A 112,851-nucleotide genomic window follows, 5' to 3' on the forward strand; every position below is an offset into this window, starting at 1 on the left:
CCGGCACGACCAGCAGGGCCGAGGTGTCCATCTCCTCGCGCAGATCCGACGGCAGCACCGCCGAAATCCGACCCAGCGCCGCCAGGGCCGCGTCGCGCATCCTCGGATCGGCCCGATCCGCCACCCAGCGCGACCCCAGCACTAGGGCCTCGATCTCCTCTGGCGTGAACATCAGCGGCGGCAACAGGAACCCCGGCTTCAGCACATAGCCGACCCCCGCCTCCCCCTCGATGGTCGCGCCTTGCGCCTGCAGACTGGCGATGTCGCGATAAAGGGTTCGCAGACTGACCCCCATCTCCTCGGCCAAGGCGCGTCCGCTCACCGGCCGCCGATGACGGCGCAGCACGTTCAGCAGATCGAGAAGACGTTCGGAGCGCGACACCCCATGACCTTAACAGACATCCTGCCAGAAGCTGGCAGCAGAAGCGCCGATCAGGCCGCTTCCTTGGGCATGACGTCGCCGACGGTGGGGCGGTTTTCGGCGCGGGTCAGTTTGATGTCGCGCGGCTTGACGATTTCGCCGCAGCAGCCGCAGGCGATGCGGGGCGTCAGGGTGTGGCCGCAGGTCTTGTGAATCATGTCGATGCCGCTGTCGGTATCGCCATAAACATGTTTGGCGCCCCAGCCGTGCAGGGTGATCAGGACGCCGTACAAATCCTTGCCCTTGGCCGTCAGGACGTATTCGTTGCGCGGCGGGCGCTCGGAATAGAGGCGCGGTTCCAGCACGCCGTGCTGGACCAGGCTCTTCAGCCGTGAAGCCAGGACGTTGCGCGCCACGCCCAGATTCTCCTGCCACTGCTCGAAGCGGCTGACGCCGTTGAAGGCGTCGCGGATCACCAGCAGGGTCCACGGATCGCCGATCACCTCCAAGGTGGCGGCGATGGAGCAGCTTTGGCGGCTATAGTCGGCGGTGCGTCCCATGGATGGAAAGTGACCCCGCGTCAGCTGTTTGGCAAGGGTTGCAAATCCAAACCCTCTCAGTCAGTCTTGTTTGGCAACGGACGTTCGAGCCATCCGGTTCGCCCGCCTGTTCCTTCGACTGGCGGAAGCTCTGGATTTCGGGCTTCCGCCGCTCTTTCGCCTGACGCAGGATCGCGCCATGTCCGATGTTCAATCGCCCGTGTCGCTCGACGCCGCCCTCGCCTTCCAGACGCTGGCCGATGGCGGCTTGTCCGCTCCAGTCCCGGGGCATTTTTCCAACGGTCCGTCGTCGATGCCGCCCGAGAAGGGGTTTCCGTTCGGCGGACTGCTCGCGGCGATGTGCGCCCGGTCCATGCGAGAGGGGCTGGGCCTGACCGCCGCGCTGCGATCCCTGTCGGTGCAGTATCTGTCGGCGGCGGCCTTCGACGAACAGGTCGCCTTTCGGCCCCGGCTGCTGCGCGGCGGGCGAAACGTCGTCTATGCGGCCGTCGAGGCCGAGCAGGACGGGCGCATGACCCATCACGCCACCGGGACCTATGGCCTGGACGCCTCGACGCCAGCGGTGTCGCCGCTTCACAATCCGCCCCCGCCGCTGGACAGCCTGAACCCCGGGGCGACCATTCACGGCCCGATGGCTCCGCACTTCTCACGGCACGTCGACTATCGGTTCGACGGCGGCCCCAATATCCTGGGCGGGAATGCGGGCAAGGCTGCGGTCGAGCGGACCTGGATGCGGATGTCGGATCGGCGCGCGCTGGACGAGGTGGGGCTGTGCTACCTGCTGGACGCCCTCTATCCGCCCGCCTGGACGCTGTCGAAGACGCCGGCGCCGATGACGACTTTGGACCTGCGCATCGACGTCCTGAACGATCCGACACCCGAGAACGCGCCGGACGGCTGGGCCTTCTTCGAGTTCAGGATGCTGGACCTAAGTCTGGGCTGGACGGTGGACGAGGCGACGGCCTGGGGCGCTGACGGCGTTCCACTGGCCCTGTCGCGACAACGGCGCAAGCTGCTGCCTCAGCGCGGCGGCTGAGCCGGGTCAGGCCTCGTTCATCATTGTCGGCGACTATTGCGCATCTCTGGAGTCTTGCTCATGCGTCGTCGCAATCCGCTGGTTCGCCTATCCCAAGTCGTTGTGATCGCCACGGGCTGCCTGACGCTTCAGGGCTGTCTGGTCGGTGCGGTCGTCGGCGGGACCGCCGCCGTCGTGGGCGGCACGGCCAAGGCCACGGGCGCGGTCGTCGGCGCCGGCTTCGACGCCGTCACGACCTCGGACGAGGAAACCCGTCTGAAGCGCCAACGCGAGCAACGCGACTACGAACGTGAACAACGCCGCTGCGAACAGCGGCAGCGCCAGGGCAAGGCCTGCTAGGCTCCATGCCATGACGCCCCTCGTCTCGTCGCCCCAATCCGGCTGTGGATCAGGCATTTTGTCCACACCGCCTAGCAGTGTAGTCGAGACGAACACCTTCACCTTCACGAGCGTTCATGCCATCAACGCATGGTTGCGGAAGTTGCGATCAGGCTTAAAAGCAAACGGCCAGAGTACGGACTAATCAAGTTGACGCAGAAGACAGTCCCTAAACTGAGATGGGTGAGCATCTGTACGCCCTGACTGTCACGCCTAATCTAACAGCTCTGCCCAGCGCGCATACACATCCAACGCCTTTTGAGGCGAAGAAATCCACCAGGAGTAACCGTTGCGTCGTCCGACAGAGATTTCATTCACATCGTCGTGGATCGTCTGATCCTTGTCGCCGAAGATTGGACGTCCAGTCACCAAATCATAGTTGCGAGACCAGAGCGGTCCTGCTCCAGGCTTGTCAATCAGCTTTCGCCCGTCGTCCGTCATTTCAAAAGACTTGTCGTAGACACGCACCGACTGTAGCCAGCCGACGCCGCCGCGGACGGCGGCCTGGACCTCAGGCGACGGGTTCTGTTCACCCATTAGGAAGATCAGGATGTCGGTGGTTTCGCCGCTTGCGATCGAGCGCGGTTCGTAGTTTCGCGCGCTCGTGGGTACAAGCCGCAGGGGCTCGACCTGCTGAGCCCAGCCCAACAACTGGTCGCCCCGACGCACCTGTGCAGCGAGGGTGACGTCAATGGCCTTCTGGGTCGCCTCGGCCGCCTGCGTCTCCAGCTCGGCCGGCACGAAGTCGAACCCTTCGGCGCCATGGGCGACGTCACGCAGCAGCATGGCCGCGTTCGCCACGGCATTGTCGTTGAAGGTGATGGAGTCGTGGAAGCCGCCTTCGAGCGGCCAGATTTGAGGCCAGCCGCCATTGGGATACTGAGCGTCAAGCAGGTAGCGCACGCCTTTGATCACGCTCGCGCGCCAGCCATCGCCTTCCTTTCCAGACGCATGGGCTGCAACCTTCGCCAGGAAGCGCATCTCCGACCACGTCGCCTCATTGTCCAAGGTGCCGACGAAAGTCCAAAATCGATCCCCAGGCGCATCAAAGTTCGCCGGATTCTGCTCCATGGTTTCCGCGTCGTTTGAAAACCTCTGGCCAGGCAGGCGCGCGATGCTGCGATCCTGATTTTTGCTCCAACCGCCGGCGGGCGTCTGGAAGCTCACGATCGCATCGGCGATCGCCCGCGCTTCGGCCGTGCCATACCAGTCTGCGGGCCGATCCAGCGGCATGTTGTAGTGGGCGGGTCCAACGGCCTTGGGCGGCGGCGGCGGGGTAGCGCCGGCAGGAAGCTCGGCCGCTAGTGCGGCGCGGTCGGCGAGATGCTTGGCCTGAGATCGTGCAAGATACTCGACCCACGGGCCGCGCTCCGCGTCGGGCAAGGCGCCGATCCTGTCGCTGGTCAGGCCGACCGCCGGCGTGTTCAGCCGCAGGACTTCAGCCTTGGCTGCGCCGGAAACAGCCCCCACAAGCGCGACCGCGCCAAGCGCCAAGATCGAACAGGCGGAAACGATTTTCATCGGGCTAACTCCCACAACTTTTTCGGTTTTCATGTTTGTCTGGATCGCAGGCCAATGACGCCGGACGACTCGGTCACCCTCGGGCCCTGGCCGTCCAGGGTATCGATGTTGCAGTCGCGGAAGCGCCAGTTCTCGGCGTTGGCGATGGCCCCCGCGTCCTGAACATCCCAGTCCAACCGCTCGAAGGCGAAGTCCTTCAGCGGCGCCTCGGGATAGGCGGCGGCGGCGAAACCGACCTTGCCGCCAACGGCCTTGATGTTCGACAGGCGAACATTGTGAATGCGGGGGATGCCCTGTTCGGGCGGCACCGGCGTAGCGAGAGTGCGCCAGTAGTCGGGGACGTCGGCGATGCCGGCCGGAATCTGGGCGTAGCTGTAGCTCGGATACCAGTTCAGATTCACCTGCATCAGGGTGCGCACATCCTGCAGATGGATGTCGCGCAGGCGGATGTTGGAAATCACGCCGCCGCGCGTATGGCCCGACTTGAAGAAGATCCCCAGCGGCACCGGATATTCGATCCTGAGGCCCGAAACCTCGATATCGTCGAACCCGCCGGAGGTTTCGGAACCGAAGGTCATGCCGGCATGGGCGTCGCGGACGATGCAGTCGCGAATCTTCACCTGACGGCATGGGCGGGCTACGCGCAGCCCATCCCAGTCGCGTCCAGCCTTGATGCAGATGGCGTCATCGTTGACCGACAAATCGCAACGCTCGACCAGCACCCGTTCGGAGGAGTCGATATCGATGCCGTCGGTCGAGGGGCCGCGTCCGCCGATGTTGTTGCGAATGATCAGATCGGCGACCTTCACATCGCGCGAATAGCAGATGTGGACAGTCCAGAAGCCCGACCGGGCCAGGTTCAGCCCTGAAAGCTCCACCTGCTGAGAGTCGTAGACATGGATCAGACGTGGACGGCGACAATCGTAGTCGGCCGCCCATCGCAGACCGCCAGGATCATAGTCTCGCCGCATCGCCCAGTATGAACCCCAGAAAATCTGGCCGTCACCATCGACCAGACCTTCGCCCGTAATCCTGGCGTTCCGTTGCTGATAAATGTTCAGCAAACCAGCGGGCCAATCCATCTCGACCCCGGCGACACGCGTGCGAACCATCGGATAGGCGGCCAGGTCTTGAACGCCGCGCAGGGTCGCGCCCCGATCGACCGTCAGGGTCACCCCCGACTTCACGAACAGAGAGCCGGACAGATAAACGCCAGGCCTCAGCACCACCGCACCTCCGCCCTGCCCAGCGGCGGCGTCTATAGCGGCCTGGATCGGACGGGTGTTGATCGTCACGCCGTCGCCGACCGCGCCATAGTCGGACGCATCAAAGGTGCGCGCATGACTCGCCTGTGCAAATGCCGGCGTTGCCTGCGTCAAGGCGCTGACGACGCCAAACTGCAAAAGCGTGCGGCGATCAGAACGCATCCCACTTCCCACATTCTGTTCTTTCGTCTCACAATAGTGGACGATATAAGACTGGCAAGTGATACGAGTAGCTGGCTGATAGAAATTGACACCGGTTACGGCGCGCTCGTCGTTCGAGCCGATCGTCAACGATAATGCGGCGCTCGGAACGTCGCTGGAGGAAAAGCATGACCTTGCCAACCCGACCCTGCCTTGGACTCGTCGCAGTTCTTCTGAGTACTGCCGCATTGGCTGGCCCGGTGATGGCTCAGGTGGTCGGCGCTCTGCCGCCAGGCGTCGAGGGCGAATGGCTGACGTCGCGCGACCGCCCTGCGCTCTACACGGACGTCGCAGGCGTGCCGTCGCGCGAGAATACCATGGCGGCAGTCGAATACGTCGCCTCGTCCCAGATCTCCGCCCTGGCCTCCGAGCCCCTCGCCTTATCGACGGGCAGCAATCTGACGCAGATGTCGTCGAACTGGGTTGCAGCAACCTTCTACGTCGGCGCCTCTCGGCTTGCGCGCGTCTCTGACGATAGGCGGACGCTGCGATTTCTGAGCGCCGTGGCCGATCACTACAACTACAGCCTTCGCGGAGCGCGCTCAGGCAAGACGATGCTGAACGCCGACGATATCGCCATCGGCGATCTCTATCAGGAACTCTACTCCCGTCGCCGCCAGGAGGGCGTTCTGATGCCGCTGCGTCAGCGGCTGGATTGGCAGGTCCCCTATCTGGCGCGCGGCGACGACACGCCGGCTCTGGTCTGGTGGTGGGCCGACGCGCTCTACATGGCCCCGCCGGTGCTGGCGCGAATGAGCGCAATCACAGGCGATCCAAAGTATCTGAATGCGGCCGATAAGGAGTGGCGACGCACCGCCGAGCGGCTGTGGGTCGAGGACGAGCGGCTGTTCCTGCGCGACGAGCGGTTCAAGGACGACAACCACCGCGATGCGGACGGCGACCGCATCTATTGGTCACGCGCAAATGGCTGGGTGATGGGCGGCCTGGTGCGATGGCTCGAATCCCTTCCCGCAGACCATGCGGGGCGCCCCTTCTATCTCGACCTCTTCGGTAAAATGGCCAGCCGGATCGCCGGTCTTCAGCAGGACGACGGCCTGTGGCGGGCCAGCCTGCTGGATCCCGAAGCCTACCCCGAGGCCGAGACCTCGGGATCCGTCTTCTACGTGTATGCCCTGGCGTGGGGCATCAATCATGGCCTTCTGGATCGCGAGACGTATCTTCCGCATGTGCTGAAGGGTTGGGCCGGGCTGAACCGGCATGTTCTGCCCAATGGTCTGGTGGGCGCAGCGCAAAAGACGGGAGATCAGCCCGTCTCTACCTCGCCCGAAGATGTCGGGCTCTATGTCTCTGGGACATACATACTGGCGGGGCTTGAGGTGGCGGATCTCAACGGGCCGCCGCAGTCTTTGCCCAAAGCGGAACCCGCGCGCGACACCGACGAAGTCATCGCCGCAACGACGCCCGTTCCGCCGCCGCCCGTCACCGTGATTGGCCCAGAGGAAGTCCGCCGTCGAGAGGCGGAAATGCGGGCGACGTCCGCACTCTCCTATGACCCGGCCGACTTGGGCCGCCCCTCCACCATTGCGCCTCTGGCGCCGCCGCCTGCGGACCAGCAAACGCCCCGCGCCGTTGCGCGCTTCGCGCCGGATCGCCTGGACGATCTGTTGTGGGAAAACGACCGTGTAGCCCACCGGATCTACGGCCCTGCGCTTGAGGTGCGCGAAGCGCCGTCAGGCTCGGGCGTCGATGTGTGGGCCAAGCGTGTCCGCTATCCGTTCATGGATCGCCAGTTGAAGTTCCCCAACTACCACGTCGATCGCGGGGAAGGCCTGGACTATTACGATGTCGGGCGCGGGCGAGGCGCCGGAGGTCTTGGCGTCTGGTACGACAACAAGCTGTGGACCAGTCGCAACTTCTCGACCTATGAAATCCAGAAAACCGGCGGTGACGAGGCGCGCTTCAGCGTGGCCTATCGTCCTTGGCCGGTCGATGTGGTCCGCACCGTTTCGGAAGTTCGCGCATTCAGCCTGCCGCTCGGCTCGAACTTCACCCGTATGACGTCGACGGTGAGTTCGAATACCGCCACCTCTCTGATCGTCGGAATCGGCATTTCCAAGCGCAGCAACGACAATGGGCGGGGCTTCGTCACCCGTGATGCCGAGCACGGTCGATTGATGTTCTGGGAGCCCGACAATCCAGAGCACGGCTCGCTGGGCATCGCCCTTGCGGTCGATCCCGCAACCGTCGAGGGTTTTGCCGAAGACGCCGACAACTATCTGATCCTTGTCAGGGTCACGCCCGGCCAGCCGTTCACCTATTACATGGGCTCAGCGTGGGACCGCGGTCTGGACTTCTCCAGTCGCCAATCGTGGGAAGACTTCGTCGCAAGCCAGAGCTTCGAATTCCGGGCTATCCCACAGGGGGCCGATTGACCGCCAAGCTTGGGTCAGGTCTTGCCCAGGACGAACTTGTCGGGCGCAAGCGCCAGACGCGAGAAGGCCGCAGCCCGTACCGCGCCCTTGAACGGGCTGACACGATTGTACCGGCATCCGATGGAGCATCGACCGGCCCCTTGCGGTCGATAGGTTAGCGGCGCCTCGGCCTGCAGGACGCCATCGACAAAGCTGCGGTACATGCGGCCGTCAAAGGTCTGGGCGACATGGAACCAGCGGCCGACTGGAAAACGCTTCTCCGGGTCGATCAGGGTGTGATTGTAACCCTGGCCTTTGGCGAAGGCGTCGAGCCACCACTCCCCGTCCCGCGTACGGATTTCAAAGAGTATCCGGGTATCCGTCGCCAGCCCCTCTGGCCCGATCTCCTGAAGATGGAACCACCGCTGCTCGAAGGCGCCCCCATCGGGACGAAACAGCGCCTCAAAGGTGAACGTTGTCGCCCCCGCCAATGGGTGAATGTCCAGAAACACGGCGTCGTCGCGTCCGTTGAACTGAACCGCCCTGCCCCAGGGCGACATCACCAAAGTCGGCGCGCCTTCCAGATGGACGGGGTTTCCACCGATTTCATCAAGGTTATCGAAGAGCCAACGCACAGACGGTTCGCCCGCAGGACGCGCAGCCAGCGAGGCGCACCCGGTTGCAGTCAGTCCCATTCCAGCGGTCAGAAGACGCCGTGTGATCATGGTTGGATCAGCCCTTGGCAAACAAGGGAGGGCGGTGCCTGACATCCGACGCCGCCCTTCCAAAGCCTATCTCGTTATAAAGCGATCAGAAGCGATAACGCGCGCCGACATAAACCTGACGTCCGGTGTGATGATAGACATAGGTGCTGTCGCGCGACCCGCCGATGTCGCCGTGGTTCTGACGGTTGGCTTCGTCCGTCAGGTTCAGACCTTCCACGGAAATGCTCAGCTTGTCCGTGAGGTTATACGACGCCGAGGCGTCGATGGTGGTCGTTTCGGTCTTGCCTTGATAGGGGATCAGACCCGTGGCGCCGTTCGAGCCCGGCACGCTCTGGAAATAGGTGTCCCGATAGGCCGCCGACACCCGCGCGTTGAACTTGCCGTCGTCGTAGTAAAGCGTCGCGTTCCAGGCGTTCGGCGACAGGTTCACCAGGTCTGCGGTGACGAAAGCCGCGCAAGTGGCCGTTACGCAGTATTGAATCTCGGACTCAACATGGGTGTAGTTCAGCTGCGTGCCGATGTTCGACAGAAGGCTCGGCAGGAACGAGAAGGTTTGCTGATAGCTGATCTCGAAACCCTTCAACGGGCCGCCCGGCGTGTTCGTGGGCGTGCTGAACTGGTAGACGTCGCCAGCAGGTCGACCGCCTGCCGGGAAGGCCACGGGGTTCAGCGCCGTCAGTTGGCTGTAAGACAGAGGTTCCGTCGTCGTCTGCACGTAGGTCGAGATGTCCTTGTAGAAGTAGGCGAAGGACAGCAGGGCTTCAGGCGCGAAGTAGTACTCGACCGACAGATCGTATGTCGTCGCCCGATAGGGCGCTAGGTCCACGTTGCCCAGCGAGGCCGTGTTGGTCGCCGCGCCGGCCGCACTCAGCGTGAACACCGGCACAAGGCTGGTGACAGGCGGTCGCGCCATCACTTTCGCCGCCCCGAAACGAACGATAAAATCTTTCATCGGCTCGATCGACACATTCAAGGACGGCAGGGTGTCGTCGTATTCGTTCTCTCCTCGCACCGGCGTCGCAACGCCGCCAACGTTTGAGTAGCCCAAGGCGTCGACTTCAGTCTTCACCTGCCGGACGCCCACGTTTCCTCGGAACGGGACGCCCATGACTTCGGTGTCCCAATCGGCTTGGACATAGGCTCCGGTGTCGGTTTCGGTCACCTCACGCCAGTTGCCGTAGGTCGATGAGTTGCCGTTCAGGCCAATGAGCCGGAAATCGCCACCCGCCACGCCCGTGTCGCAGTTGCACTTGTAGTTCCAGACCGACTGAAGCGCAGCGAGGTCAGGACGCACCCAGGTCGTCGCCGAGCCAGAAGGCAGGTCGAGATTGCGACCGAATCCTTGCAGCAGGTTGGTGACGGAGGCCATGCTCGTGCCAGCCGGCAGCGCTGGCGAACCATTGGCGTTGTTGGGGCGTGCGAAGGCCCGGCTGCTGGATTCGTACTCTTTGCGGCTGATGCCGGCCTTCAAGGTCAGCCAACTGCTGAGGTCGAACTCCAAACCGGCCTCCCCGGTCGTGTACACATTCTCCTGGAAGTTGGAGCTGATGCGCAGTTCCGAACGCGGTTGAGCACCGGTCGGCCCGACCACGCTCCACTGGGTCGGGTCCGCAACGTTGAAGCCCCAGTTGATCGCAGGCAGGTTTCGGTTCTCACGGAAGTCGTAAGAATAGCCGGCGACATTCTGGCGGTCGATGATGGCGCTGACCTGCACGGGGTTGGCGAAGCTGGATTCCGCGCGACCGATCAGGCCGTTGAAGCGCAGTCGGTCGGAAAACTCGTGCTCGACCCCAAAGGTCATCTGCTTGAATTCGGTCTGCAGCTCATCGAACCGCTGCTCGCTGCGGATATCCATGTCGTCGAGCTGAGCGTAGATCATCTCGCCGGTGGAAGGATCGATCTCGAAGCTTCTGATATCGACCTGAGGCTTGCCGCCCTGATCGGCGCCGCGGCTGAGCGACCACGCCTGCAGGAAGTTCTCGCTGCGGGTCGAATCGAGCTTCGAATACAGCATGTCCAAGGTGAACAGGGTCGGACCGTTGCCCGGACGCGCCTGCACGGACAGGGTCGCGCCTAGGCGTTTCTGGCTATGCTCCAGGCTGCCGTAGCGCGGGATACGAGGATGATAGGTGCGCGCGGCGTTGGGCAGCACGCTGCCGTTCTGGAACCCGCCATCAGCGCTGGCCGGCCCCCAACGCACGGAACTGAAGCCTTCTTCCAGGCTGTCGCGTTCGCTGTAGGCGATTGAGAACAGGGCCCCGATCTGATCGTCGGCCCAAGTGTTGGACACCAGGCCGGCGAAGCGCGGGCTCCAGTCCTGCGACAGGTCGTTGTAGCCGTACTGGCCCGAGATGGCGCCCTGAAAACCCATCTTATCGAACGGACGGCTGGTCTTCAGATCGACCGTGGCGCCCAGCGACCCCTCCTCGGTCTCAGCCGAGGCGGTCTTTCGCACCGTGATATTGTTGAAAAGTTCGGAGGCGAAGACGTTGAAGTCAAAGCCCCGGCCGCGGTTCACGCCGCCGGAGGAGTCGGTCGCGCCGGTCGAGGCCTGGGCCTCGATGCCGTTGATGCGGGTGCGGGTGAACTCGGAACTCAGGCCGCGCACGGTGATCGACCGCCCCTCGCCCGCGTCGCGGTCGATGGACACGCCCGGAATGCGCTGGATGGATTCGGCCAGATTGGTGTCGGGGAAATCGGCGATGTCTTCCGCCGAAATGGCGTCCACGACGCCCGCTTCGCGCCGCTTGATGTTCAACGAGTTCTGCAGGCTGGCGCGGAACCCCGTGACGACGATATCATCGACTTCGGCTGCGGCGTCCTGTTGGGGCGTGGTCGCGTCAACGGTTTGGGCGGCGGCGTCGTGCGCCATCATAGCCAGGGCGAGCGCGCCTAGCGACGCCGTGGCGACCAGCGCGTTTCGCGCGAATTTGTGGCGTTGGTTCATTCTCGTGTCTCCTCCCAAATCTGGCGTCGCTGGGTCGAAACGCCCACGTTCACGCCACCCGCTGCTGGCGGGAGACACCGGTGTCACGACCTGTTCGCCAAGTCTCTGCTACCGGTGTCATAAATGTTTAGCCACAGATGACGGCGTGTGGCAAGAACGTGGCTGCGTCGATGGCCGATTTGTAATCTGCAAGAAACCGGCTGCCGGAAGCACAACCTTGGCGACCAGCCGTCGCGGTGGAGAGGAAGATGTCTGTCAATGTCGAACTCGCGTCAGAATCCACTCTGAATGACACATCCGGCGCATCTACTTGCCTGAAGCCATCTCGATGATCACACGTCGCACAGCGCTCGTACTGGGCATGACAACCGCCGCCCTCCCCTTCTCTGCAAAGGCCGGTTCGAACGATCCTCGGGTCCAGACAACTACCGGTCCCGTCACTGGGGTTCGATACGACGGGGTGAGCGTATTCAAAGGTTTGCGCTACGGGGCGCCCACGCAGCGATTCAGACCTCCTCGGCGACCTGCGCCGTGGAGGGATCCGATTCGCGCCGCAACCTACGGGGCGGCCAGCCCCCAGCGCGGGAACGAGCCGAACCAAAGCGAGGACTGTCTCTTCCTGAACGTCTGGACTCCAGGGACCGACGCAGGACGTCGCCCGGTGATGGTCTATATTCACGGGGGCGCCTATTCGGCAGGCTCGGGATCGGACCCGCTTTATGACGGCGCAAGATTGGCGGCGCGGGGCGATGTCGTGGTGGTCACCCTGAACCATCGGCTGAACGTCTTCGGCTACGCCTATCTGGCGCGGCTGGCGCCGGGGTTCGAGGATTCCGGCAATGCCGGGCAATTGGACCTGATCCTGGCGCTGCAGTGGGTGCGCGACAATATCGCGGCGTTCGGCGGCGATCCCTCGCGGGTCATGCTGTTCGGCCAATCGGGGGGCGGCGCCAAGATCGCCACCCTGATGGCCATGCCGGCCGCCCAAGGCCTGTTCCACCGGGCGGCGACCATGAGCGGCCAGCAGGTCACGGCCTCCGGCCCGATCAACGCCACGACGCGGGCGGCAGCCTGGCTGAAAGCGCTGGGCCTGACGCCGGATCGCGCAGCCGAGGCGACGACGATGCCTGTCGAGCGGCTGCTGGAGGCGCAAACGGCCGAGGACCCGATCCTGGGCTTCGGCGGCCTCTACTTCGGGCCGGTGCTGGATTTCCGCAGCCTGCCGCGCCACCCCTTCTATCCCGATGCAGCGCCGCAGGGGCGGTCGATCCCAATGATCATCGGCAATACCCGAGAAGAGACGCTGGGGTTCATGGGCGACGATCCCAGGAACCAGGGCCTGACATGGGACAGCCTGGCTGCGCGGCTGACGCCGGGCGTCATGCGGATCGACATCACGCCCGAGGCGGTGATCGCCGGCTATCGCGCCATGCATCCCGACTGGTCGCCGGATCGGGTGCTGATCGCCGCCACGACGGCGGGCCGATCCTGGCGCGGAGCGGTGATCGAGGCCGAAGAACGCGCCAGGGCCGGAGCGCCCGCCTGGGTCTATCAGCTCGACTTCCCCGGTGAGTTGGCCTCGGGCCGCCAGGGCGCCTTCCACACCGCCGACATCCCTCTGGTGTTCGATAACGTTCAGGCGGCCGGCTCGCGCACGCGGGGACCGGGCGCGCAAAGTCTGTCGGACAAGATGAGCGACGCCTTCATCGCCCTGGCCCGCGATGGCGACCCGAACCATGCCGGCCTGCCACGCTGGGACCGCTATGAGTTGCCGCGTCGCCAGACCATGCTGATGGACGTGCAGCCGCGCATGGCCGACGACCCGCGCGGCGACGAGCGCGCCTTCTTTTCGACCATCCCCTACATCCAGCCGGGGACGTGAGCGGACTTGGACTCCCACGCGGAAAAAAACAGTCCAACGAGTCCAACTTCAGATCCTTCTTTCGTCATTGACTGACGACCGAGGATTATAAGGGGGCCGGGAAGCCTGTTAGGTCGATTGTCGTTGGCGAGCGAAAACAGCCGATAAATCAATGCCGGTCAGTGTCGAAATAGGATGGCTAGCCCAGGGACGGGGGTAGATGCGCCGGGCGGGGCGTCACCTCCTCGGCCCGAAGACCCGGAGTCGAAGTTGGACTCACGGAGCCTTCAAAGCGGGAAATCCAGCCGCGCAGCCCAGGCCCGGACAAGATCGGGCCACACCTGAGCGGGCTTGCCCCGGATCAGGCGGATGCCGAATCCATGGCCGCCTTCCTGGAAAAGATGCGCCTCGGACGGCACGGCGCCGGCCTTGAGCGTGGTCAGCAGTTGCAGGCTGTTTTCGACCGGCACCGAGGCGTCGTCGATGGCGTGCAGCAGAAAGACAGGCGCCGCGCCGCGCCAATCCATCTTCTCAAGGGAGTAGGCCGCGATCCGCTCGGGCGACGGCGTCTCGCCCAGCAGCTGGGTTCGCGATCCGGCGTGAACATAGGGGTCCGCCATGGTCGCCACCGGATACATCAGCACGGTCAGGTCCGGGCGGAACGACACAGCATCGGCTGCGTCTGTCGCCGCATAGGTCGCATCCGCCCGCGCACTGGCCAGACCCGCCAGATGTCCCCCGGCCGAAGCGCCCAGGACGCCGATCCTGTTCGAATCGACGCCGTAGTCGGCCGCCCGACTGCGGATAAGGCGTATGGCGCGCTGCGCGTCCTGGAGCGGGGCATCGGCTCCAGCCGCCCAGCCGTCGGCGGGCAGGCGATAGCGCAGCACGAAACAGGTCGTGCCGCTGCCCGCGAACACCCGCGCGACGTCATACCCCTCCTTGTCGAGCACGGCCCAGCGATAGCCGCCGCCAGGGATCAGCAGCATGGCCGATCCGTTCGGCCGCCGGGGCCGGAAGACGGTCAGGATGGGATCGGTCGTATATTGGGCGTATCGATCATGAAAAGCCGGATCGGTCGAACGCTCTGGCACGATGGGTGTGACGGTCACCCCCTGCCCGCCCGGCGCGCCGTCGGGCCACAAACCTATGATTTCGGCCGGGTCGGGCGGGCCTGCGCGACCGGCGTCTGCTGTCGTTTGCGCCGATGCACGCGGCGCACTCAAGACCACCGCAGCCCCTGCGGCCAGCCCCAGAAGCGTCCTGCGTTCGATATCCATCGTCATGCTCACACCTTGAAACGAACACGGCCGGACGATCTCTCGCCCGGCCGCAATCCTCAACGACTTTAGGTCTATGCCCCTTCGTCAGACCTTGGCCTGTTCGTATCTCGGCGAGATCAGATGCACGACCAGAAGGGCGATCAGATAGGCCGAGGCGGCGACGATGAAGATGGGTGTGTAAGTGCCGATCTTTTCCAGAACGTAGCCGGCGTATTTGGCCATGGCCATGCCGCCGATGGCGCCCAACATGCCGCCGATGCCGACGACCGATCCCACGGCGGAGCGCGGGAAGACGTCGCCCGGCAGGGCGTAGAGGTTGGCCGAGAAGCCCTGGTGCGCCGCCGTCGCCAGACCGATGATGCCGACCGCGACCCACAGGTTGGACGCCATGGCGGCGAAGGCCACAGGCACCGCACACAGAGCGCAGATCAGCATGGTGATCTTGCGCGCCTTGTTGACGCTCATGCCGCGATGCATGAAGCGCGAGGACAGCCAGCCGCCGCCGACAGAACCGACGTCGGACAGCAGATAGATGGCGACCAACGGCGGGCCGAACGTCTTCAGATCCAGACCATAGGTCTTGCCCAGGAAGTCGGGCAGCCAGAACAGAAACATCCACCAGATCGGATCGATCAGGAACTTGCCCAGGGCATAGGCCCAGGTCTCCTTGACCGTCAGCAGCTTGGTCCATTTGACCTTTTCGACCACATCGGCCGGATCCTGCTCGATATAGGCCAGTTCGGCAGCGGACAGCTTCTTCTGCTCGCGCGGCCGGCGATAGATCAACAGCCAGATCGGCAGCCAGATCAGACCCAGGACGCCGGTGATGACGAAGGCCATCTGCCAGCCGAAGGCCAGCACCAGCCCCGGCACGATCAGGGGCGTGACGATGGCGCCGATATTGGTTCCCGCATTGAACAGGCCGGTGGCCAAGGCGCGTTCCTTCTTGGGGAACCACTCCGCGACCGCCTTGATCCCGCCAGGGAAGCCGCCGGCCTCGCCGACGCCCAGCACCATCCGCGCCATCATGAAGTGCGACAGATCACGCGCCGCCCCGTGCATGATATGACCGATCTGCCAGATGCCGAAGGCGATCCCCAGGCCCCAGCGGGCCCCGATCCTGTCCATGATCCGGCCCCACAACAGGTAGGCCACGGCGTAGGACGCCTGGAACCAGAAAACGATGTCGGCATAGTCGGTTTCCGACCATCCGAACTCAGCCGACAGGGTCGGCTTGAGGAAGCCGATCATCTGACGGTCGACGTAGTTGATGACCATGGCCGCGAACAGCAGCCACATGATGATCCAGCGATACTTGCCGGGAGACGGCGCCTTGATCTGAATCGGCGGCGCGACGGAAGCGTCTGACATGGTTATGAAAACCCGTTCCTGAAAATTTCCTCGACGCATCCCCTGCTCTTTTTCCGTCCCTGAACGGCGGCGGGGTTGACGTCCGATGATGTTTACTGGGCTTCGGCCTTGACGACCGAACAGTGAAGTTCTGCGATACCTCTGAAAATGCACACGGCTTCGTCGCCCGCGTGAACGCGGTGAACGCCCGTGACGGCGCCGGTCGAGACCAGCGTACCCGCCTTCAACGGACGGCCCCAACGCGCGCAATGCTCCAGAAGAAAGCGTACGGATTCCATCGCCCCACCGGCCAGCGACAGCGAACCGCCCGTGCCGACGCTGGCGCCGTTGATGACGGTCTCGACCTCGATGCTGTCCAGGCGTTCGCGCCAGTTCTCGACCTCGGGGCCGATCATCAGACCGCCGTTGTTGCCGAAATCCGATGCGACGACGGCCGAGCCCAGGTCATTGATCGCCGACAGAGGGCTGCCCGCCAGTTCGACGCCGACGAACACCTTGTCGACGGCGGCGACAGCCTCCTCGATGGTCCAGTCCGTCTTGGCGGGGTCGGCGTCGGCGCCGATGCGGGCGATGAACTCCGATTCGACCGCGGCGAACCCACCCTCGATCTCGGGTAGCGGCACGACCGTGTCGCCGGGGGCTGGCCAGACGTTGCGCGCGAAGATGGCGCCGGCCAGACGATGGATGCCCAATGTCGCCTGTTGCTCGAGCGGAACGCCGCCCACCTTCCAGCCCACGACCTGGTCGGGGAACAGTCCGATGGCGATGTCCTGAATAGCGTAGGACTGGGCCATGCTCTGAGGAATCACGCCTGGGTAGTCGGGAGTGCTGCGCGCAGACAGGCGCGCCTGGACGAACTGCCGCGCGATGGCGGCGGCATCCCCCGACAGCGTGTCAGTCTGGCCGGCGAGAGAAGGGGTCGAAGTCAATAGCGTCGCCTCGTGAATAGGCTTCGATAAGACCGAGGAAGGAAACCGGTGTCAATCCGCTTTCACATCACCCCATGGCGTCAGCGACGAGTCGCGTCTATGCCTTGAAGCTGCACAGAGGGAAGGAGCCGAACCTTGGCTCAAGACGATCCGCGATCCGGCAAGCCTGGCAAGCGGGCCACGATCAACGATGTCGCTCGCGAAGCGCAGGTTTCCAAGAAGACCGTCTCGCGGGTCATCAATCAATCGCCGTTCGTCAAGGAAGACACGCGCGAGAAGGTCAACGCCGTAATCAAGACCCTGGGCTTCACCCCCGATCCCCAGGCGCGCGGCCTGGCGTTCCGGCGATCATTTCTGGTCGGCCTGATCTACGACAACCCCAGCCCGACCTATGTCGTGAACATGCAGCAGGGCGTGCTGGATGCACTGAAGGGCTCGGGCCTGGAGCTGGTCGTTCACCCCTGCAACCGCAACTCCCCTACCCTGCTGGAAGACATTCGAGGGTTCGTCGAGCGTCAGCGCCTGTATGGCGTCATCATGCCGCCGTCGATGTCGGAGGATGAACGCGTCATCGACCTGCTGCGCGATCTCGACTGCGCCTATGTGCGCATCGCCTCGGTCGCGCTGGACGAGCCGCAATCCATGGTGGTCACCAACGACTGGATCGGCGCGGCCGAGGCGGCGGCGCATCTGGCGGACCTCGGACACCGGCGAATCGGTCTGGTGCGCGGCCCGGACCTGTTCCGGTCGTCGGCCGTGCGGGGCCAGGGCTTCCTGGACGCCTTGGCCGAGCGCGGCATTCCGCTGGACCCGGCCTATGATTTCAACGGCGCCTATACGTTCGAATCCGGCGTCGAGGCCGGACACGCCCTGTTGGCGCTGGATACGCCGCCGACCGCCATCTTCACCCTGAACGACGACATGGCCATCGGTGTGATGCAGGCGGCGCGGGATCGCGGGCTGGAGCTGCCGCGCGACCTGTCGGTCGTGGGCTTCGACGACCTGCCGATGGCGGCGCGGGTCTGGCCCAATCTGACATCGGTCCGTCTGCCGATCCGCGACATGGGACGGATGGCCGCCGAAAAGCTGTTGGCCCCGATGCGCGGCGTCGATCCAGCCAAGATGCAGCAGCCGGAAGTCCGCCCCGCCCTGGTCGTGCGCAAGTCGGCCATCCCTGCGCCCTAGAAATCGGTCGGCGCGTGGGATCACGCGCCGACCTCTCTGGTTTAAGCCGTTTCGAGGGCGGGCTTGTCGGCCAGGACGCCCTTCAGATAGTCGCGGATGCCTTGATCCGTGGCGTTGGCGAAGAAGTAGTCCTGGAAGCGCTCGCCAGCGATGGCGGCCTTCAGCAGGTCCTGGTCCATCGTCTTCAGCACCGTCAGCATGTCGTGGCAGGTCACGGCCTTCAGGTCGCTGAGCACGCCGCGGTTCTTGCGCATGATCTCGGCCCGCTCCTTGGGATAGCCCAGGCCGCGCTCTCCTTCGAACAGCTTGCGATAAACGTCCTGCAGGTTCAGTTCCGCCGCCCAGCCGAAGCCCTTGGCGTAGGGCATGGAGATGGCGTTGCCGTCGTTGATCTGACCGAACAGGAAGGCGTCGGTCGGGTCGATCACCAGACCGCAGAAAACGCCGGGCATGCTGTTGCAGGCCAGCATCGAGCCCATGCCCGTGCCGCAACCGGTCACGACGAAATCGGCCGCGCCCGAGTTCAGCAGAATGCCGGTCAGGACGCCGTTCATCACATAGGTCAGCGAGGCCTTATCCTCGGCCGCGTACATTCCGTAGTGGAAGACGTCATGGCCCAGCGGCTCCGCGACGGCGGTCAGGGCGGCGTGCACCGTCTCGCTTTTGGCGGCCTGGCTGTTTTCGATGATAAGAGCGATCTTCATTTGGAAATCCTCAAGACGGTGGCGGAGTGATGCCGGCATATGACGGCGATTATCGTCTAATCCGTTGCATCATAATATGACACCGGTTACCTAGTCCACCGAGGATGGACGCAAGATCTGTCGCGGCAACTCGCGAGGCGAGTTCCAGGGAGCCCCGCATGTACGACCCCATGTATGACAAGGTCTATCAGGCCACCCACCCCGACATGATGGACGGCGCCGCCAATCAGCAGCTGAGGGATCGCTATCTGGTCGAGGGGCTGTTCGTTCCGGGCAAGATCAGCCTTAACTATTCCCACCATGAGCGCATGATCATCGGGGGGGCGACCCCGGCCGAGACAGCCCTGAGCCTGCCCACCCATTCTGAACCACCGTCGCTGGCCGGCGCGCCGTTCCTTCAGGCCCGCGAACTGGGCGTGGTCAATATCGGCGGCGCCGGGTCGGTGACGGTCGATGGCGAAACTATCGAACTGGGCTTCCGCGACGGCCTGTATGTGCCGATGGGGACGAAGGAAGTCAGCTTCGCCTCGAACAACCCCGCCGAGCCCGCGAAATTCTATTTGGTCGCCACCCCGGCCCACGCCCGCCACGTCCTGACCAAGATCTCGATCGACGAGGCCGTGCCGCTGGAGATGGGCTCGCTGGAGACGTCCAACGAACGGACCATCTATCAGTACATCGTTCCGGCCAAGGTGAAGTCGTGCCAGCTGCTGCTGGGCGTGACGGTGCTGAAGCCCGGCTCGGTGTGGAACACCATGCCCCCGCACATTCACGACCGCCGTTCGGAAGCCTACCTCTATTTCGGTCTGGGCGAGAACGACCGCGTCTTCCACTTCATGGGAGAGCCGGACAAGGCGCGCCATATCGTCATCGCCGACGGCGAAGTCGTGATCTGCCCCCCGTGGTCGATCCACACGGGCGCAGGCACGTCGAACTATACCTTCATCTGGGGCATGGGCGGCGAAAACCTCGACTACACCGACATGTACAAGCTCGACATCTGCCAGTTGAAGTAATCAGCACAAGAGGAAGAAAAACATGAGCAATCCGTTCGACCTTACCGGCAAGGTCGCCCTGGTCACCGGCGGCAACACGGGTCTGGGTCAGGGCATCGCCCTGGCCCTGGCCGAGGCCGGCGCCGACATCGTCTCGGTCGCCCTGTCGGATTCCGACGATACGGTCGCCCGGGTTCAGGCGATGGGCCGCCGCGCCCACGCCGTCAGCGCCGACCTGACCTCGATCGAGCCGGTCGAGCGTGTTCTGGCCGAGGCCCTTCAGGCGATGGGCCGGGTGGACATTCTGGTCAACAACGCCGGCCTGATCCGACGCGCCGACGCGGTGGACTTCACCGAGGCCGACTGGGATCTGGTGATGAATATCAACCTGAAAACCGTCTTCTTCATGAGCCAGGCGGTCGCCCGCTGCTTCATCAAACAGGGCGACGGCGGCAAGATCATCAACATCGCCTCCATGCTGTCCTTCCAGGGCGGCATCCGCGTGCCGTCCTATACGGCGTCCAAGTCGGGCGTGGCGGGTCTGACCAAGCTGATGGCCAACGAATGGGCGCCGCACGGGATCACCGCCAACGCCATCGCCCCCGGCTATTTCGCCACGGCCAACACCCAGGCCCTGCGCGAAGACCCGGTGCGTTCGGCCGAGATCCTGGGCCGCATCCCCGCCGGTCGCTGGGGCCAGCCTTCGGACCTGGGCGGCGCCGCCGTCTTCTTGGCCAGCCGGGCCTCGGACTATGTCCAGGGCGCCATCCTGCCGGTCGACGGCGGCTGGCAGGCGCGCTGAGACACGGTTAGCGTTCCGACATGACCAACACCGCCTCGGGTTCTCTGGCCGCTGACCACGGCGCCATTCTCTGCTTCGGCGAGGTGCTGCTGCGGCTATCGCCGAACCAGAACGAACTGCTGCTGCAGTCCCCTGCCCTGACCGTGCGTCCGGGCGGGGCCGAGGCCAATGTCGCCGTGTCCCTGGCCCGCTTCGGCGCGCCGACCCGCATGGCGACGGTCTTGCCGGACAACGCCCTGGGCCACGCCGCCCGCGACGAGGTGCGAAAGCATGGCGTCGACACCACCCCCATCGTCTTCACGCCCGGACGGATGGGCCTGTATTTCCTGACCCCGGGCGCAGTGCGCCGTCCGTCCGAAGTCCTCTATGACCGTGCTGGGTCGGCCTTTGTCGAGCATGTGAACACAGCGTTCAATTGGGATCAGTTGCTGGACGGCGTCGAGTGGCTGCACGCCTCAGGCGTCACGCCCGCCACCGGCCCCAACGGCTCCGCCGCCGCTGTCGCCCTCGTCGAGGCCGCCGTCCGCATGGGCGTGAAGGTCAGCTATGACGGCAACTTCCGCGGCAAGCTGTGGGAACAGTGGGACGGCGATCCGCCGACGACCCTGGGCAAGATGCTGGCGGGCGCCACAGTCGCCTTCGCCGACGACCGCGACTTTGCCCTGGTGCTGAAGACGAGGTTCGACAGCCCCGACCCCGCCGAGCGCCGCCGTCAGGCCGCCAAGGCCGCCTTCGCCGCCTTCCCCCGCCTTCAACGCATCGCCTGCACCCTGCGCGTCCAGGACAGCGTCGCCGATCAGGCCCTGTCGGCCGTCATGCTGATCCGCGATGGCGACAGCATCATCGAGACCCACGCTAAGGCCATCCACCTGACCGGCGTCATCGACCGCGTCGGCGGCGGCGACGCCTTCGCCTCGGGCGTCCTGTTCGGTCTGTGGAGCGGCTGGGCGGATCAGCAGGCGCTGGATTTCGGTCTGGCGGCTGCGGGTCTGAAGCATTCGGTGCCCGGGGACTTCAACCTGTTCACGGCCGACCAGGTTCACGCCGCCATGGCCGACGGCGGGTTCGACATCCGGCGGTGAGGCTGCAATCATCGTGATTTGGTGGAGGCCGCATGGAGAAGTCAGTGCGGCTTTTTTCATTGGTGACGAAAGACTAGGAAACCGGTGTCAGTCATGCTTGAGTGACGCTTTGAAACGGTCGCCAAGAACCGTCCGAGAGAGGTCACACCAGGAGTTCCTATGTCCGTCACGTCCATGAACCGCCGCGCCCTGCTGGCCGCCGGCGCCGCCGCCACCTTCGCCGCCGCATCCGCCCCCGCCTTCGCTCAGGCCTCTCCAGAGCGCGCCGCTGTTCTGGATGCCATGAAGCGCGCCGCCCGGTTCATGAGCGAGGAGGCCGCCGTCGAGGGCGGCTATGTCTGGCAGTATCTGCCCGACTTCTCGCGCCGCTGGGGCGAGCTGGAAGCCAGCCCGACCATGATCTGGGTCCAGCCGCCGGGCACCGCGACCGTGGGCCACCTGTTCCTGGACGCCTATCACGCGACCGGCGACGAATATTACTACGAGGCCGCCAAGAAGGCTGCCGACGCCCTGGTCAAGGGCCAGCACCCGCTGGGCGGATGGAACTATGTCATCGACACCGCCGGCGAGGACTCGCTGAAGAATTGGTACGGTACGGTCGCCGCCAATGCCTGGCGTCTGGAGGAATTCCACCACTACTACGGCAACGCCACCTTCGACGACGCGGGCACGTCCGAGGCCTCGCAACTGTTGCTGCGGGTCTATCTGGAGAAGAAGGACCGCAAATATCTGGCGCCCCTCAACAAGGCGATCAGCTTCGTGCTGGAAAGCCAATATCCGAACGGCGGCTGGCCCCAACGCTATCCGTTCGTCGAGAACGGCGGCCTACACGGGCACGAGGACTATACCCCCTACATCACCTTCAACGACGATGTGGCGGGCGAGAACCTGGAGTTCCTGATCTACGCCTATCATGGCTTGGCGCGGAACGGCCGAGGCGACGCGCGCTTGCTGGACGCCATCAATCGCGGCATGGACATCTTCGTGAAGACCCAGCAACCGCAGCCGCAACCGGCCTGGGGTCTGCAGCACTTCCCCGACACCCTGAAGCCGGCGGGCGCCCGGACCATCGAGCCCCAGGCCTTCGCCACCCACACAACCGGCACCAACATCAAATCGATGCTGGGCTTCTATCGCCTGACCGGTGACCGTAAATATCTGGCGCGCCTGCCGGAAGCGCTGGACTGGCTGGATCAGGTCGCGGCCAAGCCGCCGCTGAACACGCCGGGCCGCACGCACCCGACCTTCATCCTGGAAGGCTCCAACACGCCGATCTACATCCACCGGCGCGGGTCCAACATCGCCAACGGCCAGTATTACGCCGACGACAATCCCACCAATCTGATCGTCCACTACGGCTCGTTCCGCAATGTCGACACCGCCGCCCTGCGCCGCGAATACGAACAGTTGGCGGCCATGCCGGTCAACGAGGCCACGCGAGGTTCGCCGCTTAAGGCGCGCCCCGGTTCTCTGAGCCTGCCGAAATATTTCACCCTGCAGGACGTGGATGTCTGGGACATGTCCACCGACGCACGGCGCCCCGCCCGCATGGTCGCTGGCCGCGCGGCCGAGGTGATGTCATCCCTGAACGCGCGCGGCTATTGGCCCACGCCCCTGACCACCACGTCGAACCCCTACAAGGGCCCCTCCCCCACCGCCGTCACGGGCGGCGAGTACCAGATGACCCGCGTCGGCGACCTGTGGGACACCTCGCCCTATCACACCGACTTCCCGGTCGAGGGCGTCTCGACCTCGGTCTTCGTGCGCAACATGGGCGACCTGATCGAGGCTTTGGGGACTTAAGACCGGCTCGGATTTTCGTCATCCCCTCATCGCGGGGGTGACGACCATGACGCGGGTCAGATCGCCAGCATCTCGGGGGTCATGCCCGCGACCGACTTGGCCCCGGTCAGGGTCATGGCGACGCGCATTTCCTTTTCGAACAGGTCCAGCAGGTTTTCGACGCCCGCCTGGCCGTTCGCCGCCAGCGCATAGATGAAGGCCCGGCCCAGCAGGACCGCGTCGGCGCCCAGAGAAATCGCCCGCACCACGTCCAGCCCGTTGCGGACGCCGGAATCGACCAGAATCTTCAGGTCGCCCTTCACCGCGTCGGCTATGGCCGGGAGCGCCCGGGCAGACGACAGAACGCCGTCCAGTTGCCGCCCGCCGTGGTTCGACACCACAATGCCGTCGGCGCCGAAGCTGACGGCGTCGCGGGCGTCCTGCGGATCGAGCACGCCCTTGATGATCATCGGCCCGTCCCAGAAGTCGCGGATCCATTGCAGGTCCTTCCACGAGATCGACGGATCGAAGTTGTTGGCCAGCCAGCCGATATAGTCCGCCAGCCCCGTGGGCTTGCCCAGATAGGCCGAGACATTGCCCAGGTCGTGCGGGCGGCCGTTCAGCCCCACGTCCCAGGCCCAGGCCGGATGGGTCATGGCCTGGACCATGCGGCGGATCTCGGCGTTCGGGCCGCTCATGCCCGAATGGGCGTCCCGGTAGCGGGCGCCGGGGGTGGGCATGTCGACGGTGAAGACCAGGGTCTTCACCCCCGCCGCCCTGGCCCGCTCCAGCGCATTCTTCATGAAGCCCCGGTCGCGCAGCACATAGAGTTGGAACCACATGGGTCGGTCGATGGCGGGCGCCACCTCCTCGATCGGGCAGACCGAGACGGTCGACAGGGTGAAGGGCACGCCGCGCGAGGCCGCCGCCTTGGCCGCCTGCACTTCGCCCCTGCGTGTATACATGCCGGTCAGGCCGACGGGCGCCAGGATGACAGGCAGGCGCAGGGTCTCGTCGAACAGGCGGGTCTCCAGGCTGAGGCTGGTCATGTCCTGCAGCACGCGCTGGCGCAGGGCGATGGCCTGCCAGTCCTCGACGTTGCGCCGCAGGGTCTGCTCGGCGTAGGCGCCGCCGTCGATATAGTGGAACAGGAAGGGCGGCAGCTTGCGGCGCGCCGCCTCGCGATAGTCGCCGGGCGAGGAGATGATCACGCGCCTGCCCTACTGGAAGTTGGCGAAGGCGCCGCCGTCGACCAGCAGGGCCGCGCCGGACATGTAGCTCGCCATGTCCGAGGCCAGGAAGGCGACGACGGAGGCGATGTCCTCGGGCCGGCCCAGACGACCCAGCGGAATGCGGCCCTCCATGTATTGGCGCTTCTTCGGATCGGCGAGGTCGTCCTTGTTGATGTCGGTGGCGATGGTGCCGGGCAGGACAGAGTTGCAGCGGATGCCGTGACGACCCAGGGCGACGGCGCAGGACTGCATCAGGCTGTGCAGCCCCGCCTTGGTCGGGGTGTAGTGGGTCTGCATCTCGCCGCCGACCAGGGCCGAGATCGAGCTGATGGCCACGATGGAACCGCCGTCTCCCTGCTTCACCATCTGATTGGCCGCCGCCTGCACCATGTAATAGGCGCCGTGCAGATTGACCTCCATCGTCCGGCGCAGGGTTTCGACCGGCATATCGAGGAAGGCGTGGAACGGGCAGATGCCGGCGTTGGAGACGAAGACGTCCACCCGGCCGAGCGCCTGAACCGCGGCGCCGACGAAGGCTGTAGCGCTCTCGGGCTGGGCCACGTCGCCGTCGACGGCGATGGCCCGGCGGCCCAGGGTCTCGATCTCGGCGACCACCTCGGCGGCTGCGGCATCGTCCCGGAAGGTGTTGAGGGCGACGTCGGCGCCCTGGCGCGCGGCCTCGATCGCCGTCGCCCGCCCGATGCCCCGCGATGCCCGTGATCAGGACGACCTTGTTTTCAAGCAGCATGGGGGCTCCGGCGATGGTTCGGTTTCAGGGTTTGGGCGACCAGCCCAGGTCGGCGCTGATCGCGTCTGCGGCCTCGGTCACGGTCTTGGTCAGTTCGGTCATCCGGGCGTCGGACATATATTGCGCGGCCGAGGACACGCTGAGGGCGGCCACGATCTGGCCGTTCACCGAACGGATCGGCGCGGCGACGCAGCGGATCTGGTCCTCATTTTCTTCCAGATCGAAGGCGTAGCCCTTCTGGGCATAGCCATGCATCCGCTCCAGCCAGACGGCGCGGGCCGACGAGTCATAGGCCGCCCCCGGCTCGGCGTAGAAGTCGATCCAGTCCGGCTCGGTCTTGTCCAGGATCAGCGCCTTGCCCAGGCCGGTGGAGGCGATGGGATGACGCTCGCCGAGGCGCGAGCCGATGTTGATGCGCCTGCGCCCCGCCACCTTGTCCAGATAAAGCGCATGACGACCGTCCAGCACGCCCAGATGCACGGTGTCGTCGGTCTGGGCCGACAGCTGCTCCAGCCAGGGCCGGGCCACGCGCGGCAGATGCATCTGCTGACTGGCCGCATGGCCCAGCTCCAGCAGTTTGGGACCGAGGGAATAGCCTTCGCGCGGGCGGAACGACAGCAGCCGCCGCTCGACCAGGGCCGAGGCCAGACGGTGGGTGGTGCTGCGCGTCAGCTCCAGCTTTTCGGACAGTTCGGCCAGGGGCAGGGAGCCGTCGATCAGGGCGTCGATGACGTCCAGACCACGCAGCAGGGTCTGGCTGCCGGACGCCTTGGCGCCGACCTCTTCTTCCGCATCGACCTGTGCGGTCTTGATTGACGGCGTTCGTCCCATTTCGTAATCCTCATTCTCAGAATGTAGCAAAACGCGCAAGTCGCTCCGTCACACGAGCCCGACTTTGACGCCATGCACGGAGGAACGCCAGTGAAATCCCGCATTATGGGAGCGAATCGCCAATCTCTGGTGATGACACGATGAGCCGCCTGCCCCGCATCAAACATGTCCGCGCCTTCGTCGTGAAGAACGATGGCGCAGGCGGCGGCGCCGACTATCACGATCAGGGCGACGGCCACTGGATCGACGACCACATCGCCACCCCCATGGCGAAATACCCCGAATACCGCCAGAGCCGCCGCAGCTTCGGCATCAATGTGCTGGGCACACTAGTGGTCGAGATCGAGGCCGAGAACGGCGTGGTCGGGTTTGCGGTCACGACCGGCGGCGAACCGGCGGCCTATATCGTCGAGAAGCATCTGGCCCGCTTCCTGGAAGGCCGCGATCCGTCCGAGGTCGAGAAGATCTGGGACCAGATGTATTTCTCCACCCAGTATTACGGTCGCAAGGGTCTGGTGGTGAACGCCATCTCCGGCGTCGATCTGGCGCTGTGGGACCTGCTGGGCCGCCTGCGGCAAGAGCCGGTCTTCGCCATGCTGGGCGGTCCGGTTCGCGACGAACTGACCTTCTACGCCACCGGCGCGCGCCCGGATAAGGCCAGGGAACTGGGCTTCATCGGCGGCAAGATGCCCCTGCACCACGGCCCCGCCGAAGGCGAAGAGGGCCTGCACAAGAACCTCGCCGAGCTGGAGGCCATGCGCAATGCCTGCGGCGACGACTTCTGGCTGATGTTCGACTGCTGGATGGCGCTGGATCTGAACTACGCCACCCGCCTGGCCCACGAGGCGCACAAGCTGGGTCTGAAGTGGATCGAGGAGGCGCTCAGCCCCGACGACTACTGGGGCTATCAGGCGCTGAAGAAGAACGCCCCCAAGGGGATGCTGGTCACGACCGGCGAGCATGAGGCCACCCGCTGGGGCTTCCGAATGCTGCTGGAGATGGAATGCTGCGACATCATCCAGCCGGACGTGGGCTGGTGCGGCGGCGTCACCGAACTGATCAAGATCTCCGCCATGGCCGACGCCAAGGGCGTGCTGATGATCCCGCACGGCTCGTCGGTCTATTCGTACCACTTCGTGGTGACCCGCCATAACAGCCCGTTCGCCGAGTTCCTGATGATGGCCCCCGGCGCCGACGAGGTCGTGCCGATGTTCCATCCGCAGCTGATCGGCGAACCCGTCCCCGTGAACGGCCGCCTGAAGGTGCCGGACGCGCCCGGCTTCGGCGTCGAGCTGAACCGCGACATCGCCCTGCACCGCCCCTACGCGCGTTAAGACGAAAGCCCTTCCCCCACCATGAAACTGCTGCGTTACGGCCCCAAGGGCCAGGAAAAGCCGGGCACGCTGGATACTGAGGGGCGCATCCGCGACCTGTCGGGCCACATCGCCGACATCACCCCGGACCAACTGCATGGCCCCGCGCTCGAGGCGCTGAAGGCCATCGATCCGACCACCCTGCCCCTGGTCGAGGGCCAGCCCCGCTATGGCGTGCCGATAAACGGCGTGCGCAAATTCCTGGCCATCGGCCTGAACTTCGCCGACCACGCGGCGGAATCCAACCTGCCGATCCCGGCCGAGCCGGTGCTTTTCACCAAGGCCGTCTCCTGCCTGAACGGGCCGAACGACGACGTGGTCATTCCGCGCGGTTCGGAGAAGACCGACTGGGAGGTCGAACTGGGCGTCGTCATCGGGAAGCCCGCGTCCTACGTCACCCAGGATCGGGCCCTGGATCACGTCGCCGGCTATGTGCTGATCAACGACGTGTCCGAGCGCGCCTATCAGACCGAGCGCGGCGGCACCTGGGACAAGGGCAAGGGCTGCGACACCTTCGGCCCCGTCGGCCCCTGGCTGGTCACGACCGACGAGGTCGGCGACGTCCAGAACCTGGACATGTGGCTGGACCTGAACGGCAAGCGGATGCAAACCGGAAACACCCGCACCATGATCTTCGGCGTCGCCGAGATCGTCGCCTATCTGTCAGAGTTCATGACGCTGGAGCCCGGCGACCTGATCACCACCGGGACCCCGCCCGGCGTGGGCCTGGGCCAAAAGCCGCCCCTTTATCTGAAGGCGGGCGACACGGTTCGCCTGGGCATCCAGAAGCTGGGCGAACAGGGCCAGACCTTCGTGGAGTGGACCCGATGAGCGCCTATCGGGACCGGTTCGCGGGCCGCACCGCCGTCGTCACCGGCGGCGCCTCGGGCCTGGGCAAGGCCGCCGCCGCCCGCATCGTCGCCGAGGGCGGCAAGGTGGTGCTGTGGGATCTGAACGCCGAGGCGCTGACGGCCGCCGCCGCAGAGGTCGGGGCCGCCCATGTGATCGCCCTGGACGTCGCCGACCCCGAGGCCGTGGCCGCCGCCGCCCTGGCCTCGGCCCAGGCGCTGGACGGCCGCATCGACATCCTGGTCGCCTCGGCCGGCATCACCGGCGCCACCGTGCCGGTGCACGAGTTCCCCATCGACAGCTGGAAGCGAGTCGTCGACATCAATCTGAACGGCGTCTTCTACTGCTGCCGCGCCGTCGTGCCCTTCATGTTGGCCAACGGCTATGGCCGCATCGTCAATGTGGCCTCGGTCGCGGGCAAGGAAGGCAATCCCAACGCATCCGCCTATTCCGCCTCCAAGGCCGGGGTGATCGGCTTCACCAAGTCGCTGGGCAAGGAGCTGGCCGGCAAGGGCGTCGTCGCCAACAGCCTGACCCCCGCCACCTTCGAAAGCCCCATCCTGGACCAACTGCCCCAGAGCCAGGTCGACTACATGCGCTCCAAGATCCCCATGGGCCGCCTGGGCGAGGTCGACGAAAGCGCCGCCATGGTCTGCTTCATGGCCTCCGAGGAATGCAGCTTCACCACCGCCTCGACGTTCGACACGTCCGGCGGAAGAACGACCTACTAGGGGCGCGCAGGTGGCTTCGGACCTTCGCATCGTCGACGGCCACGTCCACCTGTGGGACCTGTCGCGCGCCCGCTATGGCTGGCTTCAGGACGATCCCCTGCCGAACAATCCGGCGGGGGACATGAGCCCCATCGCGCACCGGAACTATCTGCTGGACGACTATCTGGCCGATACAGCGGGCTGGCGCGTGGACAAGATCGTCCATGTCGAAGCCGGTCAACCCATCGGTCAGCAGTTGGCCGAGACCGACTGGCTGCAATCCCTCGCGAACCAGCACGGCTATCCGCACGCCATCGTGGCGGGGGTCGACCTGCTGGACCCCGATCTGGACGCCCTGCTGGAAGCCCATGCGGCGCGTCCGAACGTGCGCAGCGTGCGCCAGATCGTCTGCTGGCACGAAGACCCGCTGAAGACCTACGCCGGCCGCGATCTGCTGCGCGATCCCAAATGGGTCCAGGGCTTCGCCAAGCTGGCCAGGCACGGCCTGTCGTTCGACCTCCAGCTCTATCCGTCGCAGATGGCGACCGCCGCCATCATCGCCGCGCGCCATCCCGACATCCCGATGATCGTCAATCACGCCGGCCTGCCGACCGACCGCGATGCGGCGGGCATGGCGCGCTGGCGTCAGGGCCTGCGCCTGCTGGCCGCCCAGCCGCAGGTGTCGATCAAGATCTCGGGCCTGGGCATCACCGACCGCGCCTGGACGCCCGACAGCATCCGCCCGACCGTCCTCGAATGCATCGACGTCTTCGGAACCGAGCGGGCCATGTTCGCCTCGGACTTCCCGGTCGAAAGCGTCCACGGAAGCTTCGACGCCTTCTATTCCGCCTTCGACGCCATCACCGCCGACTTTTCGCCCGACGAGCGAGACGCCCTGTTCGCCGGCAACGCCGAGGCGATCTACCGCATCTGACACCCATTCCGCCGAAGCCGCAGCAAGACGGCCAGGCCCCGAGGACATCCAGGAGAGTATCCCATGGTCATCGAGACCGACGCCGCCCACACCCCCGGAGGGCTGGCCAAGCCCGCCGGTTCGCTGAAGGGGCCGCTGGCCTTCGCCATCGCCTGCTTCCTGATCTGGGGCCTGGCCTATGGCCTTCTCGACGTGCTGAACAAGCATTTCCAGGAGACGCTGAACATCAGCCAGGCCGACAGCGCCTGGCTGCAGATCGCCTATTTCGGCGCCTATCTGCTGCTGTCGATCCCGGCGGGGATGCTGCTGCACGCGCGCGGTTACAAGTTCGGCATCGTCTCGGGCCTTGCGGTCACCGCCATCGGCGCCCTGTTGTTCATCCCGGCGGCGGGTGCGGGCGCCTTTCTGCCCTTCGTCGGCTCGATGTTCGTTCTCGCCGCCGGCCTGTGCATCCTGGAGACCAGCGCCGACACCTATGTCAACGTCCTGGGCGATCCGGCCAAGGCGTCACAGCGGCTGAACCTGGCCCAGTCGTTCAACGCCCTGGGCGTATTCTTCGGCCCGCTGATCGGCGGCGCGGTCTTCTTCAGCCCGACGACGACCGAGGCCTTGGGCGGCGCGACGCGCTCGATCCAGGTCGTCTATGGGCTGATCGCGGTCGGCGTGGTCCTGTTCGCCCTCGCCGTCTGGCGCGCCCGCCTTCCCGAGACCGGCCTGTCGGATCACGGCGGCGCGGTCGCGGGCGACGCTCCCGCCAAGCCCCTGTCGCAACAGCCGCACTTCATCGCCGGCGTGATCACCCAGGCCCTCTACATCGGCGCCCAGGTCGGCATCGGCGCCTATTTCATCAATCTGGTCACGCACAACTGGCAGGGCCTGACCAGCCAGCAGGGCGCCTTCATGCTGTCGCTGGCGGCCATCGGCTATCTGGTGGGCCGCTTCTTCGCCACCGCCCTGCTGCTGAAGATCAAGCCGCGCGTTCTGCTGACGACCTATGGCGTGGTCAACGTCGTCCTGACGCTGGTCGTCGCCGCCGGCATCGACAAGGTCTCGCCCATCGCCCTGCTGGCCGTCTTTTTCTTCATGTCCACCATGTTCGCCACCATCTTCGCTTTGGGCACAACCGGCCTGGGCGCCGGAACCAAGAAGGCCTCCTCGCTGATGGTCATGGCCATCGGCGGCGGCGTGCTGCTGCCCTGGCCCATGGGCAGGATCGCCGACCTCTACGGCGCCAATGTCGCCTTCCTGCTGCCCGCCGCCTGCTTCGCCGTCGTCGCCTGGTACGGCTGGAAGGGCGCCGGCCTCGGGCTGAAGGCGGAGGCGAAATGATGCGCCTGCGCACCGCTCTGCTCGCCTTCACCCTGCTCGCCGGCTCCACGGCCGCCTGCGCCCAGACGGTCGCGCCGACCGCCGCCGTCGCGACTGCCGCGCCGATCGACCGTCACGCCCTGGTCACGCGCCACAACGTCAGCCTGACGGCCATAGACCGCCATGCGCCGATCATGCTGGGCAACGGCGACCTGGGCTTCACCGCCGACATCACCGGGCTTCAGACCTTCCCGGAGCAGTATTCGGAACTCTCGCCCCTGCTGACCATGGCTCAATGGGCCTGGCACAGCTTTCCCAATCCGAGCGGCTATACCGAACAGGACGGCCTGATCGACGTATCCGTGCCCGGTCGGGGCGAACAACCCTATGCCTGGATGAAGTCGTGGGACGTGGCGGAAACCCAGCCCGCCTATACCTGGCTGCGGGCCAATCCCCATCGGTTCTCGCTCAGCCGCATCGGCCTGACCTTCGCCGACGGCAAGTCGCTGGACTTCGCCAAGGTCGCTGCAACGCGCCAGACGCTGGACCTGTGGTCCGGCGCCCTGACCAGCCGTTTCACCTATGACGGCCAACCGGTCGAGGTCGTGACCCGCGTCCATCCGACGCTGGACATGGTCATGGTCGAGATCGCCTCGCCTATGGTGGCCGCACAGGGCCTGGGCGTTCAGGTCCGCTATCCGGGCGTGAACCCCGCGATCAATCCCGATCCGACAAGCTTTGACGCCACAGGCGCGCAAAGCCTGAACATCGTCGCCTCCGACACCGGCGATGTCCACATTCGTCGCACCCTGGACGACACCACCTATTCTTCCGGCATCACCGCGTCCGGTAAGATCGAGCAGAGCGGCGCCGACGCCTTCCGCGTCGTCGCCAGCGGGCGCGACCGTCTGACCGTCATGATCCGTTTCGATCAGCAGGAGCCCGCCGAAAAAACACCCGCCTATTCAACCGGCGTGCAGGCGACCACCGCACACTGGAACGCCTTTTGGACCCAGGGCGGCGCCGTCGATTTCACGGGTTCTACCGACCCGCGCGCGGCCGAGCTGGAGCGTCGCGTGGTCCTGTCTCAATACCTGTCAGCGGTGAACGGCGCCGGCGAACTGCCGCCGCAGGAAGAGGGCCTGTTCTCAAACAGCTGGTACGGTAAGTTTCACCTGGAAATGCACCCCTGGCATTCCGGCTGGCAAGCCATATGGGGCCATCCCGACATGCTGGAGCGCAGCCTGCCCTGGTATGTCGGCAATCTGGATCACGCCCGCGCCGAGGCCGCCCGTCACCATGTGAAGGGCGCCTGGTGGCCCAAGATGGTCGGACCCGAGGGCCGCAACAGCCCCAGCCTGGTCTCGCCCTTCATCATGTGGCAGCAGCCGCATCCGATCCTGCTGGCCGAACTGGTCTGGCGCGCCGAAAAGGATCCGGCCGTGCTGGATCGATACGGCGAGGTGGTCGAGGCGACCGCCGACCTGTTGGCCTCCTGGCCCATCGAACACGACGGCCGGCTGAACCTGGGCGCGCCGATGATTCCGGCTCAGGAAAACTACGATCCCCTGACCACGGTGAACCCGACCTTCGAGGTCGAGTATTTCCGCTGGGCGCTGGAAACCGCTCAGGCTTGGCGCGAACGCAAGGGCCAGGCCCGCCGCGCCGACTGGGATCAGGCCCTGGCCAAGATCGCGCCGCCGCCGATGAAGAACGGGCTGTATCTGCCGGTCGAAAGCGTGCCGGACTTCTGGGAAACGGCCATGTCCGACGCCTGCCGCAGGCACGCGGCGGCGGCCCAGTGCAAGAACCGCGACCATCCCTCCTTCCTGATGGCCTATGGCTTCATCCCCGGCGCGCGGATCGATACCGCCGCCATGCGTCGCACCTTCGAGGCGGTGGAGCAGAACTGGGACGTGCGTCAGACCTGGGGCTGGGATTTCCCGATGATGGCGATGACGGCGGCCCGTATCGGCGAACCGGACAAGGCGGTGGACTGGCTGTTCGCTGACCTGAAGAACAATCAGTGGGGCGTGACCGGCATGACCCCGCGCGTTCACCTGGACGAACACGCCGACGAACTGGTCCCCGTTTCGGCCGGCGCCGGCGGCGTGACGATGGCGGTCAATCCCGATGGTCCCGGCTATCGCCGCGCCGCCGAGACCTATTTTCCATCCAACGGATCGCTGCTGATGGCCGTCGGCCTGATGGCGGCGGGCTGGGACGGGTCCAGCGGTCATGCCCCGGGCTTTCCCAAGGACGGCTGGACCGTCCGGGTCGAGGGCCTGACTCCGGCACCGTAAATATACAGAACTTGGAGGAACGCCCATGACGACCTCGAGACGCACCGCCCTGAAGGCGCTGTTCGCGGCCCCCGCCGTCGGCGCCTTCGCCACAACCACCGTCCAGGCCCAGCCGGCCACGTCCGCAGCATCGCCCGCGCCGGGCCAGGCTCCGGTCTGGCCCGCGCCCAACACCGCGCCGCCCTCGATCCAGGAGACGCCGGTCGAGCGGCCGCGCTGGGACGGCCCCGTGCCGACCGAGTGGGTCGACCCCAAGACCGGACACCGCATCCGCCGCGTCTCGCCTGACGGGGGCGGCGGAAAGCCCTATTTCTACAAGAACATGTTCCTGCCGCCCAAGGCTGGCGCGCCCGACCTGATGGTCATTTCGACGCCCCAGGGCATCTCGACCGTCGATCTGGCGACCTGGGCTGTCAGCGTCCTGGTCCCCGACCACGATGCCGACCTGATGTTCACCGGCCGCAAAGGTCGCAACGTCTATTATTCCGTGACCGCGCCCGGCGACGGCCAACTGATGGACCGGGCCAAAACCCTGTTCGTCATCGACGCCGACACCAAACAGAGGCGTGAAATCGGCCGGATCCCGAACGGCCAGATCAACTCGGTCAACGCCGACGAGACCCTGCTTCTGGGCTTTGTCGCCTATGACAGCCAGCCGCTTCAGCCGACCGTGCCCGACCCGCGCAACCGCCGTTTCGACCAGGCGGAATACGAAGCCAACGGGCCGGACGGCAAACCGCTGAACTTCGCCCGCGCCAAGGGCGTGCGTATGCTTCAGCGCTGGGCCGCCGGCTATCCGATGGAAATCTTCGTCATCGATCTGGCGACGGGCGAACGCCGCGTGATCCACAAGACCACCGAATGGATCGGCCACACCCAGTTCTCGCCGACCGATCCGCAGCAGATCATCTTCTGCCACGAAGGCCCCTGGCACCGCGTGGACCGGATGTGGGCCATCCGCGCCGACGGCACGGGCCTGAGGAAGACCCACCAGCGGACGATGAACTTCGAAATCTTCGGTCACGAATGGTTCAGCCCGGACGGCAAACAGGTGCTCTATGATCTGCAGACCCCGCGCGGCCAGGTCTTCTGGGTCGCGTCGGTCGATCTGGAGACGGGGCGCCGCGTCTATCGACGGGTCGAGCAGAACGACTGGTCCGTCCACTATAACGTCTCGCCGGATGGAAGCCTGTTCGCCGGCGATGGCGGCGACGGCGACATGGTCGCCCATGCGCCCGACGGCAAATGGATCGTCCTGCTGCGGCCCGAACCGATCGTCGACGCCGATCCGTCCAGCGACAAGGACGACCAGATTTTCGTGGAATATCTGCGCTCGGAACGTCTGGCGGACCTGTCGAACCACGATTACCGGCTGGAGCCCAACCTGACCTTCACGCCGGACGCCAAATGGATCGTCTTCGTGTCGAACATGCACGGCGCCAATCACGTTTATGCGGTCGAAGTGGCGCGCAAAAGCTAAACGCCATCGGCAACTCATCCATACAAATCATCTGAATTATAGAGGTTTTGGCGCGGACTTGATCGCGACTGCCGGGTTCGGAACGAGGCTGGTTGCAAAATACGGGAAGCTGTTGCAATAAACGGCACGTCGCCAATCCGATTATGCGCGACAGCGTACCAAAAAATGACACCGGTGCCAGATGATCGCCGGGATGGGGAGAGAAGGAATGCGACGGACCAATACCCGGACTCTGTGCGCCGTTGGCGTATCCCTGGCGGCCATGATGGGGGCAAAGGCAGCGGTGGCGCAGACCGCCCCGGCCCCTCAAGCTGCAGCGCAGGATGTCGCTCAGGATGACGGCGCCGCCACGGTCGACGACATCGTCGTCACTGGCTTCCGCTCCAGCCTGCAGCAGGCGCTGAGCATCAAGCGCCGCGAGGCCGGCGCCGTCGACGCCATCCTGGCCGAGGACATGGCCGACTTCCCCGACCAGAACCTGGCCGAGGCCATTCAGCGCCTGCCCGGCGTGACTATCGACCGCGTCAATGGTCAGGGCACGACGATCTCGGTTCGCGGCCTGGGCTCCGACTTCACCCGCACGCGCATCAACGGTCTGGAGGCCCAGGCCGCGTCGGGCGGCAATCGCAACCGCAGCTTCGACTTTTCGATGTTCGCGTCCGAGCTGTTCAACAGCATCAAGGTCCGCAAGACCCAGTCGGCCGAGATCGAAGAAGGCTCGCTGGGCGCCACCGTCGATCTGCAGACCGGCCGCCCCCTGGATTTCGGCGGCAGCGGCCTGAACTCCGCCCTGTCGGTGCAGGCGTCGTACAACGACCTGTCTGAAAAGACCGTGCCCCGTCTCGCCGGCCTGCTGAGCTGGTCGAACGAGGACCGCACCTTCGGCGCCCTGATCTCTGTCGCCTACTCCGAGCGTTCGCCCATTCTGGGCAGCTTCAACACGACGCGCTGGCAGTCCGGCGCGATCAATCCGCCCATCCCTGCCGGCAAGTCCCGCGCCGACTATCCCAACTACCCCTACGGCCTGGGCCAGAACTTCGCGAGTTGCATCCCCTGCACCACGACGGCGCAGCGCGACGCCCTGCTCAGCGCCTATTACCCACGCATCCCTCGCTACACTTTGGGCAATACTCAGGAAGATCGCCTGGGCATGACGGGCGCGCTGCAATGGCGGCCGAGCGACCGCACCGAGGCCGTGCTGGACGTGTTGTGGTCGCGCTTCAACTCGGAACTGGAAAGCCCGAACATCGAGGCCTGGGCTTTCAGCCGCGCCAACGTCAACAACGTGGTGGTGCGCGACTATGCGATCGACGCCGAGAAGAACATTCTGTCGTATGGCGTCTTCGACAACATGCTGGTTCGCGCCGAGAACGGCTTCACACGCAACGAAAGCAACTTCTATCAGGCGTCGCTAAACGTGCGACACGACTTCACCGATCGCCTGCACGGCAATCTGAAGGTCGGCGCCAACCGGTCGGAAGCCCGCACGCCGCTGAACGTCGCCTATGCCTTCGAGGCCGCGGGCGTGAACGGTTACACGTTCGACTTCCGAGAGAATGATCGCGCGCCGCGCATCAACTATGGCTTCGACGTCACGTCGGGTCAGCGCTTCACCCTAGTCAATGCGACGCGCAGCAATGGCGGCGGCAACTTCGATAACAAGGTCGGCGCCGGCTCGCTTGCCTACGACTGGTCCGACTCGCTGACCTTCAAGGCGGGGGGTGAATATCGCACCTATGGCTTCGAGACCTTCGGCCTGACGCGCACCAAGACCAATCCGACCGGCGCGGATCGCCTGACGGGCGTCGACAGCATCGGCCGGGTCGTCAGCATCGGCGACGGGGTCAAGGCCGGCGCCGGCTCCGACCTCAGCTTCATCGTCCCGGACATCTCGAAGATCGCGAACTTCCTGAGCTTCTATGACGATCCGCTGGTGGCCAACCGCAGCGAGCGCGAGGTGGACGAAACGGACAAGGGCATCTTCGTTCAGGCCGACTTCAACACGACGGTCGCTGGCATGGTCCTGCGCGGCAACGCCGGCATTCGCTACGCCCAGACCGAGGTTACGGCCAAGGGTTGGCAGACCATCGCCGTCGGCACGCCGCCGGTCACGACCTATGATTACGTCACGACCGAAAACGACTATGACGACGTGCTTCCGTCCTTCAACCTGGCGCTGGAGCCGCGCGAGGACCTCGTCATCCGCCTGGGGGCCGCGAAGGTGATGTCGCGCCCGACGCTGGGTGACCTGACGCCGGGCGGCAGCGTTTCGCCGACGACCCGAACCGTTTCTTACGGCAACCCGCTGCTCGATCCGTTCCGCGCCACCAACTACGACTTTTCGGTCGAGTGGTATTTCCAGAACGAAGGCCTGCTGGCCGGCGCCGTCTTCTACAAGGACATCGACAGCTTCATCACCTCGGAGACGGTGGGCATCCCTTACAACCAGTTGGGCTTGCCCAACGAGTTGCTGCAGGGCGCGGCCAACCCGACCGACATCTTCCAGGTCACCCGTCGCCTGAACGGCGCAGGCGGGGCGTTGAAGGGTATCGAGATCCAATACCAGCAGCCCTTCACCTTCCTGCCCGGTCTGTGGTCGAACTTCGGCTTCACCGGCAACGTCACCTGGGTCGATTCTGAGGTCAGCTATGGCACGGCCGGCAAGAACCGCCTGACCGGTCAGTCGAAGAACACTGCCAACGCCACCCTCTATTATGAGGACGGACCCTTCCAGGCCCGCGTCTCGGTGGCGCACCGCAGCCAGTATCTGTTGTCCTTCCCCGGTGCGAACGGCAACTCCGAAGAGGGCGTCAACGACACGACCAACATCGACGCCTCCATGTCTTACGAGTTCACGCCGAACCTGACCTTCTCGCTCGAAGGCATCAACCTGACCGATGAATACACTGATCGCTATGTCGACGTGACGGACCGCGTGTCCGACTACCGTCACACCGGCCGCGAGATCGCCGTGGGATTGCGCTGGAAGTACTGAGCTTCCCTCCCTGACGCCTCCAGCGTGATAAACTAAAGGCCCGGAGCGAACCGCTCCGGGCCTTCTTTTCTGAAGATCGCCCAACCTATCAGAGATAGGCGCCGACCTGCCAAGGCACGAACTCGTTGTCGCCGATGCCGAGCGCTTCGGATTTGGACGGTTCGCCCGAGGCGACATCCAGCATCTTTCGAAAGATGACCGCGCCGACCTCGGCCAGGCTGGTTCCGGTCACGACGGGCGAGGCGTCGATGTCCATGTCCTCGTCCATCCATTGCGCCAGTTTGGCGTTGGAGGCGATCTTGATCGACGGCGCGGGCTTGGCGCCGAAGACCGAACCTCGCCCCGTCGTGAAGACGATCAGATTGGCGCCCGAGGCGATCTGGCCCGTGGCCGAACAGGGATCATAGCCGGGGCTGTCCATGAAGGTCAGGCCCGCCGTGGTCAGCGGCTCGGCATAGCCGATCACGTCGTTCAGCGGCGTCGAACCCGACTTGGCCACCGCGCCCAGCGACTTCTCCAGGATGGTGGTCAGGCCGCCCTTCAGATTGCCGGGCGAAGGATTGTTGTTCAGCTCCATCTGGTGACGGTCGGCATAGTCGCGCCACCAGGCCAGACGCGCGTTCAGCTTGTCCGCCACGTCCTGCGACACTGCGCGCCGCAGCAGCAGGTGTTCGGCGCCCCAGATCTCGGGCGTTTCCGACAGCATGGCCGATCCGCCGTGGGCGACCAGCAGGTCCACCGCCGCGCCAAGCGCCGGATTGGCCGTGACGCCGGACCAGCCGTCCGAACCGCCGCACTGAAGCCCGACGGTAAGGTGGGATGCGGAGACAGGCCGGCGCTCGATCTTGGCCGCCTCGGCGACCAGTTCACGCACAATCTCAACGCCGGCCTCGATGGCGCGCGCGGCGCCGCCGGCCTCCTGGATGGTCAGGGTGCGCAGGTGCGGGCCAGCTTCCAGCCCTTCGTTGGCCAGCCACGCGGGGATCTGATTGGCCTCGCACCCCAGGCCGACGATCAGGATGGAGTGGAAGTTCGGGTGACGGGCATAACCGGCCAGCGTCCGCTGCAGCAGGGTCACGTCGCTGCTGAGCGAAGACCCGCCGCACCCGCCCTGATGGGTGAAGGCCACCACGCCGTCGACGCCTGCCGGCAGGCTGGCGTTCGGGAAGGCGTCGGCGATGCGGCGCGCGACGGTGGCCGAACAATTCACGCTGGTCAGGACGCCGATGTAGTTGCGGGTGCCGACACGGCCGTCCGGCCGGACGATGCCGTGGAAGGTCGCGTTCGACAGCGACGCGGGCGGACGCAGATCGGCGCCGACCTCAGCCTCGCGCCCGTCCTCGGCCATGGCCAGGTTGTGAACGTGGACATGATCCCCGGCGGCGATGGCAATCTGCGCACGGCCAATGACCTGGCCATAGCGGCGAACTAGACCGCCCTTTTCCACCGCATGGCGTGCGATCTTGTGCCCGGTCGCGATGTCGGCGCGCGCCGCCGCGTTCAGACCATCGGGCGTTTCGCCGGTCGCAATGTCATCCAGAGCGATGGCGACGTCGTCGGCGGGGTTGAGGATCAAGACGCGGGACATGGACTACTCCCCTGCCAGACGCGCGGCCTCGACCGCGCCGTTCCGGCCGAGCGACAGATAGGCGCCCGTGACTGCGGCGATGAACCGGTCATCGGCGGCGAGCGCGGGCGGGAAGACGGCGGACAGGCTCAACAAGGCCGAAATCCGATCCTGGTCGTTGTCGGCGCCGGCCAGCAGTTCGGCGGTCCGGCCTGCCAACGGATCATCGACGACGAAGGCTTCACCGCTCTCGGTCACGCCCGATTGCCATTTCATCCAGGCGGCGACGCCCATAGCCATGGCCTTGATGCCCTGCCCGGCCGCCAGGCGTTCGGCGACCCCGGCCAGCAGACGCTGCGGCAGCTTCTGCGACCCGTCCATGGCGATCTGGCGGGTGCGGTGCATCAGGGCCGCGTTCGAGAAGCGAGCCATCAGGGCCTCGCGATAGGCGGCGATCTCCAGACCCGGCGGTGGGTCCAGCGTGGTCTGCGCCTCGTCCCATAGGGCCTCGATACAGGCGCGGAAAGCGGGAACGGCGACGGCTTCGTGGACATGCTCATGACCCGACAAAGCGCCTAGATAGGCGATGGCCGAATGGGCGCCGTTCAGCAGGCGCAGCTTGGCGTCCTCCCACGGTTCAACCGCATCGGTCAGTTGCACGCCCTCCCGGCCGAAGAATGGCGCAGCGAAGTCAGGCCGTTCGCCTGCGAACCAGTCCTCGATCACCCACTGGGTGAAAGGTTCCGCCTTGACCATCCCCTGGTCCTCGACGCCGAGACGGTCGGTCAAGCGAGCGATATCTTCAGGGATGGTGGCCGGCACGATCCGGTCGATCATGGTCTGCGGGAAGGCGCCCTCGGCCTCGATCCAGTCGGCCAGCGACGGGTCGATCCGGCGCGCCATGGCGATGACGCCGGCGCGTATCCGCTTGCCGTTGTGCGGAAGATTGTCGCAACTGATGACCGTGAAGGGCTTGAGACCCGCAGCGCGCCTCGCCCGCAGCGCGGCGACGATGAAGCCTGGCGCGGTGCGCGGCGCAGAGATGTCCGCCAGATCGGCCGCCACGTCCGCATCGTCCATCAGCAGGTCGCCCGTCGCCGGGTCCAGGCGATAGCCCTTCTCGGTCACGGTCAGGGTGACGATGTGAACATCCGCGTCGGCCATGGCGGCGACCAGGGCGGCGGGGTCTTCCGGTCCGACCAGAACGCCACGCCCCGCGCCGATCACGCGCAAACGCTCGTCCGACCCGTCGCGCACGACCAGGGTGTAGAGGCCATCCTGCGGGTTCAACTGGTCGCGCACGCCAGGCGACCGCAGCGAGGCGCCCAGCACGCCCCAGCGCAGGTCGCCACTGGCCAGCGCATCGTCGAACACCACGGCCTGGTGAGCGCGGTGGAAGGCGCCGACGCCCAGATGAACCACGCCGGTCTTCACCTGGGCGCGGTCGTAACCGGGAACGGCGACGTCGGCGGGCAGGCGCGACAGGCCTTCTTCGGAAAGGCGGCTCACAGCTTGTAGGCCGCCTTGACCAGATCATAGGTCAGGGCGCGCGCCAGGTCGTGGGCCTCGTCCTCCTCCATCCGGTGTTCGACCACCAGCTTGGCCAGGAAGCCGCAGTCCATGCGCCGCGCCACATCGTGACGGGCGGGGATCGACAGGAAGGCGCGGGTGTCGTCGTTGAAGCCGACGGTGTTGTAGAAGCCCGCCGTCTCGGTGACCTGTTCGCGGAAGCGACGCATCCCCTCGGGACTGTCATGGAACCACCAGCTGGGTCCCAGTTTCAGCGCCGGATAATGACCGGCCAGGGGCGCCAATTCGCGGCTGTAGCTGGTCTCGTCCAGGGTGAAGAGGATCAGGGTCAGGCGCGTGTCGGACCCGAACCGGTCCAGCAGAGGCTTCAACGCCCGGACGTAATCCGTCTGGGTCGGGATGTCGCAACCCTTGTCGCGGCCAAAGCGGTTGAAGACGGTGGCCGAATGGTTGCGGAACGATCCGGGATGCAACTGCATCACCAGCCCGTCTTCCACCGACATGGCGGCCATCTCCGTCAGCATCTGGCCCCGGAACAGTTCTGCGTCGGCCGGCGTCGCCGGAGCGGTCGATACGCGGCGGAACAGGGCCTCGGCCTCACCTTTTGACAGGTCTGCGGTGAAGGCGGTGGGGTGACCGTGGTCGGTCGACGTGGCGCCCATCTCGATAAAGAAGGCCCGGCGATCACGCAGCGCCTGAAGATAGCCTTCCCAGCTCAGCGTATCGCGGCTCGTCTGCTCGGCCAGGATTTTCAAATTGTCGCGGAAACCCTCATAGTCGGGGTCCAGCACCGGGTCGGGGCGATAGGCGGTCAGCACCCGCCCCTTCCAACCCGACGCCCTGATCGTCTTATGATGCTCCAGCGTGTCGAGCGGGCTCTCGGTGGTGGTCAGCACCTCGATATTGTAGCGGTCGAACAGGGCGCGAGGTCTGAAGGCGTCGGTCTTCAGCGCCGCGTCGATGATGTCGTAGTAATGGTCCGCCGTCTCGGCCGACAGGCGCACATCTATGCCGAACGCCTCGGCATAGACCCAGTCGTGCCACATCCGCGACGGCGTGGCCCGGAACAGATGATAGTTCTCGGCGAACCGTCGCCAGATCGTGCGCGGATCGGCCTCGACCGGACCACCGTCGGCGCGGGGAACGCCTAAATCCTCCATCGCCATGCCCTGCGAATGCAGCATGCGGAACACGTAGTGGTCGGGCGTGATCAGCAGTTCGGCCGGATTGGCGAAGGGTTCGTTCAGCGCGAACCAACTCGGGTCCGTATGACCGTGCGGGCTGATGATCGGCAGCCCCTTGATCTCGGCGTACAGACGACGCGCGACGGCGCGCGTGTCGGCGTCGGCCGGAAACAGGCGATCAGGATTGAGGCTGAGAGGCTGGGGCATGGTTCTGGTCGGCTCGTCACACGGCGCGGAAACGGACTGGCGAAACCCATCAATACGATGCCCCGAACGAAAAAGACACCGGTTACCTTCATGCTTCGATTTCTGCCTGGAACAGCATGGTGGCTCCGCGAACGCCGACAGTCGTCAGGCAAGAGCGCTCCCGAGAACGTCACTCCGTCGAACACTGGCCGCCTCGTTCGCCGTCAGCCGAGCGCCTCGCTCAAACTCCGCACGGCCGGGACCGCGAGAGCCGAAGGTCGCGAAACGCGCGTCCTCAGGCTGGAGCATGGTGCGCGGATTGCCGTCCTTTCCGGTGTACCACATCTCGGTCCAGCCGGCCGGCGCAATATGATCGTCCATCCAGCAGTCAAGGAAGGTCGTCGCTCCGACGAACCGAGGATCGCCGTATCGGCCATCGGGAAAGGCGCTGGACGGGCGCCAAGGCCGGCCCAGGAAGACAGAGTGCCTAGGCGTCCCCGCGTCTCGGGTCAGGCGGCAGTCGTGGAAGACAAAGCCGTAGGCCTGATCGATGGGCGTGCTGGGGGCCACGATATAGCCCTCGACTGGATCGGCAGGTCGGAGCCGGGACCGGATTTCGCAGCGTTCGAACCAGGCGCGCCCGGCGCCGAAGATGAAGTCGTAGCTGCCCGTGATCAGGCAACGGTCGAACAGGGTTGCCCCCGCATCGGGGAACAGGGTGTCCTGATAACTCAGGATGTCGCAGTTGCGGACGACGGCGCGGTCCGAGCCCTTGTCCATCATCAGGGCCACAGCCTGCGGCCCTGCCCCATTGTGCGAATGCAGACCGTTGGGCTTGGTCATCTCCGCCAGGCCGTCGAAGGCGTTGTTGATCGTCAGCGTCTCGGCGTGGAAATCGCGGGCGCGCACGAACAGGGTCGGGGTGCGGAACGTGCCCAACATCCGGCCGTCCGGCGCCGCCAGTCCCGAGGCCGCCAGGTGATTGATCACCGAACCGGCGCGATCCTCGCCGATCAGATGGATAAAGGGTTTGTCGACGACGACCTGCTCGGTCCAGATCCCGCGTGTGATCAGAATGCGGAACGGCTTTCGCCCGTCCGCTGGCGCTGCGGCGATGGCGGCCGAAAGCGCAGGATAGGCGGGTGCGCCGACCCGCCGACCGGCCTCGGCCGTGCCCACCACGGCGTCGTATCCCCTTGTGGCGGCCCAGGATCGGGTCGACGCCATCATCGGCAAAACGGCGGCGGCAAGCGCCTGACGACGCGAAACGGACAAGCGCATGGCGGCTCCGATTGGAAAAAGAGGGCGCCGACCGGCGAACCGGTCAGCGCCCAGTCTCCCGGGGGAGTTGGGAGTGTTCCTAGAAGGTGTAGCGAACGCCGAAGTTGTACTGCCGCCCCGTGTGCGAATAGACGTAGATGCTGTCGCGGCGACTGTCGGTGTATTGTTCGTTGAAGGCGTCAGTCAGATTCAGCCCTTCGAACGTCAACTTGATGCGGTCGTTCAGAGCGTAGGAAGCCGAGGCGTCCACCGTCACGATGTCGCGCACCCCGTCGATATCGTTGGTGCTGGTGCCGCTGGGCACCGCCGTCAGATAGCGATCGCGATAGGCCGCCGAGACACGGGCGCTGAACCGGTCGTCCTCGTAATAGAGGGTGGCGTTATAGGCGGTCTTCGACAGGCCAAGCAGGTCGTTCTCGACAAAGCCGGTCGGCGACCGCGACGAGATGTAGCTGATCTTCGAATCCACCAGGGTGACATTGAGGATGGCGCCGAGATTGTCGAATGGCCCAGGCAGGAAGCTGAATGGCTGCTGATAGCTGATCTCGACGCCCTTCAGGGGACCGCCCTCGGTGTTCACAGGACGGCTGAACAGGAAGACATCGCTGGGTGACACGCCCAGACCGTTGAGCAGATCTTGCGGCAGGCCGGACTGGTTGAACGGCTGAGACGTCCGCGAGGTCTGAATGTAGCTGTCGATGTCCTTGTAGAACAGGCCGACCGACAACAGGGCGTCCGGCGCGAAATACCATTCGGCGGACAGGTCGTAGGTCGTTGCGCGAATGGGGTTCAGATAGGGGTTGCCCGAACTGACGCTGAACACACCGACGGTGCTCAGGCTGCCGCCCGGCGTGACGCTGCCCAGATTGGGGCGGGTCATCACCTTGGCCGCACCGAAACGCACCAGGAAGTCCGGCGTGACCTCGGCGGTGACATTCAGCGCCGGCAGCACGTCGTCATAGTCACGATCAACCGTCGTCTGTTGCGCGGCGCCCGCCACCAGCTGATAGCCGGTCGAGCTCTGGCGCGTCTTGACGTAGCGCACGCCGATGTCGCCCCGCACCGGAACGCCAGCAAGTTCGGTGTTGAAGTCCAACTGCAGATAGGCGGCTGAATCCTTTTCCGTCACGCTGCGGATATTGCCACGCGCATTGGCGTTTGAGGCGCCGCTCAGTTCGAACAGACCCGTGCCGCTGTAGATGTTGAACAGATCGGCGAAGGCGGCGAGATTGGGCGCGACCCAGTTGCGCACCGTGCCGTCGGGCGCGCCTAGATTGCGGCCGAAACCGCTGACCATTTCCGTCAGGCTTGCCAGGGTCACGCCAGCGGGCAATTGCGGCACCACGCCTTCGTTGACCCGGGCCAAGGCCCAGGAGTCGAACTCATACTCCTTGTAGTTCACCCCAGCCTTCAGCGTCAGCGACGGCGTCAGGTCATAGCCGCCGTCCAGTTGCGCCGTCTTGATGGTGTTGGTCACTCCCTGCGGACGCAGCCGGATTTCCGAACGCGCCGCGCCGAAGTTGTAGGCCAGCGGGTCTGTGACATCGTAGCCGAAACGGATCAGGGGCGCGTTGCGGTTTTCGCGGTAGTCGTATGAATAATTGTCCGAGTTTTCGCGGTTCAGGATCACCGTCGTCTGGATCGGATTGTCGAAATCGGATTTCGAATAGCCGATCAGACCTTTGACCCGGAAGCGGTCGCTGAACTGATGTTCCAGGGTCAGCGTGCCTTGGGTGTATTTGGTGTCCAGTTCGTCGAAACGGGTCTCGCTTTCCACATCGACGTCGTCGAACAGGCCATAGACCATGTCGCCGTTCGCATCGATGACCCCATCGCGCACGATGATTTCCGGCCGCCCGCCCTGCGAGGCGTTTCGCGCAAAGGACAGGGCTTCCAGCCAATTCTCCTGACGGGTCGCCTTGAAGTCGGAATAAAGCAGATCGAGGTTGATCAGCGTCTGCTCTTGCGGACGAAACTGCACCGATCCCGTCAGGCCCAAACGCTCCTGATCGTGGGTCAGCCGGCCATAGCGCGGGAAGCGCGGCGTGTAGACGTCGGCGCGTCGCGCAGCCGCAAACGGCGATGCAGGGTTATAGCCGCCGGCCTCGGTTCCATTCAGCCAGCCGCCGGAGCCGTGACCTTCTTCCAGAAGACGACGCTTGGTGTAAGCCACAGAAACCAGTGCGCCGAGACGGCCGTCCATCCAGGTGTTGCTGGCCAGGGCCGCGAACCGAGGATCCCACTCCTGCGACAGGTCATTGTAGCCATACTGGCCCGACAGCACGAGGTTGGCGCCGGAGTAGTCGAATGGGCGGCCCGTCTGCAGATCGACCGTTGCGCCCAGCGAGCCCTCTTCCGTCTCGGCAGAGGCGGTCTTGCGCACCGTGATGCTGTTGAAAAGCTCGGACGCAAAGACGTTGAAGTCGAACGCTCTGTTACGGTTGGCGCCGCCCGAACTGTCGGTGCCCGACGCCGTGCTCTGGCCCTCGACGCCGTTGATGCGCACGCGCGTGAACTGCGGGCCCAGGCCGCGCACGGTGATCTGACGGCCTTCGCCGGCGTCGCGTGCGATGGAGACGCCCGGCACCCGTTGAATCGACTCCGCCAGGTTGGCGTCGGGGAAGTCGGCCATGTCCTCGGCCTTGATGACATCGACCACGCCATTGGCCCGACGCTTGGCCGTCAAGGCGCTTCCCAACGAGGCGCGGAAACCGGTTACCACGATAGTTTCAACTTCGTCTGCCTGGTCCTCGACATCGCTCCCCTGGGCGATGGTTTGCGGGGCCGCCATCGCGCCGGACAGAACAGCAGTCCGCCCGTTGTTGGACGCCACGACCAGATTGCTGCCCTGCAGAAGCTGGTTGAGGCCTTGGTTCACGGAATAGACACCCTGCACGGCGGCGGTCCGCTGCCCGGCCACTGCATCGGTCGAGGCCAGAATTTGCAGGTCCGCCTGTCGGGCGAAGGCCGGGACGCCAGTGGCGGCGGGCTGCGCCGGGACGTTGAACTGTCTGGATTGCGCCTGAACGGCGCCGGCGCCGGTCAACGCCATCGTGCTGACGGCGATCATCAGCGACGCTCGCGCGCAATAGTTTCGCGACATGGCCATGTGTGGGCCCTCCCTTTTGTGTTTCCTGGTTCCCGGCCCCTTCTTCGAGGGGTCCAAACGTCTCGATGTCCGACGATAGGTTTTCCGTCGCCGGATGAAAAATTTATCGCGCACCGCCCAGCATGATGACGTCCGCGCCGACGTTCACCCCGGCCCCATGCGAGACGCCGACGGCCTCGGCGAAGCTCTCCGGCTCGTTGGTTCGGAACCAGCCGACCACAGTGCGCCCCTCCAGATCGGGATCGACGATCACGATCTTGCGGGTGTTGTATCGATTGAACTCGGCGGCAGCGGCGGCGATCGTGTCGCCGTCCAGAACGATCTGGCCCTCTCGCCACGATAGGGCGCGATCCATTTCCAGCGGACGTTTGACAGGGCTTGAAGCGCCCGCCTCGTTGCTGACGAAGACCTGCTCGCCCGCCACCACGCGGCGACGCTGTCTTGAAGCGCCCTTGTCGCTCCATACCTCGACCACACCTTCCGTCACCCGCACCTCGGCCCCGGCCGACTTGCGACGCACGGAAAAGGCCGTGCCAACCGCCTGAACCCGGATGTCGCCCGCCGCCACGACGAACGGACGGGCCCGATCCTTGGCGACCTGGAACCAGGCCTCGCCGCGATCCAGCTTCACGGCGCGTTCGGTCTTCTGGAATCGAACATCCAGCGTCGTATCGGTATTGATCGCCGCCATGGATCCGTCCGCCAGCGGAACGCGACGGATTTCCCCGACCAGCGTCCGATAGCGTTGACCCGACATGACAGGAGCCAGAACGACGCCGGCGGCGACCGCCGCCGCCAATCCCAGGCCGCCCAGCAACAGGCGGCGGTCAGGTCTGGCCGTCGCGCGATCCACAACGGTTTCGACCGGCTCGACCATAAGGGCCAGGACCGCCCTCGCCCGCCACAAGGCGCCCTGACGACGGCTGTCGCCTTCGAGCCAGTCTTCCAGCGCAACATGGTCCGAAGGTCTCATCGACCCCGCATCCAGCTGAGCGGCCCACTTGGCCGCCGACGCATCGATCTCGCTTGAGGTTTCCCGGCTCATGCCTGCCGCCCACGGGGCGTCGCTGCGCGACCTTCGTCACCCGTCTTCCCCAGACCGGCCAGGACCGCCTTCAACCCCCGCGCAGCCTCGTTCTCGACCACGTTCTCGGTCACGCCCAGCTGCGCCGCGATTTCCCGCTGCGACATACCCAAGATGCGACGCATCTCGAAGATGCGTCGGCTGCGTTCGGGCAAGGTGGCGACGATCTTCAGCACGCGTTCGAGTTCCTTTCGTCCCCCGGCGATACGTTCAGGCGACGGCTCATCCCACTCGACGCGCAGGGCGTCGATTTCCGTCACCGCCTCGATTCTTACGATCCGCGCGCGACGCATCTGCTCCAGAACCACGGATCGCGCCGTCTGAAAGAAGTAGGCGCGCGGGCTCTCGATCTGCTCGACCGCCTTCAGCTTGGCCAGCCGGCAATAGGCCTCCTGAATCACGTCATCGACATCGTTGGACGTGACCAGAGACCGCTTCAACCAGACGCGGACATCCTGCTCGTGCGGCAGCACCTCGTGCGCCAGCCACCGCACCCGCGCATGATCCGTCCCTCGCCCGTGTTCCACAAAAAAGCCGCCCCTTTTTCACTTCGATGCGCGAGGCGTAAGCTTCCGTCAAAATGAAATATGCCGGCCACGGGCGAACCCGCAAAGCGGGAGAACAGCAAACTCAGAAAACGTCCGAGCATTATGAGATGCACTTCGGAATTTTCAGGACGACACCAAACGTCACCTACTTTGCTGAAGCGACATCGGATGACGTCGAAAGCCCTCGATCATTCCCACTCGATTACTGAAGCCGGACCAGAACATTGAATGTTTTGGATTTTTTGTTCGACATCGATAGGAAACCGATCCGTAGGCCGAACAAATCTCGAGGTATTGAAAACATTGGTGAAATTCTAATCAATAAAATTTTCGTGATGTCGAGGCCTTTCGCAGTCTGTTGTGACCTTCGACGACATCTTTGACCCAAACGACATCAGTATCAACTTGGAGCTTCTCCACCATGATGGAGTGTATTCTGCGGTCCAGGCTAGCCGAGAGGTTTGCCGGATTCGCACGAATAGGTCGGCACAGCGGCTTCTGCGTAGCCACTCCACAAGCGACCGACCGGAACCGGGCGAGGAGTTGACGGCATGGTCGAGGACGCGATGAGAGGCGATATCGATCTGGCCCCATTCGTAACCCACACGATGGGTTTGGAGGAGATCAACGAGGGCTTCGCACTGATGCACGAAGGCAAGTCGATCCGCACGGTCATTCACTACTGACCCGCCGATCCGAAGCGGCGCGAGGCGCTCGGATCGACAACTCGGCCGTCATCATGTCCCGACCCCTGCCATGATGAAGCGCGCTCTGGCAAATGGGCAACGCGTCGCGATGCGGTAACAAGCGCCGAAGTGCGGTCGTTACATGCCGATAGCGGCACGGACCAGGGCCGCCTGGCCCAGGCGCTTACCAGCGGAGTGTGTCTGGCCTCGTCGCGCGACCCAACGGGAAAATGGTTTTGGTCTAATGCTGGAAAAATATTTCAAAGGTACCGAACATCGGGCCAGCCTGGCCGTTGGATGTATTGAGTCGGAAATGCATTCATCTGTTACCCGGCTGTGATGAACCACGGGCCGCACGGGCGTATAGGGCAGGAAGACTGAATTGAAGAGCAAGGATATTCACGCGACGACGCCGGCCACCGATCATGGGCATACGGGGCCGCCCGCTTGCGTGCAGGTTCGCGGCGCGCGCCAGAATAACCTCAAAAATATTGACGTCGATGTACCGCGCGACGCCTTCGTGGTGTTCACCGGCATATCGGGCTCGGGCAAGTCATCGCTCGCGTTCGGCACCCTTTATGCCGAAGCCCAGCGGCGTTATCTGGAATCGGTTGCGCCCTATGCCCGTCGCCTGATCGACCAGGCCGGCGTGCCGGAGGTCGACGCGATCGACGGTTTGCCGCCTGCGGTCGCGTTGCAGCAGCAGCGCGGCTCGGCCAACGCGCGATCCTCGGTCGGCAGCGTGACGACGCTCTCCAGCCTGGTGCGGATGCTCTATTCGCGCGTCGGCGAATATCCGCGCCATCAGCCGATGCTCTATGCGGAGGATTTCTCCCCCAACACGGTCGCGGGGGCCTGCCCGACCTGTCACGGCATCGGGCGCGTCTATGACGCGACCGAAGAAACGATGGTGCCCGACGACACGCTGACGATCCGGGAACGCGCAGTCGCCGCCTGGCCGGCGGCATGGCATGGCCAGAACCTGCGCGATATCCTCGTGTCACTCGGCTATGACGTCGATACGCCGTGGCGCGACCTGCCGAAAAAGGATCGCGACTGGATCCTCTTCACTGAAGAGGCGCCGACGGTGCCGGTCTATGCGGGTCTGACGCCCGAACAGACCCGCGTGGCGCTGAAGCGCCGCATGGAACCGAGCTATCAGGGCACCTTCACCGGCGCCCGCCGCTATGTGCTGGAGACCTTCGCCAACACGAAAAGCGCGCTGATGAAGAAGCGCGTCTCGCAATATATCATCGGCCGCGATTGCCCGACCTGCGACGGCAAGCGCCTGAAGCGCGAAGCCCTGTCGGTCAAATTCGCCGGCCTCGACATTGCCGAGTTCGGCGACCTGACGGTGCTCAAGCTGAAAGACTTGCTGATCCCCGTCGCGCATGGCGCGTATGGGGCGGTCTCCGCCCCCTCAAAGGGCCATGTTCTGGAAAAAGCGGCCCGCGATGCAGCGGTCGAACAACGGGTTGCGGCGGGCGGCTCGGCGCACAAGAGCGCGCCCGACGTACGCCGCACGCCCAATCTCTCCGACGAGAAGCGGATCGCCGCCCAACGCCTTGCCTGCGAATTGATCGAGCGGCTAGAGCCGCTCATCGATCTTGGCCTTGGCTACATTTCGCTCGACCGCAGCACGCCGACGCTCTCCTCCGGAGAGCTGCAGCGCTTGCGGCTTGCCACGCAATTGTCGTCACAGCTTTTCGGCGTGGTCTATGTGCTTGACGAGCCTTCGGCAGGGTTGCACCCGGCAGATGGCGAAGCCTTGCTCACCATCCTCGAGCGTCTCAAGGCGGCGGGCAACTCCCTGTTCGTCGTCGAACATGATCTCGACGTGATCCGCCGCGCGGAATGGCTCGTCGATGTCGGGCCAGGAGCCGGGGAAAAGGGCGGTGAAGTCCTCTACAGCGGGCCGATAGAGGGGCTTGCCGACGTCGAGAATTCGATCACCCGCCGCTACCTGTTCGCAGAGCCGCTCCGCAGTGAGCGCACACCGCGCGATCCCAAGGCATGGCTACGCCTGGAAGGGATCAGACGGAACAATCTCCATGGTCTCGACGTCGAGTTTCCCATCGGCTGCTTCACCGCTGTCACCGGCGTTTCGGGATCGGGTAAATCCAGTCTTGTCAGTCAGGCGCTGCCCGAGCTCGTCACGGAACACCTCGGCGGCTCCCCCGTGGCCGAGGAGGAGGATATCGACCCGCTGCTCGATGTTGCGCAGAACGACACTGAAGGACGCATTGTCGCAGGCATGGAGCATGTTCGCAGGCTGGTCCGGGTCGATCAGAAACCGATCGGCCGCACGCCGCGCTCGAACCTATCCACCTACAGCGGCATGTTCGACCATGTGCGACGGATATTCGCTGATACGCCGCTCGCCCGCCGGCGGCACTACAGCCCGGGAAGGTTCTCGTTCAACGTCGCGCAAGGCCGCTGCCCTGTGTGCGAGGGCGAGGGATACGTCATGGTGGAGCTGCTGTTCCTGCCGAGCGTTTTTGCCCCCTGCTCGACCTGTCATGGCTCTCGCTACAACCCGCAAACGCTCGAAGTCGAATGGAACGGGCGCAATATCGCCCAGGTGCTCGAACTGACGGTCGACGATGCGTGCGATTTCTTCGCTGGCGAGGCATCTGTGATGCGCTCCCTCGACGTGTTGCGGGAGATCGGTCTTGGCTATCTGAGGCTCGGTCAGCCGGCGACCGAGCTGTCTGGCGGGGAGGCGCAGCGCATCAAGCTGGCGACTGAACTGCAACGCGCTCAACGCGGCAACACGATCTACATCCTCGACGAGCCAACTTCGGGGCTTCACCCCTCCGATGGCGACCGGCTCATGCAACACCTGCAGGGCCTCGTAGACGCCGGCAATACCGTCGTAGTCGTCGAACATGACATGCGCGCCATCACACAGGCGGACTGGATCATCGACCTGGGACCGGGGGCCGGGGAAGATGGGGGCCGTATCGTTGCCAGCGGCGTCCCTGGCGTCGTTGCGGAAGCGGAAGGCAGTCTCACCGCCCGCTATCTCAAGGCGGCGCTGTAGTCGTAAATCTGGCGGAATGCACGTTCGATCAGGTGCATCTCAACCACACGTTGGAATGGGTCGAATCTGGAAGCGGGAGCCGGCGATGTGTCACCGCGGTTGACGCGGCTTAGGGTTTGAGTGCCCGTCAGGTGTGCCGTGTTCGTGCGATACGCGGCGTGGCGGACGGCCATCGCTGGCCATCCGCCACGCTTGCTTTGTGCGGACCTTCTCCAAGGAGAGGGCCCTCACATGGTTCGTCGAAACGCCCCGTCTTAATTCCCTGCTGCGAGCGCCGCGGCCACACCTTCTGCGATCTCCTCAACGAGTTTGGCACAGAAGGCGGGCAAATCATTGGGATCGCGGCTGGTAACAAGGCCGTTGTCGACCACGACTTCCTCATTGGTCCATGCACCGCCGGCGTTCTCGATATCGACCTTCAGCGTCGGGTAGGACGTCAAGGTGCGACCCTTAAGCACGCCCGCCTCGATCAATGTCCAGGGTGCATGGCATATAGCCGCAACAGGTTTTTTCTGATCGAAGAAAGCCCGGATGAAACCAATTGCCTCGACGCTGCCGCGCAGCTTGTCGGCACCGACAGTCCCTCCGGGCACAACAAGTCCGTCGAAATCGTCGGCTTTGACCTCGGAAAACGTCTTGTCGATAGTATAGCTGCCGCCCTCGTCAAGATCGCTATTGACTGTGCGAGCCTTGCCCGGCTCAAAACTGACCACGGTCACTTTGCCACCAGCGTCCTCGACAGCTTGCTTGGGCTTCGAGAATTCTGGTTCTTCCGTCCCGCGGGGTGCGATCAGAATGGCAACTGATTTGCCTTCCAAAGTCATAATTTATTTCCTATTCCGTCGAAAACTAAGGTCAGGCGCCCGGCTTGAGCACGACCTTCGTCCAACCAGCATCGCGCTCGTCGAAATGCTTGTAGGCGTCTGGTGCCTGATCAAGCGGCAGTCGGTGCGAGATGATTTGGGCAGGATTGGCCCGGTCTTGCTCGATAAGCTTCATCAGTCGCCGGTTGTAGTGCTTTACATTGCACTGGCCGGTGCCGATCTTCTGGCCCTTGAACCAGAAGTTGCCGAAGTCGAACGCCATCTTGCCTTCCTTCTGGAGATCGTCGGGCGCGTTCGGGTCTTCCGGAATGAACACGCCGACGACGCCGATTCCGCCGGTGGCCTTCGTGCTTTTGACGAGGCAGTTCATCGTGTAATTGCTGCGCTCCTTGCCGTGGCGATCGCAACACTGATACCCGACCGCCTCAACCCCCCGGTCGGTCCCGAGGCCGCCGGTCGCGTCAAGGATCTGCTGGGCGGGATCGCCCTTTCGCATGTCGATCGGAATGGCGCCCATGGCCTCGGCCAGTTTCAGGCGGTCATCGTGAGAATCGACCACGAAGATCTGAGAGGCGCCGCGGATTTCGGCTGAGTGCGCGGCCATTAAACCGACTGGACCGGCGCCGTAGATCGCGATGCTTTCGCCAGGCAGGAAACCTGACAGTTCGACGCCATGCCAACCCGTCGGGAAGATGTCGGAGAGCATGACATAGTCATCCTCCTTCTCCTCAGCGTCCTCAGGCAGCTTCAGACAATTGAAGTCCGCATAAGGAACGCGCATAAACTCGGCCTGACCACCTTGCCACGGACCCATCTCGGCAAAGCCATACGCTGCGCCAGCGGTTCCAGGGTTGGTCGTGAGGCAAAAACCCGTCAACCCGCGTTCGCAATTTTCGCAGAAACCGCAACCGACGTTGAACGGCATGCACACGCGATCGCCCTTCTTGATGCGATCTACGGCAGAGCCGACTTCGATGACCTCGCCAAGGTTTTCGTGGCCGAAGACCTTGCCCTTCTCGAAGCTGGTACGGCCTTCATACATGTGAAGGTCCGACCCGCAGATATTGGTCGTGGTCAGCCGGATGATAACATCGGTCTGCTTTTCGATCTTGGGATCGTCGATGGTATTGACAGAAACATCTTTGGGCCCGTTGTACACGACAGCTTTCACGGATCTTTTCCTTTCGCAGCTCTTTTCAACGAGTCATCAAATCGAGAGCTTGGCGATGATCCGGTCCATCGCAACGGCGGAGGACATCGCACCCTTCCAAGTGATCTCAGTTTCCTGAACCTTTCGCTACCTCAGAGGTTCCTTCCCGTAGGGCCGTCCTGGGATCAATTCACGGCGGTTTTCTGAATGACTGGGCCAGAACGGCCGAATAACGCGCCGAATTGATGTGCTCAAGAATCTCCCGCGAACTAATGGCGCCCTTACGTCGGGACACATCAACGGCGCCTTATCAGTAAATTCAGAAGTGTGATAATCGCAAAAGACAAGGCCATCCACTTTCGCGGATGACCTGTCGTATTCATTTATTCATTTCCCGATCCGACCGGGCCATCCATTCCGGATAGAGACACGAGCCTTACCCTGCGGTCAGACGGCAGCTTAGGGTGCCGACCGCTCCGCTATTTCGCGGCCAGTAGGGTGAACTTGTGAATCTGCGGCGGTTCAGAGAACAGTTCTTCTGCCTTCTCCATCAGTGCGGCGGCAACCTTGCCGTCAAGATGGGCCTGCCGATCCTCCTCTGTGTCGAACGTATCGAAGATCGCGTACGCACCGGGACCTTCCTCGATCGCATACCAGGTCAGAGTGCCCGCCTCAGCTTGAACGAGCGGCAATGCCGAGGTCAGGAAATCGGCGACATCGCGCTCTTTTCCGGGCTTGGCCTTCAGCGGTACATACAGGGCAAGTTTGGGCATAAATGACTCCTCAAGTGAAACGGACACATATTATTCGGCAAAGCAACGGACGAGCGGGCCGATACGTTCCCCATGAGGCGGAGCACACGCGGCCCCGCCTCCTCATTGCAATCAGAACTGCTGTGCGGTCGGACGGATGACAATCGCGTTGACGTCGACGTCATCAGGTTGTTCGACAGCGAACGCGATAGCACGCGCCACCGATGCCGCCGGGATGGCCTGCTTGTAGAAGTCCAGCACCGTCTCGGCAGCCGCGCCAGAGGTCGTGAATTTCAAATCGCTTTCGACAGCTCCAGGCTCGATTGACGTAACCCGGACCTTTTCCCCCACCTCGTGGCGCAAGCCCTCGCTGATCGCGCTGACGGCGAACTTGGTGCCGGAGTAGACAGTGCCGCCTGGTGCGAAGACCTTGATGCCCGCAACCGAGCTCAGGTTGATGATGTGGCCGCTGCCCTGCTCGAGAAAGCCGGGAAGGGCCGCCGCGATGCCGTAGAGCGTACCCTTCAGATTGACGTCGATCATCTGGTCCCACTCGTCGGTGTTGACCTCGGCCATCGGACGGATCGGCATCAGCCCGGCGTTGTTGATCAGCACGTCGAGGCGGCCAAAGTCGGCAATGATTGAGGCGACGACGGACTGGACCGCCGATTTGTCGGTCACGTCCAGCGCGTAGCTACGTGCCGTTCCGCCAACTGCGGCGATGTCCGCGACGACCTCGTCGAGCCTGTCCTTGCGCCGCGCGGCGATGGCCACCTTGGCGCCGCGTTCCGCGAGAAGACGCGCAGTTTCCGCGCCGATGCCGCTGCTGCCGCCGGTTATGAGAACGACCTTGCCTTCGATACCCTTGGTCATGACTGTATTCCTTCAAGTCAGTTGTTGATTTTTCGCCGGATCGCGGCCCCGCGCGAGCCCGCCCGGCCTGATGGGGTCACCGCGAGCGCAACAGGACGGGAGCCGCGCCCACCTTGATGCGGAGCAGCTCGTAGGGCTTGCGGCGCAAGTCCCGCCCGCCGTGGAAGCCTGGCTGGCGGTGAAGCTGGTTGGCGGTGAAGTAGAGGTAGCCGTCGGTGCCGATCGACAGCGTGTCGGGCCAGCTGATGCGCGGGTTGCTGATCACCGTCGTCCAGCTGCCCTGGTCGAGCACGCGGATCGCGTTGTTCTCGTAATCGCCGGCGAACACGCGGCCCTTGTCATCCTCGGCTATCCCGTCCGAGGCGCCTTTGCGCCCCAGGCTGCGGACCGCGCGGCCCAATGCCTCCTCGGACACCGCGGGATCGCGCAGCATTGCCGTGGGCACCGCGTGCAGCGTGCGGCCCGACAGTGGACCGTAATACAGCAGGCTGCCGTCGGCGCTGAGCGCAATCGCGTCGCTTGCGATCGTGACCGGCGTCGCGGGGCCGTCAGCCGGGCGGTTCATGAGCACCGCGCCATCGACAACCGGGGTGAAGCCGGGCTCGGGGTTGGTCGTCGCATGGTTCGACAGGCGCCGGATCGCCCGCCCGCTTGCGATATCGACGACGATGATGCCGCCGATCCCCTCGTTGCTGCTGTCGGTGATGTAGGCGACGCCCTCGGCACCCTGACGCAGATCGAAGCGCACGTCGTTGAGGTAGGTCGTGGGCAGCACCACGCTGGGCGGCAGGACGATCGTCTTCACCACCCGGTCGGTCGCAAGGTCGATTGCCACCAGCTTTGCACCGCCGGCCTGTGGTTGAGAGAATTTGGGCGCCGCCGTGTCGAGCACCCAGAGGCGATTGGCGCCGTCGGCCACCACGCTCTGCACCGAGATGAAATGCCCAGCCGGGTCGGCCGGATCGGGCTGGTTGGTCGCGGCGTCGGGATAAGGCACCGCCTTGCCGTCGACCAGCTCGGCAACCGTGAACGGCGCGTTGTCGCCCCATTGCGGGAAGTTGACGAAGATGCGCCCGTTGGGGGCGACGGTCACGCCAGTCGGCATCGCGCCATCGAAGGTCGCGACCTGTTCGATCTGGGGCGCGGATGCACCCTCGCGGGTCGTCGAGCAGGCGGCAAGCGAGAGGGCAGCGCCAGCGGCAAGAAGCAGTTTGACGGAGGTTTTCATGGGGTCATTTCCTCGAGGATGCGGCCCGCTTCGTGGGGCTCGGACCGGAGATATTGCGGGGGCGCCTTGACCGATGCACCAAGCGCGGCGGCGGCGTGCCAGGGCCAACGCGGATCCCACAGCGCAGCGCGGGCTATCGCTATGGCGTCGGCATGCCCGTCTTCGAGGATGCGCTCCGCCTGGTGCGGATCGGTGATCAGTCCGACCGCCACGACAGGCATGGCGACCGCGTCCTTGACCGTCCGCGCCAGCGGCACCTGATAGCCGGGACCGACAGGGATCTGCTGGCGCGGGTCGAGGCCGCCGCCGGAGACGTGGATTGCCGAACAACCGCGCCGCTCCAGCTCCTGTGCAAACAATGCGGTTTCCTCCGCTGTCCAGCCGCCTTCAACCCAGTCGGTCCCAGAAACGCGGACGGTCACCGGGCGGTCGGCCGGAAACGCTTCGCGCACGTCATCGAACACTTCGAGCGGGAACCGCATCCGGTTGTCGAGGCTGCCGCCGTATTCGTCGCCGCGCCGGTTGGAGATCGGCGAAAGAAACTCGTGGAGCAGATAGCCATGCGCGACGTGGATCTGGATGGCTTCGATGCCGAGCCTGCCGGCGCGCCGGGCGGCATCCGCGAACGCCTCCCGGATGCGGGCAAGCCCTGACTTGTCCAGTTCGACAGGGGGATTGTCGTCCGGAGCGAAGGGAATGGCGCTGGGTGCCACGGTCTGCCAGCCATTCTCCGCATCGGGGGCGATCTGCGTTCCGCCTTGCCACGGCTTGGCGCAGCTCGCCTTGCGGCCGGCATGGGCCAGCTGGATGATCAGCGGCATGTCCGACCAACGGCGCACACTTTCGAGCACGCTTCGCATCGCCGCTTCGGTACGGTCATCGTACAGGCCGACGTCACCGTAGGTGATGCGCCCTTCCGGGCTGACCGCGGTCGCCTCTATCGTCAGCGCGCCCGCGCCCGAGAGCGCCAACTGGCCGAGATGCATCTGGTGCCAGTCGGTCATCGCGCCGTCGACTGCCGAATACTGGCACATCGGCGCGATGACGATGCGGTTGGCGAGCCGCAGCCCGCCAACCTCAATCGGTTCGAACAATTTCGCCATCACCATTCGCCCGTGTTGGGCATGGAGGCCCAGGGTTCGGCCGGAGCCTTGTGTTCGCCCGTCTGCAGCAGTTCGATCGAGATCCCGTCCGGCGAGCGGACGAACGCCATGTATCCGTCACGCGGGGGGCGATTGATCGTCACGCCGCCCGCCTGCAGCCGCGCGCACGTTTCGTAGATGTCGTCGACCCCGTAGGCGAGATGGCCGAAGTTTCGGCCGCCCGTGTATTTCTCGGAAGCGCTGCCATCCTCGGGCGGCCAGTTGTACGTCAGCTCGACCTCGGCATCGCCCTGCTCGCCGTCGCCGCGGAAATCCTCGTCGGCGGCAAGGTAGATCAGCGTGTAACGCCCGGCCTGGTTCTCCATGCGCCGGGTCTCCCTGAGACCCAGCAGCGTGAAGAACCGGACCGCCGCCTCGGGATCGGCGACGCGCAGCATGGTGTGGAGATACCGCATGATCAGGCGTCCTTGTCCTTGAGGGCTTCCATCACGAGCTCCGCGGTGCGGGTTGCGCTGGCGGGGTTCTGGCCGGTCACAAGGTTGCCGTCGCGCAAAGCGAATGGGGCGAAATCGGGGCCGCTCTCGTGCTTGCCGCCAAGTTCCTTGAGGCGCGTTTCGAGCAGGAACGGCACGGCCTTGTCGAGGCCGACCGCGCGTTCCTCGCTGTCGGTGAAGCCCGCGACACGGCGGCCAGCCACGAGGGGCGTGCCATCGGCCTTCTTCGCCGAGACCAGCCCTGCCGGTCCATGGCAGACGGCGGCAACGATCTTGCCTTCGCGGTCGAAGCGTTCGACCAGGCGGGCCAGTTCGTCGCTGCCGGGGTAATCGAACATGGTGCCGTGGCCGCCGGGCAGGAACAGCGCGTCGTAGCCGGCGGGATCGATGCTTGTGAATACAGGGGTGCTGGTAACCTCGGCCTTCAGGGCCTCGTCCTTAAGATAGCGCTCGACCGAAGCGTCGTTCTCGCCGTGGGCGTTGACGCTGCGCTGGTCGACGGGGATGGCGCCGCCCTTGATCGAGGCCAGCGTCACCTCGGCGCCCGCATCGCGGAAGGCATAATACGGGGTGGTAAGTTCCTCGAGCCAGACACCCGTCGGTTCGGTGCCGGGAATCATTCGGTCGGCGGAGGTGGCCACCATGAGAATGCGGGTCATCGTCAATTGTCCTTCTCCATTGATGTCGGGGACACGAGCAAACGCAACCGGCGCAGCCGCACCCGCCACAAAGACAGCGGTGAGTGCTTTCAGCAGTTGGCGGCGATTTTGCATTCAATCGTTCCTTTCGGCGGCTTAGATACGCAGGGAACGGCATCATGAAATCCAGCGGGAATGGCGGACGGCCATAAATCCAGTTATGGAACCGGAATGTCCCTCCTGCAGTTGCGCACCTTCGTCGAAGTCTACCGCCGTCGTTCACTGAGCGAGGCGGCCCGGGCAATCGGCATCACCCAACCGGCGGCGTCGCAGCACATCGCATCGCTCGAGGCGCAACTGGGCCGTCCCTTGTTCGATCGCCATTCGCGCGGCGTCCGACCGACAGCGATCGCCGACGATCTCGCTGCTTCAATCGGAAGCAGCCTCGACACGGCGGAATCGGCACTGGCCAGCGCGCGGGCCCGTTCGTCCCGCATCTTGGGCACGGTCCACATCGCCGCGCCGTCGGACATGCTGGGCGAAATGATCACGCCCCGACTGGCTCCGCTGCTGGAAGCAGGGCTGGACCTGCGGCTGCATATCGGCGGGCGCGAGGCGCTTTATGCCATGCTCCTCGAAGACAAGGTGCACCTGGCCGTCACCGCCTCACAACCCGAAGATCCGCGGTTGGCCTTCCATGCGCTGGGCGAAGAGCACCTGCGCGCCGTAGCCTCGCCCGCCGTGGCCATGCGGATTGCCGAATTGCCGCTTGCCGACGGGCTCAACCGGACGGCCCACCTCGCCTACGACCTCGACCGGCCGCTGCTGCGAACCTGGCTCCATGCAAACCAGCTCGAGCTGACGAGCCAGCCCGCGTTGACCGCGCCCGATTTGAGAGTATTGCGATCGGGATTGTGCGCGGGTCTCGGCTGGACGGTGATGCCCGGCTATCTCACCCGCAGCGAACGCGCTGCCTGCACGCTGATCGAGATACCCGCCCCGGTCACGGTGCCGCGCAACGCTTACTACCTCGTCTGGGCACGCTCATCGCTGCGACACCCGCGCGTGGCCATGGCTCGGGACGCCCTGATTGCTGCACTCCGAACATAATGGTGGCCACACCTGTTGGGCCGTGAGCGCAATGTCGGGTCTGAACCAGTTGAGCGCTGGCGGAACAAAGGGCGGCTTTCGGGATCGTCGGCTACAAGGCCGAACGGCCGGATGTGGGGCGCAAAGCGGTCATCCTAGGAATGAAAAGGTTGTGTCCTCCCCTGCCCCAAAGTCGGCCACCTCTGTTCGAATCCTCAAGCGGGACTCGAACTCACGTTAAATAATTGGGATCTTTCCGACCAATCCCGTTGCGGAAGGGCTGGGGCACGCCGTTGCACTAGCGTGAGAATCCGGCTGTGAACGCCCGCCGCCACGGCCTCGATGCGGGTCCGTACGCCCATCTTCGAACAGGCCTTCTCCAAGTAAGATGTCTCAACCGCGCCAGGAGCGGAAGTTGGACCAAGGGCGGGAATGAGACTTCCCAAGTGAGGGTCCGTTCCCGCCAGAGCTTCCGTTACGATCCCGATCCCGGCTCCGCCATCTTGCGATGCTGTTCTGCCAGCGCGGTCTGGGGCGTGACGGCGGCCATCGCCGCCTGGACCTTGTTCTTCATGCCCGCGACCACGTCGCCGTCGCCGCGCTTCATGGCCTCATAGCCAGTCCTGGCGACATGGGCGGCTTCGGCCTTGTGCTCGTCCTGGCCGACCCTGGTGTCCATCAGGCCGGCGCGCTCGAAGAAATGGGTGTTGACCGGTCCGGGCATCAGGACGGTCACGCTGACGCCACTGTCCTTCAGTTCGTTGCGCAGGGCGAAGGAGAAGCTGTCCACGAAGGCCTTGGTGCCGTTGTAGACGGCCTGGAAGCTGCCCGGCATCAGGCCAGCGATGGAGCCGGTGAAGAGGATGCGGCCCTGGCTGCGCTCTCGCATATGACGGCCGATCAGCCAAGCCAGCCGGATCGTGCCGGTGATATTGGTGTTGATGACATGGACCACGTCGTCGAAGTCCTGGTCGAGGAAGGCCTTGCCCAGCCGCTGCCCTTGCCCCGCATTGGCGGCAAGCGCATCGACCGGGCGAGCGCCGATGGCGGCGTAGAAGGACTGACGCCCTCTTCCGTCGCCAGGCGGAGACCAGGTCGCCGAGCCCGGTCAAGGTCTGGGAGAACTCGGCAAGCGCGGTGTCCGCGGCGATGATGAGGTCGTATCCGTCCTCGGCGAAGAGCTTTGCCAATTCAAAGCCGATGCCGAAGGAAGCGTCGGTGACGACGGCGAGGCGACGGACGGTTTCGGCGGCGGTCGGGTTGAGGATGTCGGTCATGAGGACGGCACCTGGGCTAGATGCTCTTCCCACCCTTAACCGAGGTGCCTGTTCCTCCGCTCAAGCTGGAACGAAGCCCATCGCGGGTGGTTGACGAGGTTCAGCCCATCGGAGCTAAGCCTATGTCCAATAGTGAAGTTTCCACCGACGCCGACGTTGGCTCGACCGCCTTTGTCGACAAGGATCGGCGCGAGGGCGAATACGAGGCCTCAAGCTTGAGGGCCGTCCTGATCAATCGCCCCCGCGACGACCTCTACGCCTTTTGGCGCGATCTGACGAATATGCCGACCTTCTCGGAGACGGTGAAATCGGTCGAGCTTCTGGAGTCCGGCCGTTCTCGCTGGATCGTCGCCGGGCCGGCCGACAAAGACATCGAACTGACCAGCGAGATCACCGAGGACGTCTCCGGTGAACGCATCGCCTGGACCTCTAGCAAGGACTCGGACGTCGATCACGAGGGCTGGATCGAATTCCGTGACAACGCCTTTGGTCGCGGCACGGAGGTGCGACTGTTCATCAGCTACGACCCGCCCTCCGGCGTCATCGGCAAGGTCGTCGCCAAGGTGATGCAGCGCGAGCCACGTCTCCAAGCGCGCCGCGAACTGCGCCGTTTCAAGCAACTGATGGAGACGGGCGAGATCTCGACGTCCAAGGCCCCCCACGCCGCGCCTCGGTCCGACCGTCACATCTGATCCCCCTTCCCAATTCTAAGGAGTCGCCCATGCGCGCCCTCACCTGGCACGGCAAGCACAACGTCCAAGTCGATACTGTCCCCGACCCGCAGATCGTCAATCCTCGCGACGCCATCATCAAGATCACCGCCACCGCCATCTGCGGCTCAGACCTGCATCTCTACGACAGCATGATCCCCGGGATGTCCAACGGCGACATCCTGGGTCACGAGTTCATGGGCGAGGTCGTCGAAGTCGGCCGCGGCAACACCAGTCTGAAGAAGGGCGACAAGGTGGTCGTCCCCTTCGTCATCGCCTGCGGGAAATGCTTCTTCTGCGAGAAGTCGATGCCGGCCGCCTGCGACAACTCCAATCCGGCGGACAAGGCGGACGCGTCAGAAATCGCCTATGGCCAGTCGGTGTCGGGCTTGTTCGGCTATTCGCATCTGACCGGCGGTTTCGCCGGCGGACAAGCTCAGTACGCGCGCGTCCCTTATTCCGACTACGGCCCGATCAAAATCCCGGAGGGCATCGAGGATGAGCGGGTGTTGTTTCTCTCGGACATATTCCCAACGGGCTGGATGGCGGCTGAGAACTGCCAAATCCAGCCTGGCGACACTGTCGCCGTCTGGGGCTGCGGCCCGGTCGGGCTGTTCGCGATCAAGAGCGCGATCCTGCAGGGCGCCGGTCGCGTGATCGCCATCGACCACCATCCCAACCGACTGGCGCTGGCCAAGGCGAACGGAGCGGAAGTCCTGAACTATCACGAGGTCAAAGTGCGCGAAGCCCTGCTGGAGATGACAGCTGGCCTTGGACCAGACAGCTGCATCGATGCGGTCGGAATGGAGAGCCACGGCTTCTCACCGGACAATATCGTCGATGCGGTGAAACAGGAGACCAAGCTCGGCACCGACCGTCCCCACGTCCTGCGCGAGACGATCATGGCGGTCAGGAAGGGTGGTACGGTCTCCGTCCCGGGCGTCTATGGCGGCTTCGCCGACAAGTTCCCGGTCGGCGCCTTCATGGAAAAGGGACTGACGCTGAAGACCGGCCAGACCCACGTCCAGCGCTACCTGCCTCAGCTGCTGCAGATGATCCTGGAGGGCAAAATCGACACCACCGATCTGATCAGCCATCGTCTGCCGCTCGAACAAGCGCCCGAGGGTTACAAGAACTTCAAGGAGAACCAGAACGAATGGACCAAGGTGGTCCTCAAGCCTCACTGATCGATGTCGGCGGGCGCGTGCGGGGTTTTTCCGGCCGGATGCGCTCGCCCGTCAGCGTCGCTGGCCCGCGCAGTTCGCCGATCACATAGAAGCCGCGTTCCGCCAGCTGCTGGGCCAGCAATGCGACATCGACGGACTCGTCCGCCGTTTCTGCCCGCCGGTTCTCGGTCATGGCGCAGTCCTCCCTGATCTTACAGAACGCCTGGCGCGTGTGGGCGCTGCGTCACGAAACCGCGAGGTCGCCGCCCGCCGGCCAGGGCTGAGCGGAACCGGGGGGGCGGCGAGCGACTTGGGCAGCGGTGGAGGAGCGATCATGCTGAAACGCTACGCCTACGCCTGGATCACCCTGGCCTTCTTCGCCATCTCCATCGGCCTGCATTGGCTGTTCGGCTGGTACGCCTTCATCGACGAGGCGCGCGAGCACGGACAGACGCCCGCGCTGACACCGTACCTTCTGGAGATGGGGCGCGACACCTTCGAGAACTGGCAATCCGAGTTCCTCCAACTGCTGTGGCAGGTCGTCGGCCTGGCCTACTTCCTCTACGTCGGCTCGCCGTCGTCGAAGGAGAACGACGACCGAATGGAAGCCAAGCTGGACGCCCTGCTGGAACTGGTCGGTCGCGAGCGCGGCCTGGCCATCGTCGACGAGATCGACCGCCATCACGAGCGCCGCACCGGCCACGCGGCCCTGCACCAGGATCCGCCCTATGGCGCGGTCTGATCCGCACCGGCCGATCAGCCCGCCGCCGGCGACCGGCGCCCTGGCGGAGGATCTGCCCGCTTATGTCTCCAACGGCGTGATCGGACTGCGGGTGCGCGACGTGCCCCTGGTTCCCGGCATGGCGATCGTCAGCGGTTTCGTCGGCGAACATCACGAGCGGCACGTCGAGGCCGCCGTCGCGGCGCCCTATCCGCTCGGCGGCGACATCGCGCTCGACGGAGTCTGGGCGAGCGAGGTCATGGGCGGCTTCGAACCCGTGGACCAGAGTTACGACTTCGAGACAGCGGAACTGACCACGCGCTTTCGAGTGCGGCTACCCGCCGGCAGGGCCGAGGTCGAGGTCGTCACCTTCGCCAGCCGCTCGCATTCGACCGTGGTCTGCCAGGAGGTCCAGGTCACGCTGGACCAGGCCTGCGAACTGACGTTCAGGGCGCGGGTCGATCCGGCGGGCGTACGCGGATCGATGGCGGAGCGTCGCCTCGACACGCCCGGCGAGACGCCTCCGGTGTGCGACGGCGCGATCTTGTGGCGGTCCGAGGGCGGCTTGGGCGCCTGCGGAATCGCCCTGGCGACGACGGCGGCCCCAGAGGCCGAGCGCACCCAGGAACCCTGGGACGAGACCGGGCCGCTCTCCACCACCTATCGCTTAAAGGCCCGGGCCGGCCGTCACCGCTTTCGCCAGATGGCGTCCCTGGTCCCGGACGTGCTGCATCACCAGCCGCATCGCCAGGCCGTGCGCCTCCTGGCCGCCGCCACGGAGAACGGGTTCGACGCCCTGCGCCGGCTCAACCACGAAGCCTGGGCCGACCTCTGGAAGGGCCGCATCCGCCTGGTCGGGGCGGGCGAGCGGTGGCAGGGGATCGCTGACGCCGCCTTCTTCTATCTGAACGCCTCGGTCCATCCGTCGTCGCCGTCGTCGACCTCCATCTTCGGCCTCGCGACCTGGACCAACTATCACTACTATTTCGGCCATGTGATGTGGGACGTGGACGCCTTCGCCATCCCGCCGCTGACCCTGCTGCAGCCCCAGGCGGCGCGGGCCATGCTGGATTTCCGCGTGCGCGGCGTCCCGGCCGCCCGCAACAACGCCAAGATGGCCGGGCGCGCGGGGCTGAAGTTCCCCTGGGAGGCCGGATCGGCCCACGGCGAGGAGGCGGCGCCCGGCGGCGCGACCGCCGCGGCGCGCGAGGATCACGTCAGCCTGCACGTGGCGCGCGCCTTCGCCCTCTACGCCGACGCCAGCGGCGACGACCGTTTCCTGCGCGAGGCGGCCTGGCCGGTGCTTTCGGGCGTGGCGGATTGGGTCGTCGACCGGGCGTCGGTCGACGGGGACCGCTTCGTCTTCCGCGACATCGGGGGTCCGGCGGAACGGATCGAGACCGCCGACAACGACGCCCTGACCATCCTCGCCGCCACGGTGGTGCTGCGCCGCGCCATCGACATGGCGCGGATGATCGGCCTCGAGGCGCCCGCCAAGTGGAGCGAGGTCCTGGAAGGGCTGAGGCCCACGCTGCGCGACGACGGCGCCATCGCCGATCACGATGGATATCGCGTCACCGAGGAGAAGGCCGCCACGCCCGGCGCGCTGATGGGGATCTTCCCCTACTGGGCCGAAATGGAGTCAGACACCCGCGACACGACGCTGCGCTTCTACGTCGATCAGTGGCGCGGCTACGTCGGCTCGCCCATGCTGGCGGCGCTCTACGGCGTCTGGGCCGCGTGGCTGGGGGATCGGGCGCTGGCGCTCAAGCTCCAGGAGGAGGGTTTCGCCCTCTATCAGCACGGACGCTTCCTGCAGACGCTGGAGTATCGGCTGGACAAGGCGGGCGGCGTCGCCGCCGGACCCTTCTTCGCCAACATCGGCGGTTTCGTCACCGGTCTCCTGCTCGGCCTCCCGGCGCTCAGGATCGACGACGGCGATCCCCGACATTGGGCCCGCCGGGACGTCGTCCTGCCGCAAGGGTGGGATGTGATCGAGTGCGACCGTTTGTGGATACGGGGCGCGCCGTGGCGGCTGCGGGCCCGCCACGGCGAGACAGCGGTGCTGGAGCCCATCTAGCGCCAAGCACCCAGGATTTCGGCGCTGTCGGCCGTCTCGACCTGCTGTGAGAAACGCTCGTGATAAAGGTCCATCAGGGCGTCATGGGATTCGTCGGATGAACTGCCTAGGGCGTCCGTCACCACGACTGTCCGATATCCCAGATCGATCGCGCCCAGCACGGTCGCCAGCACGCAGACATCGGTCTCCGCGCCGGTCACCACGAGGGTGTCGACGCCGCCGCGGCGGAGCGCGGCGTCGAAGTCCGCGCCCATCCAGGGCGAATAGACGCGCTTGTCCAGAAGGCGCCCTGGAGGGACGAAGCGCTGCAGCGGAACGGCCAACTCGACCATGCCCTCTCCGAGCGTCTGGAGGGTCATCGAAGGCCAGCGCTCCCAGTATCGTCTCCAGGTCCCCTGGCCCTCGCCCGGCCGTTCGGCCGGAACGAAGCGGGTGAAACAGGTGCGCTCGGCCTTCGCCTCGCACAGGCGCACGATGACCGGCAGTACGCGTTCCGCCCAGGGCGTGCGCCACGCCGTGTCCTCGACGAACATCCGCTGCATGTCGACACAGAGATGGACCGCCGTTTCCGGGATGGCGTCACGCAGCCCCTGCCCCATGGGTCAGGCGGCCTTGCCCTGCGCCTTGGCGTTGGCTTTGGCGTCCGCCAGGGCCGTCAGGCTCTCGTCGGTGTTCGACTCCTCCTGGAGCGTCTCGTCCAGCAGGCGCGCGGCGTCGGCGTAGCCGAGCAGGGTCGCCCAGCGCTTCAGCGTGCCGTAGCGTGTGATCTCATAATGCTCCACCGCCTGCGCGGCGGCGATCAGGCCGGCGTCCAGCGCTTCCGTGCCTTCGTACTCCTCCAGGATTTCGTCGCCTTCGGCCAGGATGCCTTCGATGGCGTCGCAGGTCTTGCCCATGGCGCGCTTGCCGATGATCTCGAACACCTGCTGCAGGCGCTCGATCTGGCCTTCGGTTTCGTCGCGGTGCTTTTCGAAGGCCGCCTTCAACTCCGGCGACTGGGCGCCGCGCGCCATCTTGGGCAGCGCCTTCACGATCTTGCGCTCGGCGTAATAGATGTCCTTCAAGGTGTCGTAGAACAGGTTGTCGAGGGTCTTCTCAACCATGGTCGTTTCCTTTCTCTGCGTTGGGGGATGACGGCTCGATCTCCTTTTGATCGGGCCGGGTCTGGGTGTCGGCATGGTGTTCGATGCGGCCGCTCTCGACCTCGGCGCGGGAGAAGACCTCCTCCTGGCCGGCCTCGAGCAACTGGTCCTCGGGGCCGCCCAGGCCGCCCTGAACCAGACCGGAGGCGCCGCCGGTCATGTGATCTGATCCGGGTGGGTCTGAGTTCCCGGCGGCGACGCATCGACCTCCTGATAGGGATCATCCGTTTCGATGATGCTCAGTATGGTTTCGCCCGGCTGCATCAGTTCGGCCGCTGCGTCCGCGGCCTGGACGTCGGTCTTGGACGGGACCTTGACCTCGCGGCTGGGTCCGCCTTCGGCGCCGATGGAGACGCGATAGATCTTCATGGCCATGACTCAGTGCGCGGCCTTCCGGCGCCGCGTCTCCCAGCCCTTCTTGGCCGCGGCGGAACGGTCGGCCCGTGAGCGGCTGGCCGAGGCCTGGCCGCCCTTGCGCCCGCCCTTGTGCGCGGCGGGATGACCCGTGTGCCGGCCGCGTCCGGAGCCGCTCTTGTTGCCGCCGCCGTCGTCCTTGTTGACGGTGGCCCAGGCGCGCCGTTCGGCTTCCTTGTCCGATACGCCGCGCTTCTCATAGCCGGCCGCGATGTGGTCGGCCTTGCGTTCCTGCTTGTCCGTATAGGCGGACTTGTCGCCTCTAGGCATGGGACTCTCCTCTCCTGCGAAAGGAAATCCCAGTGCAAGCAAGGGTTTCAGCTTGAGCTTACATATATCTCAGGCAAGCGCGAGGTCGCCGCGCTCGAAGGGATGATCCGAGGCATGGACGGCTGAACCCGGACGGCGTCGAATGGATTAGCAGCCTGAACGACATGAACGGCGCGGGTACGGGATGAGGATCGCCACCTTCAACATCAACGGCGTCAACACCCGGCTGCCGACGCTGCTGCGCTGGCTGGCGGAAGCCCGTCCGGACGTGGTCTGCCTGCAGGAGTTGAAGGCGTCCCAGGCGCAATTTCCCGCCGCCGCCCTGAAGGCGGCCGGCTACGACGCCGCCTGGGTCGGCGAGGGACGCTGGAACGGCGTCGCCCTGTTGTCGCGCATCGGCGCGCCGGTGGTGACGCGGCGGGCGCTGCCCGGCGATCCGGCCGACGCTCAGGCCCGCTACATCGAGGCGGCGGTGGCCGGAGTGCTGATCGGCGGCCTCTATCTGCCGAACGGCAACCCGCAACCGGGGCCGAAGTTCGACTACAAGCTGGCCTGGTTCGAGCGGCTGATCGGCCACGCCGCGACCCTGGTGGACAGCGGCGCGCCCGTGGTGCTGGCCGGCGATTTCAACGTCGTGCCCACCGAGGCCGACATCTACAACAGCCGCTCCTGGAAGAAGGACGCCCTGCTACAGCCCGAGAGCCGCGCCGCCTGGGCCCGGCTGGTCGGCCAGGGATGGACCGATGCGCTGTTGGAGCGCTTCCCGCATCAACCGCCCTGGACCTTCTGGCAGTATTTCCGCCAGGCCTGGGAGCGCGACGCCGGCCTGCGCATCGACCACCTGCTGCTCAGCCCAGCGCTGGCCGGGCGGCTGGCGGACGCCGGCGTCGATCGCCATGTGCGCGGCTGGGACAAGGCGAGCGACCACGCGCCGGCCTGGATCGAACTGGAAGGATGAGATGGCGCGACGGCCGACGGCCCCGACCCGCCTGAACGCGGCCAATCTGACTAGGCTCGGCGCGCCGCGCCTGGCGGAGCTGCTGGCCGAGGCGAGCGTCGGCGACGCCAACCTGAAGCGCCGGCTGCGGCTGGAGTTGGCGGCCGAGGCCGGGCCGGACCGGCTGGCGGCGGAGATCGACAAGCGCATCGCTGCGCTCGCGGCGGCGCGCGTCCGCGTCTCCTGGCGCAAGCGCGGGGAGCTGATCCGGGACCTTGAGGCGCACCGCCGCATGATCGTGGACCGGCTGGCGCCGGCCGATGCGCGCGCCGCCTTCGCCAGCCTGCTGGCCTGGTTCGACCTGTTCCGCGGCTTGACGGCGCGCGTGCAGGACCCGCGTGGCGAACTGGTGTTCGCCTTCGAGGACGCGGCGCCCGACCTCTGGACGCTGGCGGGCGCGCCCGCCGGCGAAGATCCGGCCGCGCTCGACGCCCTGGCCGAGGCGGTTGGCCGCCATCCGCAGGACTACGCTCGCTGGATCGGCGCCGCCGACGACGCCCTGACGCCGGAGTTCGCCCGTCGCCTGCTGGCCGCCCTGCCGTCCGCCGTCCGGAGCGCCCGGCCGGCGCGCGGCGCGATCCGGCGGCTGGCGGACCGGGCCGGCGACCTGGACCTGTGGCTGTCGTTGGCGACCCCCGAGGAGAAGGGCGCGCCCGACTTCGCCGCCGGCGCGGCCCGCCGGCTGCTGGCGGCGGGGCGGATCGGCGAGGCGCGCGCCGCGCTCGAGACCGCGCTTCGGCCCTCGCCGTCGAACCGTCGCTGGACTTTCGGCCGCAATCCCACCGCCGGACGGCCCGCGCTGACGCCGGCCTGGGAGTTGGCTTCGATCGACGTGCAGGAGGCCGAAGGAAACCGGCAGGAGGCCCAGGACCTGCGCTGGGCGATGTTCGAACGCGACCTGTCGCCTCAGCCCTTGCGCGACTACCTGGCCCGCCTGCCGGACTTCGACGATGTCGAGGCGCTGGACCGCGCCTTCGCCCAAGCGGCGGCTTCGGACGACTTCGGCGCGGCTCTCGGCTTCTTGATGGACTGGCCCGCCCACCGCGAGGCGGCGGCCATGGTTCTGGAACGTCGGCGGGAGGCCCAGCGGCCTTGGCCGCGCAAGGCGGAATGGGCGGCCCGCCTGCTCCAGCGCTATCCCGAGGCGGCGGAGGCGCTGGGTGGATGAGGCGGCGCCGGCGGCGGTGTGATGCGTTGTCCTCCCATGACCAGCCCTCAGGCCGATCTGTTCGGAGGTCCGCCGCTCGAGCCGACGGGCCTGCGCTACGTCGGGGCGATGGTCGACGAAGCCGAGCGGGATCGTTTGACGGACGCCTTCGCCGTTCTGCCGTTCGCGCCCTTCGCGTTCCACGGCTGGCTGGGGGCGCGCCGCGTGGTCTCCTTCGGCTGGCGCTACGACTTCAGCCGCGCCCGCCTGGACGAGGCGGCGCCCCTGCCCGCCTTCCTGGAGCCCTTGCGCGACCGCGCCGCCGCCTTCGCCGGCGTTCCGGCGGCGGCGATCGTCCAGACCCTGGTCACCGAGTACCAGGCCGGAGCCGGCATCGGCTGGCATAGGGACCGTCCGCAATACGACAAGGTCGTCGGCGTCTCCCTCGGCGCGCCCTGCCGCCTGCGCTTCCGGCGGCGGACGCCGGATGGGTGGGAGCGCCGCCATCTCGATCTCGCGCCAGGCTCGGCCTACCTCCTCGACGGCCCGGCCAGGGCCGACTGGGAACACGGCATCACGCCGATGACGGCGCTGCGCTACTCGGTGACGTTCCGGACCTTGCGGTAAGTCGCACTCCGCTGATGAGGCCAGACCGAGTCCGCCACCCGCACGTTCGCCGCTCAGCTGCTCTTCAGCGCCAGGAGCGGTCATTCACTCAACGCCGGAAACCGGACCTCAGCAACACACCTTGTTGAGCGTCCGCTCTCGACCCGTTGCGGACATAGTTAGATCAGTTCCGCTATAGATGGCTTATGACCACCACCACTCCAACGCGGGATGCCGAAGCTACCCGACACGCGATCCTTCGGGCTGCGCTGGACCTCTTCGCTGAGGAGGGTTTCGAGGCAGTCGGAGTCCGCTCTATTGGAGCGCGCGCGGGCGTCGATTCTTCGCTGATCAGCCGATACTTCGGTGGAAAGGACGAGCTTTTCGTCGAAGTGATCAAATCTGGGAGCGTGAACTGGCAGCGTCGCTGGGGAGATCGTGAGAGCTTCGCTGAGCGCGTGACGGATGATGTTCTGGCGGCTCCAAATGGCGGAAGGGTGCTGCGCGACTTGCTCGTTCTGATGCGCTCCGCTGGATCAGATAAGGCCAAACGCCTCATCGATGAAGCGTTGGGTCACCAAGGCTTTCGCGACCTTGAAGCATGGATCGGGGGCGAGGACGCAGATGTCCGTGCGCGCCTGCTTATGGGCTTTCTCGCCGGTATGGCCATCACCCGCGATCTGAACAGTAAGTTTGACCTCAGTCACGAACGCGCCGTCGTAATGCGCGAGCAACTCCGTTCAGCGGTTGCTGCCTTCCTCATGCCAGCGACTTGAGAACGCCAGTCCGCTTTCCACCCTTAGCGGACGAACGCCGGGTCCGCTGAGCGGACCCGGTCGATGTCAGAGATCGATCTGCTCAGAGAGCTCCAAGGCGTCGTCAACTTCGATGCCAAGGTAGCGTACGGTGCTCTCCAGCTTGCGGTGACCGAGAAGCAGCTGGCATGCGCGCAGGTTGCCGGTCTTCTTGTAGACGAGTGAGACCTTCGTGCGCCTGAGGCTATGGGTGCCGTAAGCCGCGGGCTCCAGATCTATCAAACGGATCCATTGATCGACCAGTCTCGCGTACTGTCGCGTGCCGATATGGCAGCCGGCATGGTTTCGGCTCGGAAACAGCCAGTCGTCGTCACGCTGTCCTCGGAGTTCCAACCAGGCTCCAATCGCGTGGCGGGCTGGCTCTGTGATCTCGAAGGGAACCGGTCGTCCGGTCTTCTGCTGGATGACGGTGGATCGAAGCCTAAGTGAGCCGCCAGGCGCGACGTCACTGACGCGGAGCTTCACCAGATCACAGGCTCTGAGCTTTGCATCCAGTGCACAGTTAAACATCGCAAGGTCGCGTACGCGCTTGGCGACCTTGAGTTGCTGTCGGATCGCCCAGATGCGCTTGGGTTTCAGCGGAGCCTTGGGACCGATGAGACGGCCCGCGTTCCAAGGCCGACGAGGGATGATGAAAAGGTCAGACTGGCGCATGGCCAACCTCCCACGGATGGCCTCCCTGCCTCGGCCGATTGTACTGCTGTTCCGTCAGGCCTGCGCCAGCAGCGGACCCTGGAAACTCGGGGTAAAGCAGACCTACGGCACAGGGTCGGACCGACCAGTCAAGTGCCACCTGACGGCGTGAGGGAAGCGTTCTCTCCACAACATCTGGCTGTGTCCTGCGATTCCCACGTCGAGGCGCACCGCGTCAGCTGACCCTTCCAAGGCTTCGGCGGCGTCTACAGTGCTCTGGTGAAAATCCGGTTCATACACGCCAGCCGTGAGATAGATCGAGCCATATCCCGATCCTCGCGCCCGACGATCGGGCCGGCTACCGAACGACATGGCGATCACACCCCGAAATACGTCGGGATTGACCATCGCGGTATTCAAAGCCCATGCCGCACCGTCGGAGAAGCCTGCGAGGATTCTTTCCGACGGCACCCTCGAGGCGCCCAGACGCTCTGCGAGCGGCATCACCTCGCTCAGCAGAAAGCGCTCGTGTGCGAGATAGACCTCGTCGTCCCAGCCCGCGAGATATTCCTTATGGCGTCGGTTTGGGTCTGACGCCTCCCCCTCCTCGAGCAGGGGCCCGCTCCAGAGGCTGACGATCATCGTCGGTGGAACCTCTCCGGATTCAATGCGGGGCTTCAGAACCGAAGCGAAGGGCGGAACGCTTTCCCCGTCTGCCAGGGCGATGACCGGCATGGGGCCGTCGCTTCGCGGACGGTAGATGAAGAGACCCCGACGCTGCCTCAAAGCCGATGATTGCATCACGTGCTGGACCAGCTCTCCCTCTTCGAGCTCCAGCTCAGCAGGCGGCGGAGGGGCCTCGGGACCCCGCCATTCATCCGGAGCGCCTGTAGCGGCCGGTAGAAGCCAGACATCCAGCATCGCCCGGTCCAGGTCAGGCATCCTTACGGCGAGCGACCAAAGGTCAGGTGCGCCTTCGGCGGGGTTCATAGGAGTCTGGATGGAACAGCAAAGCCTCGGCCGCTCGCTCCGGCGGGCCACGACATGGAAGACATCCCGCTCAGCCCAGAACGCCTGATGACCATCCGCCAGCCTGAACTCGATCTCGGATTTCGTAAGGTCTGAAGGGAGTTCGCAGGCCGGGACCTCAGCTATGCGCCAGAAGCGGTCATTCGCCGGCTGCCGCAAACACGACATTCAGTGTGATCGAAAGTCGTAATTCCAGCTGACAGCCCATGACGGTTCCCGACCCATTGCGGACCCCACCCCTAAGTCACGGGTTTGCCGGATGGCCTGAGGAGGGACGATCGCCGGGTTTTTGGGGAAGCAGCAGGATCAAGGCCAGAATGACCACGGCAAGAAGCCCGGACGCGAGCGGGCGACTGAACGCCAGACCCCCGTGGTCCAGAGGTTTGTCCAGGAAGTCGCCCACCACGGCCCCGAGCGGTCGCGTAAGGATGAAGGCAGCCCAGAACAACAGAACCCGGTTGATGCGCGTCCAAACTGCCAGGGCAGCCACAATGGCCAAGAGACTGCCGAAAAGAACGGCGGCGCCGAGATATCCGAACCCGCCGGTGTCTGCTGTCCAGTCGCCAAGCGCGGTGCCGAGAGTCTGCGACAGCGTGATGGTCAGCCAATAGAAGAGCTCGACCTTTGGCTCCGAGACATGATCGGAGGACACGGATCCCAACGTCAGCTTCCAAGCCAACAGCGAAGCCAGAACCGCCGACAGCAGCAACGCTGAGCCGCCAGTGTAGCCGATCCCCAACGAGCGAGTGGCGTAATCCGCCAGGGTGGTTCCCGCCGTCGTCGAAGCGATTATCGTCGCCCAGTAGAGCAAAGGATGAAACCGCTTTGCGCGCACCTGAAGAATAACGAGCGCAATCAGGACCGCTGCGAAGATTGCGGTGCCCGTCAAATATCCCAGCTTCATCGTCATACTGACGGTGTCGCCGCCGGTTTCACCGAGCGTGGTCGCAAGGATTTTGATGACCCAAAAGCCCAGAGTGACGGCGGGCACCTTCGAAAGGGCGTCGCTGGGCGTGGTGAGCTTGCCGGCATCAGTCATCGTTACGCTCCATCGATCAGCGGACGATTTACTCAGATGTCGGCGACATTACGTCGCACCTAGGGAAGCGTGAACATCGCGTGGACCCAACCGACGTCCTGCGCATGCTCGAGGGCTTCGAACACAGGTATCACGAGAAGGAAGGCCAAGCCGTCCCTAAGGGTGGTCAGGAAGAGAGTCGGTCGGATTTCCAGGGTGTCCTGGTCGCGCCACCTGCTGAAGTTAGGCCAGAAGCGAGGCGTCCTCGCCATGTAGGCTTCGTATTCGTTTCCGAAGGTGGTCCTCAACCAATCCTCCTCACGTCTCACCGTCGCGTAGAAGACGACGAACGCGATGATCACGAACAGGCACGCCATCAGGACGGACCCGGTTTGCGCCCCCATCCCAAAGGCGCCGATGAAGCTGAAGACGTAGAGCGGATTCCGACTGATCGAATAAGGTCCTCGGTCCACGATCTCCGCCTTCTTTCGCCCACCGATATAAAGCGAGCACCAGGACCGTCCGACGATACAGATGAGGATGAGAGCCAGACCGAAGGCTTCGAACCCTTCATGAAACCCCTCGGCGTCGCTTGCCGTATGTGTGATCGCAGCGAAAGCGCAGACACCGATTATGCAGGCTGTAAGCACAGCCTTGCGTATCAACTGGACACGTCGGAGATGATCTGGATCGGCGGCCATATTGATACCCTCAAGGCTGATGATCCGCGTTACGCGGGCTTCAAGCTAGGGTCTAGAGGCCGCGTGGCGCAACGTCCGCTAACCACCCTAAGCAGACTTTTGGGCAGTCCGCTCTCCAAAGAACTGCCCGAAAGCCGGCTTAGAGGTCGATCTGTTCCGATATCTCCAAAGCGTCATCGACTTCGATGCCGAGGTATCTAACGGTGCTTTCCAGCTTTCCGTGACCGAGCAGAAGCTGACACGCGCGCAGATTTCCGGTCTTTTTGTAAATTAACGCTACCTTTGTCCGTCGCAGGCTGTGGGTCCCATACGCACTTGGGTTTAGGTCGATCATTCTTACCCAAGTATCGACCAGCCGAGCATACTGGCGCGTGCCTATGTGCGCGCCCTCTTTGCTACGGCTGGGAAACAGCCAGTCGTCGCGTCGGCACCCCCGGCGCTCCAGCCAATGCGCTAGCGCCTCCCTCGCGGCCTCAGTTATCTCGAACGGGACCGGGCGACCTGTCTTTTGCTGAATGATGGTCGAGCGCTGGCGAATGGCTCCGCCTTGAGCGATATCCGCTAGCCGAAGCTTCACCAGATCACAGCCTCGGAGCTTCGCGTCCAGCGCGATGTTGAACATCGCCAGATCCCGGACCGATCCAACCGATTTGAGATGCTGTCGGATTGCCCAGATGTGCTTAGGCTTGAGTGGAGCCTTGGTTCCAGTCATCCGACCAGCATTCCAGGGCTTACGAGGTCGACAAAAAAGATCGGGCTGGCTCATGGCCACCTCCCACGATCAACGCCCCCTCCTCACCATACGCTTCAGACAGCGCTGATGCGCCAGTAGCGGACGGTGGCAGCGCACCGAAGTGCGGACCTACGCAAATGCCTCAAACTTTGAGTCATCTCGAAGATGACAGCGCGGTGTTTCTGTCAATGGCTAAGCAAGGCTAAGAAGCAGCCGATTGCAAGCAGGCCCAGAAGGACGGTTCTGTGTCGTCGACGACGGGCCGCCTGGGCGAGGCTGCGACGAAGCTGTTCACGCTGTTCCGGACGGGAGCGGCTCATGGGACAGGCACCATGGCCGGTACAAACCACTTCGCAGAGGTGGGTTTCAAAGGTGCGGTTTGCGACGCAGCGCCGTATTCAAGCGGGCTTTTGCTCGTCTCCGGAACAGAGAGCCTCGCACGGCTTTGGCCTATAGAACCTAGCTCGGATCAGCCATGCGCGTTCTATTTACCACTTTCGAGGGGGGCGGCCACGTTCCCGCACCTCTTCTAGCGGCTGCGGCGCTGAGGGATCTCGGTCACGACGTGCTCATCGTAAGCGACTCGTGCAACGCTCCGGCGGCGGAGGCCAAATCGCTTCCCTTCAAATCGTGGCGACGGGCTCCGGATCGGGGCGCTCTCGGCGCGGCGTCAGGTGGGCTGAGCGATTGGAAAACGCGTTGGCCGCCCGCTGTCATCAGGCGCATTTGCGTCGATGTGGCGACGGGCCCAGCGGCCGCGTACGCCCAAGATACGTTGGAGTTCGCAGCCGAATTCGAACCTGATGTGATCGTTTCGAACGAGCTGCTGTTCGGGGTGATGATGGCGGCCGAGAAGCGCGGGACGCCGCTGGCGCTTCTGACGGCGAACCTGTGGTGCTTTCCGACGCGGGAGGATGTCCCGCCCTTCGGCCCGGGCTATACGCTGGCGAAGTCGCAGTCTGACCTCGTCCGCGACGCCGTCACTAGAAAGCTCATCCGGAAATTCTTTGATGCCGGCCTGCCTGATTTGAACGCCGCACGCGCGCTGGTCGGGCTTCCGCCTCTACTTCACACGCTTGACCAGCTAGACGTTGCGCGCCGCATCCTGATCGGAGCTTCCGCTGCGTTCGACTTTGATGTCGCTGAGTCGTCAGGGCGTTACGCCTATTGCGGCCCGCTTTTCGAAACGCCGAACTGGGCGGACGGCACGGCTGAGATGCCTGACAACGGCCGACCGAACGTCCTGATTTCGTTCGGCACCACCTTCCAAGACCAGAAGTCGGTGTTGATCAGGACGATGGCTGCGGTCGAGACCCTACCGATCAATGTTATCGTCACGCTTGGACCGGCGCTGGCTGACGCGAAAATGCCGCAAATCGCCAATGTGCGCGTCCTGGCCCAGGCCTCGCACGACGACATCGTGCCCCAATGTGCGGCCGTCATCTGCCATGGCGGGCATGGAACGGTTCTTCGACCTCTAAAGCATGGCGTGCCGTTGGTCGTGATGCCGATGGGGCGTGATCACGCCGACAACGGCGCGAGGCTGGAATGGCTGGGCGCCGGCGTTCGACTTTCTGAACGCGCTTCGTCATGCCAGATCAAACGCGCCTTGGTTCAGGTGCTGGACGACGCACGATATCGCGAGAATGCGCAGCGCTTCGCGAAGCGCCTGTCGGATTGCGACGTCAGTTCGAGACGCGCCGCCGACTGGATCGCATCGCTCGTGCGAACCGACCAGGCTTTGGCTGCTTGAGCGGGCAGGTCCCGCGACATCACCCGGCGATGGCGCCGCCGGGCATAGGCCACCGAAACAGGGACAGCTTCCTATGAGTGAGATCGGAAAACGGGTGTGGGTGATCGCGGAGGGCTATATTCCGAGCAAGAGCACGGGCCCAAGCCCGGCGATGATCAGCCATGAAACGGCTTGCATCCTCAATCCAGGCGACGCGTCGACCGAGGTGGAGATCACGCTCTTCTTCGAGGATCGCGAACCGGTCGGCCCTTATAAGCTGACGGTCGAGGGCCGGCGGACCAGACATGTTCGCTTCAATGATCTGCAGGATCCTGAACGTGTGCCCCGCGATACGGACTATGCGAGCGTCATTCGCTCACAGCACCCGATCGTCGTCCAGCATACGCGCTTGGATTCGCGACAAGCGGAGAACACAGTCATGACGACTATCGCTTACAGCGAATAAGGGGCGGATCCGCGCATTTGGAAAGCGAGTTTTGTCTCACCTTGGGCTGAATAAGGTGACAACCGAACGGCTGAAAGCAGACATAGGAAACTGCGGGCCGGCTTCGAGATTTGATCCTCTCACTCTCAGTGAGCCGCGCAGATCATAGACGTCGAGGTCGAAACGAGACTTATATGACGAACGACGAAAATGTCCCGGGCTGGCGACCGATCAGCCCGCCCGAGGAAGCCGGGGCGAGAAACGGTGCGCTCCCCGCCTACGTGGCCAACGGCCTGATCGGTTTGCGCGTGCGGGAAATGGCGCTCTCGCCGGGCATGACGATCGTCAACGGCGTCGTCGGCCAGGATCCTGAACGCCGCATAGAGGCGGGCGTCCCTGTCCCCTATCCGCTGGAAGCCGACATCTGCATCAACGGCGTCTGGCTGTCGGACCAGCCTTGGTGCGTCAGCGACTTAAGGCAGGCCTATGATTTTGCGACCGCTGAACTGACCAGCCGCTGGCGCGCGCGGATGAGCGACGTTAGCGCCGAGATCGAGGTCGTCACCTTCGCCAGCCGCACTGCGCCGGCCGTCGTCATGCAGGAGGTCACCGTGCGGCCCGATGCGCCGTGCGAAATCCGCCTGCGCGCCAGGACCTCGACCGCCGATGTCAGAGGGCGGGTCGTGCGGCGTCGGACGGACACGCCCGGAGATACGGACCCCGCTTGCGACGGCTCCCTGCTGTGGTCGACAGAGGGCGACCTGTCGACCTGCGGGATTGCGCTGTGGACCGACACGGATCCGGCCGCCGAGCGCGAAGTGACACGCTGGGATGCGTCGGGACCGCTGCAAACCACCTACGATCTGGGCCAGATCGGCAAAGGCGGTGCGCGTCTGCGGCAGATGGCGGCCCTTGTTCCCTCGCTGATCCATGCGCGACCCGACGAAGAGGCCGTACGTCGGGTGGCGCGCGCTGCGCAGACCGGGTTCGAGATCCTTCGCATCCGCAACCGCGACGCCTGGCGTGAGCTATGGCGTGGCCGGATCGTCGTGACGGGCGCCGATCCAGCGCATCAGGCCTTAATCGATGCGGCCTTCTTCTATCTGAACAGCTCCGTCCACCCCACCTCGCCGGCCGCGACCTCGATCTTCGGCCTGGCCGCGTGGCGGGACTATTCCTACTATTTCGGCCACGTCATGTGGGACATCGACGCCTTCTGTGTGCCGCCCCTGATCCTGAGCCAACCCGACGCCGCGCGCGCCTTGCTCGACTTCCGCTCGCGCGGTCTCGCGGCGGCCGCATCGAACGCGCGTCTGTCCGGCCGTCAAGGATTGCAGTTCCCGTGGGAGGCGGCCCCCTTGTCCGGCCAAGAAGCGACGCCAGGCGGCGGGTCGGGGGCGGCGCATGAGGATCATGGGACGCTGCATGTGGCGCGCGCGTTCAGCCTGTTCGCCGACGCCACAGGCGATGAGGCCTTCCTGCGGGAAAAGGCCTGGCCCGTGCTTGAAGGCGTCGCAGACTGGATCGTCAGTCGATTGAGCCTGACAGAGCGCGGCTATGAGCTAATGCGCGCTACAGGACCGGCTGAGGTCCCAAGCCCGCCGGACAATGACGCATTCACCTTGATGTTGGCCGACGATGTTCTGTCGCGGGCGATAGGCGCTGCGGAGGTGCTTGGACGACCGCCCCATGCGGCGTGGCGTGCCATTCGTCAGACCCTGTATCTGCCGCTACGTTCAGACGGAGCGATTGCGGCGCACGACGGCTTCCGCATCGATGAACCCAAGGGCGCCACCCCATCGCCCTTGGCCGGACTGTTCCCGGGCGGTTATCAAGCCAATCCGGAGACGATGCGCCGAACTCTCGATCTCTATCTGGCCCACTGGCGGGACTATGTCGGGGCGCCGATGTTTCCCGCCCTCTACGCGACGTGGGCCGCCTTGGCCGGCGACCGCGCCTTGGCCCTTCAACTGTTCGAGGCTGGATACGCCGCCTATGACGCCGGCCGTTTCCATCAATGTCTCGAGTATCGACCGGACCATCCCGACAGCGAAACGGCGGCCGGTCCGTTCTTCGCCAATCTGGCGGGCATGTTGATGGGGCTTGTCTACGGATTGACGGGGCTGGAAGCGCGCGGCGCGCCAGAGACATGGCCGAGACGGGTGGCGATCTTGCCGGCGGGATGGGACGCGATCACCGTTGAGCGCATCTGGCTGGGCGATCGAAGGGCGCGGCTGCATGTCGAGCACGGAAAGCCAGCCGCAATCACATGGCTTTGACTGCGAAGCCGGTGCACACGCCCTCGGCCGACGACGCCATCGCTAATGGCGGCGACCCGAGCGTTGATGAGCGATCCTCACACGGACGTTTAATCTCGTCTGTAGGCCAAGGTCCCAGCGAACACCGTCGCTCCCGCGTTATTCCTGACCGAAATCTCATACGTCTCCTCGCCCTCATTATGGGACTCCGAGAACATTTCGCCCAGCGCCTTTCGCGCTAGACGGCGCGCGCTGTTGTCGGACGGACAGTCGATGCCGACACCGTCGCGGCGGGCGCCGCTGGGATCGACCGTATCGAAAAAATATCGCATCTCAGACCTGGGCGTTTGGCTTGGTGCCTCCAAGGTGCAGGTAGCTGGGCTCGAAGCCCGCGAACTCGGCGAGGCGATCAAAGTTCGGAATTTCTACGAACCGCCCCTCTGTGCGGATCAGATCGGCGCCGCGCAACGTCATCAGCGTCCGGTTGATGTGCACTGGGCTCATGGAGGTGATGTCGGCGAGTTGCGCCTGCGTCAGCGGCAGGTCCAAGCCCGCTTCATCGGCGAAACCGACAGCGCGGAGCCGGAAATGGAGCTCGCAGATCAGATGCGCCAGGCGTTGATCCGCGGGGCGCTGGCCGATGTTCACCAGCCACTCGCGCAGGGTGGCCTCGTCCACCAGCCTCGCCCAGTTGAGCGCCAGGTTGATCCTCGGATTGTCTGTCAGGGCATTGATACGAGCCGGAGAGATTTGCGCGACCCTGGCGTCCGTCAGAACGCCGATCCCATGATCCATCTCGGTCAGGATCTGCACATGCAGATCACACGTGTCGCCTGGAACGAGGATCGCCATGACCTGACGCTGACCGTCCTCCAGCATCTTGTAGCGACAGCCCCAGCCCTCAAGCACCACGTGCACGTTTCGGGGGACTTCGCCCTGCGACGAGATATCCTCTCCTGCCTTAAAAGTGCAGACATCCAGCACGGCGTCGCGGAGATCGATCCGATCTTGATCGGTCAGATCGGCGCCATACTCGAGCTTGCGGATGAAGGGGTCGATCATGGTGTTCGCCTCATCTGTCCGCCCTCACCCTAAACTTAGCGGGCTTCATTTGCACAGCCGCAAAGCCCTACGAACACGGGTCGCCAAAAATGCTCGCCGCTAACCTGCGTTAGAGAAGCGCAGGCGTCGCTGCGTCATTCTCGGGGAATGGCGCTGTTCTCCGGTCCGAAAATCCGCCGTGCACGGTTATCGAACAACCGCTTCGATCGGCTACTCGCCTGGATCTCTGTGTTCGCGTGCGCTGTGGTGACGACCCTGCTTGTGGTCCTGTCCCTGCCGCATCTGACGGGCTGAGTGAGGTCTTGCGCTTCGCCAGCGGCTTGTCCGCTTTGCAGTCGCCGAACCGGATCCGATCTTCGGCCCGGCCCACCGACCGATATTGGACACAGGAAACGGAACGGCTCTCCCGCTGTTTCGGGTTCATCATGAGGCGCCCATGACAGACGACAAAACCCAGACCGGCAACCCGGATCGCCAGCGGATCAGCCTGAGCGAAAACTATGAGGCTCGGGATTGGGCCGAGAAGTTCGGGGTCACCGAAGATCAGCTTCGACGGGCCGTCGAGAAGGTGGGAAACTTGGCGAGTGACGTCGAAAGAGAGCTTCGAGCCTGATGAAATCGGATCAAGAAGCCGAAGCCGCGTTGCCGCCGGGCGTCGCAAAAGGTCGGCGTCTTGACACGACGCCGACGGAACAGCAGCTGGCGGCGGGCGGCGTTGGGCCAGGCGGCCAGCCGGGTCCGGACCCCGCGACGCGAAGGCTGCAGGAGGGCCGAACGGACGCCCGTGATTCTGAAGGGCAGACCGAGCCGAACGAACCCTCGGGTTTACCGACGCAGGATTAATGGAGCCAGGTCATGCTGAAGAAGTATGCCTACGCCTGGATTACACTGGCCTTCTTCACGGTCTCGATCGCCCTTCATTGGGGCTTCGGCTGGCTCGCCTATGTGGATGACCAGACCTCTCATGGGCAAGCTGTCCGTCTCTCGCCCTATCTGGTCGAAATGGGTCGCGACACCTTCGAGAACTGGCAGTCAGAGTTTCTGCAACTTCTCTGGCAGGTTGTCGGCTTGGCTTATTTTCTCTATGTCGGGTCACCATCTTCCAAAGAGAACGATGATCGAATGGAGGCTAAGCTCGATGCGTTGATCGAGTTGGTCGGAAAAGAGAAGGGTGCAGAGCTGATTGCTGACCTCGACAAGACCCACTTGCGTCACAGCGGCCATGCTACGATCCACAAGCCGCAATCTTACTGACGGCCCTCTGCTGACCAGAGCCCTACAAGCAGACCTTTTAAACGTCGGCTATGAGTCAGGAGCGGACCTCCGGGAGACCGTAGCCAACACCATCCCGCCCCCGTAGATCTACCACCGTAAGGCTACGGATCGCACCGACCGAACCCGTCCGCTAAAGTTCCTCCGTCATCAACGAAATCCCCTCACCAGAGGCCGCCCCTGCATGCCCGTCGTCCCTCACTCCCACTCGATTGCTCGCGCTTGCCTAAGCATCTGTTTGGAATAAGCAATTCGGATCACGCCACACACGGCACCGACTGGCAACCCGACTAATCGCAAGGCCGATGAAAACATTAGACAAATAACCCAATGTAAAAAACGCGTGATCGCGCCATCTTTCGAGATGTATTGACAACCGAAAATCTCGATCAGCAATCGAATCTATCGCGTGCATCTGCCAGCCCTCAGTAGCATGGCGGACCACCCTAGCGAAGTCTGGCCCCTCTAACCCAGCAGGACGCTAGAGTTTTGGCTGTTCGCCTCAAACGGGCTTCGATTGACCACCTACCGTGTCTCGACGGTGAGGTGCTGGATTTCGTGGACGGGCTTCAAGCGCGCTCGGATGGTTGCCGCGGGAACGCTCCCCACAGTCGAGACGATGGCCGCGTGCGCTTCCGGCCCGATCCGCCAAACGTGCAGATCGACGATACGGGCGTCGCCGGGGCCTTCCACCAGCTCCCGAACCTCCTCCGCGACGTGATCGTCGGTCGTGTCGAGCAGGATGGCTCCGGTGTCTCGCATAAGCTCCCAGGACCAGCGTCCGATCACGATCGCCCCGACGATGCCCATCATCGGATCAAGCCAGGTCCAGCCTAGGAAGCGACCGGCCAGCAGAGCAGCAATGGCGAGCACGGACGTCAGGGCGTCGGCCAGGACGTGGACATAGGCTGAGCGCAGATTGTTGTCCTGACTGCGAATCGCCCCGAGAGCGGTCTCGTGGTCATGGTGCGCGTGCTCATGATCGTGATCGTGGTGGTCATGGGCATGATGATGCCCGTGCCCATGACCGTGCCCATGACCGTGCCCGTGCCCGTGTCCATGTCCATGTCCATGTCCACCTGACAGCAGAAGGGCGCTGACCACATTTACGGCCAGGCCGACCACGGCGATGATCGTCGCCGCGGTGAAGGCGACCGAGGACGGTTCGAACAGCCGGCGGATGGACTCGACGCCGATGCCGAGCGCGACCAGACCCAGCACCAGGGCGGACGCGAAGCCGGCCAGGTCTCCGACCTTGCCGGTCCCGAAAGTGAAACGACGGTTGCTGGCGTGACGCTTGGCGTAGGCATAGGCCGCAGCCGCGACGCCGAGCGCGCCGGCATGGGTGGCCATGTGGAAGCCGTCGGCCAGAAGCGCCATCGAACCGGTCCAATAGCCGGCGGCGATTTCACCCAGCATCGTCACGGCGGTGAGGACGACGACCCACATCGTCCGGCGGGCGTTGTCGTCGTGCCCGGCGCCCAAGAAGACATGGTCGTGGGCGAAGGCGTCGAGGTCGCTTGGGGTCGTCATGGTCGTCCTACTTGGAATAGCGGCGGATGGCTTCGATCACATCGTCCGCCGCCTGCTTGCGCTCGGCGTCGGACAGGCCCGGCCTGGCGACGTGTTCCCGCAGGTGTTCCTCGATGACCTCGTCGAGGAGGCCGTTGATGGCTCCGCGCGTCGCCGCGATCAGGTGGAGCAGCGAGGCGCAGTCGTCGCCTTCGCTCAAGGCCCGCTCGATCGCGCCGACCTGACCGGAGATCCGCTTGACCCTTTTGGTCAAAGCCTCGGAGTTCGCTATGTGCATAGGATAGCCCCCTACCCTATCCTAGCGCGCCTTGCCAAGTCGCCGCTTCGATCTCGCGCCACCCTACCTGCGCCGGGCTGTCGTCGAGCCCCGACAGGATCGCGCTGACCGGGCCCCGGTTTGCCGGGACCCGGCGGGCTAGATGATTCGACTTTCCGCCGGCGGCGCAGCCAGCGCCCCGGCGAGCGCTTACATCCCCATTGCCGACGCGGCTCGGCCGTACCCCATGACGAGCATCCAAACCGCCATAGCGATCATCATCAGGTTCTCGGTCAGGGACAGGAAGCCGAGCGGCACATTGCTGTCACCCCCGACGCAAGCGCATTTCAACTCGCGCTTGTCGATATAGACGGCCTTGATCACCGAGGCCGCGCCGATGCCTCCGATGAACAGGGCGACCGGCGCGGACAGCCAGGTCAGGACGCCAGCGACCATCAAGGCGCCCGCTCCGAACTCGGCGAATGGATAGACCTTGCCGTAAGGCACCCACCGCTTGGCCAGAAGATCGTAGTTCAGGAACATGGACGAGAAGCTCTCGATGTTCTGAAGCTTCAGCATCGCCAGCGCCATCATGGACAGCGCGATGAACCACTCGCCCGAGCGGACGGTCAGGGGCGTGCCATAGACCGTCAGGCTCAGCATCGCGGCCATGACGGCGGTGGTCAGGAAAACGACCAGAACCGGCGTGTAGGTCGTCGCCTCGGGGTCGCGCACCTTCAGTCCCAGAAAGCGGCGCAGATCGTCGTGGCCGCCGATGCGCTGCCCGTCGATGAAGACCTGGGGCGTGGTCTTCACCCCATGTTCCGCCTTGAAGGCGTCGGTCTGCTCGCGCGTGGTCAGCCAATGGTCTTCGACCTTGTAGCCCCGGCTCCTGAGCAGATGGCGGGCCTTCAGCCCCCAGGGACAGGTGTGGTCAGGCATGACCATACGATAGATGACAGCGGTCTTGGCCATGCCAGTCTCCTTGATCTTCAAATCCGAGCCGCACGTCTTAAGTTCCGTACCATGATACGGAGTCAAGCATGAGTGTTCGAACGATCGCCGGACTGGCGCGAGACGGCGGCGTCGGGGTAGAGACGGTTCGCTTCTACCAACGTCGCGGTCTGCTTCCGACGCCCGACCGCTGGTCGCGCGACGGCGCGGGGTCAGGCGTTCGCCGCTACGGCGAAGAGGATGTACGCCGGCTGAGGTTCATCCGCTCCGCACAGACGGCCGGCTTCACCCTCGACCAGATCAAAGAGCTGTTGTCGCTCGACGCCGGTGAGGATCGCACACGCGCCCGTATGCTGGCGGCCGAGAGGCTGGAGGCCTTGGATCGAACCATCGCCGATCTCGAGGCGGCAAGAGCGGCGTTGCGCCGACTGGCGAGCGCCTGCGCGGCGAGCGACAGCGGACCGTGTCCGATCATTTCCACGCTTCAGGGCGAGCAAGCCTGAACTGGAAGTCCGACGTTTTTAGAACTCAAACTTCGTCCCCACGGCCCTACCCGGCTCGTTCGGCCGCCGACGACGCCGCTCGACGATCACGTCCGGATGTACATGGCTCCGCCTCACTCCCGCTGTCCTCCGGACACATCAAGATTCCTCGTTATCTAGATCGTAGTGAGCTTGGGCCAGCGTATACTAGTGTTGGGTGCGCCTAGAAGCCGATGAGGCCGGCCACGGTGAGGCGGACAGAAGGACGCGGACTTAAAGCACATGGTGCCCGAGATGGGCGCCTCCAGGCTTTCAAGTCGAGACGCGACCGCACCGGACGGCGCGCCGATCAGTTCGGTCGCGATCGTCAAGAATGGCCGGCATAGCTGCTCCTCAGGAGCACAACTGACCGCAGAAGAGTCGCGCCGGTGGCGCTTCAGCGCATATCCGCTTACGCTGGGATGGAAAGATCCAGGAACTGAGGGATGGCGTGCCGGACAGACATCGAGACCTCATCGCGCAATGGCGTGAAGACCCCTCGGCGACCTACCAAACCTGGTTCCTGTGGGATGAACGGCTGAAGAATTTCCGGTCGATCCGCCGGGGCATCGGCCAGGTGGTCGAGGAGATCGAGACGGGCCGCTTCGGTGTCGCCTATCGCGGCTCGTCCCTGGAGACCATCGTCCATTCCGTCGCCGAGCAGCGACAGATCTTCAAGGGCGCCGACCACGCCTTTCTGTGGAAGCCCAAGTTGAGGATCCCCGACATCTACGAGAACCCGGCGAACCAGCGCGCCTTCGGCCGCCTGCTGCATCATTGCAGCGGCTGTTCCACAGCCGACGAGATTCTCTCCGGCATCCGCACGATCGATCAACTCAAGATCAAGGGCCTCGGGCCGGCCGTCGCCAACCTGATCTATTTCCTGCACCCCACGCATGCGCCCCCGTTCAACACCGCCATCGTCAACGGTTACAACGCGATCACCGGCTCGAAGGTGAAGCTCGGCAGCTGGGAACATTATCTGGCCATGCGGGAAGGCCTCCTGGCGCTGAACGCCCGATATCGTGACCTTCTGTCGAACGATCTGGGCGCCCTCGCGGGATTCCTGTTCGATGTCGGCTCCGGGCGGTATCCGGCGCCGCCCCCCGACGGTGACGCGCTTTCGCGCCAGGGGTGGGAGGAACGGCTCGCCCAGGCCCGCGCGGAAGCGGTGAAGTTCGAGAAGGCGACGGCGCAGCAGCGCGAGACGGATCGCACGCACACGGAGATCCAGGCTTGGCTTCGTGATCTGGGACGCGCGCTCGGCTATCGGGTCTGGATCGCCGCCAACGACCGGAGCCGGCTCCATGACGGCGCGCGTCTGGGCGAGGGCTGTCTTGATCAACTTCCGACGGCGCTGGCGAACGGCGCGGGCGCCGAGTCGATCCGTCTGATCGACGTCCTCTGGCTCGACGCCGCGGCGGATCGCGTGGCGGCGGCCTTCGAAGTCGAGCACTCCACCACCATCTATTCCGGCGTGGTGCGCATGCTGGATCTGGCGCTCTCGCGTGAACTCCACACGTCCGCCGGTCTCTTTCTGGTGGCGCCGGACAGCCGGGAAGGCGATGTCCGGGCCCAGCTCCAGCGGCCGGCTTTCAGCCGGATCTCGGACCTGGACGTCCGATATCTGCCCTATGGGGAGTTGGACCGGCACCGGGGATCGATCGCGCGCTTCGGCTCCGACCTGCGAGGCCTGACCGAAATCTCTCACCGCCTGACCTGACCACCCGCCCGCGCCCGGCCGCAACCCGCATCAACTCGAACCGCTCGTCCGCCGAGACGCCCGGAAAGCCTTCAGATCACGCGCTAGGCGGATCCATAGCAGGATGATCCCGGTGATCACGATGCTCAGGGTGAGGAAGGTCGTGATGATGATCAGCGGATGGTTGAAGTTCTCGCCGGTCTTCCAGTCCATGATGTGGAGCCGCCAGAAGAAGTCATAGAACCGCCAGACGCCCGAGCGGCGCGTCACGACCTCTCCGGTGGCCGGCGACAGATAGAAGGTCGTCCGTTCGCGGTCGGCGAAATCGACCCTCCAGAGCGGTCCTGTCCGGCCGGTTTCCTGAGGCGCCGTGGCCAGCAGCACGGCGTCGGACACCTTCGCCTCGCCCTTGTAGCCCGTCCGGGCGAACGCCGAGGCCTCGCCAGCGGACATCGGCCCGAACGGAAGGCCCGTGACGGCGGACACGACGACGGGCTCTCCGTCCGCCGGTTTCAAAGTCCAGGCGGGTCCGCGCGGCGTCGTGCGCAGCTCCGCCTCGACAGGGGCCACGCCCGCGCGACGGGCCACGACGGCGAGGGTCGGAAGAGCTCCAACCTCAAGCAGAGCCGGCTTGAGTTTGGCCGCGCGATGTTCGCTACGCACCGTCTCGATCGGAATGACGGTCATGACCAGACCGCCGCCGACCCAGAACAGAACCTGCAGCCCCACCACGAGGGCGACCCATTTGTGAAGCTGGGTCGACAGCCTGAGAACCTTCATGGAACGAACCCGACTAGCCGTGACGCGCGAAGACGCGTGTGCCGCCGCCCTCGAGGATCAGCAGGGTCTCATAGGGCTCGCGCTGGCCGTCCGGCGTCTCCATGCCCGGCGACCCCAGGGGCATCGCCGGAACCGCCAGGCCCACGGCCTTGGGACGCTCGGCCAGAAGCCGTCTCACGTCCTCGGCCGGCACATGGCCCTCCAGAACATAGCCCCCGATCAGGGCGGTGTGACAGGACGCGAGGGCTTCGGGCACGCCTTGGGTGCTGCGGATCGAGCGGAGACTGGGAAGCTCGCTGATCCGCGCCTCGAAGCCCGCGGCGCGCATGTGATCCACCCAGGCCGTGCAACAGGCGCAGGTCGGCGTCTTGTAGACGGCGAGCTCGTTCGACGCGCGACCGACCGGGGCGCAGGCCGCGACCGCCAGGGCGCCCGTTCCCATGGCGATGAGACTGCGGCGTGAGAGTGGAATGGACTGGGACCCCATGAGACCTCAAGAAAACGATGTGCAAACGGCGCTGACCGTCGCGGTCGCGCTCAGGCCGCCGGACGGAAAGGCCGCGCCGAGGAATGATAGATGTCGAACCTCCACTCGTCACCTCGCTTGCGCAGGACGCTGGTCGCGGCGCCGCGGCGTTCTATGGGAGCTCGCGCGCCGTCCTTGAAGGTGATGTGGTAGGTGTAGGTCTCGCTTACGAAGGCCGTATCGCCATCGACCTCGATCTTCATGTCGTGGTCGCGGAAGTCGAACCCAGCGAGATCGGCGAACTCAGGACCCAGATGGTGCTCCAGATAGTAGGCGAACGATCCCTCCACGCCGCCGTTCTCGAAGATTTCGGAGTCGGACCAGAACAGGGCCGGCGTCTGCGACACATCCATCCGCTCGATGGCGGTCTTGTAGGCGGTGACCACGGCGCGGACCTGTTGTTCGTCCGCGGTCTGGGCCTGCGAGGCGGTGGCGAGGAGAGCGGCGACCGCCAGTCCGGCGAAGGTTGAACGAAACATCGTGGGCGAGGCTCCTGTTTGCCGGCCGCGAAAGGTGTGTCGGACGGGCGTGGGTGAAAAAACGAGAAGGTTGAACGACGGCGCGGCCTTCAGAACATCAGATGTCTCACGCCGTGGGTCAGCATGCCGCCCAAGAGGCCGTTGATCACGACGGCGACGGCGGTGAGCGTCAACAGGCCGATGTAGACTCTCTCGCGCCCGGGCCCCGGCCGGCGGACCCAGTGCTCCTTCGCCCACCAGCTGAGGAGGCCCAGCGCGGCGATCGAAGTGCCGAGCCATCTGTGAGAGGCGTGGGTCGCGTCGTCCCGTCCCGGCATCCCCATGGCGAACCAGCCCAATGCCACTGCGCCGACCGCGGAGATGGCCGCCAAGGCGATGATGACGCGCGTGCCCTGGGTCAGGACCGGACGCCGGAGGGTCAGGGCGGCGATCTCGAGGAGGGCGGCGACGAGGAACAGGGCGATCGGAAAATGCACCGCGGCCGGGTGCATGGCGCCGAGCCAGCGGTACAGGCGCTGCGGCATGGGTTTCGGACCCTCGTCCGCCATCATGGCCCCGTGGTCCATGTCGGCCGCCATGCCGGGCATGGCCGTCATGTCCGATTGCGGCCCCTCGGCGGTCGATGCGGCGCTCTGGCCGCGAACCGCCGGGGCGTCATGATCCTCGTGCGCGATCGCGGGCGCGCTCACCGACAAGGCGAGCGCGAGTCCCAATGCCGGGAAAAATCCGCGTGATGTCATAAACCCTCTCCACTCCAGTCCCTTCTGCTATCTACGCAGCGCGAGGTCCGCCCCCTCGCCCGAGGGATGTCACGGTCTTGGCCGTAGTAGGATGTAGGGGCGCAAGGAGAGTGTTCGATGTCGCTTAAACTGGATGACATTCTGGCCGAGTCCGCGATGACGCCCATCGGCCGGTCGCTCGACGGGCTCGAACCGCTGGTCTGGAGCCGGGTCGAGACGCTTCGCGGCGAAAGACTGGCCACGCAGGTCCGTCTCGGCGCGGTCGCCGTGGCCCTCGCCACCGGTCTGACGGCGGGCGGCGTCGGCGCGGCCGCCGCGCCGAGCCCGCCGGGAGAGATGGCCATCTTCACGGTCGATGCGGGCCTGTCGCCTCTGGTGAGACTGGAAACCGGGCGGTGATGCGCGGCTGGCGCGCGATCGTCCTGACGGCCGTGCTGGCGGCCGTCGCCAGCGGCGCGGGCACCTGGATCAGCGCCAGCTGGGTGCTGAGCCGGCGCGAGCCGCCGTCCTTGCACGACATCGTGCACCACGATCTCAAGCTGTCGCCTGACCAGTTGACGCGCATCGAGGCGGTCGAGGCCCGGTTCGCAGCGCGTCGGCCCGCGCTCGAAGCCGATGTCCGCGCGGCCAACCTCGAGCTGGCGCGCGCGATCGAACAGAGCGACGGCGACGGTCCCCCGGTTCAGGCCGCGGTCGACCATTTCCACGTCGCCATGGGCGCCCTTCAGAAGGAGACGATAGCCCACGTCTTCGAGATGCGGTCGGTGCTGACCCCTGCCCAGGCCGAGGTCTTCGACGACCGCATCGTGGCGGCTCTCGCGCCCGACGAAGGCTAGCGTTCCGGGTGGAGAGTCCAGCGAACCTGTCAGCGCGCGCCGCCGGCGGCGATCGGGCGGCCTTCGGCGCGCTGATGCAGCAGACCAAGACGGCCCTGTTCCGCTTCGTCCGGCGCTATGTCGGCGACGAACAGGATGCGTGGGATCTGTTGCAGGAGACCTATGCGGCGGCGTGGATCAACATCCGCCGCTATGACCCGACCCGGCCCTTCGAAGCCTGGATCCGGACCATAGCGCTCAACAAATGCCGGGACTGGAGCCGCCGCCGGTTCGTCCGACGCCTGATCCGGGGCGACGTCGATCTGGCATCGCCGGAAGCCTTGGCCGTGGCGAACGGCGACGAGCCGGCGGATGAACGGATGGAGGCCGGCGACCGACTCGCCCGTCTGAACGAGGCGATCAGCCTTTTGCCGCCGCATCTCAAGGCCCCGCTGCTGCTCACCGCGATCGAGGGGCGCAGCCAGGCGGAAGCGGCCGAAATTCTCGGCGTGACCGTCAAGACGGTGGAGACGCGCGTGGCGCGCGCCCGTCGCAAGCTGTTCGATGTCCTGGGCGGCGCGGGCGACGTCCCGCCGGCTCCGAAATGACGCGGATGAAGGCCGGACGGCGAGGGCTGCGGCGCTCGCCCGCGTAAACCAGTATGAAGGCGTCGATGGAAATACCTGACCGTCGCCCTCTTATCAGGAGCTTGCCACATGAGATTGCCGATCCTCGCCGCGGCCGCGGCGGTCACCCTGGGCGCCTGCCAGCCCGCCGCCGAGCCTCAACCGGTGGACGCCGAGCCGACGCCGGACGCTTCAGCGATGGCTCCGATGGAAGCCGTGCCGGCCGCAACCCCCGAGTCGACGCCGCCGCAGGCCGCCACGCCCGCCCCTGCCGCATCAACCCCGGCCGCGCCTCCCAAGGCATCGGCGCCCCGCCCGGCCCCCCGGCCCGCGCCCGCGCCAGAGCCGACACCGCCGCCTGCCGATCCGATGGCCGGCCATGACATGTCGAAGATGGACGGCATGACCATGCCGCCCAAACAGTAGTTCGCTTGAAGTCCAGGAGTTTTCGATGAACCGTTCAATACTCGCCCCTCTCGCCGCCCTCGCGGCCCTGGCTCCTCTGTCGGCCGCCCAGGCCCAGAGCCAGTCGCATGCCGGCATGTCGGCGCAGGACCACGCCGCCATGCAGGCGCCGGCCAATGGCGTGGCGACCACTCCGGCGGACAACGCCATGCTGTCCTCCGCCCCGACCACCTTCTCGGCGACTTTCCCGCACGCCATGGTCCTGACGTCCCTTCGTCTGACCGGCGGACCGTCGAACCAGGCGGTCGATGTGGCCGTGTCAGCGGAGACCGCCCCCGCGGTCACGGTCAGCGCGCCGCTTCCGGCCCTCGCGCCCGGCTCCTACGCCGCCGCCTGGACCGCGAAGGGCGCCGACGGCCATCAGATGAACGGCGTTGTCCGTTTCATGGTTCACTGAGGAGGCGGCCTCCCGCCTCCTGAGGGGCCGAAACCGAGGTGGGGAACGCCGCGCGGCTCGCCGCGCGGCGCTTTTCTTGCGCGATCGGATCGTCGATCTGGCGCACCTCGATCGCGGGCGGCTTAAAAGCGACGCGGCGGTATCCCGCACGCCGAACCCTTCATTCACGCTGAGTGTGAAGCGCAGGCAGACAACGCGCCAGGCCCGTCAAGGTCCCGACCACCACGTCGGCGTCCCCGTGACGGGGTTCGGCCTCAAGGGCCCGTTCCGGATCATACAGCACGGTCCGACAGCCCAGAGCCTTGGCCGGACGGATGTCCCATTCGAGGCTGTCGCCGATCACGCAGACCTCGGGGGCCTCGACGGCCAGGGCGGCGAACGCACGCCTGAACGCGTCGGGAAAGGGCTTTCCCACGCCGACTTCGCCCTCGATCTGAATGTGATCGAAATACGGTTCGAGACCGAACCGTTCGATCTTGGCGCGCTGCAACGGTCCGGCGCCGTTGGTGAGAAGCGCGAGGCGATAGCCCGCGTCGCGCAAGTCGAGCAGCAGGGCCTCAGCCCCCGCCTCGAGCCGCATCTCTTCGTCCCGCCGCCGGCTGAAGGCGTCGGCGAGGCTCGAGACCGTTTCGGAAGCCGGTGCGGGATGGCCTTCCCGAAGCAGGGTCTCGAAGGCCACTGTCGCGATGAGGCGCCGCGCGTGTTGTGGGTCGGCGCGACCCAACTCATGACACCGCGGGTCGCGCCAGAACGCCTGCCCGGCCCGCGTCAGCGCCTGCGCCGCGACATCCGGGGCGAGGCCGCCCAACTCGGCTTGCATCGTCAAGCAGACGCTCCGCCAGGCCAGATCCGGCCGGCGGTAGGCCGAGAGTAGGGTGTCGTCGAGGTCGATGACCACGGCCGAGAGGGGCCGCGGCCTCACCGAGACCTCCCCGTCCTTTCCAGCCGCCCAGACCGGGGACGCCGCGCCTCGGCGACGATCCGCGACCGCCTATCGGGGCCAAGGATCAGACGAGGCCCGCCGCCGCCGACCTTCGCTAGAACCACGTCCGGATGCCGACGACGAGGCGCGTGTCTTCCGAGCTTCGCCCATCGGCTTCGAGGAAGTCCGCCGTATTCCCGAAGCTCTTGGTCCATTCCAGGCCGACATAGGGGGCGAATTCCTTGTGGAATTCGTACCGCAGCCGAGCCCCGATCTGGAGCGACGTCAGGCCGGATCCAATCCGGAGCTCGGGGATATCCTCGGCCGACAGCACGACTTCAGCGCGAGGCTGCACGATCCAGCGGTTGGTGATCCGCTGATCGTATTCGGCCTCCGCCCTCGCCGTGAGTTCACCCTTGTTGGAGAGGAAGGCCGCCGCATCGACCTCGAACCAGTAGGGCGCGAGGCCCTGAACGCCCACGACCAGATCGGTTCGATCGCCCTCCGGACGGTAGGTCTGTCGCAGACCCGTCTGGAAGTCGAAGAAGGGCCGGAACGCCCGGCTGTAAAGGGCCTGGATCTCGGCTTCCTCGACCTCGCCGTCGAAGTCGCCCTCGACTTCCGACTTCCACCAGAAGCGGTTGATGTCGCCGCCGGTCCAGCCCTGCGCGTCCAGCGCGTAGCCTTCTTCGCCGTCTCCGAAACTCGCTTCGAGCTGGTCAATGATCACCGCGGTGGTCCGCACGTCGCCATTCTCGACGCGAAGCTGTTCGCGGGCCGCCGCCATCTCCGCGGGATCGAACAGGGTATCGGCGGCGTGAGCGGGGCCGCTGGTCGCCCCGGGCGGAAGGGGCATTTCCGGAGGGCGTCCCGGGTTGTCCGCGCTGGTCGGCACGTCGGGCGGCATCGCCATGGCCGACATGTCATGACCCGGGGGCATCTGCCCCATGGTCGACATGTCATGGCCCGCCGGCATGGCCGGCGCGGGCGCGGTCTGGCTCATCATCGCCATGTCGTGCCCGGCGTGGGGATCCGGCTGACCGGCGGCGGCCGGCTGCTGGCCGCTCTGCATGGTCGACATGTCATGTCCCGCCGGCATGGCCGGCGCGGGCGCGGCCTGCCGCATCGTCGACATGTCGTGCCCGGCGTGCGGGTCCGCCTGGCCGGCGGCGGCCGGCTGCTGGCCGCTCTGCATGGTCGACATGTCATGTCCCGCCGGCATGGCCGGCGCCGGCGCGGTCTGGCCCATCGTCGACATGTCGTGCCCGGCGTGCGGATCCGCCGACGCCGGCGCGCGCTCGGGCACGGCGCCGGTCGGGCAGACCGGCGCCCCGGACGTTCCGACGCGGGACGGATCCGCCGTCGGCGCGCCGCGCCGGACGCAACCGGCGGGCAGCTGGACGGCGGGCTGGACGGCGTTAGCCGCCGCGCCGTGCCCGGCGTGGCTCTGCGCGAACACCGGGGCGGCCGAGGCCGCGAGGAGCAGAGGGACGAGACCCACGGACCGACGGATCATGACGAGGCTCCTGTCATCGGGCGGACGGTGACGACGTTGAACATGCCCGCGTGCATGTGCATCAGCATGTGACAGTGGAAGGCCCAGTCCCCGGGATTGTCGGCGGTCAGGTCAAAGGTGACCTTGCCGCCGGGGAGAACGTTGACCGTATGCTTCAGCGGTTGGTGGCCCGCCGGTCCGCCGGTCACCAGTTCGAAGAAGTGGCCGTGCAGGTGGATGGGGTGGGCCATCATGGTGTCGTTGACCAGGGTCACCCTCACCCGCTCGTTCCGCTCAAAGCGGATCGGCTCGACCAGTTCGCTGAACTTTCTTCCGTCGAAGCCCCACATGAACCGCTCCATGTTGCCGGTCAGGTGGATCTCCATGGTCCGCGATGGGGGACGCTGGTCCTTGTTGGGCGTCAGCGAGACCAGGTCGGTGTAGACCAGCACGCGGTGGGGTACGTCGGCCAGTCCCGTCGGGCGCTCGCCCATGCGGTTGGCCGGCGCCATGGCGATGGCGTCCACGCCGACCCCCACCGCCATGTCCGGCGGCGCGTTGGCGGGATCGCGCATGCTCATGCCGGCCATGGAGCCGTGGTCCATCCCGGTCATCGCACCCGTGGACTGGGTCGCCATGGCGCCGTGATCCATCCCGGCCATGGCGCCGCCGGAGGCGCCGGTCATGGCGCCATGATCCATCCCCGCCATGGCGCCGCCCGGCTGGCCTCCCATCGAGCCGTGGTCCATGCCGCCCATCCCGCCCATGTCCCCCATGCCCATGTCCTTCATGGTCAGGTTTGGAACCTCGCGGAGCGGCGGAACCTCGGCGGTCATCCCCAGGCGCGGAGCAAGGGTCGCCCGCCCCATGCCGGAACGGTCGATGGCCTCGGATACGATGGTGTAGGCACGATCTTCCGTCGGCCGGACGATGACGTCGTAGGTCTCCGCCACCGAAATCTGGAACTCATCGGTCTCGACCGGGCGCACGTTCTCGCCGTCGGCCTGGACCACGGTCATCGACAGGCCGGGGATGCGGACGTTGAAGATCGACATGGCCGAGGCGTTGATGATGCGCAGTCGCACCCGTTCGCCGGGTCGGAACAGGCCGGTCCAGTTCTCCTGCGGGCCGTGTCCATTGATCAGATAGGTGTAGGTCGTCCCATTCACGTCGAGGATGTCGCGCGGGTCCATCCGCATCTGGCCCCACATGCGCCGTTCCTCCAGGCTCATGCGGTCCTCGCCGGAGAAGAGGCCCGCCAGGGTCGTGCGCTGCCGGTTGAAGTAGCCGGGGCTCTTCTTCAGCTTGTCGAGGATTTCGTGCGGATGCATGAAACTCCAGTCCGACAGGACCAGCACATGCTCGCGGTCGTAGGCGACCGGATCGGCGCCGGCCGGATCGATGACGATCGGCCCGTAGTGGCCGAGCGCCTCCTGCAGGCCGGAGTGGCTGTGATACCAGAAGGTGCCGGACTGCCTGATCGGAAACTCGTAGACGAAGGTCTCGCGCGGCTTGATGCCTGGGAAGCTGATCCCGGGCACCCCGTCCATCTGGAAGGGTAGAAGAATCCCATGCCAGTGGATCGAGGTGTCTTCGTCCAGGGTGTTCGTCACCGCCAGACGGACGTTCTGGCCTTCGCGCAGCCGCAACACCGGCGCCGGCAGCACGCCGTTGATGGTCGTGGCCGTCGCGGTGCGCCCGTTCACGGTGAAGGGCGTCTGACCGATGGTCAGATCGATATTCGGCCCAGTCAGGGTAGGCAGGTCCGACCGCAGCCCCGGCGAGCCCGTCTGCGCCCAGGCGGGCATCAGGCCCTGCAAGGCGGCGAGACCGCCGCCCGCGACGGCGCCGCGCAGCAGCAGTCGACGATCCAGCTTCATAAGATACTCCTCAAAGTCAGAACCGCGCCTCGGCGAGGCGACGATCTATAGGGTTTTACGCAGGCGACCCGGTCGGCCCTCGCGACACGCTGCCGCAGAGCCGACCGGGCCGGAAACTCCCGTCGCCTGGCGCTGGATCAGCGCCTCGCCAGGATGGCTTTCATCTGGGCGATCTCCCTCTCCTGGGAGCTGACGATCTCCTCGCACAGACCCAGCACTTCCGGATCCGTCAGCGAGGCCTGCTGACACATCAGGATGGCGCCGGAATGGTGCGGGATCATCGATTTCAAGAACTCGGTGTCGCCCACCGCCGCCTGGGTCCGCATGCCGTAGAAGCTCACCGCGAACACCAGGGCGGCGGCTCCGCCGATCAGAAGGTTGGTCCGTTTCGACGGATACATCGATCGCATGAAGATCAGCATGAGGATGGCCATCGGCGACACCATCATCAGCGTCATGTAGACGTTGTTGAGGTTGAAATAGAAGTGATTGAGGGACGCGATCATCGTGTACATCACCAGGTACATGATGATGAAATCCACGATGAGCTCGACGCCGAAGGAACGGTAGCTCCCCTTCATCGAGTCCATCGTCTTCATCTTTGAGTCCATCGTCTTCATCTTTTCCATGGATCGGTCCTTTCGCGACAACGCTCTTCAATCACATTCCGATCGCCAATCAGGCGGCGCCGGCCGGATGGGAGTCCAGCCAGGCGCGCAACTCGGCGATGTCGGCGGTCTGCATCTCGATCGTTTTCTGCGCCATGCGCCGGATGTCGGCGTCCTGACTTTCGCGCAACACCACCTGGGCCATGTCGAGGGCGCCCCGGTGATGCGCGATCATCTTGCGAGCCCAGGTCTGGTCCGTGTCGGCCCCGGTCGCGGCCATCATGGCGTCCTTCATCTCGGCCTCGGCCGTCGCGTATGGATTTTCCGCGCTTCCGCCTGGAGCCGCCGCGCCGGCGGCGGCGCCCACGTTCGTTTCAAGCCAGCGCCGCAGCTCGGCGATGTCGCCGGGCTGCATCTCGATGGTCTTCTGGGCCATGCGACGGATATCCGCGTCCTGTGTGTCCCTCAGCACGATCTCGGACATGTCCAGCGCGCCCTGGTGGTGAGGGATCATCTTGCGGGCCCATGTCTCGCCCGCATCCGCGCCCATGGCGGACATCATGGCCTCGTGCATCTTGGCCTCGGCGGCGGAGAACGGAGTCTGCGCCATGGCCATCGGCTCCTGCGTCTGAGCCGAGGCTTCGGCCTCCGTGTTCGGCGGCGGTTCCGCCGCCGGGCTGCAGGCCGCCAGAACGAGAGCGGAACAGCCGGCGACCAAGAGAGACGTGCGGGTGAAAGCCGGGGTGAGCATAGGGAGTCTCCGCTTGAGGGGGTCGCCGGCGGATCGCCGGACGGCCAGACGATCGATGCGTCCGACAACGTTGCGGCGGGTGCGAGTTTGGTCCCTTGCCCCGACTGCCCACGCCGGACATCGTCCAGCGTAATCCGGCCCCGGAGCCACGGTTCCGCCGTGATTAAATATTCCCGAACGCCGTTGGATCAGGCGAGGGATCGGTCGCCGGAATGCGTATTGGCGCCCGCCGCGGCTCTCGTCTGCGACGGCCTTCTGGCCATGGGACGTCCATCAGAGTCGGACGGCCCGGAGCCGCAGCGCGTTGGCGATCACACTGACGGAGGACAGGGCCATCGCCAACGCCGCCAGGGCCGGCGATAATAGGAGGCCGGAGACCGGGTAGAGCAGTCCCGCCGCGATCGGAATGCCGAGGGTGTTGTAACCGAAGGCGAAGACCAGGTTCTGGCGGATGTTGCTCATCACCGCACGGGACAGTTTGCGCGCCCGGACGAGGCCCTGGAGATCGCCGCCGAGAAGGGTGACCCCGGCGCTCTCGATCGCGACGTCCGAGCCGGCGCCCATGGCCACCCCCACGTCGGCGGCGGCCAGGGCCGGGGCGTCGTTCACACCGTCTCCGGCCATGGCGACGATCCGACCCTCCGCTCTCAGCCGCTCGACGACCGCCGCCTTGTCCTGGGGCAGAACCTCGGCCTGAACGTCGTCTATGCCGAGCCGGCGCGCCACCGCCTCCGCCGTTGTACGGTTGTCGCCGGTCATCATCACCAGACGCAGCCCCGACGCCTTCAGATCGCGGATGGCCTCGGCGGTCGTCGCCTTGACCGGATCGGCGATGCCCAGCACGCCGGCCGCAGCCCCGTCCACGGCGACGAAGATGGCGGTCGCGCCGTCTTGGCGAAGCGTATCGGCCCCGGCTTCCAGAGGCCCGACGTCGACGCCGATCTCGGCCAGATAGCGGCTGTTGCCGAGCGCCACGCGGCGGCCGTCGACGACCCCGGTGACGCCGCGCCCGACGGGGCTGTCGAAGTCCGACGCCTCGGACAGAACCAGATTTTGGTCGCTCGCCGCCCGAACGACGGCGTCCGCCAGCGGATGCTCGCTGCTCCGCTCAAGACTGGCGGAAAGTCTCAGAAGCTCGGCCTCGTCGAACCCGTCGGCTGGCCGGACGGCCGTCACCGAGGGGCGCCCCTCCGTCAGGGTGCCGGTTTTGTCGAGCACCAGGGTGTCCACCTTCTCGAAGCGCTCCAGCGCCTCGGCGTTCTTGATGAGCACCCCGGCGTGAGCGCCGCGCCCCACCCCGACCATGATGGAGATCGGCGTGGCCAAGCCCAGGGCGCACGGACAGGCGATGATCAGCACGGAGACCGCGGCGACGAGGGCGTAGGACAGCCGCGGTTCGGGGCCGGCCAGGCCCCAGACGATCGCGGCGAGAACGGCGATCCCGATCACGGCCGGAACGAACCAGCCCGACACCTTGTCGGCCAGCCGCTGGATCGGCGCGCGGCTGCGTTGGGCCTGCGCCACCATCTGGACGATCTGCGCCAGGAGGGTGTCGGCGCCCACCTTGTCGGCTCGCATGACGAACGAGCCGGTCTTGTTGAGCGACCCGGCGACGACCTTGTCGCCGACGTCCTTGGTCACCGGCATGGATTCACCCGTGACGAGGGACTCGTCGAGGGTGACCCGGCCGTCCAAGATCTCTCCGTCGACCGCCACCTTCTCGCCGGGACGGACGCGCAGCCGATCTCCCACAGCGACCAGATCGAGGGTGACGTCCTCATCGCCGCCGTCGTTGCGGACGCGCCGCGCGGTCTTCGGGGCGAGGTCCAGCAGGGCCCTGATGGCCCCCGACGTCTGTTCGCGCGCCCGAAGCTCCAGGATCTGGCCGACCAGCACCAGGACGGTGATGATGGCCGCCGCCTCGAAATAGACCGGCGCGCTGCCGTCCATCCGCCGGACCGCCGCCGGGAACAGATGCGGCGCCAGAACCGCGACCACGCTGTAGATCCAGGCCGCACCGACGCCGATGGCGATCAGGGTGAACATGTTGAGGCTGCGATTGCGGATGGACGCCCAGCCCCTCTGGAAGAACGGCCAGCCGGACCACAGCACGACCGGCGTCGCCAGGGCGAACTGGATCCAGTTGGAGGTCTGGCCCGGAATCCGCATCGCCAGCCCGGTCAGATGGCCGCCCATTTCAAGCGCGAAGACCGGCAGCGTCAGAACCGCGCCGATCCACAGGCGACGGGTGAAGTCGATCAGTTCGTGATTGACCGGAGCCTCGGCGGTGACGGTCTCCGGCTCCAGCGCCATGCCGCAGATCGGACAGGAGCCCGGTCCCTCCTGGCGCACCTCGGGATGCATCGGACAGGTGTAGATCGCACCGGGCGTGACGGGAGCCGGTTCGGGCCGCTCGCCGAGATAGCGATCCGGATCGTCCACGAATTTGGTCCGGCAGCCCGCCGAACAGAAGACATACTCCTCCCCCGCGTGGGCGGCCCCATGCGCCGTGGTCGCCGGATCGACGGTCATGCCGCAGACCGGATCGATCGCCTGGGCGCCGGCTTGAGGCGTCTTGTTCGAACAACAGCCGTGACCGGCGGGATGGGAATGGGATGACGTAGCCATGACGGCTCCTCAGACAACCTCACTAACAAATATACTCCACAGGGGTATCGCGCAAGGTGTGACGGTGAGGTAGGATCGAACGGTCGGAACGAGGAACAGGATGCAGACCGAGATCAAGCCGAAGGTGTTGAACCGCCTGAGCCGCATAGAGGGACAGGTGCGTGGTCTTTCCAGAATGGTCGAGGAGGACCGCTACTGCATCGACGTCCTGACCCAGCTCCAGGCCGTTCGGGCGGCGCTGTCGCGTGTCGAGGGCCAGGTCTTGAAGGACCACATGGATCACTGCGTCATGGGCGCGATCGCGGGTGACGATCTCGCCGACCGCAAGGCCAAGGCGTCCGAACTGATCGAACTTCTCGGCCGCGCTTCCCGCTAGCCGGGGACGGACTCCCGGCGTTTGGTCGCCAGGCCCGGCGGTCGGCCTGGACATCCTCTCGTCTGGCTGAGGGACATGACATGTCTTGGGGGCGGCCTCACCCAGAGCCGCAGCGGTCCAGGCTGGCAAACCGGCCGAGGGCATGCCGAGCCCCGAGCCAGACTTGGACGTCCCGTATGACCGGCCGGCCCCGTCTGGCGTCGCGCATGAGGGATGTTCCCGCCCGATGCGTATCTCAATATGGCGGCGGTGCTGATCCGCCGCCCTTGGGGGGCCATCGCGAATGACATCCGTACCGCCGACCCGAGACGGCTATCCCGCCGATCTCAGGGCCCTGACCAGTCTGCGCGCCTTCCTCGCCTTGGGGGTGGTGCTGTTCCATTATCAGCTCCAATGGGATCCGGCCCTGGGCTTCAGCCCGATCATCGAGCGAAGCCGGCTGGCGGTGGACGCCTTCTTCATGCTGTCGGGCTTCATTCTGGCGCACGTCTACGGTCCGGCCTTCGCGAGCCGCGGTTTCAGTTACCGGCGTTTCATCGTCGCCCGGCTCGCGCGGCTTTATCCCCTGCACGTCGCGGTTCTGACGGGCGCCTTGATCATGGTGCTGGGCGCGACCGCCGCCGGCGTCCGCTTCGACGCCGAGGGCTACGGGCCGCTGGCCTTCTTCCAGACGCTGTTTCTCATCCAGGCCTGGTTTCCGACCGATGCGGAGTTGAACTGGAGCGGCCCGAGCTGGTCCCTGTCGGCGGAATGGTTCGCCTATCTGCTGTTCCCCGCCTACGCCTGGCTGGCCCTCCGTCTGCGAGCGCGGCCGTGGGTGCTGCTGGGGATCGGGGCCGCGGCGTTCGTCGCCCTCGACGCCTTCTACGTCCAGGCGTTCGGCAAGGTCCTTCCGCGAGCTGAGGACTCCCTCGGCATTCTCCGGATCGTCCCCGAATTCCTGGTCGGCATGGCGCTCTACGGGCTGGGCCATCGCTGGCGCTGGAGCCCGCCCGTGGCCGCCGCGGCCGCCCTGTCCACGACCGTCCTGCTGCTGGGCGCGATGCAGCTGTCTCTGGACGACCGCATCATCGTCGCCCTCGCCGCCCCCATGATCCTGACCTGGTCCCAACTCGCGCGCGCGGACTGCGAGGGTCCCCTCGCCTCCCCAGGCCTGGTCTTCGCCGGCGAAGCGTCCTTCGCCCTCTACCTGGTGCACATGCCGGTGATCGTGGCCTGGAAAGGCGTCGTGTCCGAGCTGCGCGGGGTGGACAGCGCCTTCCGGATCACGCCGATCGAACTGATGGGGCTGTTCGTCGCCACGGCCTTGATGGCGGCCGCGCTGCATCTGCTCGTCGAGAAGCCCGGCAGAAACTGGATCCGACGTCGTTTCGACGGGCGTCGCGCCGCGCGCGATCCTGCCGCCCTCACCCAGCCGGAGCCCTAGGCCCCGGCGACCGCTGAGCCGACCCGTTTCTTCGATCCGGCCAACAGCCGGGTGGTGGCGACCTCGAACGCCGACGCCCTGCCGACCGGCGTTCGGGTCTATAACGCCTTCTACCCCCTGCACGCCAGTTCGGTTGGCGGCTGGCTCTATGGCGCGGTGACGGCGCTCAGCGGCGTCGCAATGGCGGGCCTGGGAGGCGTCGGCGCCTGGGCCTACCTCGGAAAACCCGACGCCGCTCGCCTCGGTCCTGACCGACCCGCTGAGGACGGGCGCAAGAACATGCGGGCTTGCCCGATCCCTGCCCTCCCTTAACCGCCGTTCCACGCCTAATGTACGCAGACGGGGCTCGCGGGAGCCTCGCTTGGACGGCCATGACTGCACCGGCGTGCAAGGCCTCGTTCACCGTGTCGGGCAAGCCTTCCTTGGCACCTGTGAGGGATGATGGCCGGATGACGGAAGATCCAGCATCCCATGAGCCCCCATGCCCGCCGCCGATCGCGCGCGGCGGCTGGCTCGATGGCCTGCGTTTCGTCGTGGGGGCGATGATCGTCCTTTATCACTTCCGCGAGGCCGCTCCGACCCCCCTGCCGCTCTTTCATCCGATCTTCAACCGCGGCTATCTGCTGACCGACTTCTTCATCATCGATTCCGGCTATGTTCTCGCCCGCGTCTACGGCGAGCGATTGGCGAACGGGAAAATTCCGCTGTCGATCTTCTACCGGCAGCGTTTCTTCAGGGTGGTTCCGGCCCACATGGCCGTCAGCCTCGCCCTAGCGGCTCTGGTGCTGACGGCGGCGATCCTGGGCCAGACACCCAGCCACCCGGAATGGTTCGACTGGTCCCGCTTCCCGGCGCAGCTCTTTCTGGTCCAGGCCTATGGCGTGCCGGGCGGAGAGGGATGGAACGCGCCGACCTGGACGCTCTCGGCGCTCCTGGGATGTTACGTCAGCCTGCCCTTCCTCGCTCGCGCGGCGCGCGGCCTTTCCCCTTGGCTGGTCCTCGCTATCGGGATCGGCGGGCTGCTCGCCGCGAACCTGGCCGCCCACGCCGCTTTCGGTTTGCCGGTCTACGAGATGCCGTTGCGCCTCGGCTTTCTGCGGGCTTTTCCACTGTTCGCCCTCGGCGTCGCCGTGGCGCTGTTCGCCCGACAGGTCTACTGCGCGCCCCGTCTGGCCGCCGGTCTGGGCGGATTCGCCCTGATCGCTCTGGCGGGTCTGCAGGCGCTCGGACCCCACAGTGTGGCCACCCTCGGTCTCCTGACCGTCATCATCTTCGCCACCGGGGCCTTGCCGGTCCGGCGCCCGTCCAAGCTGGTCGAGCATCTCGCCTTGATGGCGTTCGCGATCTTCCTGACCAACGAAGTGACCCGGATTCTGTGGTTCGGCGTGCTGGACGCCGTCGATTGGGGGCGCTGGAGCCCATCATTGCAATGGACCGCCTGGGCGCTCGGCCTGGCCGCGGCATTCGCGGGCGCCGCCGTCTTCCGCTACACCTTCGATCGACCGACCCAGGCCTGGTTCAATCGTCCGAAGTCGAATTCGCGTTCGACGTCCATCGCGCCGCAGACCGCGCCCGCGCTGTAACCCGTTCCCCCGCCGATCGCCCGTCGCATTCACATCATGGCGGCGGGAGGCGCCTGGGTTCCCATGATCGCCACGACCAGAAGCAGCAGGGTCGCCAGCACGGTCTCCAGGGCCAGGCTGCGCCGCAGGCGGCGCAAGGCGAGCGGACGGGCCTGCTCGTCCTCGAGCGCCGATCCGAGATGCGGGGTCAGGACGAACCGGTTCGAGGCCGCGAGGGCCAGCATGCCGGCGAAAAGGGCGAGCTTCAGGACCAGGAGGACGCCGTAGGAGGTCGTCAACAGGCTCGCGAGGCGGCTGAGCCCGATCAGATAACCGCTGTTCACCAGACCCGTGATCGTCAGCAGGACCACGGCGAGCGTTCCCAGGCCGGCGAATCCCTCGAGCGCGGCGTGGGTCACCGGCGCGCCCGCCGCGTGCCCGTGGCGGGCGCGCAGCATGAGCAAGAGCGCGAACAGGCTGCCGAGCCAGAGTCCGGCGGCGAGCGCGTGAACGACGTCGGCGATCAGATGCGGCCACCGGCCCGCCCCTTCCGTCGCCGCCCCGTGACCGGTCCAGGCCAGGCTGGCGCTCACCACGGCGCCGACGACGGTCAGCGCGATCCAGCCGCCGCGTCCCGGTTTAAGACTGAGCAGCAGGACCGCGGCCAACACGGCCATCGCCGCCCGAACCAGAAAGCCGGCGCCCAGGCCGGTGCCAAAGGCCACGTAGGACAGCGAGTCCGGCTTTAGCGCCTCGATGAGCGATCCCGCCATCACAGCAGTCTGGACGACGAGGTTGACGAGAGCGGCCGCGGCGGTCGCCACGGCGGCGACCAGAAGCGCCGTTCGCGGCCACCTTTCGGCGGCCGCGTCCGACATCGGCATCCTGAACGCGAAGAACAGGGGGACGCCAAACAGCAGGACGGCGCCGATGTACTGCCCCAGCCTCAACAGGACGACCGTTGTCTCCATCTGATCAACGGACCGAGAAGTTGGTGGACCCCGTCATCCGGTGGCCGTCCGGAGACGCCACCCGCCAGTTCACTATATAGGCGCCGGCCGACAGCGGCCTCGCCGGCGCGCCCGAAATCGTCTTGCCGTCCTCGGACACCCGCGTCTGCACACGAATGGTCGCGCCCGACGCGTTGACGAGATCGAACCCGGAGAAAGCCGGCGCCACGCGCTCGCTGAAGGTCAGACTGATGGTGCGCGGCGACGCGACCGCAACGCCGGCGGCCGGCGTGGCGCTTACGAGACGCGCGTGCGCATCCGCCTGACCGGCGAGCAGGGAAAGCGCCGCGACGGTCGCGGCGAGTGATGCGATCTTGAAACGGGTCAACTTAAACTCCTCAACAGACGCCCCTGACTCGTCTTACGTCTCCCGCGCCCCGATCCCTCGCGGCATGCTGTTTCAGCGATCGACCGGGCAATATCGGCCGGCCGTTACGGCCTCGTGCCAACCAGGGTCTAACCGAATTGGACGGGGGTATGCGCTAATGAAGAGGATCCTCCCATCCACTCGTCGCCCGCCAAGCCTTGCCCAGGACCACGAGCGAAAGCCGAGCCGCCCCCGACGCCCGGTTCTGGCTCAGAGGAACTTCATCCGGCGGCCGGCGCTAGCTATCGATGATGGCGGGACCGCCAGAAGACCCTCGGAGTTGCTTTGCCGCCGCCCGCCCCCCGCTTGAACGCGCTCGCTCTCGCCTGGCCTCCGCATGTGTTGAAGCAACAGGAGGTGGCGGCGAACGGGGCTGATCTGTTCGCCACCACCCACGGCGGCTTCGAGCGGTTGGCCCCCATCTACGCCAATGCCCTGATCGAAACGCGACACTCCTGCGTCCCGCTTGACTGGTATCTCCACAGACACAGCTTTTCCGAGCGCAATGATTTGTTTCTGAGTAACGCCGTCGAGGTGCTCGCCGACGCCGCGGCCCGGGCGCTCTCGGAGGCCAGGCTGCAACCGAAGGACATCGACGCGATCCTGGTCGTCTGCACCACGGGCGTGGCCACCCCCGCGCTGGACGCTCGGCTCATGCAGGTGATGCCGTTTCGACCGGATGTGCGCCGGCTTCCCATCTTCGGCCTGGGTTGCGCGGGGGGAGTGGTCGGACTGGCGCGCGCCGCCGACCTCGCGCGCGCCTATCCCGAGGAACGGGTCTTGTTGTTGGTGGTCGAGCGTTGCGCCCTCACCTTTCGCGCGCAGGATCGGTCGAAGTCGAACCTGGTGGCCACTGCCCTGTTCGGCGACGGCGCCGCGGCGGCGGTGATCAGCTGCCGGGAGGACATGACCGGGCCGGTTCTCGGAGCCAGCCGTGAGCATACCTGGCCCAACAGTCTGGACGTGATGGGCTGGGACGTCGCCGACGACGGTCTGAAGGTGGTGTTCAGCCGCGACATTCCCACGCTCGTCCAGGAGGATTTCCGGCCGGTGGCGACGCGTTTCCTGGCTGACAACGGGCTTACCTCCGCGGACGTCGGCGGCTTCGTGTGTCATCCCGGCGGAGCCAAGGTCATCGACGCGCTCGAAACCTGTTTCGAGCTGACCGAAGGAAGCCTGAGCCATACGCGCAAAGTTCTGCGTGACCACGGCAATATGAGCGCCGCCACCGTGCTGTTCGTGCTGAAGGCGATGCTGGGCGATGGGGTCGAGGGACCGCTGCTGCTCACGACGCTCGGTCCCGGCTTCACTGCGGGTTTGATGCTAGTGCATCCAGAGTGATTGTCCCGCTGATCCTCGCGCTCGTCGCCGCCCAGCGGCTGTGGGAGCTCTGGTTCGCGCGGCGCAACACCCGCAGGCTCCTCCAGCGAGGCGGCGTCGAGATCGGCGCTGGACACTACCCGCTCTTCGTCGTCCTGCACGCCAGTTGGCTCATCGCGATCGCGATCTTCACACCCTGGTCCACCCTGCCCAATGCCTGGGGCCTGCTCGCCTATATCGTCCTGCAGTTCGGGCGGGCCTGGATCATATGGAGCCTCGGCCCTTACTGGACGACGCGGATTATCACCGTGCCGGGCGCCTCGCTGGTTCGGACGGGGCCCTATCGCTTCATGCGTCACCCCAACTATGTCGTCGCCTCGCTGGAGATCGCGGTGCTGCCGCTGATGCTTGGCCAGGTCTGGATCGCCGTCGCATGGAGCGTGCTGAACGCCATGCTGATCTGGCGTCGCATTCTCGTCGAGAACCGCGCCCTCAACGCGCGCCGCGATCAGACGAAGATCAAGGGCTGACGCCGCCTCCCGCGTAGGGGTATGAAGGGCCCGGGTCAGAGACCGCCCGCGCGGAAGGAGCCACGATGTCGACCATTCAAGCCATTGACCTTCGTCGCGTGCAACTGATCAGAAAGGGCGTCCTCCTGGTCGGCATTGTCGCCGTGATGGCCCTGGCGGCGATCAGTGAGACGATCGGCGGCGAAACGGCCTTGCACGAAGGTCTCGGGACCTTCGGCATCGCCGCCATCGTCGTCTGCATCGTCGGCCGCGCCTGGTGCTCGCTCTATATCGGCGGGCGCAAGAAGGCCGAGATCGTCGATCGCGGGCCTTATTCGATCACGCGCAATCCCCTCTATGTTTTCAGCTTCATCGGCGCCTTTGGCATGGGCGCCCAGACCGGCAGCCTGGCGATCTCCGCCTTGTTCGTGCTGATCGCGGTGATTGTTTTCGTCGCCACCGTCAAGCGGGAGGAGGCTTGGCTCTCAGCCGCCTTCCGACCGACCTACACCACTTATCTCGCTCGAACGCCGCGCTTTTGGCCAGACTTTCGCAAATGGCGAGATCAGGACGTGATCGCGGTGCGGCCGCGGTTCTTCCTCACCACCCTGCGCGACGGCCTGATCATGTTGGTCGCCTTCCCGCTCTTCGAGGGGCTAGAGCATCTTCAGCACATCGGCTGGATCCGCGCCATCGTGAATCTGCCCTGAGAAAGCGACCGATGGACTGTCGAGCCTCACCCCCACGGAAGGAGTGATCCCTTGGCGACTTCCTCTGACACCGTCCAGTTCACGGTCATACGGGGCGACGGCGACTGGCGCGTCTTGCGGGACGGCCAGGATGCCGGCCATTTCGATTTCAGTGTCGACGCCATCGAGTCCGCCTTGGTCCGGGCGACCACGCTCATCGACCGAGGCTCGAACGTCGAGGTCTTAGTCCAGGACGCGGCCGGCCAATTGCGGCACGTCGATCCGATAAGCGGCACAGTGTTGCACTGAGATTCGACAGGTCGAGGCGCCATGAAAATGGCCACGCAAAAACATCAATGGGCTTGGGCGGATCGGCCTAGCTATCGGCACCCTGGCCTGATCGGCAGCGCCGAAACGACCCGGAACCCCTCGTGCAGGACATGTTGTGCAAAGACCCTCGTGCATCGACGACGCTCGGGATGTAGGAAGAGCGTGGCGGGTTCCGGGAACGATAGGCGCCGATCGAGAGCCAGGGGACGCGCAAGCGTCGGCGGCGATCGGCGGCGAAACGCCGGGCTTCCTCACAGAAGTTCCTGGCCCGCCCCCTCTCCTCATCCCGGATCGATGAGACCCAGCCGAACGGCGGACGCCACGGCCTCGATCCGGGTCCGTACCCGAAGCTTCGAGCAGACCTTCTCCAGGTAGCTGTCCACGGTGCGCGGCGACAGGGACAAGATTATCCCGATGTCGGAAGAGCTCTTCCCGCGACAGACCCACTGAAGGCATTCCTGTTCGCGCGAGCTCAGGGAAACCACGGGCGACGCACGATCCGGATCTTCGGAGACAGCTTCCATACTACACCACGGGTTGTCCTACTCCTTCCGTACACGGCGGGTTTAGAGGCGCGCAACGTCGATCAATTGCGGGTCGCCCGCAGGTTTCTTGCGGTCGCGGGGAGCCCCCGGCGCTTGAACCCCTGACAGCCTCCGCCTACAGCGAGGCGTCGGGCGCCGCGAGATAGGGGCACAGCTTGAGCCGGGGTTCGTCGCTGACGGAGGCGGCGCTGAGCGCTGAAGTAACGGGCCTCGTTCGCAGAGGATTCCAACGCCCGACCCCTCCCACTTGCGTCGGGATTCCGTTTGATTCATGTTTCGCCGTCGGCGTTCGCGCCGATAGGGGCCTGGAATCCCCTGTGCGATATCAAATCATCGACGGCTGTCGCTCTGAGCGTACGCCGGTTGCCGCCTTCTGAGGGCGCGCCTGGGCGCGCCTGCCCGGAATCGCGCGGCCACGCCGGGATTCCCGTCCCTCTCGTCGAGAGGTCGGAGATCTGTGGTGACCGATACGAAGCAGCTAGGGGTGGAGGCGCAGGACGGGATCAATCGTCTCTATCGGCGATACGCCGCCTGGCTGGATCGTCGGTTGCGCCCTCATATCGGCGCTGACGCTGCGGCGGATGTGGTCCAGGAGACCTACCTCAGGGCGGCGCCCTACGCCCTGTCGGACATCCGGCATCCAAAGGCGTTCCTGCTTCAGATCGCCCTCAATCTGGTCCGCGATGAAAGCCGAAGAGAGGGCCGGCGCCGCCAGAGCCAGGCGCTCCAAAGACCTGCCGAGGCCGAGGCCGCGGCGCAGTTCGACCACGTCCTTCTCGAACAGGTTATCCGGTCCATGCCGCAACTCTACCGCGACGTCTTCGTCTTGAACCGCTTTGGCGGTATGACTTATCCGGAGATCGCCCTGTCGCTCGAGATCAGCGTTAAAACGGTGGAATGGCGAATGTCCAGGGCGCTCGAGTACTGCGCGTCTCGGCTGAACCTGTAGGCAAACGGATGATGATCGAGGCTGAAGCCGACATCAGGCGCAAGGAAGCCGCCGACTGGTTCAGCAAGTTGAACCAGCGCAAGGTCACGACCACCGACATCAAGGCGTTCAGCGCGTGGCGGCGGGACCCCGAGAACGCGCGCGCCTTCAGCCGTCTCGAAGCCATGTGGGACGCGGCCGGAACGCTCGCGCAAGGCCCCGCGATGGCCGGGCTCGCTGATGAGGCTTTGGGGCGGGTCGAGAAGGCGCGCCCGCGTCGCCGCATGCGCGACACCGGCCGTCTCATCCCGCTCGGCGTCGCGGGCGCGCTGGCGCTTGTGATCGGCGCCGGAAGCCTGACCTGGTGGTCCCTGCAGCGGCCGGACGCCTACGCCACGGCGATCGGCGAACAACGGACCGTGCGGCTGGAAGACGGCACCCGAATCATCCTCGACACGGACTCCCGGGTCACGGTTCGCTTCACCGACGCCCGTCGCCTGGTCACGCTCGCCGCCGGACGCGCCATGTTCGAGGTCGAGGGCGACGCCGCGCGGCCCTTCCTCGTCCAGGCGGGCGACACCGAAGTCACCGCCATCGGCACGCGGTTCGATGTCCGGCGATCCGAATCAGGGGCGCGTGTCGTCTTGGTCGAAGGCCGCGTCGACGTCCACAAGCCGTCTTCAGCGACCGCCCAGTGGACCCTCGCGCCCGGCCAGCAGGTCACCACCTCGGCTCCGACGCCCCGGGTGCTCGCGGTCAATGTCCCGGCCGCAACCAGTTGGACGGACGGGCGGCTCACGTTCGAGAACACGCCGATCGCCGCGGCCGTGGCGGAGGTGAACCGCTACAGCGCCAAGCCGATCGAGCTTCGCGATCAACGCGTTTCGTCGATCCACGTCAGCGGCGTCTTCAACGCCGGGGATATTGACGGCTTCGTGGCCGCGCTGCGTGACCTCTATCACCTAGAGGCTGTCACGGCGGCCGACGGCCATCTGATCCTCTCGGGGCCGGCGTGAAAATAATCTGCGTCCGGACTTAGGGGACGCACCGCGACCCAACGTCTCCTCCCCGCCCCGCAAAGCCGCGGGTAGAAAAGAGGGGGAAATCATGGGTCAAGAGTTCACTTCAACCGCGCTTGCAGCGCTCATGCTGGGTGTCGCGACGCCGGTCATCGCGCAATCGACCGAGGCCGTCCGGACGTTCAGCATCGGAGCCGGTCCGCTCGAGCGCAGCCTGCCTGTGTTCGCCCAGCAGAGCGGTCTGCAGATTCTCTATCCCAGCGCTCTCGTGACCGGCCGACAGGCCCGCGCCCTCACTGGAGACTACACGCCTGAGGCCGCGCTCGGGGAGCTCCTGCGCGGGACGGGCCTGACCTATCGCCGGAGCCGTCCGACGGTCTTCGTGCTCGTGGATCCCTCGGCCCGCGCCGAGGCCGAACCGGAGCCCACCCAGCTTGAGGAAGTCGTGGTCACAGGCACCTATTTGCGGGGCGCCGACAGTCCCTCGCCGGTCACCGTCATTACCCAGGACGACATCGCCCGGCAGGGTCGCGCGACGGTCGCCGAGACGCTCGCCGCCCTGCCCCAGAACTTCACGGGAGCCGCCTATGAGGGCTCGGCCGGTACGGGGGCGGACCGCACGAGCCGCAACTCGGCCTATGCGACCGGCGTGAACCTGCGGGGTCTGGGCGCGGACGCGACCCTCGTCCTGGTCAACGGCCGGCGCATTGCGGGCACAGGCAGCGCCGGCGACTTCTCGGACATCTCCAATCTTCCCAGCAGCGCGATCGCGCGGGCGGACGTTTTGCTCGACGGCGCTTCGGCCCTCTACGGCGCGGACGCGGTGGGCGGCGTGGTCAACATCATCCTGAAGTCTCGCTTCGACGGCGCCGAGACCCGGCTGCGCGTCGGCGGCACGAGCGACGGCGGGGCTGAGGAGACGCTGCTGTCCCACAGCGGCGGCTTCAACTGGTCGAGCGGCGGCCTCATCGCCGCCTATGAGTTCCACGACCGGGGCGAGTTGCGCGCTGCCGACCGTCGTGCGACTGCGAATGCGGACCTGCGTCCGTTGGGTGGCTCGGACTGGCGCTTCACCTATGCGGCCCCGGGCAACCTCATGGCGTTCGATCCGGTCAGCGGATCCTATGAACCGGTCTACGCCATCCCTCGCAACCAGAACGGCGTCGGCCTCACGCCGGGAGACTTTCGCCCCGGCGAGGTCAATCTGACCAACCAGATGGAGGGCCTGTGGAGCCTGCCGCACCAGCGCCGGCACAGCCTGTTCGTGGCGGGCCGGCAGGAGCTTCCACGCGGCTTCAGCCTAGACGGCGACCTTCGCTACACCGACCGGACCTACAGCCAGGATTCGGTGGCGGACATCGGCATTCTGTTCGTGACGCCGGACAACCCTTTCTTTGTACCGGTGGCGGGCGAGCCGTACCAGGAGATCGCCTATTCCTTCATCAACGACCTGGGACCGGGCCGTGATGAAGGCTTCTCCCGCAGCGTCGGCGGCGCTGTCGGGATCACGGGCGAATTCGCCGGCTGGAACTTGGCGGCCTATCTGAGCGGTGGTCGCGAAACCACCGGCCTCACGGCCTCGAACCGGGTGCAGACGACAAGGCTCGACGAGGCCCTGGGCGCCACGCCGAACGATCCATCGACCCCCTTCAACCCGGCGGTTGACGGCTATTTCAACCCCTATGGTGATCCCGCCGTCCATAGCTCGGCCCTGTTGGCCTTCATCGGGTCCGGCTACCTGCGGTCCGAGAACATCAGCACGGTCGGCTCCTTCAACCTCAAGGCCGACGGGGTCCTCTTCGCCCTACCGGGCGGCGACCTGCGCTTGGCGGTGGGCCTCGACTATCGCCAGGAGCGCTTCGAAACCTCCGGCGAGAATTTCATCTCCGGCGCGGCGCCGCGCATCGCCGCCCCGACGACGTTCGAGCGCGATGTCTCGGCCGCCTTCGTCGAACTGCGCGCCCCGCTCGTG

At 65.4% G+C, this 112,851-nt stretch carries 108 protein-coding genes and 1 pseudogene (2 of these 109 only partly in view); 51 read left to right on the forward strand and 58 right to left on the reverse strand.

The window, feature by feature from the left end:
- On the reverse strand, positions 1-382 hold the 5' portion of the coding sequence (locus B3Z70_RS04380; RefSeq protein ID WP_292024342.1) for a helix-turn-helix transcriptional regulator. It extends 335 nt beyond the left edge of the window; 382 of the gene's 717 nt are visible here — the first part of the coding sequence; the start codon lies at positions 380-382; its stop codon lies off the left edge, out of view.
- A gap of 50 nt (positions 383-432) precedes the next feature.
- Positions 433-921 (reverse strand): winged helix-turn-helix transcriptional regulator, encoded by a 489-nt coding sequence (locus tag B3Z70_RS04385; protein ID WP_292024340.1) that lies wholly within the window; start codon positions 919-921, stop codon positions 433-435.
- A 178-nt stretch (positions 922-1,099) separates the two neighbouring features.
- Here B3Z70_RS04385 and B3Z70_RS04390 point away from each other — a divergent pair, with 178 nt between their 5' ends.
- Both B3Z70_RS04390 and B3Z70_RS04395 read left to right on the forward strand, forming a co-directional pair.
- Positions 1,100-1,957 (forward strand): acyl-CoA thioesterase, encoded by an 858-nt coding sequence (locus tag B3Z70_RS04390; protein ID WP_292024338.1) that lies wholly within the window; start codon positions 1,100-1,102, stop codon positions 1,955-1,957.
- A gap of 60 nt (positions 1,958-2,017) precedes the next feature.
- Positions 2,018-2,296, forward strand: coding sequence for a hypothetical protein (locus B3Z70_RS04395; protein WP_292024336.1), 279 nt, complete (start codon positions 2,018-2,020; stop codon positions 2,294-2,296).
- Between the two features lie 252 nt (positions 2,297-2,548).
- On the opposite strand, the gene pelA is transcribed toward B3Z70_RS04395, so the two are convergent.
- Both pelA and B3Z70_RS04405 read right to left on the reverse strand, forming a co-directional pair.
- On the reverse strand, positions 2,549-3,856 hold the full coding sequence (gene pelA / locus B3Z70_RS04400; protein WP_292024333.1) for a pectate lyase: 1,308 nt from the start codon (positions 3,854-3,856) through the stop codon (positions 2,549-2,551).
- A gap of 29 nt (positions 3,857-3,885) precedes the next feature.
- Positions 3,886-5,283, reverse strand: a complete 1,398-nt coding sequence (locus B3Z70_RS04405) for a glycoside hydrolase family 28 protein (RefSeq protein ID WP_292044759.1) — start codon at positions 5,281-5,283, stop codon at positions 3,886-3,888.
- A 167-nt stretch (positions 5,284-5,450) separates the two neighbouring features.
- Between B3Z70_RS04405 and B3Z70_RS04410 the strand changes: the two genes are divergently transcribed.
- Positions 5,451-7,715: a glycoside hydrolase family 88 protein gene (locus B3Z70_RS04410; protein ID WP_292044761.1), complete on the forward strand. Its 2,265-nt coding sequence runs from the start codon at positions 5,451-5,453 to the stop codon at positions 7,713-7,715.
- 14 nt (positions 7,716-7,729) lie between these two features.
- On the opposite strand, the gene B3Z70_RS04415 is transcribed toward B3Z70_RS04410, so the two are convergent.
- Positions 7,730-8,464, reverse strand: a complete 735-nt coding sequence (locus B3Z70_RS04415) for a LamG-like jellyroll fold domain-containing protein (protein WP_292044763.1) — start codon at positions 8,462-8,464, stop codon at positions 7,730-7,732.
- A gap of 40 nt (positions 8,465-8,504) precedes the next feature.
- A complete protein-coding gene (locus tag B3Z70_RS04420; RefSeq protein ID WP_292024324.1) occupies positions 8,505-11,366 on the reverse strand; it encodes a TonB-dependent receptor in 2,862 nt (953 codons plus the stop codon).
- A gap of 361 nt (positions 11,367-11,727) precedes the next feature.
- On the opposite strand from B3Z70_RS04420, the gene B3Z70_RS04425 reads away from it, so the two are divergent.
- Complete coding sequence (locus tag B3Z70_RS04425; RefSeq protein WP_292024385.1) at positions 11,728-13,248, forward strand: carboxylesterase/lipase family protein; 1,521 nt, start codon at positions 11,728-11,730, stop codon at positions 13,246-13,248.
- Positions 13,249-13,514: 266 nt separating this feature from the next.
- Here the strand turns inward: B3Z70_RS04425 and B3Z70_RS04430 are convergent, their stop codons facing one another.
- From B3Z70_RS04430 to B3Z70_RS04440, 3 genes are all read right to left on the reverse strand, one after another.
- Positions 13,515-14,513, reverse strand: a complete 999-nt coding sequence (locus B3Z70_RS04430; protein WP_292024322.1) for an alpha/beta hydrolase — start codon at positions 14,511-14,513, stop codon at positions 13,515-13,517.
- Between the two features lie 81 nt (positions 14,514-14,594).
- Positions 14,595-15,881 carry an MFS transporter gene (locus B3Z70_RS04435; protein WP_248121110.1) on the reverse strand — a complete coding sequence of 429 codons (1,287 nt, stop codon included), beginning with the start codon at positions 15,879-15,881 and terminating at the stop codon, positions 14,595-14,597.
- Between the two features lie 92 nt (positions 15,882-15,973).
- The gene (locus B3Z70_RS04440; RefSeq protein ID WP_292024320.1) at positions 15,974-16,675 is read right to left on the reverse strand and encodes a 2-keto-4-pentenoate hydratase; all 702 of its coding nucleotides are present in this window, start codon (positions 16,673-16,675) and stop codon (positions 15,974-15,976) included.
- 270 nt (positions 16,676-16,945) lie between these two features.
- On the opposite strand from B3Z70_RS04440, the gene B3Z70_RS04445 reads away from it, so the two are divergent.
- Entirely contained in the window at positions 16,946-17,995 is a 1,050-nt protein-coding gene (locus B3Z70_RS04445; protein WP_292024317.1) for a LacI family DNA-binding transcriptional regulator, read from the forward strand.
- A 41-nt stretch (positions 17,996-18,036) separates the two neighbouring features.
- Here the strand turns inward: B3Z70_RS04445 and B3Z70_RS04450 are convergent, their stop codons facing one another.
- Complete coding sequence (locus B3Z70_RS04450) at positions 18,037-18,699, reverse strand: RpiB/LacA/LacB family sugar-phosphate isomerase (protein ID WP_292024315.1); 663 nt, start codon at positions 18,697-18,699, stop codon at positions 18,037-18,039.
- Between the two features lie 170 nt (positions 18,700-18,869).
- Between B3Z70_RS04450 and kduI the strand changes: the two genes are divergently transcribed.
- From kduI to B3Z70_RS04470, 4 genes are all read left to right on the forward strand, one after another.
- The gene (gene kduI / locus B3Z70_RS04455; protein ID WP_292024383.1) at positions 18,870-19,715 is read left to right on the forward strand and encodes a 5-dehydro-4-deoxy-D-glucuronate isomerase; all 846 of its coding nucleotides are present in this window, start codon (positions 18,870-18,872) and stop codon (positions 19,713-19,715) included.
- Between the two features lie 22 nt (positions 19,716-19,737).
- Entirely contained in the window at positions 19,738-20,496 is a 759-nt protein-coding gene (gene kduD / locus B3Z70_RS04460; RefSeq protein WP_292024313.1) for a 2-dehydro-3-deoxy-D-gluconate 5-dehydrogenase KduD, read from the forward strand.
- A 20-nt stretch (positions 20,497-20,516) separates the two neighbouring features.
- Entirely contained in the window at positions 20,517-21,578 is a 1,062-nt protein-coding gene (locus B3Z70_RS04465; RefSeq protein ID WP_292024311.1) for a sugar kinase, read from the forward strand.
- Positions 21,579-21,737: 159 nt separating this feature from the next.
- A complete protein-coding gene (locus B3Z70_RS04470; protein WP_292024309.1) occupies positions 21,738-23,381 on the forward strand; it encodes a pectate lyase in 1,644 nt (547 codons plus the stop codon).
- A gap of 56 nt (positions 23,382-23,437) precedes the next feature.
- On the opposite strand, the gene lldD is transcribed toward B3Z70_RS04470, so the two are convergent.
- The 3 genes from lldD to B3Z70_RS04485 all read right to left on the reverse strand — a co-directional run bounded on the left by lldD (position 23,438) and on the right by B3Z70_RS04485 (position 26,171).
- A complete protein-coding gene (gene lldD / locus B3Z70_RS04475; protein ID WP_292024307.1) occupies positions 23,438-24,571 on the reverse strand; it encodes an FMN-dependent L-lactate dehydrogenase LldD in 1,134 nt (377 codons plus the stop codon).
- A gap of 9 nt (positions 24,572-24,580) precedes the next feature.
- Positions 24,581-25,294, reverse strand: coding sequence for an SDR family oxidoreductase (locus tag B3Z70_RS04480; RefSeq protein WP_349679878.1), 714 nt, complete (start codon positions 25,292-25,294; stop codon positions 24,581-24,583).
- Positions 25,295-25,364: 70 nt separating this feature from the next.
- Positions 25,365-26,171 carry an IclR family transcriptional regulator gene (locus B3Z70_RS04485; RefSeq protein WP_292024302.1) on the reverse strand — a complete coding sequence of 269 codons (807 nt, stop codon included), beginning with the start codon at positions 26,169-26,171 and terminating at the stop codon, positions 25,365-25,367.
- Positions 26,172-26,311: 140 nt separating this feature from the next.
- Here B3Z70_RS04485 and rhmD point away from each other — a divergent pair, with 140 nt between their 5' ends.
- From rhmD to B3Z70_RS04525, 8 genes are all read left to right on the forward strand, one after another.
- On the forward strand, positions 26,312-27,505 hold the full coding sequence (gene rhmD / locus B3Z70_RS04490; protein WP_292024300.1) for an L-rhamnonate dehydratase: 1,194 nt from the start codon (positions 26,312-26,314) through the stop codon (positions 27,503-27,505).
- Positions 27,506-27,526: 21 nt separating this feature from the next.
- Entirely contained in the window at positions 27,527-28,375 is an 849-nt protein-coding gene (locus B3Z70_RS04495) for a fumarylacetoacetate hydrolase family protein (RefSeq protein ID WP_292044765.1), read from the forward strand.
- Positions 28,372-29,124: an SDR family NAD(P)-dependent oxidoreductase gene (locus tag B3Z70_RS04500; RefSeq protein ID WP_292044767.1), complete on the forward strand. Its 753-nt coding sequence runs from the start codon at positions 28,372-28,374 to the stop codon at positions 29,122-29,124. Before B3Z70_RS04495 ends, B3Z70_RS04500 begins: the two co-directional genes overlap by 4 nt.
- A gap of 10 nt (positions 29,125-29,134) precedes the next feature.
- Positions 29,135-30,037 (forward strand): amidohydrolase family protein, encoded by a 903-nt coding sequence (locus B3Z70_RS04505; RefSeq protein ID WP_292024725.1) that lies wholly within the window; start codon positions 29,135-29,137, stop codon positions 30,035-30,037.
- A 63-nt stretch (positions 30,038-30,100) separates the two neighbouring features.
- A complete protein-coding gene (locus B3Z70_RS04510; protein WP_292024723.1) occupies positions 30,101-31,366 on the forward strand; it encodes an MFS transporter in 1,266 nt (421 codons plus the stop codon).
- Entirely contained in the window at positions 31,363-33,648 is a 2,286-nt protein-coding gene (locus tag B3Z70_RS04515; RefSeq protein WP_292044769.1) for a hypothetical protein, read from the forward strand. Before B3Z70_RS04510 ends, B3Z70_RS04515 begins: the two co-directional genes overlap by 4 nt.
- Before the next feature lie 25 nt (positions 33,649-33,673).
- Positions 33,674-35,128, forward strand: a complete 1,455-nt coding sequence (locus tag B3Z70_RS04520) for an oligogalacturonate lyase family protein (protein WP_292044773.1) — start codon at positions 33,674-33,676, stop codon at positions 35,126-35,128.
- 208 nt (positions 35,129-35,336) lie between these two features.
- Positions 35,337-38,123: a TonB-dependent receptor gene (locus B3Z70_RS04525; RefSeq protein WP_292044775.1), complete on the forward strand. Its 2,787-nt coding sequence runs from the start codon at positions 35,337-35,339 to the stop codon at positions 38,121-38,123.
- Positions 38,124-38,211: 88 nt separating this feature from the next.
- Here the strand turns inward: B3Z70_RS04525 and B3Z70_RS04530 are convergent, their stop codons facing one another.
- The 7 genes from B3Z70_RS04530 to B3Z70_RS04560 form a co-directional block, all read right to left on the reverse strand.
- Positions 38,212-39,711 carry a UxaA family hydrolase gene (locus B3Z70_RS04530; RefSeq protein ID WP_292044778.1) on the reverse strand — a complete coding sequence of 500 codons (1,500 nt, stop codon included), beginning with the start codon at positions 39,709-39,711 and terminating at the stop codon, positions 38,212-38,214.
- Positions 39,712-39,714: 3 nt separating this feature from the next.
- Positions 39,715-41,199 carry a mannitol dehydrogenase family protein gene (locus B3Z70_RS04535; RefSeq protein WP_292023641.1) on the reverse strand — a complete coding sequence of 495 codons (1,485 nt, stop codon included), beginning with the start codon at positions 41,197-41,199 and terminating at the stop codon, positions 39,715-39,717.
- Positions 41,196-42,611 (reverse strand): glucuronate isomerase, encoded by a 1,416-nt coding sequence (gene uxaC / locus B3Z70_RS04540; protein WP_292023643.1) that lies wholly within the window; start codon positions 42,609-42,611, stop codon positions 41,196-41,198. The genes B3Z70_RS04535 and uxaC overlap by 4 nt, the downstream gene beginning before the upstream one ends.
- Positions 42,612-42,755: 144 nt before the next feature.
- On the reverse strand, positions 42,756-43,871 hold the full coding sequence (locus tag B3Z70_RS04545; RefSeq protein ID WP_292023645.1) for a pectinesterase family protein: 1,116 nt from the start codon (positions 43,869-43,871) through the stop codon (positions 42,756-42,758).
- A gap of 79 nt (positions 43,872-43,950) precedes the next feature.
- Positions 43,951-46,980, reverse strand: coding sequence for a TonB-dependent receptor (locus B3Z70_RS04550; RefSeq protein ID WP_292023647.1), 3,030 nt, complete (start codon positions 46,978-46,980; stop codon positions 43,951-43,953).
- Positions 46,981-47,083: 103 nt separating this feature from the next.
- Positions 47,084-48,025: a FecR family protein gene (locus tag B3Z70_RS04555; protein WP_292023649.1), complete on the reverse strand. Its 942-nt coding sequence runs from the start codon at positions 48,023-48,025 to the stop codon at positions 47,084-47,086.
- The gene (locus tag B3Z70_RS04560) at positions 48,022-48,558 is read right to left on the reverse strand and encodes an RNA polymerase sigma factor (protein ID WP_292023651.1); all 537 of its coding nucleotides are present in this window, start codon (positions 48,556-48,558) and stop codon (positions 48,022-48,024) included. Before B3Z70_RS04560 ends, B3Z70_RS04555 begins: the two co-directional genes overlap by 4 nt.
- A gap of 602 nt (positions 48,559-49,160) precedes the next feature.
- Here B3Z70_RS04560 and B3Z70_RS04565 point away from each other — a divergent pair.
- Together B3Z70_RS04565 and B3Z70_RS04570 are read left to right on the forward strand one after the other, a co-directional pair.
- Positions 49,161-49,298, forward strand: a pseudogene (locus B3Z70_RS04565) (S-(hydroxymethyl)glutathione dehydrogenase); the annotation flags it as partial.
- A gap of 451 nt (positions 49,299-49,749) precedes the next feature.
- Positions 49,750-52,341, forward strand: a complete 2,592-nt coding sequence (locus B3Z70_RS04570; RefSeq protein ID WP_066554738.1) for an excinuclease ABC subunit UvrA — start codon at positions 49,750-49,752, stop codon at positions 52,339-52,341.
- Between the two features lie 254 nt (positions 52,342-52,595).
- Here B3Z70_RS04570 and B3Z70_RS04575 read toward each other — a convergent pair whose 3' ends face one another.
- The 8 genes from B3Z70_RS04575 to B3Z70_RS04610 all read right to left on the reverse strand — a co-directional run bounded on the left by B3Z70_RS04575 (position 52,596) and on the right by B3Z70_RS04610 (position 59,538).
- Complete coding sequence (locus tag B3Z70_RS04575; RefSeq protein WP_066551108.1) at positions 52,596-53,165, reverse strand: type 1 glutamine amidotransferase domain-containing protein; 570 nt, start codon at positions 53,163-53,165, stop codon at positions 52,596-52,598.
- A 31-nt stretch (positions 53,166-53,196) separates the two neighbouring features.
- Positions 53,197-54,336: a glutathione-independent formaldehyde dehydrogenase gene (locus B3Z70_RS04580; protein WP_066551106.1), complete on the reverse strand. Its 1,140-nt coding sequence runs from the start codon at positions 54,334-54,336 to the stop codon at positions 53,197-53,199.
- Positions 54,337-54,794: 458 nt separating this feature from the next.
- Entirely contained in the window at positions 54,795-55,088 is a 294-nt protein-coding gene (locus B3Z70_RS04585) for a putative quinol monooxygenase (protein WP_066551104.1), read from the reverse strand.
- Between the two features lie 111 nt (positions 55,089-55,199).
- Positions 55,200-55,940 carry an SDR family oxidoreductase gene (locus B3Z70_RS04590; RefSeq protein ID WP_066551102.1) on the reverse strand — a complete coding sequence of 247 codons (741 nt, stop codon included), beginning with the start codon at positions 55,938-55,940 and terminating at the stop codon, positions 55,200-55,202.
- Positions 55,941-56,016: 76 nt separating this feature from the next.
- Positions 56,017-57,168 (reverse strand): L-dopachrome tautomerase-related protein, encoded by a 1,152-nt coding sequence (locus tag B3Z70_RS04595; protein ID WP_292023653.1) that lies wholly within the window; start codon positions 57,166-57,168, stop codon positions 56,017-56,019.
- The gene (locus B3Z70_RS04600; RefSeq protein WP_292023655.1) at positions 57,165-58,271 is read right to left on the reverse strand and encodes an NADH:flavin oxidoreductase/NADH oxidase; all 1,107 of its coding nucleotides are present in this window, start codon (positions 58,269-58,271) and stop codon (positions 57,165-57,167) included. Before B3Z70_RS04600 ends, B3Z70_RS04595 begins: the two co-directional genes overlap by 4 nt.
- Complete coding sequence (locus B3Z70_RS04605; protein ID WP_112862296.1) at positions 58,271-58,726, reverse strand: VOC family protein; 456 nt, start codon at positions 58,724-58,726, stop codon at positions 58,271-58,273. The genes B3Z70_RS04600 and B3Z70_RS04605 overlap by 1 nt, the downstream gene beginning before the upstream one ends.
- Before the next feature lie 2 nt (positions 58,727-58,728).
- Positions 58,729-59,538, reverse strand: a complete 810-nt coding sequence (locus B3Z70_RS04610; protein ID WP_292023657.1) for a type 1 glutamine amidotransferase domain-containing protein — start codon at positions 59,536-59,538, stop codon at positions 58,729-58,731.
- Between the two features lie 96 nt (positions 59,539-59,634).
- On the opposite strand from B3Z70_RS04610, the gene B3Z70_RS04615 reads away from it, so the two are divergent.
- A complete protein-coding gene (locus B3Z70_RS04615; RefSeq protein WP_292023659.1) occupies positions 59,635-60,513 on the forward strand; it encodes a LysR family transcriptional regulator in 879 nt (292 codons plus the stop codon).
- A 454-nt stretch (positions 60,514-60,967) separates the two neighbouring features.
- On the opposite strand, the gene B3Z70_RS04620 is transcribed toward B3Z70_RS04615, so the two are convergent.
- Complete coding sequence (locus tag B3Z70_RS04620; protein WP_197458503.1) at positions 60,968-61,537, reverse strand: SDR family NAD(P)-dependent oxidoreductase; 570 nt, start codon at positions 61,535-61,537, stop codon at positions 60,968-60,970.
- 354 nt (positions 61,538-61,891) lie between these two features.
- Between B3Z70_RS04620 and B3Z70_RS04625 the strand changes: the two genes are divergently transcribed.
- Both B3Z70_RS04625 and B3Z70_RS04630 read left to right on the forward strand, forming a co-directional pair.
- Complete coding sequence (locus tag B3Z70_RS04625) at positions 61,892-62,461, forward strand: SRPBCC family protein (RefSeq protein ID WP_066551089.1); 570 nt, start codon at positions 61,892-61,894, stop codon at positions 62,459-62,461.
- A 29-nt stretch (positions 62,462-62,490) separates the two neighbouring features.
- Positions 62,491-63,666: a zinc-dependent alcohol dehydrogenase gene (locus B3Z70_RS04630; RefSeq protein WP_174086239.1), complete on the forward strand. Its 1,176-nt coding sequence runs from the start codon at positions 62,491-62,493 to the stop codon at positions 63,664-63,666.
- Here B3Z70_RS04630 and B3Z70_RS04635 read toward each other — a convergent pair.
- Entirely contained in the window at positions 63,653-63,838 is a 186-nt protein-coding gene (locus tag B3Z70_RS04635; RefSeq protein WP_066551084.1) for a hypothetical protein, read from the reverse strand. The genes B3Z70_RS04630 and B3Z70_RS04635 overlap by 14 nt on opposite strands.
- A gap of 141 nt (positions 63,839-63,979) precedes the next feature.
- Between B3Z70_RS04635 and B3Z70_RS04640 the strand changes: the two genes are divergently transcribed.
- A complete protein-coding gene (locus B3Z70_RS04640; protein ID WP_197458446.1) occupies positions 63,980-64,387 on the forward strand; it encodes a DUF6766 family protein in 408 nt (135 codons plus the stop codon).
- On the forward strand, positions 64,374-66,446 hold the full coding sequence (locus B3Z70_RS04645) for a glycoside hydrolase family 65 protein (protein ID WP_066551083.1): 2,073 nt from the start codon (positions 64,374-64,376) through the stop codon (positions 66,444-66,446). The genes B3Z70_RS04640 and B3Z70_RS04645 overlap by 14 nt, the downstream gene beginning before the upstream one ends.
- Here B3Z70_RS04645 and B3Z70_RS04650 read toward each other — a convergent pair.
- Genes B3Z70_RS04650 through B3Z70_RS04670 form a run of 5 tightly spaced genes read right to left on the reverse strand, consistent with a single transcriptional unit; the run spans position 66,443 to position 68,272 of the window.
- Positions 66,443-67,045 carry a cysteine hydrolase family protein gene (locus tag B3Z70_RS04650; RefSeq protein WP_066551082.1) on the reverse strand — a complete coding sequence of 201 codons (603 nt, stop codon included), beginning with the start codon at positions 67,043-67,045 and terminating at the stop codon, positions 66,443-66,445. The two genes, B3Z70_RS04645 and B3Z70_RS04650, sit on opposite strands and share 4 nt — an antisense overlap.
- A gap of 3 nt (positions 67,046-67,048) precedes the next feature.
- Complete coding sequence (locus B3Z70_RS04655) at positions 67,049-67,549, reverse strand: ferritin-like domain-containing protein (RefSeq protein ID WP_066551079.1); 501 nt, start codon at positions 67,547-67,549, stop codon at positions 67,049-67,051.
- The gene (locus tag B3Z70_RS04660) at positions 67,542-67,748 is read right to left on the reverse strand and encodes a hypothetical protein (RefSeq protein WP_066551078.1); all 207 of its coding nucleotides are present in this window, start codon (positions 67,746-67,748) and stop codon (positions 67,542-67,544) included. Before B3Z70_RS04660 ends, B3Z70_RS04655 begins: the two co-directional genes overlap by 8 nt.
- On the reverse strand, positions 67,745-67,957 hold the full coding sequence (locus tag B3Z70_RS04665; RefSeq protein ID WP_066554735.1) for a hypothetical protein: 213 nt from the start codon (positions 67,955-67,957) through the stop codon (positions 67,745-67,747). Before B3Z70_RS04665 ends, B3Z70_RS04660 begins: the two co-directional genes overlap by 4 nt.
- A 9-nt stretch (positions 67,958-67,966) precedes the next feature.
- The gene (locus B3Z70_RS04670) at positions 67,967-68,272 is read right to left on the reverse strand and encodes a plasmid stabilization protein (RefSeq protein WP_066551077.1); all 306 of its coding nucleotides are present in this window, start codon (positions 68,270-68,272) and stop codon (positions 67,967-67,969) included.
- 184 nt (positions 68,273-68,456) lie between these two features.
- Here B3Z70_RS04670 and B3Z70_RS04675 point away from each other — a divergent pair, with 184 nt between their 5' ends.
- The 4 genes from B3Z70_RS04675 to B3Z70_RS04690 all read left to right on the forward strand — a co-directional run bounded on the left by B3Z70_RS04675 (position 68,457) and on the right by B3Z70_RS04690 (position 71,798).
- Entirely contained in the window at positions 68,457-69,230 is a 774-nt protein-coding gene (locus B3Z70_RS04675) for an exodeoxyribonuclease III (protein WP_066551075.1), read from the forward strand.
- A gap of 1 nt (position 69,231) precedes the next feature.
- Positions 69,232-70,437 (forward strand): DUF6880 family protein, encoded by a 1,206-nt coding sequence (locus B3Z70_RS04680; RefSeq protein ID WP_112862300.1) that lies wholly within the window; start codon positions 69,232-69,234, stop codon positions 70,435-70,437.
- 36 nt (positions 70,438-70,473) lie between these two features.
- On the forward strand, positions 70,474-71,043 hold the full coding sequence (locus tag B3Z70_RS04685) for an alpha-ketoglutarate-dependent dioxygenase AlkB (protein ID WP_066551069.1): 570 nt from the start codon (positions 70,474-70,476) through the stop codon (positions 71,041-71,043).
- Positions 71,044-71,228: 185 nt separating this feature from the next.
- On the forward strand, positions 71,229-71,798 hold the full coding sequence (locus tag B3Z70_RS04690) for a TetR/AcrR family transcriptional regulator (protein WP_066551067.1): 570 nt from the start codon (positions 71,229-71,231) through the stop codon (positions 71,796-71,798).
- A 66-nt stretch (positions 71,799-71,864) separates the two neighbouring features.
- Here B3Z70_RS04690 and B3Z70_RS04695 read toward each other — a convergent pair whose 3' ends face one another.
- From B3Z70_RS04695 to B3Z70_RS04715, 5 genes are all read right to left on the reverse strand, one after another.
- Complete coding sequence (locus B3Z70_RS04695; RefSeq protein ID WP_292044787.1) at positions 71,865-72,491, reverse strand: tyrosine-type recombinase/integrase; 627 nt, start codon at positions 72,489-72,491, stop codon at positions 71,865-71,867.
- Between the two features lie 102 nt (positions 72,492-72,593).
- Complete coding sequence (locus B3Z70_RS17185) at positions 72,594-73,667, reverse strand: alpha/beta hydrolase (RefSeq protein WP_349679877.1); 1,074 nt, start codon at positions 73,665-73,667, stop codon at positions 72,594-72,596.
- 76 nt (positions 73,668-73,743) lie between these two features.
- Entirely contained in the window at positions 73,744-74,538 is a 795-nt protein-coding gene (locus B3Z70_RS04705) for a hypothetical protein (protein ID WP_292044790.1), read from the reverse strand.
- 59 nt (positions 74,539-74,597) lie between these two features.
- Positions 74,598-75,218: a methyltransferase family protein gene (locus B3Z70_RS04710; protein WP_292044791.1), complete on the reverse strand. Its 621-nt coding sequence runs from the start codon at positions 75,216-75,218 to the stop codon at positions 74,598-74,600.
- 139 nt (positions 75,219-75,357) lie between these two features.
- On the reverse strand, positions 75,358-75,984 hold the full coding sequence (locus B3Z70_RS04715; protein WP_292044793.1) for a tyrosine-type recombinase/integrase: 627 nt from the start codon (positions 75,982-75,984) through the stop codon (positions 75,358-75,360).
- 742 nt (positions 75,985-76,726) lie between these two features.
- On the opposite strand from B3Z70_RS04715, the gene B3Z70_RS04720 reads away from it, so the two are divergent.
- The 3 genes from B3Z70_RS04720 to B3Z70_RS04730 all read left to right on the forward strand — a co-directional run bounded on the left by B3Z70_RS04720 (position 76,727) and on the right by B3Z70_RS04730 (position 80,407).
- Entirely contained in the window at positions 76,727-77,704 is a 978-nt protein-coding gene (locus tag B3Z70_RS04720) for a glycosyltransferase (RefSeq protein WP_292044795.1), read from the forward strand.
- Positions 77,705-77,777: 73 nt separating this feature from the next.
- Positions 77,778-78,149, forward strand: a complete 372-nt coding sequence (locus tag B3Z70_RS04725; RefSeq protein WP_292044797.1) for a sensory rhodopsin transducer — start codon at positions 77,778-77,780, stop codon at positions 78,147-78,149.
- A gap of 173 nt (positions 78,150-78,322) precedes the next feature.
- Positions 78,323-80,407, forward strand: coding sequence for a glycoside hydrolase family 65 protein (locus tag B3Z70_RS04730; RefSeq protein ID WP_292044799.1), 2,085 nt, complete (start codon positions 78,323-78,325; stop codon positions 80,405-80,407).
- An 89-nt stretch (positions 80,408-80,496) separates the two neighbouring features.
- On the opposite strand, the gene B3Z70_RS17240 is transcribed toward B3Z70_RS04730, so the two are convergent.
- Together B3Z70_RS17240 and B3Z70_RS04735 are read right to left on the reverse strand one after the other, a co-directional pair.
- The gene (locus B3Z70_RS17240) at positions 80,497-80,718 is read right to left on the reverse strand and encodes a DUF6894 family protein (RefSeq protein WP_409514363.1); all 222 of its coding nucleotides are present in this window, start codon (positions 80,716-80,718) and stop codon (positions 80,497-80,499) included.
- Position 80,719: 1 nt separating this feature from the next.
- Positions 80,720-81,448 (reverse strand): Crp/Fnr family transcriptional regulator, encoded by a 729-nt coding sequence (locus B3Z70_RS04735; protein WP_292044801.1) that lies wholly within the window; start codon positions 81,446-81,448, stop codon positions 80,720-80,722.
- A 436-nt stretch (positions 81,449-81,884) separates the two neighbouring features.
- On the opposite strand from B3Z70_RS04735, the gene B3Z70_RS04740 reads away from it, so the two are divergent.
- Both B3Z70_RS04740 and B3Z70_RS04745 read left to right on the forward strand, forming a co-directional pair.
- A complete protein-coding gene (locus B3Z70_RS04740) occupies positions 81,885-82,061 on the forward strand; it encodes a DUF3606 domain-containing protein (protein ID WP_082064521.1) in 177 nt (58 codons plus the stop codon).
- 242 nt (positions 82,062-82,303) lie between these two features.
- The gene (locus B3Z70_RS04745) at positions 82,304-82,702 is read left to right on the forward strand and encodes a DUF6766 family protein (protein WP_197458458.1); all 399 of its coding nucleotides are present in this window, start codon (positions 82,304-82,306) and stop codon (positions 82,700-82,702) included.
- Between the two features lie 543 nt (positions 82,703-83,245).
- On the opposite strand, the gene dmeF is transcribed toward B3Z70_RS04745, so the two are convergent.
- The 3 genes from dmeF to B3Z70_RS04760 all read right to left on the reverse strand — a co-directional run bounded on the left by dmeF (position 83,246) and on the right by B3Z70_RS04760 (position 85,484).
- A complete protein-coding gene (gene dmeF, locus B3Z70_RS04750) occupies positions 83,246-84,253 on the reverse strand; it encodes a CDF family Co(II)/Ni(II) efflux transporter DmeF (protein WP_174086259.1) in 1,008 nt (335 codons plus the stop codon).
- Positions 84,254-84,260: 7 nt separating this feature from the next.
- Positions 84,261-84,530 carry a metal/formaldehyde-sensitive transcriptional repressor gene (locus B3Z70_RS04755; RefSeq protein ID WP_174086260.1) on the reverse strand — a complete coding sequence of 90 codons (270 nt, stop codon included), beginning with the start codon at positions 84,528-84,530 and terminating at the stop codon, positions 84,261-84,263.
- A 189-nt stretch (positions 84,531-84,719) separates the two neighbouring features.
- Complete coding sequence (locus B3Z70_RS04760) at positions 84,720-85,484, reverse strand: MauE/DoxX family redox-associated membrane protein (RefSeq protein WP_174086261.1); 765 nt, start codon at positions 85,482-85,484, stop codon at positions 84,720-84,722.
- A 68-nt stretch (positions 85,485-85,552) separates the two neighbouring features.
- On the opposite strand from B3Z70_RS04760, the gene B3Z70_RS04765 reads away from it, so the two are divergent.
- Entirely contained in the window at positions 85,553-85,966 is a 414-nt protein-coding gene (locus tag B3Z70_RS04765) for a MerR family transcriptional regulator (protein ID WP_174086262.1), read from the forward strand.
- Positions 85,967-86,561: 595 nt separating this feature from the next.
- Positions 86,562-87,707: a type II restriction endonuclease gene (locus B3Z70_RS04770; protein WP_292044814.1), complete on the forward strand. Its 1,146-nt coding sequence runs from the start codon at positions 86,562-86,564 to the stop codon at positions 87,705-87,707.
- Between the two features lie 30 nt (positions 87,708-87,737).
- On the opposite strand, the gene B3Z70_RS04775 is transcribed toward B3Z70_RS04770, so the two are convergent.
- The 4 genes from B3Z70_RS04775 to B3Z70_RS04790 all read right to left on the reverse strand — a co-directional run bounded on the left by B3Z70_RS04775 (position 87,738) and on the right by B3Z70_RS04790 (position 90,211).
- Positions 87,738-88,466 carry a PepSY domain-containing protein gene (locus tag B3Z70_RS04775; RefSeq protein WP_292044815.1) on the reverse strand — a complete coding sequence of 243 codons (729 nt, stop codon included), beginning with the start codon at positions 88,464-88,466 and terminating at the stop codon, positions 87,738-87,740.
- 13 nt (positions 88,467-88,479) lie between these two features.
- A complete protein-coding gene (locus tag B3Z70_RS04780) occupies positions 88,480-88,953 on the reverse strand; it encodes a DUF411 domain-containing protein (protein ID WP_082382653.1) in 474 nt (157 codons plus the stop codon).
- A 50-nt stretch (positions 88,954-89,003) separates the two neighbouring features.
- The gene (locus B3Z70_RS04785) at positions 89,004-89,471 is read right to left on the reverse strand and encodes a YybH family protein (protein ID WP_054765336.1); all 468 of its coding nucleotides are present in this window, start codon (positions 89,469-89,471) and stop codon (positions 89,004-89,006) included.
- Between the two features lie 89 nt (positions 89,472-89,560).
- Positions 89,561-90,211, reverse strand: coding sequence for a DUF2231 domain-containing protein (locus B3Z70_RS04790; protein WP_054765335.1), 651 nt, complete (start codon positions 90,209-90,211; stop codon positions 89,561-89,563).
- 117 nt (positions 90,212-90,328) lie between these two features.
- Between B3Z70_RS04790 and B3Z70_RS04795 the strand changes: the two genes are divergently transcribed.
- The 5 genes from B3Z70_RS04795 to B3Z70_RS04815 all read left to right on the forward strand — a co-directional run bounded on the left by B3Z70_RS04795 (position 90,329) and on the right by B3Z70_RS04815 (position 92,514).
- Positions 90,329-90,610: a hypothetical protein gene (locus B3Z70_RS04795; protein WP_066551049.1), complete on the forward strand. Its 282-nt coding sequence runs from the start codon at positions 90,329-90,331 to the stop codon at positions 90,608-90,610.
- Entirely contained in the window at positions 90,610-91,047 is a 438-nt protein-coding gene (locus tag B3Z70_RS04800; RefSeq protein ID WP_054765334.1) for a Spy/CpxP family protein refolding chaperone, read from the forward strand. The genes B3Z70_RS04795 and B3Z70_RS04800 overlap by 1 nt, the downstream gene beginning before the upstream one ends.
- Positions 91,048-91,055: 8 nt before the next feature.
- The gene (locus B3Z70_RS04805; RefSeq protein WP_054765333.1) at positions 91,056-91,634 is read left to right on the forward strand and encodes an RNA polymerase sigma factor; all 579 of its coding nucleotides are present in this window, start codon (positions 91,056-91,058) and stop codon (positions 91,632-91,634) included.
- Between the two features lie 108 nt (positions 91,635-91,742).
- Positions 91,743-92,078: a hypothetical protein gene (locus B3Z70_RS04810; protein ID WP_054765332.1), complete on the forward strand. Its 336-nt coding sequence runs from the start codon at positions 91,743-91,745 to the stop codon at positions 92,076-92,078.
- 25 nt (positions 92,079-92,103) lie between these two features.
- Positions 92,104-92,514, forward strand: a complete 411-nt coding sequence (locus B3Z70_RS04815; RefSeq protein WP_054765331.1) for a copper resistance CopC family protein — start codon at positions 92,104-92,106, stop codon at positions 92,512-92,514.
- Positions 92,515-92,674: 160 nt separating this feature from the next.
- Here B3Z70_RS04815 and B3Z70_RS04820 read toward each other — a convergent pair whose 3' ends face one another.
- The 6 genes from B3Z70_RS04820 to B3Z70_RS04845 form a co-directional block, all read right to left on the reverse strand.
- Complete coding sequence (locus tag B3Z70_RS04820; RefSeq protein WP_174086266.1) at positions 92,675-93,412, reverse strand: HAD family hydrolase; 738 nt, start codon at positions 93,410-93,412, stop codon at positions 92,675-92,677.
- Between the two features lie 139 nt (positions 93,413-93,551).
- On the reverse strand, positions 93,552-94,742 hold the full coding sequence (locus tag B3Z70_RS04825) for a copper resistance protein B (protein ID WP_292044830.1): 1,191 nt from the start codon (positions 94,740-94,742) through the stop codon (positions 93,552-93,554).
- 206 nt (positions 94,743-94,948) lie between these two features.
- The gene (locus B3Z70_RS04830; protein ID WP_066551035.1) at positions 94,949-96,811 is read right to left on the reverse strand and encodes a copper resistance system multicopper oxidase; all 1,863 of its coding nucleotides are present in this window, start codon (positions 96,809-96,811) and stop codon (positions 94,949-94,951) included.
- Positions 96,812-96,948: 137 nt separating this feature from the next.
- Entirely contained in the window at positions 96,949-97,440 is a 492-nt protein-coding gene (locus tag B3Z70_RS04835) for a DUF305 domain-containing protein (protein WP_224761373.1), read from the reverse strand.
- Between the two features lie 49 nt (positions 97,441-97,489).
- The gene (locus tag B3Z70_RS04840) at positions 97,490-98,170 is read right to left on the reverse strand and encodes a DUF305 domain-containing protein (protein WP_292019438.1); all 681 of its coding nucleotides are present in this window, start codon (positions 98,168-98,170) and stop codon (positions 97,490-97,492) included.
- Between the two features lie 273 nt (positions 98,171-98,443).
- Positions 98,444-100,798: a heavy metal translocating P-type ATPase gene (locus B3Z70_RS04845; RefSeq protein ID WP_174086269.1), complete on the reverse strand. Its 2,355-nt coding sequence runs from the start codon at positions 100,796-100,798 to the stop codon at positions 98,444-98,446.
- Positions 100,799-100,898: 100 nt separating this feature from the next.
- Between B3Z70_RS04845 and B3Z70_RS04850 the strand changes: the two genes are divergently transcribed.
- The 4 genes from B3Z70_RS04850 (at position 100,899) to B3Z70_RS04865 (ending at position 104,183) form a co-directional block, all read left to right on the forward strand.
- Complete coding sequence (locus B3Z70_RS04850; RefSeq protein ID WP_066551027.1) at positions 100,899-101,174, forward strand: metal-sensitive transcriptional regulator; 276 nt, start codon at positions 100,899-100,901, stop codon at positions 101,172-101,174.
- 283 nt (positions 101,175-101,457) lie between these two features.
- Positions 101,458-102,600 (forward strand): acyltransferase family protein, encoded by a 1,143-nt coding sequence (locus B3Z70_RS04855; RefSeq protein ID WP_174086270.1) that lies wholly within the window; start codon positions 101,458-101,460, stop codon positions 102,598-102,600.
- A 54-nt stretch (positions 102,601-102,654) separates the two neighbouring features.
- On the forward strand, positions 102,655-102,912 hold the full coding sequence (locus tag B3Z70_RS04860) for a hypothetical protein (RefSeq protein WP_292019436.1): 258 nt from the start codon (positions 102,655-102,657) through the stop codon (positions 102,910-102,912).
- A complete protein-coding gene (locus B3Z70_RS04865) occupies positions 102,888-104,183 on the forward strand; it encodes an acyltransferase family protein (protein ID WP_292019434.1) in 1,296 nt (431 codons plus the stop codon). Before B3Z70_RS04860 ends, B3Z70_RS04865 begins: the two co-directional genes overlap by 25 nt.
- Positions 104,184-104,212: 29 nt before the next feature.
- On the opposite strand, the gene copD is transcribed toward B3Z70_RS04865, so the two are convergent.
- Both copD and copC read right to left on the reverse strand, forming a co-directional pair.
- Positions 104,213-105,133: a copper homeostasis membrane protein CopD gene (gene copD, locus B3Z70_RS04870; RefSeq protein WP_174086273.1), complete on the reverse strand. Its 921-nt coding sequence runs from the start codon at positions 105,131-105,133 to the stop codon at positions 104,213-104,215.
- A 4-nt stretch (positions 105,134-105,137) separates the two neighbouring features.
- The gene (copC, locus tag B3Z70_RS04875) at positions 105,138-105,500 is read right to left on the reverse strand and encodes a copper homeostasis periplasmic binding protein CopC (protein WP_174086274.1); all 363 of its coding nucleotides are present in this window, start codon (positions 105,498-105,500) and stop codon (positions 105,138-105,140) included.
- A gap of 324 nt (positions 105,501-105,824) precedes the next feature.
- Here copC and B3Z70_RS04880 point away from each other — a divergent pair, with 324 nt between their 5' ends.
- The 4 genes from B3Z70_RS04880 (at position 105,825) to B3Z70_RS04895 (ending at position 108,366) form a co-directional block, all read left to right on the forward strand.
- Positions 105,825-106,880: a type III polyketide synthase gene (locus B3Z70_RS04880; protein WP_292044833.1), complete on the forward strand. Its 1,056-nt coding sequence runs from the start codon at positions 105,825-105,827 to the stop codon at positions 106,878-106,880.
- On the forward strand, positions 106,877-107,389 hold the full coding sequence (locus B3Z70_RS04885; RefSeq protein ID WP_292019429.1) for an isoprenylcysteine carboxyl methyltransferase family protein: 513 nt from the start codon (positions 106,877-106,879) through the stop codon (positions 107,387-107,389). The genes B3Z70_RS04880 and B3Z70_RS04885 overlap by 4 nt, the downstream gene beginning before the upstream one ends.
- 146 nt (positions 107,390-107,535) lie before the next feature.
- The gene (locus B3Z70_RS04890; RefSeq protein WP_292044925.1) at positions 107,536-108,078 is read left to right on the forward strand and encodes a methyltransferase family protein; all 543 of its coding nucleotides are present in this window, start codon (positions 107,536-107,538) and stop codon (positions 108,076-108,078) included.
- Positions 108,079-108,129: 51 nt separating this feature from the next.
- Positions 108,130-108,366 carry a hypothetical protein gene (locus tag B3Z70_RS04895; protein WP_174086278.1) on the forward strand — a complete coding sequence of 79 codons (237 nt, stop codon included), beginning with the start codon at positions 108,130-108,132 and terminating at the stop codon, positions 108,364-108,366.
- A 302-nt stretch (positions 108,367-108,668) separates the two neighbouring features.
- Here B3Z70_RS04895 and B3Z70_RS04900 read toward each other — a convergent pair whose 3' ends face one another.
- Positions 108,669-108,911: a helix-turn-helix domain-containing protein gene (locus B3Z70_RS04900; RefSeq protein WP_174086279.1), complete on the reverse strand. Its 243-nt coding sequence runs from the start codon at positions 108,909-108,911 to the stop codon at positions 108,669-108,671.
- A 481-nt stretch (positions 108,912-109,392) separates the two neighbouring features.
- Between B3Z70_RS04900 and B3Z70_RS04905 the strand changes: the two genes are divergently transcribed.
- From B3Z70_RS04905 to B3Z70_RS04915, 3 genes are all read left to right on the forward strand, one after another.
- On the forward strand, positions 109,393-109,881 hold the full coding sequence (locus tag B3Z70_RS04905) for an RNA polymerase sigma factor (protein ID WP_174086280.1): 489 nt from the start codon (positions 109,393-109,395) through the stop codon (positions 109,879-109,881).
- A gap of 8 nt (positions 109,882-109,889) precedes the next feature.
- On the forward strand, positions 109,890-110,876 hold the full coding sequence (locus B3Z70_RS04910; RefSeq protein ID WP_292019424.1) for a FecR family protein: 987 nt from the start codon (positions 109,890-109,892) through the stop codon (positions 110,874-110,876).
- Positions 110,877-110,967: 91 nt separating this feature from the next.
- A protein-coding gene (locus tag B3Z70_RS04915; protein ID WP_292019422.1) for a TonB-dependent receptor crosses the window boundary here: on the forward strand, positions 110,968-112,851 show its 5' portion. 1,068 nt of this gene lie beyond the right edge of the window; 1,884 of the gene's 2,952 nt are visible here — the first part of the coding sequence; it begins with the start codon at positions 110,968-110,970; its stop codon lies beyond the right edge, outside the window.

The organism is Brevundimonas sp. UBA6550, from assembly GCF_002434505.1.
GTDB lineage: Bacteria > Pseudomonadota > Alphaproteobacteria > Caulobacterales > Caulobacteraceae > Brevundimonas.

What these genes read in the sequence shown, in the direction of transcription:
- B3Z70_RS04385 (WP_292024340.1), bottom strand. Translation starts at nt 921, where the DNA reads ATGGGACGCACCGCCGACTATAGCCGCCAAAGCTGCTCCATCGCCGCC.
- B3Z70_RS04390 (WP_292024338.1), top strand. Translation starts at nt 1,100, where the DNA reads ATGTCCGATGTTCAATCGCCCGTGTCGCTCGACGCCGCCCTCGCCTTC.
- B3Z70_RS04395 (WP_292024336.1), top strand. Translation starts at nt 2,018, where the DNA reads ATGCGTCGTCGCAATCCGCTGGTTCGCCTATCCCAAGTCGTTGTGATC.
- pelA (WP_292024333.1), bottom strand. Translation starts at nt 3,856, where the DNA reads ATGAAAATCGTTTCCGCCTGTTCGATCTTGGCGCTTGGCGCGGTCGCG.
- B3Z70_RS04405 (WP_292044759.1), bottom strand. Translation starts at nt 5,283, where the DNA reads ATGCGTTCTGATCGCCGCACGCTTTTGCAGTTTGGCGTCGTCAGCGCC.
- B3Z70_RS04410 (WP_292044761.1), top strand. Translation starts at nt 5,451, where the DNA reads ATGACCTTGCCAACCCGACCCTGCCTTGGACTCGTCGCAGTTCTTCTG.
- B3Z70_RS04415 (WP_292044763.1), bottom strand. Translation starts at nt 8,464, where the DNA reads ATGTCAGGCACCGCCCTCCCTTGTTTGCCAAGGGCTGATCCAACCATG.
- B3Z70_RS04420 (WP_292024324.1), bottom strand. Translation starts at nt 11,366, where the DNA reads ATGAACCAACGCCACAAATTCGCGCGAAACGCGCTGGTCGCCACGGCG.
- B3Z70_RS04425 (WP_292024385.1), top strand. Translation starts at nt 11,728, where the DNA reads ATGACAACCGCCGCCCTCCCCTTCTCTGCAAAGGCCGGTTCGAACGAT.
- B3Z70_RS04430 (WP_292024322.1), bottom strand. Translation starts at nt 14,513, where the DNA reads ATGACGATGGATATCGAACGCAGGACGCTTCTGGGGCTGGCCGCAGGG.
- B3Z70_RS04435 (WP_248121110.1), bottom strand. Translation starts at nt 15,881, where the DNA reads ATGTCAGACGCTTCCGTCGCGCCGCCGATTCAGATCAAGGCGCCGTCT.
- B3Z70_RS04440 (WP_292024320.1), bottom strand. Translation starts at nt 16,675, where the DNA reads ATGGCCCAGTCCTACGCTATTCAGGACATCGCCATCGGACTGTTCCCC.
- B3Z70_RS04450 (WP_292024315.1), bottom strand. Translation starts at nt 18,699, where the DNA reads ATGAAGATCGCTCTTATCATCGAAAACAGCCAGGCCGCCAAAAGCGAG.
- kduI (WP_292024383.1), top strand. Translation starts at nt 18,870, where the DNA reads ATGTATGACAAGGTCTATCAGGCCACCCACCCCGACATGATGGACGGC.
- kduD (WP_292024313.1), top strand. Translation starts at nt 19,738, where the DNA reads ATGAGCAATCCGTTCGACCTTACCGGCAAGGTCGCCCTGGTCACCGGC.
- B3Z70_RS04465 (WP_292024311.1), top strand. Translation starts at nt 20,517, where the DNA reads ATGACCAACACCGCCTCGGGTTCTCTGGCCGCTGACCACGGCGCCATT.
- B3Z70_RS04470 (WP_292024309.1), top strand. Translation starts at nt 21,738, where the DNA reads ATGTCCGTCACGTCCATGAACCGCCGCGCCCTGCTGGCCGCCGGCGCC.
- B3Z70_RS04485 (WP_292024302.1), bottom strand. Translation starts at nt 26,171, where the DNA reads ATGGGACGAACGCCGTCAATCAAGACCGCACAGGTCGATGCGGAAGAA.
- rhmD (WP_292024300.1), top strand. Translation starts at nt 26,312, where the DNA reads ATGAGCCGCCTGCCCCGCATCAAACATGTCCGCGCCTTCGTCGTGAAG.
- B3Z70_RS04495 (WP_292044765.1), top strand. Translation starts at nt 27,527, where the DNA reads ATGAAACTGCTGCGTTACGGCCCCAAGGGCCAGGAAAAGCCGGGCACG.
- B3Z70_RS04500 (WP_292044767.1), top strand. Translation starts at nt 28,372, where the DNA reads ATGAGCGCCTATCGGGACCGGTTCGCGGGCCGCACCGCCGTCGTCACC.
- B3Z70_RS04510 (WP_292024723.1), top strand. Translation starts at nt 30,101, where the DNA reads ATGGTCATCGAGACCGACGCCGCCCACACCCCCGGAGGGCTGGCCAAG.
- B3Z70_RS04515 (WP_292044769.1), top strand. Translation starts at nt 31,363, where the DNA reads ATGATGCGCCTGCGCACCGCTCTGCTCGCCTTCACCCTGCTCGCCGGC.
- B3Z70_RS04520 (WP_292044773.1), top strand. Translation starts at nt 33,674, where the DNA reads ATGACGACCTCGAGACGCACCGCCCTGAAGGCGCTGTTCGCGGCCCCC.
- B3Z70_RS04525 (WP_292044775.1), top strand. Translation starts at nt 35,337, where the DNA reads ATGCGACGGACCAATACCCGGACTCTGTGCGCCGTTGGCGTATCCCTG.
- B3Z70_RS04530 (WP_292044778.1), bottom strand. Translation starts at nt 39,711, where the DNA reads ATGTCCCGCGTCTTGATCCTCAACCCCGCCGACGACGTCGCCATCGCT.
- uxaC (WP_292023643.1), bottom strand. Translation starts at nt 42,611, where the DNA reads ATGCCCCAGCCTCTCAGCCTCAATCCTGATCGCCTGTTTCCGGCCGAC.
- B3Z70_RS04545 (WP_292023645.1), bottom strand. Translation starts at nt 43,871, where the DNA reads ATGCGCTTGTCCGTTTCGCGTCGTCAGGCGCTTGCCGCCGCCGTTTTG.
- B3Z70_RS04550 (WP_292023647.1), bottom strand. Translation starts at nt 46,980, where the DNA reads ATGGCCATGTCGCGAAACTATTGCGCGCGAGCGTCGCTGATGATCGCC.
- B3Z70_RS04555 (WP_292023649.1), bottom strand. Translation starts at nt 48,025, where the DNA reads ATGAGCCGGGAAACCTCAAGCGAGATCGATGCGTCGGCGGCCAAGTGG.
- B3Z70_RS04575 (WP_066551108.1), bottom strand. Translation starts at nt 53,165, where the DNA reads ATGACTTTGGAAGGCAAATCAGTTGCCATTCTGATCGCACCCCGCGGG.
- B3Z70_RS04585 (WP_066551104.1), bottom strand. Translation starts at nt 55,088, where the DNA reads ATGCCCAAACTTGCCCTGTATGTACCGCTGAAGGCCAAGCCCGGAAAA.
- B3Z70_RS04590 (WP_066551102.1), bottom strand. Translation starts at nt 55,940, where the DNA reads ATGACCAAGGGTATCGAAGGCAAGGTCGTTCTCATAACCGGCGGCAGC.
- B3Z70_RS04595 (WP_292023653.1), bottom strand. Translation starts at nt 57,168, where the DNA reads ATGAAAACCTCCGTCAAACTGCTTCTTGCCGCTGGCGCTGCCCTCTCG.
- B3Z70_RS04600 (WP_292023655.1), bottom strand. Translation starts at nt 58,271, where the DNA reads ATGGCGAAATTGTTCGAACCGATTGAGGTTGGCGGGCTGCGGCTCGCC.
- B3Z70_RS04605 (WP_112862296.1), bottom strand. Translation starts at nt 58,726, where the DNA reads ATGCGGTATCTCCACACCATGCTGCGCGTCGCCGATCCCGAGGCGGCG.
- B3Z70_RS04610 (WP_292023657.1), bottom strand. Translation starts at nt 59,538, where the DNA reads ATGCAAAATCGCCGCCAACTGCTGAAAGCACTCACCGCTGTCTTTGTG.
- B3Z70_RS04615 (WP_292023659.1), top strand. Translation starts at nt 59,635, where the DNA reads ATGTCCCTCCTGCAGTTGCGCACCTTCGTCGAAGTCTACCGCCGTCGT.
- B3Z70_RS04625 (WP_066551089.1), top strand. Translation starts at nt 61,892, where the DNA reads ATGTCCAATAGTGAAGTTTCCACCGACGCCGACGTTGGCTCGACCGCC.
- B3Z70_RS04630 (WP_174086239.1), top strand. Translation starts at nt 62,491, where the DNA reads ATGCGCGCCCTCACCTGGCACGGCAAGCACAACGTCCAAGTCGATACT.
- B3Z70_RS04635 (WP_066551084.1), bottom strand. Translation starts at nt 63,838, where the DNA reads ATGACCGAGAACCGGCGGGCAGAAACGGCGGACGAGTCCGTCGATGTC.
- B3Z70_RS04640 (WP_197458446.1), top strand. Translation starts at nt 63,980, where the DNA reads ATGCTGAAACGCTACGCCTACGCCTGGATCACCCTGGCCTTCTTCGCC.
- B3Z70_RS04645 (WP_066551083.1), top strand. Translation starts at nt 64,374, where the DNA reads ATGGCGCGGTCTGATCCGCACCGGCCGATCAGCCCGCCGCCGGCGACC.
- B3Z70_RS04650 (WP_066551082.1), bottom strand. Translation starts at nt 67,045, where the DNA reads ATGGGGCAGGGGCTGCGTGACGCCATCCCGGAAACGGCGGTCCATCTC.
- B3Z70_RS04655 (WP_066551079.1), bottom strand. Translation starts at nt 67,549, where the DNA reads ATGGTTGAGAAGACCCTCGACAACCTGTTCTACGACACCTTGAAGGAC.
- B3Z70_RS04660 (WP_066551078.1), bottom strand. Translation starts at nt 67,748, where the DNA reads ATGACCGGCGGCGCCTCCGGTCTGGTTCAGGGCGGCCTGGGCGGCCCC.
- B3Z70_RS04665 (WP_066554735.1), bottom strand. Translation starts at nt 67,957, where the DNA reads ATGAAGATCTATCGCGTCTCCATCGGCGCCGAAGGCGGACCCAGCCGC.
- B3Z70_RS04670 (WP_066551077.1), bottom strand. Translation starts at nt 68,272, where the DNA reads ATGCCTAGAGGCGACAAGTCCGCCTATACGGACAAGCAGGAACGCAAG.
- B3Z70_RS04675 (WP_066551075.1), top strand. Translation starts at nt 68,457, where the DNA reads ATGAGGATCGCCACCTTCAACATCAACGGCGTCAACACCCGGCTGCCG.
- B3Z70_RS04680 (WP_112862300.1), top strand. Translation starts at nt 69,232, where the DNA reads ATGGCGCGACGGCCGACGGCCCCGACCCGCCTGAACGCGGCCAATCTG.
- B3Z70_RS04685 (WP_066551069.1), top strand. Translation starts at nt 70,474, where the DNA reads ATGACCAGCCCTCAGGCCGATCTGTTCGGAGGTCCGCCGCTCGAGCCG.
- B3Z70_RS04690 (WP_066551067.1), top strand. Translation starts at nt 71,229, where the DNA reads ATGACCACCACCACTCCAACGCGGGATGCCGAAGCTACCCGACACGCG.
- B3Z70_RS04695 (WP_292044787.1), bottom strand. Translation starts at nt 72,491, where the DNA reads ATGCGCCAGTCTGACCTTTTCATCATCCCTCGTCGGCCTTGGAACGCG.
- B3Z70_RS17185 (WP_349679877.1), bottom strand. Translation starts at nt 73,667, where the DNA reads ATGTCGTGTTTGCGGCAGCCGGCGAATGACCGCTTCTGGCGCATAGCT.
- B3Z70_RS04705 (WP_292044790.1), bottom strand. Translation starts at nt 74,538, where the DNA reads ATGACTGATGCCGGCAAGCTCACCACGCCCAGCGACGCCCTTTCGAAG.
- B3Z70_RS04710 (WP_292044791.1), bottom strand. Translation starts at nt 75,218, where the DNA reads ATGGCCGCCGATCCAGATCATCTCCGACGTGTCCAGTTGATACGCAAG.
- B3Z70_RS04715 (WP_292044793.1), bottom strand. Translation starts at nt 75,984, where the DNA reads ATGAGCCAGCCCGATCTTTTTTGTCGACCTCGTAAGCCCTGGAATGCT.
- B3Z70_RS04725 (WP_292044797.1), top strand. Translation starts at nt 77,778, where the DNA reads ATGAGTGAGATCGGAAAACGGGTGTGGGTGATCGCGGAGGGCTATATT.
- B3Z70_RS04730 (WP_292044799.1), top strand. Translation starts at nt 78,323, where the DNA reads ATGACGAACGACGAAAATGTCCCGGGCTGGCGACCGATCAGCCCGCCC.
- B3Z70_RS17240 (WP_409514363.1), bottom strand. Translation starts at nt 80,718, where the DNA reads ATGCGATATTTTTTCGATACGGTCGATCCCAGCGGCGCCCGCCGCGAC.
- B3Z70_RS04735 (WP_292044801.1), bottom strand. Translation starts at nt 81,448, where the DNA reads ATGATCGACCCCTTCATCCGCAAGCTCGAGTATGGCGCCGATCTGACC.
- B3Z70_RS04740 (WP_082064521.1), top strand. Translation starts at nt 81,885, where the DNA reads ATGACAGACGACAAAACCCAGACCGGCAACCCGGATCGCCAGCGGATC.
- B3Z70_RS04745 (WP_197458458.1), top strand. Translation starts at nt 82,304, where the DNA reads ATGCTGAAGAAGTATGCCTACGCCTGGATTACACTGGCCTTCTTCACG.
- dmeF (WP_174086259.1), bottom strand. Translation starts at nt 84,253, where the DNA reads ATGACGACCCCAAGCGACCTCGACGCCTTCGCCCACGACCATGTCTTC.
- B3Z70_RS04755 (WP_174086260.1), bottom strand. Translation starts at nt 84,530, where the DNA reads ATGCACATAGCGAACTCCGAGGCTTTGACCAAAAGGGTCAAGCGGATC.
- B3Z70_RS04760 (WP_174086261.1), bottom strand. Translation starts at nt 85,484, where the DNA reads ATGGCCAAGACCGCTGTCATCTATCGTATGGTCATGCCTGACCACACC.
- B3Z70_RS04765 (WP_174086262.1), top strand. Translation starts at nt 85,553, where the DNA reads ATGAGTGTTCGAACGATCGCCGGACTGGCGCGAGACGGCGGCGTCGGG.
- B3Z70_RS04775 (WP_292044815.1), bottom strand. Translation starts at nt 88,466, where the DNA reads ATGAAGGTTCTCAGGCTGTCGACCCAGCTTCACAAATGGGTCGCCCTC.
- B3Z70_RS04780 (WP_082382653.1), bottom strand. Translation starts at nt 88,953, where the DNA reads ATGGGGTCCCAGTCCATTCCACTCTCACGCCGCAGTCTCATCGCCATG.
- B3Z70_RS04785 (WP_054765336.1), bottom strand. Translation starts at nt 89,471, where the DNA reads ATGTTTCGTTCAACCTTCGCCGGACTGGCGGTCGCCGCTCTCCTCGCC.
- B3Z70_RS04790 (WP_054765335.1), bottom strand. Translation starts at nt 90,211, where the DNA reads ATGACATCACGCGGATTTTTCCCGGCATTGGGACTCGCGCTCGCCTTG.
- B3Z70_RS04795 (WP_066551049.1), top strand. Translation starts at nt 90,329, where the DNA reads ATGTCGCTTAAACTGGATGACATTCTGGCCGAGTCCGCGATGACGCCC.
- B3Z70_RS04800 (WP_054765334.1), top strand. Translation starts at nt 90,610, where the DNA reads ATGCGCGGCTGGCGCGCGATCGTCCTGACGGCCGTGCTGGCGGCCGTC.
- B3Z70_RS04810 (WP_054765332.1), top strand. Translation starts at nt 91,743, where the DNA reads ATGAGATTGCCGATCCTCGCCGCGGCCGCGGCGGTCACCCTGGGCGCC.
- B3Z70_RS04815 (WP_054765331.1), top strand. Translation starts at nt 92,104, where the DNA reads ATGAACCGTTCAATACTCGCCCCTCTCGCCGCCCTCGCGGCCCTGGCT.
- B3Z70_RS04830 (WP_066551035.1), bottom strand. Translation starts at nt 96,811, where the DNA reads ATGAAGCTGGATCGTCGACTGCTGCTGCGCGGCGCCGTCGCGGGCGGC.
- B3Z70_RS04835 (WP_224761373.1), bottom strand. Translation starts at nt 97,440, where the DNA reads ATGGAAAAGATGAAGACGATGGACTCAAAGATGAAGACGATGGACTCG.
- B3Z70_RS04840 (WP_292019438.1), bottom strand. Translation starts at nt 98,170, where the DNA reads ATGCTCACCCCGGCTTTCACCCGCACGTCTCTCTTGGTCGCCGGCTGT.
- B3Z70_RS04845 (WP_174086269.1), bottom strand. Translation starts at nt 100,798, where the DNA reads ATGGCTACGTCATCCCATTCCCATCCCGCCGGTCACGGCTGTTGTTCG.
- B3Z70_RS04850 (WP_066551027.1), top strand. Translation starts at nt 100,899, where the DNA reads ATGCAGACCGAGATCAAGCCGAAGGTGTTGAACCGCCTGAGCCGCATA.
- B3Z70_RS04855 (WP_174086270.1), top strand. Translation starts at nt 101,458, where the DNA reads ATGACATCCGTACCGCCGACCCGAGACGGCTATCCCGCCGATCTCAGG.
- copD (WP_174086273.1), bottom strand. Translation starts at nt 105,133, where the DNA reads ATGGAGACAACGGTCGTCCTGTTGAGGCTGGGGCAGTACATCGGCGCC.
- B3Z70_RS04890 (WP_292044925.1), top strand. Translation starts at nt 107,536, where the DNA reads ATGGCCCTGGCGGCGATCAGTGAGACGATCGGCGGCGAAACGGCCTTG.
- B3Z70_RS04900 (WP_174086279.1), bottom strand. Translation starts at nt 108,911, where the DNA reads ATGGAAGCTGTCTCCGAAGATCCGGATCGTGCGTCGCCCGTGGTTTCC.
- B3Z70_RS04910 (WP_292019424.1), top strand. Translation starts at nt 109,890, where the DNA reads ATGATGATCGAGGCTGAAGCCGACATCAGGCGCAAGGAAGCCGCCGAC.